The 115343-nt window shown below is 72.5% G+C and carries 105 protein-coding genes, 3 tRNA genes and 1 pseudogene (2 of these 109 only partly in view); 65 read left to right on the forward strand and 44 right to left on the reverse strand.

Going from position 1 to position 115343, the window contains the following annotated elements; genetic code table 11:
- On the reverse strand, nt 1-347 hold the 5' portion of the coding sequence (locus CKY47_RS03220) for a PadR family transcriptional regulator (RefSeq protein ID WP_306744075.1). It extends 199 nt beyond the left edge of the window; the window shows 347 of its 546 coding nt (coding positions 1-347); the start codon lies at nt 345-347; the stop codon falls past the left edge of the window.
- Between the two features lie 176 nt (nt 348-523).
- On the opposite strand from CKY47_RS03220, the gene CKY47_RS03225 reads away from it, so the two are divergent.
- The 3 genes from CKY47_RS03225 (at nt 524) to CKY47_RS03235 (ending at nt 5692) form a co-directional block, all read left to right on the forward strand.
- Nucleotides 524-928 (forward strand): DUF5318 domain-containing protein, encoded by a 405-nt coding sequence (locus tag CKY47_RS03225; RefSeq protein ID WP_306744076.1) that lies wholly within the window; start codon nt 524-526, stop codon nt 926-928.
- 355 nt (nt 929-1283) lie between these two features.
- Nucleotides 1284-3941, forward strand: a complete 2658-nt coding sequence (locus tag CKY47_RS03230; protein WP_306744077.1) for a transglycosylase domain-containing protein — start codon at nt 1284-1286, stop codon at nt 3939-3941.
- A 152-nt stretch (nt 3942-4093) separates the two neighbouring features.
- Nucleotides 4094-5692, forward strand: coding sequence for a glycosyltransferase family 87 protein (locus CKY47_RS03235; RefSeq protein WP_306744078.1), 1599 nt, complete (start codon nt 4094-4096; stop codon nt 5690-5692).
- A gap of 205 nt (nt 5693-5897) precedes the next feature.
- Here CKY47_RS03235 and CKY47_RS03240 read toward each other — a convergent pair whose 3' ends face one another.
- Together CKY47_RS03240 and CKY47_RS03245 are read right to left on the reverse strand one after the other, a co-directional pair.
- On the reverse strand, nt 5898-7304 hold the full coding sequence (locus tag CKY47_RS03240) for a glycosyltransferase family 87 protein (protein WP_306744079.1): 1407 nt from the start codon (nt 7302-7304) through the stop codon (nt 5898-5900).
- A complete protein-coding gene (locus CKY47_RS03245) occupies nt 7301-8071 on the reverse strand; it encodes a deoxyribonuclease IV (protein WP_306744080.1) in 771 nt (256 codons plus the stop codon). The genes CKY47_RS03240 and CKY47_RS03245 overlap by 4 nt, the downstream gene beginning before the upstream one ends.
- 152 nt (nt 8072-8223) lie before the next feature.
- Here CKY47_RS03245 and CKY47_RS03250 point away from each other — a divergent pair, with 152 nt between their 5' ends.
- From CKY47_RS03250 to CKY47_RS03290, 9 genes are all read left to right on the forward strand, one after another.
- Nucleotides 8224-9234, forward strand: a complete 1011-nt coding sequence (locus CKY47_RS03250) for a hypothetical protein (protein ID WP_306744081.1) — start codon at nt 8224-8226, stop codon at nt 9232-9234.
- Nucleotides 9235-9422: 188 nt separating this feature from the next.
- Nucleotides 9423-10361, forward strand: a complete 939-nt coding sequence (locus CKY47_RS03255) for a trypsin-like serine peptidase (protein WP_306744082.1) — start codon at nt 9423-9425, stop codon at nt 10359-10361.
- A 139-nt stretch (nt 10362-10500) separates the two neighbouring features.
- A complete protein-coding gene (rpsF, locus tag CKY47_RS03260) occupies nt 10501-10872 on the forward strand; it encodes a 30S ribosomal protein S6 (protein ID WP_306744083.1) in 372 nt (123 codons plus the stop codon).
- Nucleotides 10873-10884: 12 nt separating this feature from the next.
- Complete coding sequence (locus tag CKY47_RS03265; RefSeq protein ID WP_306744084.1) at nt 10885-11388, forward strand: single-stranded DNA-binding protein; 504 nt, start codon at nt 10885-10887, stop codon at nt 11386-11388.
- A 51-nt stretch (nt 11389-11439) separates the two neighbouring features.
- Nucleotides 11440-11679 carry a 30S ribosomal protein S18 gene (gene rpsR / locus CKY47_RS03270; protein ID WP_015805710.1) on the forward strand — a complete coding sequence of 80 codons (240 nt, stop codon included), beginning with the start codon at nt 11440-11442 and terminating at the stop codon, nt 11677-11679.
- A gap of 13 nt (nt 11680-11692) precedes the next feature.
- Entirely contained in the window at nt 11693-12151 is a 459-nt protein-coding gene (gene rplI, locus CKY47_RS03275) for a 50S ribosomal protein L9 (protein WP_306744534.1), read from the forward strand.
- 422 nt (nt 12152-12573) lie between these two features.
- Nucleotides 12574-13935, forward strand: coding sequence for a replicative DNA helicase (gene dnaB, locus CKY47_RS03280; RefSeq protein WP_371320601.1), 1362 nt, complete (start codon nt 12574-12576; stop codon nt 13933-13935).
- Between the two features lie 100 nt (nt 13936-14035).
- Complete coding sequence (locus tag CKY47_RS03285) at nt 14036-14593, forward strand: TetR/AcrR family transcriptional regulator (protein ID WP_306744085.1); 558 nt, start codon at nt 14036-14038, stop codon at nt 14591-14593.
- A gap of 25 nt (nt 14594-14618) precedes the next feature.
- Complete coding sequence (locus CKY47_RS03290) at nt 14619-15461, forward strand: exonuclease domain-containing protein (protein WP_306744086.1); 843 nt, start codon at nt 14619-14621, stop codon at nt 15459-15461.
- 59 nt (nt 15462-15520) lie between these two features.
- Here the strand turns inward: CKY47_RS03290 and CKY47_RS03295 are convergent, their stop codons facing one another.
- The 3 genes from CKY47_RS03295 to CKY47_RS03305 form a co-directional block, all read right to left on the reverse strand.
- Nucleotides 15521-18661: a beta strand repeat-containing protein gene (locus CKY47_RS03295; RefSeq protein WP_306744087.1), complete on the reverse strand. Its 3141-nt coding sequence runs from the start codon at nt 18659-18661 to the stop codon at nt 15521-15523.
- Between the two features lie 201 nt (nt 18662-18862).
- Nucleotides 18863-19690: a hypothetical protein gene (locus CKY47_RS03300; RefSeq protein WP_306744088.1), complete on the reverse strand. Its 828-nt coding sequence runs from the start codon at nt 19688-19690 to the stop codon at nt 18863-18865.
- Nucleotides 19691-19859: 169 nt separating this feature from the next.
- Nucleotides 19860-22046 (reverse strand): translocation/assembly module TamB domain-containing protein, encoded by a 2187-nt coding sequence (locus CKY47_RS03305; protein ID WP_306744089.1) that lies wholly within the window; start codon nt 22044-22046, stop codon nt 19860-19862.
- Nucleotides 22047-22153: 107 nt separating this feature from the next.
- Here CKY47_RS03305 and CKY47_RS03310 point away from each other — a divergent pair, with 107 nt between their 5' ends.
- On the forward strand, nt 22154-23353 hold the full coding sequence (locus tag CKY47_RS03310; protein ID WP_306744090.1) for an AI-2E family transporter: 1200 nt from the start codon (nt 22154-22156) through the stop codon (nt 23351-23353).
- Nucleotides 23354-23377: 24 nt separating this feature from the next.
- Here the strand turns inward: CKY47_RS03310 and CKY47_RS03315 are convergent, their stop codons facing one another.
- Entirely contained in the window at nt 23378-24574 is a 1197-nt protein-coding gene (locus tag CKY47_RS03315; RefSeq protein ID WP_306744091.1) for a GGDEF domain-containing protein, read from the reverse strand.
- A gap of 202 nt (nt 24575-24776) precedes the next feature.
- On the opposite strand from CKY47_RS03315, the gene macS reads away from it, so the two are divergent.
- The 6 genes from macS to CKY47_RS03345 all read left to right on the forward strand — a co-directional run bounded on the left by macS (nt 24777) and on the right by CKY47_RS03345 (nt 30959).
- Nucleotides 24777-25895: a MacS family sensor histidine kinase gene (gene macS, locus CKY47_RS03320; protein WP_306744536.1), complete on the forward strand. Its 1119-nt coding sequence runs from the start codon at nt 24777-24779 to the stop codon at nt 25893-25895.
- Nucleotides 25892-26545, forward strand: a complete 654-nt coding sequence (locus CKY47_RS03325) for a response regulator (RefSeq protein ID WP_306744092.1) — start codon at nt 25892-25894, stop codon at nt 26543-26545. The genes macS and CKY47_RS03325 overlap by 4 nt, the downstream gene beginning before the upstream one ends.
- Before the next feature lie 3 nt (nt 26546-26548).
- Entirely contained in the window at nt 26549-27139 is a 591-nt protein-coding gene (locus CKY47_RS03330) for a DUF1707 SHOCT-like domain-containing protein (protein WP_306744093.1), read from the forward strand.
- A 109-nt stretch (nt 27140-27248) separates the two neighbouring features.
- Entirely contained in the window at nt 27249-28709 is a 1461-nt protein-coding gene (locus CKY47_RS03335) for an SDR family oxidoreductase (protein WP_306744094.1), read from the forward strand.
- 36 nt (nt 28710-28745) lie between these two features.
- Entirely contained in the window at nt 28746-29780 is a 1035-nt protein-coding gene (gene tdh / locus CKY47_RS03340; RefSeq protein ID WP_306744095.1) for an L-threonine 3-dehydrogenase, read from the forward strand.
- Nucleotides 29781-30959 (forward strand): glycine C-acetyltransferase, encoded by a 1179-nt coding sequence (locus tag CKY47_RS03345; RefSeq protein ID WP_306744096.1) that lies wholly within the window; start codon nt 29781-29783, stop codon nt 30957-30959.
- Between the two features lies 1 nt (nt 30960).
- Here CKY47_RS03345 and CKY47_RS03350 read toward each other — a convergent pair whose 3' ends face one another.
- Nucleotides 30961-31083: a hypothetical protein gene (locus tag CKY47_RS03350; RefSeq protein WP_306744097.1), complete on the reverse strand. Its 123-nt coding sequence runs from the start codon at nt 31081-31083 to the stop codon at nt 30961-30963.
- A gap of 64 nt (nt 31084-31147) precedes the next feature.
- Here CKY47_RS03350 and CKY47_RS03355 point away from each other — a divergent pair, with 64 nt between their 5' ends.
- Entirely contained in the window at nt 31148-32032 is an 885-nt protein-coding gene (locus CKY47_RS03355; RefSeq protein ID WP_306744098.1) for a LysR family transcriptional regulator, read from the forward strand.
- Here the strand turns inward: CKY47_RS03355 and CKY47_RS03360 are convergent.
- The gene (locus CKY47_RS03360) at nt 32002-32214 is read right to left on the reverse strand and encodes a hypothetical protein (RefSeq protein WP_306744099.1); all 213 of its coding nucleotides are present in this window, start codon (nt 32212-32214) and stop codon (nt 32002-32004) included. The two genes, CKY47_RS03355 and CKY47_RS03360, sit on opposite strands and share 31 nt — an antisense overlap.
- A gap of 130 nt (nt 32215-32344) precedes the next feature.
- On the opposite strand from CKY47_RS03360, the gene CKY47_RS03365 reads away from it, so the two are divergent.
- Entirely contained in the window at nt 32345-33181 is an 837-nt protein-coding gene (locus CKY47_RS03365) for a helix-turn-helix domain-containing protein (RefSeq protein ID WP_306744100.1), read from the forward strand.
- A complete protein-coding gene (locus tag CKY47_RS03370; protein WP_306744101.1) occupies nt 33178-33357 on the forward strand; it encodes a DUF397 domain-containing protein in 180 nt (59 codons plus the stop codon). The genes CKY47_RS03365 and CKY47_RS03370 overlap by 4 nt, the downstream gene beginning before the upstream one ends.
- Here the strand turns inward: CKY47_RS03370 and ptsP are convergent.
- From ptsP to CKY47_RS03385, 3 genes are all read right to left on the reverse strand, one after another.
- On the reverse strand, nt 33325-34956 hold the full coding sequence (gene ptsP, locus CKY47_RS03375) for a phosphoenolpyruvate--protein phosphotransferase (protein ID WP_306744102.1): 1632 nt from the start codon (nt 34954-34956) through the stop codon (nt 33325-33327). The genes CKY47_RS03370 and ptsP overlap by 33 nt on opposite strands.
- Nucleotides 34957-35062: 106 nt before the next feature.
- Nucleotides 35063-35704 (reverse strand): class I SAM-dependent methyltransferase, encoded by a 642-nt coding sequence (locus tag CKY47_RS03380; protein ID WP_306744103.1) that lies wholly within the window; start codon nt 35702-35704, stop codon nt 35063-35065.
- 345 nt (nt 35705-36049) lie between these two features.
- Entirely contained in the window at nt 36050-36919 is an 870-nt protein-coding gene (locus CKY47_RS03385; RefSeq protein WP_306744104.1) for a ribokinase, read from the reverse strand.
- A gap of 120 nt (nt 36920-37039) precedes the next feature.
- Here CKY47_RS03385 and CKY47_RS03390 point away from each other — a divergent pair, with 120 nt between their 5' ends.
- Entirely contained in the window at nt 37040-39019 is a 1980-nt protein-coding gene (locus tag CKY47_RS03390) for a DUF2339 domain-containing protein (protein ID WP_306744105.1), read from the forward strand.
- Between the two features lie 277 nt (nt 39020-39296).
- Nucleotides 39297-40319, forward strand: a complete 1023-nt coding sequence (locus tag CKY47_RS03395) for a YncE family protein (RefSeq protein WP_306744106.1) — start codon at nt 39297-39299, stop codon at nt 40317-40319.
- On the opposite strand, the gene CKY47_RS03400 is transcribed toward CKY47_RS03395, so the two are convergent.
- On the reverse strand, nt 40316-42430 hold the full coding sequence (locus CKY47_RS03400) for an MMPL family transporter (protein ID WP_306744107.1): 2115 nt from the start codon (nt 42428-42430) through the stop codon (nt 40316-40318). The genes CKY47_RS03395 and CKY47_RS03400 overlap by 4 nt on opposite strands.
- A gap of 149 nt (nt 42431-42579) precedes the next feature.
- Between CKY47_RS03400 and CKY47_RS03405 the strand changes: the two genes are divergently transcribed.
- Nucleotides 42580-43299, forward strand: coding sequence for a TetR/AcrR family transcriptional regulator (locus CKY47_RS03405; protein ID WP_306744108.1), 720 nt, complete (start codon nt 42580-42582; stop codon nt 43297-43299).
- Between the two features lie 122 nt (nt 43300-43421).
- Nucleotides 43422-44054, forward strand: coding sequence for a hypothetical protein (locus CKY47_RS03410; protein WP_306744109.1), 633 nt, complete (start codon nt 43422-43424; stop codon nt 44052-44054).
- 59 nt (nt 44055-44113) lie between these two features.
- On the opposite strand, the gene leuS is transcribed toward CKY47_RS03410, so the two are convergent.
- Nucleotides 44114-46906, reverse strand: coding sequence for a leucine--tRNA ligase (leuS, locus tag CKY47_RS03415; protein WP_306744110.1), 2793 nt, complete (start codon nt 46904-46906; stop codon nt 44114-44116).
- A 257-nt stretch (nt 46907-47163) separates the two neighbouring features.
- Here leuS and CKY47_RS03420 point away from each other — a divergent pair, with 257 nt between their 5' ends.
- Complete coding sequence (locus CKY47_RS03420; protein WP_306744111.1) at nt 47164-47565, forward strand: SdpI family protein; 402 nt, start codon at nt 47164-47166, stop codon at nt 47563-47565.
- A gap of 4 nt (nt 47566-47569) precedes the next feature.
- On the opposite strand, the gene CKY47_RS03425 is transcribed toward CKY47_RS03420, so the two are convergent.
- On the reverse strand, nt 47570-48142 hold the full coding sequence (locus tag CKY47_RS03425; RefSeq protein WP_306744112.1) for a YqgE/AlgH family protein: 573 nt from the start codon (nt 48140-48142) through the stop codon (nt 47570-47572).
- 326 nt (nt 48143-48468) lie between these two features.
- Between CKY47_RS03425 and CKY47_RS03430 the strand changes: the two genes are divergently transcribed.
- Entirely contained in the window at nt 48469-49779 is a 1311-nt protein-coding gene (locus CKY47_RS03430; RefSeq protein ID WP_306744113.1) for an MFS transporter, read from the forward strand.
- On the opposite strand, the gene CKY47_RS03435 is transcribed toward CKY47_RS03430, so the two are convergent.
- Nucleotides 49757-50014: a response regulator transcription factor gene (locus CKY47_RS03435; RefSeq protein WP_306744114.1), complete on the reverse strand. Its 258-nt coding sequence runs from the start codon at nt 50012-50014 to the stop codon at nt 49757-49759. The genes CKY47_RS03430 and CKY47_RS03435 overlap by 23 nt on opposite strands.
- Before the next feature lie 108 nt (nt 50015-50122).
- On the reverse strand, nt 50123-51559 hold the full coding sequence (locus CKY47_RS03440; protein WP_306744537.1) for a CCA tRNA nucleotidyltransferase: 1437 nt from the start codon (nt 51557-51559) through the stop codon (nt 50123-50125).
- Between the two features lie 284 nt (nt 51560-51843).
- On the opposite strand from CKY47_RS03440, the gene CKY47_RS03445 reads away from it, so the two are divergent.
- The 9 genes from CKY47_RS03445 to CKY47_RS03485 all read left to right on the forward strand — a co-directional run bounded on the left by CKY47_RS03445 (nt 51844) and on the right by CKY47_RS03485 (nt 62123).
- Complete coding sequence (locus tag CKY47_RS03445; protein ID WP_306744115.1) at nt 51844-52392, forward strand: NUDIX hydrolase; 549 nt, start codon at nt 51844-51846, stop codon at nt 52390-52392.
- A complete protein-coding gene (locus tag CKY47_RS03450) occupies nt 52389-54644 on the forward strand; it encodes a DUF6049 family protein (protein WP_306744116.1) in 2256 nt (751 codons plus the stop codon). Before CKY47_RS03445 ends, CKY47_RS03450 begins: the two co-directional genes overlap by 4 nt.
- Entirely contained in the window at nt 54641-56332 is a 1692-nt protein-coding gene (gene murJ / locus CKY47_RS03455; protein WP_306744117.1) for a murein biosynthesis integral membrane protein MurJ, read from the forward strand. The genes CKY47_RS03450 and murJ overlap by 4 nt, the downstream gene beginning before the upstream one ends.
- 37 nt (nt 56333-56369) lie before the next feature.
- Nucleotides 56370-57899 carry a protein kinase family protein gene (locus tag CKY47_RS03460; RefSeq protein WP_306744118.1) on the forward strand — a complete coding sequence of 510 codons (1530 nt, stop codon included), beginning with the start codon at nt 56370-56372 and terminating at the stop codon, nt 57897-57899.
- Nucleotides 57900-57991: 92 nt separating this feature from the next.
- Nucleotides 57992-58609, forward strand: coding sequence for an RNA polymerase sigma factor SigM (gene sigM / locus CKY47_RS03465; RefSeq protein ID WP_306744119.1), 618 nt, complete (start codon nt 57992-57994; stop codon nt 58607-58609).
- Nucleotides 58606-59361 (forward strand): RsmA family anti-sigma factor, encoded by a 756-nt coding sequence (locus tag CKY47_RS03470; protein WP_306744120.1) that lies wholly within the window; start codon nt 58606-58608, stop codon nt 59359-59361. The genes sigM and CKY47_RS03470 overlap by 4 nt, the downstream gene beginning before the upstream one ends.
- A 99-nt stretch (nt 59362-59460) precedes the next feature.
- Nucleotides 59461-60453 (forward strand): thioredoxin-disulfide reductase, encoded by a 993-nt coding sequence (gene trxB / locus CKY47_RS03475; RefSeq protein ID WP_306744121.1) that lies wholly within the window; start codon nt 59461-59463, stop codon nt 60451-60453.
- A gap of 25 nt (nt 60454-60478) precedes the next feature.
- Nucleotides 60479-60805: a thioredoxin gene (gene trxA, locus CKY47_RS03480; protein ID WP_306744122.1), complete on the forward strand. Its 327-nt coding sequence runs from the start codon at nt 60479-60481 to the stop codon at nt 60803-60805.
- Nucleotides 60806-60980: 175 nt separating this feature from the next.
- Nucleotides 60981-62123, forward strand: coding sequence for an N-acetylmuramoyl-L-alanine amidase (locus CKY47_RS03485; RefSeq protein WP_306744123.1), 1143 nt, complete (start codon nt 60981-60983; stop codon nt 62121-62123).
- Between the two features lie 55 nt (nt 62124-62178).
- Here CKY47_RS03485 and CKY47_RS03490 read toward each other — a convergent pair whose 3' ends face one another.
- Entirely contained in the window at nt 62179-62925 is a 747-nt protein-coding gene (locus CKY47_RS03490; protein WP_306744124.1) for an ArsR/SmtB family transcription factor, read from the reverse strand.
- A 70-nt stretch (nt 62926-62995) separates the two neighbouring features.
- Nucleotides 62996-63634, reverse strand: a complete 639-nt coding sequence (locus CKY47_RS03495; protein WP_306744125.1) for a GNAT family N-acetyltransferase — start codon at nt 63632-63634, stop codon at nt 62996-62998.
- A 142-nt stretch (nt 63635-63776) separates the two neighbouring features.
- On the opposite strand from CKY47_RS03495, the gene CKY47_RS03500 reads away from it, so the two are divergent.
- The gene (locus CKY47_RS03500; RefSeq protein WP_306744126.1) at nt 63777-65096 is read left to right on the forward strand and encodes an aminotransferase-like domain-containing protein; all 1320 of its coding nucleotides are present in this window, start codon (nt 63777-63779) and stop codon (nt 65094-65096) included.
- Between the two features lie 61 nt (nt 65097-65157).
- Complete coding sequence (locus CKY47_RS03505) at nt 65158-66102, forward strand: D-alanine--D-alanine ligase family protein (protein ID WP_306744127.1); 945 nt, start codon at nt 65158-65160, stop codon at nt 66100-66102.
- 85 nt (nt 66103-66187) lie between these two features.
- Here the strand turns inward: CKY47_RS03505 and CKY47_RS03510 are convergent, their stop codons facing one another.
- The 9 genes from CKY47_RS03510 to rpmH form a co-directional block, all read right to left on the reverse strand.
- Nucleotides 66188-67168 carry a ParB/RepB/Spo0J family partition protein gene (locus CKY47_RS03510; RefSeq protein WP_306744128.1) on the reverse strand — a complete coding sequence of 327 codons (981 nt, stop codon included), beginning with the start codon at nt 67166-67168 and terminating at the stop codon, nt 66188-66190.
- Nucleotides 67165-68073 carry a ParA family protein gene (locus tag CKY47_RS03515; RefSeq protein ID WP_306744538.1) on the reverse strand — a complete coding sequence of 303 codons (909 nt, stop codon included), beginning with the start codon at nt 68071-68073 and terminating at the stop codon, nt 67165-67167. Before CKY47_RS03515 ends, CKY47_RS03510 begins: the two co-directional genes overlap by 4 nt.
- 125 nt (nt 68074-68198) lie before the next feature.
- Nucleotides 68199-68876 (reverse strand): 16S rRNA (guanine(527)-N(7))-methyltransferase RsmG, encoded by a 678-nt coding sequence (rsmG, locus tag CKY47_RS03520; RefSeq protein WP_306744129.1) that lies wholly within the window; start codon nt 68874-68876, stop codon nt 68199-68201.
- A 155-nt stretch (nt 68877-69031) separates the two neighbouring features.
- The gene (locus CKY47_RS03525) at nt 69032-69490 is read right to left on the reverse strand and encodes an NUDIX hydrolase (RefSeq protein ID WP_306744130.1); all 459 of its coding nucleotides are present in this window, start codon (nt 69488-69490) and stop codon (nt 69032-69034) included.
- 142 nt (nt 69491-69632) lie between these two features.
- Complete coding sequence (locus CKY47_RS03530) at nt 69633-70175, reverse strand: Jag family protein (protein ID WP_306744131.1); 543 nt, start codon at nt 70173-70175, stop codon at nt 69633-69635.
- A gap of 18 nt (nt 70176-70193) precedes the next feature.
- Nucleotides 70194-71291, reverse strand: a complete 1098-nt coding sequence (gene yidC, locus CKY47_RS03535) for a membrane protein insertase YidC (protein ID WP_306744132.1) — start codon at nt 71289-71291, stop codon at nt 70194-70196.
- A gap of 3 nt (nt 71292-71294) precedes the next feature.
- Complete coding sequence (gene yidD, locus CKY47_RS03540) at nt 71295-71567, reverse strand: membrane protein insertion efficiency factor YidD (RefSeq protein ID WP_306744133.1); 273 nt, start codon at nt 71565-71567, stop codon at nt 71295-71297.
- A complete protein-coding gene (gene rnpA, locus CKY47_RS03545; RefSeq protein WP_306744134.1) occupies nt 71564-71941 on the reverse strand; it encodes a ribonuclease P protein component in 378 nt (125 codons plus the stop codon). The genes yidD and rnpA overlap by 4 nt, the downstream gene beginning before the upstream one ends.
- A 13-nt stretch (nt 71942-71954) precedes the next feature.
- Entirely contained in the window at nt 71955-72098 is a 144-nt protein-coding gene (gene rpmH, locus CKY47_RS03550) for a 50S ribosomal protein L34 (RefSeq protein ID WP_073897783.1), read from the reverse strand.
- A gap of 473 nt (nt 72099-72571) precedes the next feature.
- On the opposite strand from rpmH, the gene dnaA reads away from it, so the two are divergent.
- The 11 genes and pseudogenes from dnaA (at nt 72572) to CKY47_RS03605 (ending at nt 85140) form a co-directional block, all read left to right on the forward strand.
- Nucleotides 72572-74188 carry a chromosomal replication initiator protein DnaA gene (gene dnaA / locus CKY47_RS03555; protein WP_306744135.1) on the forward strand — a complete coding sequence of 539 codons (1617 nt, stop codon included), beginning with the start codon at nt 72572-72574 and terminating at the stop codon, nt 74186-74188.
- Between the two features lie 999 nt (nt 74189-75187).
- Entirely contained in the window at nt 75188-76324 is a 1137-nt protein-coding gene (dnaN, locus tag CKY47_RS03560) for a DNA polymerase III subunit beta (protein WP_306744136.1), read from the forward strand.
- 41 nt (nt 76325-76365) lie between these two features.
- Nucleotides 76366-77280 carry a phosphogluconate dehydrogenase (NAD(+)-dependent, decarboxylating) gene (gene gnd / locus CKY47_RS03565; protein ID WP_306744137.1) on the forward strand — a complete coding sequence of 305 codons (915 nt, stop codon included), beginning with the start codon at nt 76366-76368 and terminating at the stop codon, nt 77278-77280.
- Between the two features lie 5 nt (nt 77281-77285).
- Entirely contained in the window at nt 77286-78401 is a 1116-nt protein-coding gene (gene recF, locus CKY47_RS03570) for a DNA replication/repair protein RecF (RefSeq protein WP_306744138.1), read from the forward strand.
- A gap of 85 nt (nt 78402-78486) precedes the next feature.
- A complete protein-coding gene (locus tag CKY47_RS03575; protein WP_306744139.1) occupies nt 78487-79020 on the forward strand; it encodes a DciA family protein in 534 nt (177 codons plus the stop codon).
- Between the two features lie 237 nt (nt 79021-79257).
- Nucleotides 79258-81225, forward strand: coding sequence for a DNA topoisomerase (ATP-hydrolyzing) subunit B (gene gyrB / locus CKY47_RS03580; RefSeq protein WP_306744140.1), 1968 nt, complete (start codon nt 79258-79260; stop codon nt 81223-81225).
- 46 nt (nt 81226-81271) lie between these two features.
- Nucleotides 81272-83890: a DNA gyrase subunit A gene (gyrA, locus tag CKY47_RS03585; protein ID WP_306744141.1), complete on the forward strand. Its 2619-nt coding sequence runs from the start codon at nt 81272-81274 to the stop codon at nt 83888-83890.
- Between the two features lie 28 nt (nt 83891-83918).
- The gene (locus CKY47_RS03590) at nt 83919-84749 is read left to right on the forward strand and encodes a DUF3566 domain-containing protein (RefSeq protein WP_306744142.1); all 831 of its coding nucleotides are present in this window, start codon (nt 83919-83921) and stop codon (nt 84747-84749) included.
- Nucleotides 84750-84802: 53 nt separating this feature from the next.
- Nucleotides 84803-84876: transfer RNA gene (locus CKY47_RS03595), tRNA-Ile, on the forward strand.
- A gap of 35 nt (nt 84877-84911) precedes the next feature.
- A pseudogene (locus CKY47_RS03600) lies at nt 84912-85025 on the forward strand (DLW-39 family protein); the annotation flags it as partial.
- A 42-nt stretch (nt 85026-85067) separates the two neighbouring features.
- Nucleotides 85068-85140 (forward strand) — tRNA-Ala (locus CKY47_RS03605).
- Nucleotides 85141-85278: 138 nt separating this feature from the next.
- Here the strand turns inward: CKY47_RS03605 and CKY47_RS03610 are convergent.
- Nucleotides 85279-85698 (reverse strand): DoxX family protein, encoded by a 420-nt coding sequence (locus CKY47_RS03610; protein WP_306744143.1) that lies wholly within the window; start codon nt 85696-85698, stop codon nt 85279-85281.
- 126 nt (nt 85699-85824) lie between these two features.
- Here CKY47_RS03610 and CKY47_RS03615 point away from each other — a divergent pair, with 126 nt between their 5' ends.
- Nucleotides 85825-86376, forward strand: coding sequence for a DUF2020 domain-containing protein (locus CKY47_RS03615; RefSeq protein WP_306744144.1), 552 nt, complete (start codon nt 85825-85827; stop codon nt 86374-86376).
- 65 nt (nt 86377-86441) lie between these two features.
- Here CKY47_RS03615 and CKY47_RS03620 read toward each other — a convergent pair whose 3' ends face one another.
- Nucleotides 86442-87146, reverse strand: a complete 705-nt coding sequence (locus CKY47_RS03620) for a hypothetical protein (protein WP_306744145.1) — start codon at nt 87144-87146, stop codon at nt 86442-86444.
- A 65-nt stretch (nt 87147-87211) separates the two neighbouring features.
- On the opposite strand from CKY47_RS03620, the gene CKY47_RS03625 reads away from it, so the two are divergent.
- Both CKY47_RS03625 and CKY47_RS03630 read left to right on the forward strand, forming a co-directional pair.
- The gene (locus CKY47_RS03625) at nt 87212-87760 is read left to right on the forward strand and encodes a peptidylprolyl isomerase (protein WP_306744146.1); all 549 of its coding nucleotides are present in this window, start codon (nt 87212-87214) and stop codon (nt 87758-87760) included.
- Nucleotides 87761-88651, forward strand: a complete 891-nt coding sequence (locus CKY47_RS03630; RefSeq protein ID WP_306744147.1) for a rhomboid family intramembrane serine protease — start codon at nt 87761-87763, stop codon at nt 88649-88651. It abuts the gene before it with no gap.
- A 15-nt stretch (nt 88652-88666) separates the two neighbouring features.
- Here the strand turns inward: CKY47_RS03630 and CKY47_RS03635 are convergent, their stop codons facing one another.
- Together CKY47_RS03635 and crgA are read right to left on the reverse strand one after the other, a co-directional pair.
- Entirely contained in the window at nt 88667-89080 is a 414-nt protein-coding gene (locus CKY47_RS03635) for a PH domain-containing protein (RefSeq protein ID WP_306744148.1), read from the reverse strand.
- Nucleotides 89081-89295: 215 nt separating this feature from the next.
- Nucleotides 89296-89562, reverse strand: a complete 267-nt coding sequence (crgA, locus tag CKY47_RS03640) for a cell division protein CrgA (RefSeq protein ID WP_306744149.1) — start codon at nt 89560-89562, stop codon at nt 89296-89298.
- Nucleotides 89563-90263: 701 nt separating this feature from the next.
- Between crgA and CKY47_RS03645 the strand changes: the two genes are divergently transcribed.
- Together CKY47_RS03645 and CKY47_RS03650 are read left to right on the forward strand one after the other, a co-directional pair.
- Nucleotides 90264-91313, forward strand: a complete 1050-nt coding sequence (locus tag CKY47_RS03645) for a class E sortase (protein WP_306744150.1) — start codon at nt 90264-90266, stop codon at nt 91311-91313.
- Nucleotides 91313-91471, forward strand: a complete 159-nt coding sequence (locus CKY47_RS03650; RefSeq protein ID WP_170185175.1) for a hypothetical protein — start codon at nt 91313-91315, stop codon at nt 91469-91471. Before CKY47_RS03645 ends, CKY47_RS03650 begins: the two co-directional genes overlap by 1 nt.
- A gap of 3 nt (nt 91472-91474) precedes the next feature.
- Here the strand turns inward: CKY47_RS03650 and CKY47_RS03655 are convergent, their stop codons facing one another.
- Nucleotides 91475-92833, reverse strand: coding sequence for an FAD-dependent oxidoreductase (locus CKY47_RS03655; protein WP_306744151.1), 1359 nt, complete (start codon nt 92831-92833; stop codon nt 91475-91477).
- Between the two features lie 65 nt (nt 92834-92898).
- On the opposite strand from CKY47_RS03655, the gene CKY47_RS03660 reads away from it, so the two are divergent.
- Entirely contained in the window at nt 92899-93543 is a 645-nt protein-coding gene (locus CKY47_RS03660) for an aminodeoxychorismate/anthranilate synthase component II (protein ID WP_306744152.1), read from the forward strand.
- Between the two features lie 86 nt (nt 93544-93629).
- Here CKY47_RS03660 and pknB read toward each other — a convergent pair whose 3' ends face one another.
- The 7 genes from pknB to CKY47_RS03695 all read right to left on the reverse strand — a co-directional run bounded on the left by pknB (nt 93630) and on the right by CKY47_RS03695 (nt 103333).
- Nucleotides 93630-95645 carry a Stk1 family PASTA domain-containing Ser/Thr kinase gene (gene pknB, locus CKY47_RS03665; protein ID WP_306744153.1) on the reverse strand — a complete coding sequence of 672 codons (2016 nt, stop codon included), beginning with the start codon at nt 95643-95645 and terminating at the stop codon, nt 93630-93632.
- Nucleotides 95646-95736: 91 nt separating this feature from the next.
- The gene (locus tag CKY47_RS03670) at nt 95737-97287 is read right to left on the reverse strand and encodes a serine/threonine-protein kinase (protein ID WP_306744154.1); all 1551 of its coding nucleotides are present in this window, start codon (nt 97285-97287) and stop codon (nt 95737-95739) included.
- Nucleotides 97287-98756, reverse strand: a complete 1470-nt coding sequence (locus CKY47_RS03675) for a peptidoglycan D,D-transpeptidase FtsI family protein (RefSeq protein WP_306744155.1) — start codon at nt 98754-98756, stop codon at nt 97287-97289. Before CKY47_RS03675 ends, CKY47_RS03670 begins: the two co-directional genes overlap by 1 nt.
- The gene (locus tag CKY47_RS03680; RefSeq protein WP_306744156.1) at nt 98753-100216 is read right to left on the reverse strand and encodes an FtsW/RodA/SpoVE family cell cycle protein; all 1464 of its coding nucleotides are present in this window, start codon (nt 100214-100216) and stop codon (nt 98753-98755) included. The genes CKY47_RS03675 and CKY47_RS03680 overlap by 4 nt, the downstream gene beginning before the upstream one ends.
- A 4-nt stretch (nt 100217-100220) precedes the next feature.
- Nucleotides 100221-101642: a PP2C family protein-serine/threonine phosphatase gene (locus CKY47_RS03685; RefSeq protein ID WP_306744157.1), complete on the reverse strand. Its 1422-nt coding sequence runs from the start codon at nt 101640-101642 to the stop codon at nt 100221-100223.
- The gene (locus tag CKY47_RS03690) at nt 101639-102100 is read right to left on the reverse strand and encodes an FHA domain-containing protein FhaB/FipA (RefSeq protein WP_306744158.1); all 462 of its coding nucleotides are present in this window, start codon (nt 102098-102100) and stop codon (nt 101639-101641) included. Before CKY47_RS03690 ends, CKY47_RS03685 begins: the two co-directional genes overlap by 4 nt.
- Before the next feature lie 54 nt (nt 102101-102154).
- Nucleotides 102155-103333, reverse strand: a complete 1179-nt coding sequence (locus CKY47_RS03695) for an FHA domain-containing protein (RefSeq protein ID WP_306744159.1) — start codon at nt 103331-103333, stop codon at nt 102155-102157.
- A gap of 116 nt (nt 103334-103449) precedes the next feature.
- Between CKY47_RS03695 and CKY47_RS03700 the strand changes: the two genes are divergently transcribed.
- The 3 genes from CKY47_RS03700 to CKY47_RS03710 all read left to right on the forward strand — a co-directional run bounded on the left by CKY47_RS03700 (nt 103450) and on the right by CKY47_RS03710 (nt 105292).
- Nucleotides 103450-103535 (forward strand) — tRNA-Leu (locus CKY47_RS03700).
- A gap of 464 nt (nt 103536-103999) precedes the next feature.
- Nucleotides 104000-104617: a hypothetical protein gene (locus CKY47_RS03705; protein ID WP_306744160.1), complete on the forward strand. Its 618-nt coding sequence runs from the start codon at nt 104000-104002 to the stop codon at nt 104615-104617.
- 36 nt (nt 104618-104653) lie between these two features.
- Entirely contained in the window at nt 104654-105292 is a 639-nt protein-coding gene (locus tag CKY47_RS03710) for an NAD(P)H-binding protein (RefSeq protein ID WP_306744161.1), read from the forward strand.
- Here CKY47_RS03710 and CKY47_RS03715 read toward each other — a convergent pair.
- Entirely contained in the window at nt 105247-106620 is a 1374-nt protein-coding gene (locus CKY47_RS03715; RefSeq protein WP_306744539.1) for a D-arabinono-1,4-lactone oxidase, read from the reverse strand. The genes CKY47_RS03710 and CKY47_RS03715 overlap by 46 nt on opposite strands.
- 72 nt (nt 106621-106692) lie before the next feature.
- On the opposite strand from CKY47_RS03715, the gene CKY47_RS03720 reads away from it, so the two are divergent.
- Complete coding sequence (locus tag CKY47_RS03720) at nt 106693-107880, forward strand: amino acid deaminase/aldolase (RefSeq protein ID WP_306744162.1); 1188 nt, start codon at nt 106693-106695, stop codon at nt 107878-107880.
- 1 nt (nt 107881) lies between these two features.
- On the opposite strand, the gene CKY47_RS03725 is transcribed toward CKY47_RS03720, so the two are convergent.
- Nucleotides 107882-108496, reverse strand: coding sequence for a TetR/AcrR family transcriptional regulator (locus tag CKY47_RS03725; RefSeq protein WP_306744163.1), 615 nt, complete (start codon nt 108494-108496; stop codon nt 107882-107884).
- Nucleotides 108497-108598: 102 nt separating this feature from the next.
- Between CKY47_RS03725 and CKY47_RS03730 the strand changes: the two genes are divergently transcribed.
- From CKY47_RS03730 to CKY47_RS03740, 3 genes are read left to right on the forward strand one after another with little or no spacing between them, the layout of a single operon-like run.
- Nucleotides 108599-109843: a glycoside hydrolase family 1 protein gene (locus CKY47_RS03730; RefSeq protein ID WP_306744164.1), complete on the forward strand. Its 1245-nt coding sequence runs from the start codon at nt 108599-108601 to the stop codon at nt 109841-109843.
- Nucleotides 109844-109896: 53 nt separating this feature from the next.
- Nucleotides 109897-111069 (forward strand): MFS transporter, encoded by a 1173-nt coding sequence (locus CKY47_RS03735; protein ID WP_306744540.1) that lies wholly within the window; start codon nt 109897-109899, stop codon nt 111067-111069.
- A 19-nt stretch (nt 111070-111088) separates the two neighbouring features.
- Nucleotides 111089-111880 carry an SDR family NAD(P)-dependent oxidoreductase gene (locus tag CKY47_RS03740; protein ID WP_306744165.1) on the forward strand — a complete coding sequence of 264 codons (792 nt, stop codon included), beginning with the start codon at nt 111089-111091 and terminating at the stop codon, nt 111878-111880.
- Nucleotides 111881-112333: 453 nt separating this feature from the next.
- On the opposite strand, the gene CKY47_RS03745 is transcribed toward CKY47_RS03740, so the two are convergent.
- A complete protein-coding gene (locus CKY47_RS03745; RefSeq protein ID WP_306744166.1) occupies nt 112334-112696 on the reverse strand; it encodes a hypothetical protein in 363 nt (120 codons plus the stop codon).
- A gap of 13 nt (nt 112697-112709) precedes the next feature.
- A complete protein-coding gene (locus CKY47_RS03750; protein ID WP_306744167.1) occupies nt 112710-113021 on the reverse strand; it encodes a hypothetical protein in 312 nt (103 codons plus the stop codon).
- Nucleotides 113022-113296: 275 nt separating this feature from the next.
- On the opposite strand from CKY47_RS03750, the gene CKY47_RS03755 reads away from it, so the two are divergent.
- Nucleotides 113297-114619, forward strand: a complete 1323-nt coding sequence (locus tag CKY47_RS03755) for a helix-turn-helix domain-containing protein (protein ID WP_306744168.1) — start codon at nt 113297-113299, stop codon at nt 114617-114619.
- A 14-nt stretch (nt 114620-114633) separates the two neighbouring features.
- Nucleotides 114634-115343 carry the 5' portion of an aminoglycoside phosphotransferase family protein gene (locus CKY47_RS03760; RefSeq protein ID WP_306744541.1) on the forward strand. 181 nt of this gene lie beyond the right edge of the window, so only the first 710 of its 891 coding nucleotides appear in the window; the start codon lies at nt 114634-114636; the stop codon falls past the right edge of the window.

Genomic DNA, 115343 nt, shown 5'->3' on the forward strand with positions numbered 1-115343 from the left:
CGCATCCTGATGTCGGCGGGGGTGCGGGAGAAGAACGCCAGGTGGACGCCGAACGAGTCGTCGTCCCACGTCTGGGGACCGGCGTTGGCCAGCAGGTCGGCGAACCTCTCCTTGCCCTCCGCGGTGAGCTTGTAGACCTTGCGCGCCCGGCGCCCCCAGCGGACGGAGTCCGCCTCGGGCACTTCCTCGACGATGAGCCCGCCACGTTGCAACTTGCGCAGCGTGGGGTACAGCGTCCCGTAGGAGAACGCCCGGAACGCCCCCAGCAGCTCGTGCAGGCGCTTGCGCAGCTCGTAGCCGTGCATGGGCGCCTCGTGCAGCAGCCCGAGGATCGCGAACTCCAGCACCGGCACCTCCCCGCCCGATGAGCCCTGCCCGTACGCCGATGGGTGTGGCGAGTATATCGGCGCGATACATCCGCGCGCGCATTCCCGGTGTCGCGTGGCACACAGCGACCCCTGCCTTCGGCGCGCTGCCCTGAACGGCCCATCGAACGGTCGGGGGCGCCACGTACTCTGGTCGCGTGTCGACCCAACGCCAGGTCGTGGACTACGCGCTGCAGCGCCGTGCGCTGCTGGCGGAGGTCTACGCGGGCCGAGTGGGCACGATGGAGGTGTGCGACGCGAGCCCGTACCTGCTGCGAGCTGCGAAGTTCCACGGCCGACCGAGCGACGTGACCTGCCCGGTGTGCCGCAAGGAACCGCTCACCCACGTGTCCTGGGTCTACGGCGACGAGCTCAAGCACGCGGCCGGGTCCGCGCGCACCGCCGAGGAGCTCACGCGGATGGCGACCCTCTTCGAGGAGTTCACCGTGTACGTCGTCGAGGTCTGCCGCACATGTAGTTGGAACCACCTGGTGCAGTCATACGTCCTGGGAACGCGTGGCCTGAACTCTCGCAAGCCGCGCAGGAGGACCGCGGCGGAGTGAACCCGCTCCGACCGCGGACGCAGTTCCACCGAGGACCTGCGGCGTACGACCACCGAACCGCGTGCGCCCGCACGCCGGTCTTGGAGGCCATTTCGTGAACGACCAGCATGACGACAGGCAACGTGGCGGGGAGCCGCAGTGGCCGACCGGGGAGGACCCGGACGGCGGCGTGCAGCCACCTCGGCGTGGCGCCGGGAATCAGCCGGAGCGTCCGAACACCCCGCCAGGTGGTTTCGCGCGCCCCGACGCCCCGCGGCACGGCACCCCACCGGGCGGCTTCTCCCGCCCCGGCGGCGGTCCGCCGGCCGGAGGTGCGCCGGGCGGTCCGCCTCCCGGCGGAACCCCTCCGGGTGGAATGCCCTCGGGTGGCATCCCCTCGGGAGGCATCCCCCGCGGCGCCCAGCCCCCACGTCGCCCCAACGGCCCCGGAGCACCCGGAGGCATCCCCGGCGCGCCCGGCAACGGCCGTCCCGGCGCGCCCGGTGGCAGGCCCGGCGGTCCGGCCGGTCCCGGCGCGGCGGCCGGCAGCGTGCCCGGCGGCCCGCCCCAGCGACCCTCGACGCCCCCCGGCGGCGTGCGGCGTCCCGGTGGCCCGGTCGGGCCCGGCGCCCCCGTCGGTCCCGGCGGACGACCGCCCGTCGGCGGCCCCGGCGGACCGCGCCGCCCCGGTGGTCCCGGTCCGGAGCGCCGCCCCGGCGAGGAGCCGACCGACCTCCTGCCGCCCGTGCAGCAGAGCACGCCGCGCGAGCCCCAGCTCCTCACGCACCGCGAGGACGAGGTCGAGGTCGAGCCGTTCTACGACGACGAGTACGACGAGGAGCTGACCGAGGCGGAGGCCCGCGTCGTGCGCCGGAAGAGGATCTGGCGCCGCGTGCGCCGCACCACCTACGTGGCGCTCGGCCTGATGATGCTCGCCCCGGTGGTCGCCTTCGCGATCGCCTACCAGGTGGTCGAGGTGCCGATCCCGGAGGAGATCGCCGCCCAGCAGGGCAAGGCGATCTCGATCCGCTACTCGGACGGCTCGGAGATGGTCCGGATCGCGAGCGGTGAGGCCAACCGCACGATGATCAAGTACGAGGACCTGCCGGACTCCATCAAGCAGGCCGTGTTCGCGGCCGAGGACCCGACGTTCGAGACGAACCTCGGCTTCGACATGACGGCCATCGCCCGCGCGGTCTACTACCAGGTGACCGGCGGCGACTCCGGCGGCTCGGGCCTGACCCAGCAGTACGTGAAGAAGGCCACCGGCAAGGAAGACGGGACCATCACCCGCAAGTTCAACGAGATGGTCACCGCCTACAAGATGTCCGAGCAGCAGGACAAGAAGGACATCCTGACGGCGTACCTGAACACGATCTACTTCGGCAAGGGCGCCTACGGCATCAAGACCGCGGCCAAGGCGTACTTCGGCATCGACGACCTCCAGCAGGTCACCCACTCGCAGGCCGCGCTGCTGGCGGGCATGATCCAGAACCCGAGCCGGTCCGAGCAGGCCGCCTACACGGCGGAGCGCTGGGACTACGTGATGCGCCGGCTGCTGGAGATGAACTGGATCACCCAGGAGTACCGGGACACCGAGCAGTTCCCGGTGATCGTCGAGCAGGCCGAGCAGGGCGGCCTGACCGGCGCCCGCCTGCACATCCGCCAGCAGATCCTGAACGAGATGTCCAGCGAGAAGGTCGACTGGGACCTGGAGAAGCTCCAGAGCATCGGCGGCACCGTCCACACCACCATCGACCCGGCCATGCAGGCCGCGGCCGAGCAGGCGGTGGACGAGGTCATGCGGGGCCAGAACCCGGAGCTGCGGACCTCGATGTCGGCCATCGACCCGGCCACCGGCGCCGTCAAGGCGTACTGGGGCGGCGCGGACGGCGGCGGCATCGACTACCAGACCGGCACGCTCCAGGAGCCGGGGTCGTCGTTCAAGCCGTTCGACTTCGTGGCGGCCCTCCAGGCCGGCGAGGGCGCGGGCGAGGTGTACGACGGCAGCTCGCCGCGCGAGTTCCCCGGCCGCACCGGCGCCAACTCGGTGAAGAACTCCCCCGGCGTGGCCTGCCGGGTGCCCAAGCAGTGCACCGTGCGCGAGGCCATGGTGAAGTCGGTCAACACCGTCTTCTTCGACATGGCCCTCAAGCTCGGCACGGGCAAGGTCGCCGAGGCGGCCCACCAGGCCGGCATCCCGCGCGAGGTCACCATCGGCGACACGACCACCAAGCTGCTCGTCGGCGAGGGCGGCACCGCGCCGGACGGCAACATCTCCATCGGTGGTGGCCAGACCCTGGTCCGGCCGTTCGACATCACCACGGCGTACGCGACGTTCGCGGCGCGCGGCGTGTACCACGAGCCGTTCTTCATCACGAAGATCGTGAACACCGAGGACCAGCCCGTCTACCAGCGGATCGACGAGTCCCGCCCGGCCTTCGACCCGGACCCGAAGAAGAGCCAGGACATCGCGGACAACGTCACCGACGTGCTCAAGGGCATCCCGACCGGCAAGATCGCCTGCGCGGGCGGTCGCGAGTGCGCCGGCAAGACGGGCACGCACGAGCTCCAGGGCAGCACGGAGAACGCGAAGGCGTGGATGGCGGGCTACACCCCGACGCTCGCGGCGAGCGTGTGGCTGGGCACCGACGCGGGCAACATCGCGCTGAAGGAGCCCAACGGCCGCACCGACATCTACGGCAGCGGCGTGCCCGGTCAGATCTGGAAGCGCTTCATGGACAAGGCCCTCAACGGCGCGCCCATGGAGAAGTTCCCGAGGCCGAACCCCATCGGCCAGTTCGAGGAACCGAAGATCACCACGACGACCACGACGACGACCCCCACGACGACGACCGAGAAGCGGGACGACGACCGGCCGCCGTCGCAGGACAAGCCGACCACGACGACGCCGACGACCACGACGACCACGACCCGGACCGGTGGTCCGTGCCGTCCGCCGCTGTGCACGACGACGTCGCAGGAGCCGGAACCCGACCCCATCGGCGGGGGCGGCGCACCGCCGAGCGGCTGAGCGGGTCGCACCGCGTGACGGAAGGGTCCGGCGTCCCCGCCGGGCCCTTCCGCGCTTCCGGACCCTTCCGCGCTTCCGGCCCCCGGCCCCCGGCCGCCGACCTTCCCCGACCTCACAACCTCCGCCGACCCGTACCCGTAGCATCCGTCCCCGTGGCCAGCCCTTCGCAGCACTCGCAGGCGAACCCCGACGGCGCCCAGGCGAACGCCGACGACACCGACTCCCTCGGCCCCGAGGAACGGGTCAACCCGACGTGGACCGAGCCGCTCGCCCGAGCGGCCAGCAGACCGCTCGGCGGGCCGGTCGGCAGGCACGCCTCGGTGGGCAGGCAGTGGTTCTGGACCCCGCTGCGGGTCGTGCTGCTGTTCGCCGTGGTCACGCTGGCGCTGGCGTGGTTCCAGAAGTCGCCGTGCGTCCAGCAGTACGTCGACGACAACGGCGTGGTGCAGCTCGACTGGCGGGGCAGCAGGCAGTTCGTCGCCATGTGCTACTCCGACACCGTGCCGCTCTACACGGCCGAGCGGCTCGACCGGGTCGACACGTTCCCGTACAAGACGTCGTGGGTCGACGACGAGGGCAAGCCGACGGCACACGTGCGGTACATGGAGTACCCGGTGCTGACCGGCATGTTCATGCTGCTCAACGCCCGGATGGCGCAGGGCTGGACGGAGATCGCGGCGTCCGGCTGGCTGCCGTCGCCGATGACCGTGATCGTGTACTTCGACATCACCGCGCTGTGGCTGGCCCTGGCGTGGCTGGTCACGGCGTACGCGGTGGCGCAGCTGGCGCGCAGACGGCCGTACGACGCGGTCCTGGTGGCGGTGTCGCCGCTGGTGGTCGTGCACGCGTTCACCAACTTCGACACCCTGGCCACCGCGTTCGCCACGGCGGGCATGCTCGCCTGGGCGCGGAAGAAACCGCTGCTCGCCGGTCTGCTGCTGGGACTCGGCGGCGCGGCGAAGCTGTACCCGCTGTTCCTGCTCGGGCCGCTGCTGCTGCTGTGCTGGCGGTCCGGGAAGCTGAAGTCCGGGTTCACCACGGTCGCCGCGACGTTCGCGACGTGGGCGGCGGTGAACGCGCCCATCGCCCTGGCCTACCCCGACGGGTGGCGCGAGTTCTTCCGGCTCAACACCGAGCGCGGCGTGGACCCCGACTCGCTCTACAACGTGGTCGCCCAGTGGACCGGCTGGCAGGGCTTCGACCCGGGGTTGACGCAGGGCCAGGCCCCCGAGGTGCTCAACACCGTGTCCGCCGTGCTGTTCCTGCTGTGCTGCGCGGCGATCGGGTTCGTGGCGCTGTCCGCACCCCGGCGGCCGAGGTTCGCGCAGCTGGCGTTCCTGGTGGTGGCGGCGTTCCTGCTGACCAACAAGGTGTGGAGCCCTCAGTACTCGCTCTGGCTCGTGCCGCTGGCCGTGCTGGCGCTGCCCAGGTGGAAGCTGCTGCTGGCGTGGATGACGATCGACGCGCTGGTGTGGGTGCCCCGGATGATGTTCTACCTGGGCGTGGAGAACAAGGGCCTGCCGATCGACTGGTTCCTGGGCGCGGTCGTGGCGCGCGACGTCGCCGTGGTGGTGCTGTGCGTGCTCATCGTGCGCGAGATCTACCGGCCGGACCTGGACAAGGTGCGCCAGGCGGGCGACGACGACCCGGCGGGCGGCGTGTTCGACGGCGCGCCGGACCGGTTCGCGCTGCGGTTCGGCAAGCGGCGGCCGGTCGAGGCGGAACCGGTGGGGACGACGTCCTCCGCCTGATCGCCCGCGCCCCGGGTGTTCCCCCGGCAGGCCGGGCCGGGGCGGACTCGCCGCGTGGGCGGTGGGCGGTGGCCGCGACCGCCGCCGGGTCCGGTGCGTCCGACGACCTCGTCCTGACGTGCGCGGTCGTCGGGCCGGGAGTGCCGGCGGTGTCCGCCCTGCCGGGCGCGCTGCCCGTCCCGCACCCCGTGCCGGGATGTCCGGCCTAGCGCTCCGCCGGCAGCGTTCCGCGCGACCGGGCGACGCGGCCGTCCCGGAAGGTCACCTCGGACCTGAGGAACACCAGGAACAGCGCCACCAGCAGTGCCGCCCGGCCCCACACGCCGATCACCACCGCCTGCGCCGAGAACCCGTCGTAGATACCGGACGGCTGGGCGAACTCGATCGCGTAGTACCAGCGGAAGATGCCGATGCCCATCGCCAGGTCCGCCACGAAGTACGAGGCGATCCAGCCCCAGCGCACCCGCAGCAGCACGAACATCGGCACCAGCCACAGCGTGTACTGCGGCGAGTGGACCTTGTGCAGCAGCAGGAAGCCGCACAGCATGGCCGCCGACACCGGCACCCACGGGTAGGTGCCCTCCGCCTGGTACCGCCGCCAGCCGATCCAGCAGGCCAGGGCGAACGAGGCGAGGATGCCGACCGGCGACAGCACCGACACGAGCGACTGCATGTCGTCGTCCGCCATGAACGGCCGCATCGCCCAGAACCAGATCGAGTTCGTCGTGATGTCGACGCGGCGGAGGCCCTGGAACGCGAACGACGCCTTCCAGCCCTCCAGGCCGACCACGGCGAACGGCAGGTTGATCAGCACCACCGTGACGACGGACGCCAGCGCGACCTTCACCGCGCCCGCCCAGTCCCAGGACCGCCCGCGCGGCAGGGCGCGTCCGCCCGGTCCGCCGGTCAGCACGTACAGGCACAGCGGCAGCACGAAGATCGCCGGGTAGATCTTGAACGCGAACCCGATGCCGAGCAGCACGGACGCCACGACGGCCCGCTGCACCAGGGGCCGCTCCCGCTCGCCCCACCCCCGGTGCACCACGTAGACCGCCGCGACCGCGCAGAACACGACCGGCAGGTCCCAGTTGTGGAACGCGTAGAGCACCACCGGCGGGCCGATCGCCCACACCAGGGCCCGCCACCGGCTGAGCTTGCCGAGCAGGTACCCGGCGGCGAGCCCGAACGGGGCCATCAGCAGCGCCGAGAACAGCAGGAAGGCGGCGTCGGTGTGCGCGAAGATCGCACCCGCCCAGATCAGCAGGCCGGTCAGCACCGGGTACTCGACCACACCTCCGACCAGCACGCCCTTGCTGTTGATGCTGCCGTGGACGTACGGGAAGACGTGCCGGTCGACGTCGCGCCCGATCCACAGGTGCTGGACGTCGGAGTAGCAGACCTCGGCCTTGTTGCGCTCCTCGTAGTCCGGCGCGCTGCGGCCCCACTGGTCGAACTCCGGGCCGGTGCACCGGTCCTTGTTCAGGAAGCCGGCGAACATCGTCAGCCCGCACAGGAGGACGACGACGGCCAGCCCGACGCGCCCGAAGCGGGACGCCCCCGGCGTGGCGCTCGCGCCACCCGGCACGGCCACCGCCTCCCGTGTCACGCTCATCGGCCCAGGTGCTCGCGGAGGAACGCGATGTCCTCGGCTTGCCCCTCGTCGGGTGTCTCGACCAGCACGGGCGAGCCGGCGGCGCCGGCCACCGCGACCAGCTGGTCGGGGTCGATCGTGCCGGACGCGATGTTGGCGTGCCGGTCGCGGGCCGAGCCGAACTCGTCGCGCGAGCTGTTGAGGTGCACGAGGTCGATGCGGCCGGTGATGGCCTTGACCCGGTCCACGATGCCCACCAGGTCCTCGCCGGAGGCGAACGCGTGGCAGGTGTCCAGGCAGAACCCGGCGTCGAACTCGCCGACCGCGTCCCACAGCCTGGCGAGCATGTCGAACGTGCGGGCCATGGCGTTGTCGCCGCCCGCGGTGTTCTCGATCAGGATCGGGACCGCGAACCCGCCCTTCTCGGCCTGCCGCTCGAACATCTTCCGCCAGTTGGCGACGCCCTCCATCGGGTCGTCGCCCCTGGTGACGTGGCCGCCGTGCACGATCAGCCCCTTGGCGCCGACCTTCGCGGCGGCCTCGGCGTGCTGGAGCACGATCTTGCGGGACGGGATGCGGATCTTGTTGTTGAGCGAGGCGACGTTCGCCAGGTAGGGCGCGTGGACGAAGACGTCCAGGTCGGAGGCCAGCAGGCCGTCCGTCTGCGGGTGCGGCTTCGGCGCCTTCCACCCCTGGGGGTCGGCCAGGAAGAACTGGACGACCTCGGCTCCGCGATCGGCGGCGGCGCCGAGCGGGTCGTCGTCTCGGACGTGGGCCCCGATGCGCATAGCTGTGCAGGGTAGTCGGGACGTGCAACGCCCCGACGCCGGCCGCCGATGTGGAATTTGTCGCCCGAGGGGGATGACTCACGTCACCATCTGCGCCTACGCTCGTTACTTGTAAGTAGGAAACGTGTGCCGCACGTCTGAGGAGGCCCACCATGCGGACCCGGCTCACCCGGCTCTCGGTCGCGTCCGCCGTGGTGTTCCTGGTCGGCACGGCGGGCGCGTTCGGCGGCGCGGCCACGGCGCGGGCCGCCGAACCGGTGGTCGTCGGCAGTTGCGCGACCACCGTCCGGGGAGCGCCGGGCACGCCGGTCGCACTGAGCCCCGGCGCGGTGCTCGGCCCCGTGGTCGACCTGGTCAGGGCCGTCCCGCTGCTGGGTCCGCCGCTCGCGGAGCCGTTCCGGAAGGCGTTCGAGGCGATGCCGCCCATCCCGATCGGCGCGATCCCCACCGGCAAGGGCGTCATCACCGGCGGCGAGATCGCGAACAGGGTGAACGCCGAGCTGGACGGGCTGCCGCTGCTCGGGCCGATCATCACCACGCTCACCGGCCAGGTGCAGAAGACCCTGGCCGGGTTGTGCGGCGTCACCGTCGAGGGCGTCAACGCCGCCGCCGCCCCCGTCCAGGACGGGTCGAAGGCACTGGCCGACGCCTCGCAGAAGGCCGTGGAGCAGGCCGTGCCCGGCGCGCCCGGCACGAAGCCCCAGCCCAACCCCGGCACGCCGCCGCCCACCGGTCAGCCCGGGACCACGCCCGCCACCGGCACGCCCGGCGCGACGCCCGGTGGCGCCCAGAGCCCGTTCACGCCGGTCGGCGGGGTCGGCGCGATCGACCTGCCGCTGTACGGCTCGAACCCCTGGGGCGGCAACTTCGGCCGCGTGCCGCTGTTCGGCTACGGCGCCCTGCCGTTCGCGGTGCCCGGCCAGTACTCGCCGTCCCCCGGCGTGCGCTACGGCGGCGGCGTGAGCGGCTACCGGCCCGGTCACGGGCTGCCCGGCACCGGCGACGCGGACGGCGTGCAGACCGCCGGTCGCGCGCAGGCGCTGCCCGACGTCGGCCGGATGGGCGGCGGGGTGGCGGCCCCCGTGCTGCTCGCGGTGCTGCTGCTGTCCTGCGTCACCGGCGCGCTCGTGCGGACCTGGGTGCTGCGCCGCGCGGTGGCGTGAGCGCCCGCGCGACCCCGGTCGGGCTCACTCCCGGACTGCTCACTCCCGGTCGGCTCACTCCCGGGCGGTCACCCATCCGGCGGCCGTGACCCTCCGTCAATCTTTCACGCGTTCGTCCCCTACCTGACAACTCTGGGTAGTGGGAGCGTTACCTGGTCGTCATCCGCGATCCCCGAAGGGGCACCTCGATGACCAGCCGAACCCTGCCCGCGCCGCTGTCCCTCTGCCTCGCGGCAGCGCTCGCCACCGCGCTCACCGCCGTGGTCGCCCCGGCGGCGCCCGCCGCGCCCGCCCTCCCCGGCGACACGCCGGTCTCCGCCGACGGGCGGGTCGGCGGCACGCCCGTCCCGGCCGCGCACCCGCCCTCGGCCGGGTTCACCGGCACCGGGAACCCCGCCGACGCCCGCGGCGTGCGCCCCGTGACCGGCGCCGGGCCGCGCGTGGTCGCCCCCGACGAGCAGTCGACCGCGTCGATCATCGCGCCGGACGAGCGCACCCGGGTCAACCCGACCACGGTCTACCCCGCGCGGGCCAACGTCTACTTCACCTACACCAAGCCCAACGGGGCGACGAGCTGGTGCACGGGCTGGCTGTACGCGGCGAACGCCGTCGCCACCGCGGGCCACTGCGTGCACTCCGGCGGCCCGTCCGGCGGCTGGAACACCGCCTTCACCGTCCACCCCGGCCGCAACGGCGCCACCTCGCCGTACGGCAGCTGCGGCACGTCCGCCGTCTACAGCGTCACCGGGTGGGTCCAGGACGCGAGCGTCGAGTACGACTACGCGGGCCTCAAGCTCGACTGCACGATCGGCACCACCACCGGCTGGTACGGCATGAACTGGGCCGCCACGCCGACCGTCGGCACCCCGGTGACCAGCGCCGGCTACCCGCAGGACAAGCCGAGTGCCACCCAGTGGACCACCACCAGCGCGATCTCCGCCGTCCACACCCGCCAGCTCGCCTACCACCTGGACACCACGGGCGGGCAGAGCGGCTCGCCCGTCCACCACGTCGGCTGCTCGACGTACTGCGCCGACGCGGTGCACGCCTACGGCTACGGGGACCACAACAGGGGCACCCGGATCACCGAGGCGGCGTTCGCGAACCTCCACAACTGGAAGCTGTGAGCGAAGCCCGACCTGCCCGGACAGACCCCCGGACGAACCCGTCCGGGGGTTTGTTACCCTTTTCGGGTTGCTGACGCGACAGACCCTCCTGCCACGGAACGTCCGTGGCCGCCGAGTCCACAGGAGGTGAGTGGTCCACATGCGTCATTACGAAGTGATGGTCATCCTCGACCCGAGTCTCGACGAGCGCACGATCGCGCCGTCCCTCGACACGTTCCTCAACGTCATCCGCACCACGGGTGGCAACGTCGAGAAGGTCGACGTGTGGGGCAAGCGCCGGTTGAGCTTCGAGATCAACAAGAACGCGGAAGGCATCTACGCCATCCTCGACCTGACCTCGACTCCCGACGCGGTGAAGGAGCTCGACCGCCAGCTCGGCCTCCAGGAGACGGTGCTCCGGACCAAGGTCCTGCGCCGCGACCCCGTCCGGGCCGCCAAGACCGCGGCGAAGGTCGCGGCCAGGGCCGACGCCAAGGCCGCCGCGAAGGCCGCCAAGGCAGCCAGGGTCTAGGAGCCTCCGACCATGGCCGGCGAGACGACGATCACGGTGGTCGGGAACCTGACCGCCGATCCCGAACTGCGCTTCACCCAGTCCGGCGCCGCGGTGGCGAGCTTCACGGTCGCCTCCACGCCTCGCACCTTCGACAAGGCGAGCGGCGAGTGGAAGGACGGCGAGGCGCTGTTCCTGCGGTGCAACGTGTGGCGGCAGGTCGCGGAGAACGTGGCCGAATCGCTCACCCGCGGCTCGCGCGTGCTCGTGTCCGGGCGACTTCGCCAGCGTTCCTTCGAGACGAAGGAAGGCGAGAAGCGCACCGTCATCGAGCTGGAGGTCGACGAGATCGGCCCCTCCCTGCGCTACGCGACCGCGAAGGTCAACAAGGTGAGCAGGGGTGACGGCGGCGGCGGCTTCGGCGGCGGCGGCGGTCAGTCCCGCGGCGGCGGTGGCGGTGGCGCCCCGGCAGACGACCCGTGGGGTTCCGCCCCGCCGGCCGGCTCCGGCGGCTTCGCCGACGAGCCCCCCTTCTAGACCGCGCACCGGTCAACCCACACTTCACCGCGTAACACCAGGAGTCCACACATGGCCAAGCCGCCTGTGCGCAAGCCCAAGAAGAAGGTCTGCGCGTTCTGCAAGGACAAGAACGCCAACCTCATCGACTACAAGGACACCACCCTGCTCCGGAAGTACATCTCGGACCGGGGCAAGATCCGCGCCCGCCGGGTGACCGGCAACTGCTCCCAGCACCAGCGCGACGTCGCGGTCGCCGTCAAGAACGCCCGCGAGATGGCGCTGCTGCCCTACACCTCGACGGCTCGCTGAGAAAGGGGACGGCATCGTGAAGCTCATCCTCACCGCTGACGTGACCGGCCTCGGCGGCCCCGGCGACATCGTCGAGGTCAAGGACGGCTACGGCCGCAACTACCTGCTGCCCCGCGGCCTGGCGATCGCCGCCACCAAGGGCGCGGCCAAGCAGGTCGAGGTCATCCGCCGTGCCCAGGAGACCCGTCGGGTCCGCGACCTGGACCACGCCAAGGAGATCAAGTCCTCCCTGGAGGGCCTCGGCTCCGTGACGCTCAAGGCCAAGGCCGCGGCGGGCTCGAAGAAGCTGTTCGGCTCCGTCACCTCGTCCGACGTCGTGTCGGCCGTGCGCGCGGCCGGCGGCCCCACGCTGGACAAGCGGGCCGTCGAGCTGGCGGGCCACATCAAGACCCTCGGCAAGCACTCGGTGAACGTCCGGCTCCACCCGGAGGTCACCGTCGCGCTGGCCGTCGAGGTCGCGGCCCAGGGCTGATCCCAGGGGTTTCTCCACACGGGGGCGCCGTTCGACCAGGTGTTCTGGTCGCACGGCGCCTTCGTGCGTTCGGCTGTGGACAACTCGTGTGACGGGGTGTGCGCGACACGCCGAAGAGGCGGTAACACGCGACACGCCGAGGCTGTGACAAACCGGTTGTCCACAAATTCATCCACAGGGCCTGAGCTGGCATAACTTCTGTCACAGGTCGACTTGTACCCAAGTTGTCCACAGCTTTCCCCAGCCCTGTGGCCAGGTTCGGCCAACCATCCCCAAGCTGTCCACCGAGTTGTCCACAACCCCGTTTGCCTGGTCCAACCGGGTGGCTCTAGCGTCGCTGAATCGCCGCGCGCCGGTTACCGGCTTTTGTCGGTCCGACGGGGTAGAACATCCGAACGGCAGCAGATTGGGGTGAGTGCACGGTGGCGCTGGTGGACGACCGGGGCATGGCCGAGCCCGGCTTCGAACGGCAGCCGCCGCAGGACCTCGCCGCCGAGCAGTCGGTGCTGGGCGGAATGCTCCTGAGCAAGGACGCGATCGCCGACGTGGTCGAGGTCCTCGCGCCCAACGACTTCTACCGGCCCGCCCACCAGGCCGTGTACGACTGCGTGCTGGACCTCTACGGCCGGGGCGAGCCCGCCGACCCCATCACCGTCTCGGCGGAGCTGGAGCGGCGGGGCGAGCTGCTGCGCGTCGGCGGCGCACCGTACCTGCACACCCTGATCGCCACCGTGCCGACGGCCGCGAACGCCTCCTACTACGCCGAGATCGTGGCGGAGAAGGCCGTGCTGCGCCGCCTGGTGGAGGCGGGCACCCGGATCGTCCAGCTCGGCTACAACGGCGCCGAGGGGGCCGACGTCGACGAGGTCGTCGACCGCGCCCAGGCCGCCATCTACGAGGTCACCGAGCGCCGCACGACCGAGGACTACGTGGTCCTGGAGGAACTGCTCCAGCCGACCATGGACGAGATCGACGCGATCGCCTCGCGCGGCGGTTCGTCGCTCGGCATCCCCACGGGGTTCGCCGACCTGGACGAGCTGACCAACGGCCTGCACCCCGGTCAGATGATCATCGTCGCGGCCAGGCCCGGCGTCGGGAAATCGACCCTGGGATTGGATTTCGCCCGTTCCTGCTCCGTGAAGCACGGTCTGACCAGCGCGATCTTCTCGCTCGAAATGTCGCGCACCGAGATCGTGATGCGCATGCTCTCCGCCGAGGCGCGCATCCGGCTCGGCGACATGCGCGGCGGCAAGATGAGCGACGACGACTGGACCCGGTTGGCGCGGCGGATGAGCGAGATCAGCGAGGCGCCGCTGTTCGTGGACGACTCGCCGAACCTGACGATGATGGAGATCCGGGCCAAGGCCAGGCGGCTCAAGCAGCGGCACGACCTGCGGCTCGTGGTGGTCGACTACCTCCAGCTGATGTCGTCGGGCAAGCGCAGCGAGTCGCGCCAGCAGGAGGTCTCCGAGTTCTCCCGGAACCTGAAGCTCATCGCCAAGGAGCTGGAGGTCCCGGTGATCGCGATCAGCCAGCTGAACCGAGGTCCCGAGCAGCGCACCGACAAGCGGCCCCAGCTGTCCGACCTGCGCGAGTCCGGTTCGCTGGAGCAGGACGCGGACATGGTGATCCTGATCAACCGCCCCGATGCGTGGGAGCGCGACGACCCACGCGCCGGCGAGGCGGACCTGATCATCGCCAAGCACCGCGCCGGGCCGACGGCCACCATCACCGTGGCGCACCAGCTGCACTACAGCCGCTTCGCCGACCTCGCCCAGGGCTAGAACAGCCCGGGGTCGCCGGGGCCGCGGCGGTCGGGACCCCGGTGGCACGAGTTCGCCCCGTCACGCCCCCCGGACCTGCGGTTCCACTTACGATCGGTGGATGCCACCCGACGCGGCGCGGCGCAGCGACCGTTCCAGGCGAGCCATCCTCGTGGCCGCGTTGGAGCTGGTCGAGGCCGTGGGGTACGCGCGGTTGACGATCGAGGCGGTGGCGGCCCGGGCCGGGGTCGGGAAGCAGACGATCTACCGGTGGTGGCCGGCCAAGGGCCCGTTGCTGTTCGACGCGTTCGTCGAGCTGGTGCCCGCCGTGCCGGACGCGGTGATCACGCACGACCTCGTGGGCGACCTGGTGGTCGAGCTGCGGGACGCGGTGGTGGAGTTGGAGGACCGGCGGTTCGACCAGGTGTGCCGCGCCCTGGTGCACGAGGGGCGCGCGGACCTGGTGGCGCTGCTGCTGATGCCCCGGCGGGTGGTGCTGGAGGAGCGGCTGCGGGTGGCCCGCCGGGTCGGTGAGGTGCGCGCCGACGCGGACCTGGAGGCGGCGGCCGAGTTGTTGCTGGGGGCGCTGTACCAGCGGTGGCTGTTGCGGAGCGCGCCGTTGACGCGTGAGTACGCCGACTCGGTGGTGGGCCTGGTGATGCGGGCGCTGCGGCCCTGACCGGGGTCGGTAGGGTGCGCCGGTCATGGGTTACGCGGTGGTCGACGTGGAGACGACCGGGTTCGCCGCGCGCCGGTCGGACCGGGTCGTCGAGGTCGCGGTGGTGCAGCTCGACGAGGCCGGGCGGATCACCGGGGAGTGGTGCACGCTGGTCGACCCCGGTCGTGACCTGGGGCCGCAGCACGTGCACCGGATCAGGGCGGCGGACGTGTGGCACGCGCCGACGTTCGCCGAGGTGGCGGGTGCGCTCGCGGGCCGGTTGGCCGGGCGGGTCGTCGTGGCGCACAACCTGGCGTTCGACGCGCGGTTCCTGAGCGCGGAGTTCGCCCGGGCCGGGCTGGACGTCGAGGTCGGCGGGTTGTGCACGATGCGGCTGGCCGGTGGGCGGCGGTCGCTGGCGGCGTGCTGCGCGGCGGCCGGGATCGCCCCGGGGACGGCGCACTCCGCCCTGGACGACGCCCGCGCGACGGCGCGGTTGTTCGCGACGATGCTGCCGGTGCCGGCGGGGGTCGAGCCGTTCCCGGACCTGGGACCGGGTCGGGGGGTGGCCGAGGTGCGCCGGGGTGTGGCGGCGCCGACGTCGCCGGGCCACGCGCCGGTGGCGCTCGCCCGCGGCGACCTGGTGGTGTTCACCGGGCAGACGCTCGTCCCGAGGGACGTGTGGCTGGACCGCGCGGCGTCCGCCGGGCTGGTCGGCCGGGGCTGGGTGACGAAGTCGACCCGGGTGCTGGTGGCCGCCGACCCGTTCACGCTGTCCGGCAAGGCACGGCGGGCGCGGGCGTACGGGGTGCCGATCGTGTCCGAGGACGACTTCGCCTCGATGCTCGACGCCCTGCGCCCGACCTTCGAGGGTGCGGCGAAGCCCTGACAAGGGCTTGGCCCCCGACACGGGAGGTGTCGAGGGCCAAGCGCGCGAGGCGTACTACGTCAGATGCGCGGCAGCACGGTGGTGTCCTCCAGTGCGCCGAACACGGTCAGCGCGTCCAGGCCGGCCAGCGCCGGGGCCTGGGTGCGCTCGGCGCCGGGCAGGCCCGGCAGGGCGAAGCCCTGGAGCGGGTTGACGTCCAGACCGCTCAGCGACGCCGGCGGGAGGGTCGGCGCCGCGGTGCGCGGCTGGGCGATGCCCGGCACCGGCACGACGAACGGCAGGGCGATCGGGGCGGCCACGGGCAGGGTCGGCAGGCTGCGGCCGGCGGCCGGCAGGGAGGCCCCGACCGGCAGGGTCTCCACCAGCGCCGGCAGCTCCCGGGTCTCGCCCAGGTCCGTGCCGTCGAGCAGCGGCAGCCGACCGGCGAAGGAGCGCTCGTCGGCCGCACCGGGCAGGACCTCGACGACCCGGGGCAGCTCGCGGGTGACCACGGAGAGCTCGACGGGCAGCCCGAGCTGCGGGCCACCGGTCCTCACGCCGCCGACGGAACCGGCCTTCGACACGCCGTGGACCAGCAGGCCGCGCACCTCGTGCGGGCTGGAGACGCGCAGCGCCCACCGGGAGTCGGGCAGCAGGGACAGGGCGTCCAGGCTCGGCACCTCGGTCGCGCCCATCAGGCTGTCGATCCCGATCGGGAGCTGGACGCCCTGCTCCGCGCTGCGCGCGTGCTCGTGGCGCTGCTCACCGGTCTGCATCCGGCTGCGGTCCGTGGTGGTGGTCTTCGCCTCGCCCATCACGTCGACCGGCACGCCGACGAGGCGGGCCGCGGTCCGGCCGGGCAGTTCCAGGTCGTGCGCACTGCCGTAGCCGGAGCCCGTGGTGTCGGTGCTCCCGCCGGAGCGGCTGTCCACCACGCTGTCGGTGGCGGTCTGCGCGATGCCGACCGCGGAAACCGAGTCGCCGTGCACCGCCGGCTCCGCGCCGAGGGGTGCGGTGAGCAGGTTGCCGGACCACGAGCTGTCCTCGGCCGAGGACAGGTGGCGCCCACCGGCGGTCAGGTCGGAGCCGCTGTCCACCTCGGACTTGCCGTTGCCCGCGGCCGAGACCGCGTCGCCGAACACCTGGAGCGGCACGGTCGGCTGCGCGCCGACGCCGTTGCCGGACAGGGACGCCCGGTCACCGGAGGTGTAGACGTCGCCACCGGAGAACGAGCCGAACTCGTTGCGGCTCTCCGACTCCACGTTGCTGCCGGCGCCGACCGCGCTGCCGAACACCTGCGGCGAGGACGCCTGCGGCACGGACAGCACGTTGCCCGAGAGGGAGCCCTCGTCACCCGTGGTCACGGCGGCACCCCCCGAACGGGAGTCGAGCCTGTTCGACGTGTCCGACGAGCCGTTGCCCACGCCGACGACCGAGTCGCCGAACACCTGGGCGGGGTTGGAGGTGGGCACGTGGACGATGTTGCCGGACACGGAACCGTGCTTGCCGTTGGCCTTGGGCGGGTTGCCGAGGTCGATCTCGGTGTCGCTGTCGGTGCGGGACGTCGGGTTGGCGACCGCGCCGCCCGAGTTGCCGAACACCTGGCCGCCGATGGCGGTGGGGGCGGAGACGACGTTGCTCGACACGGTGCCGTTGTCGTCGGTGCTGTTCGCGACCGCGCCGGAGCGGACGGTCTTGCGCTCGGTGGTGTTGCCCGCCGACGTGCCGACCGCGCCGATGCCGTTGCCGAACGCCTCGGCGGGCGCGCCGAGCGGCACCTGGCCGATGTTGCCGGAACCGACCGCGTCGTTGCCGGTCGAACCGTTGTAGCCGCCCGCGTCGGCGGTGACCTCGTTGTCGCACTCGGCGCCGGCGATGCCGCCGCCCGCGACGCTGTTGCCGCACAGGTCGACCGCGCCCGCCGGGGGCAGGTTCGCGGAGTTCGCCGACAGCACCGAGCGGTCGCCGTTGGTGAACGTGTCGCCGCCCGCGGTCGCGTCGGCGTCGTTGGTGTGCCGGGACGAGGTGTTGCCGACGCCCGCCAGCGAGTTGCCCGAGGACGAGGTGGGCAGGGCGACCGGCACGTCGGCGTAGTTGCCCGACAGCACCGCGTCCTGCCCGGCGGTGATGCTGTTGCCGCCGGCCGCGGAGCGGTTGGCGGACGCGCTGTCGACGTTGGAGTTGCCGACGCCGGCGAGCGCGTTGTTCGCGGTGGACACGGGGCCGGCCATGGACGGCTGGACCATGTTGCCGGCGAGCGTGCCGTCGTTGCCCGAGGTGGTGGCCCACCTCACGTAGCCGTGCACGGCCTCGGTCTCGCCCGCCTTGGCGGACGCGCTGTTCTCGGCCTGGGCGTCCGCGTTGCCGGCGGCGCCGACACCGTTGCCGCTCACCGCGACCACGGGGGCCAGCGGCACGCCGAGGACGTTGCCGCCACCGGTGCTGCGGTCGCCGTCGGTGCGCAGCACGCCGGCGGCGGCGGCGTCGTTGGACGAGGCCGAGCGGCTGTGCGAGTTGCCGCCCGCCGCGAACGCGTTGTTGGTCACCTGGACCGGGGAGGCGGCCTGGACCGCCGTGATGTTGCCCGACAGCGAGCCGTTGCGGCCGGACGTGGTGACGTCGCCGCCCGCGGTGGCGTCCTGCGCGGTGGTGCTGCGGGTCTCGGCGTTCGCCAGGACGGCGAAGGCGTTGCCGTCGACCTGCGGGGAGACGGCGGCGGCGGCCGAGGCGACGTTGCCCGCGAGGGGGCCGTAGGAACCGTCGGTCCGGATGTCGCCCGTGCTGGCGACGGACTTGGCGCAGTCGCCCTCGGTGTAGGCGTCGCCGCCGGCGGCGACGGCGTTGCCGCACACGCTGACCGGCACGACGACGTCGGCGTCGGCGGTGTTGCCCCGGGTCAGGCCCGAGGTCTCGACACCCTGGGCGCGCTCGTGGAGGCTGCGCAGCAGGGGGTTGGCGGGGGCCGCGAGGCGGCCCGCCTGGGTGCTCGACACGCTCGGCGTGCCGATCTCGCGGTGCACGGTCGGCAGGTCGCGGTTGCCGACCGGGGTGCCCAGGTTGTTGTGGTCGACGTCGACCGGGACGCGGACCTTCGCGTCGAGCGGGTTCGGGGGAGCGTCGGGGTTGACGTTCTCCTGGGCTGAAGCGATGCCCGTACCGAGCATCAGCAGACCACCAGTGACAAGTGCGGTCTTGAGACCGCGCTTGGCCCAGGTGTGCATGGTTTCTCCTTCTTCCGGTGTCCCTTGCGGGAGGTGAGGGGTGGTCGGACGCGGCAAGCGCGTCGGAGCGGACGACCACCCGAATCAGGGGGTGGGTGCGCGGCGTCTCGACCGTTCCCCGCGGAGCGTGTGGAGGGGAAGCGCCGGTCGATTACCGGGGTCAGCTCGACGAAGGGAGCTGCCGCGGACCGCGCGCTTCGGTCAGTCGGGGGTGATGCCGGGCTGCTTGCCCGGCATCACGGTGTTCCGCTCGGTGGCGGGGAGCAGAGCCCGGGCCACGGCGGAGTCGAGGGCGGAGGTGGAGACGGCCGCGAACGGACCGCTCCCACCGCCGGCGGAACCGGCGCCGTCGCCACCGCAGGTGCAGTGCGCCGGCACGCCCGAGGGGGGCGCGAACGGCAGCGACGGGAGGCCGGACGGGTCGCCCGGGAACGAGGACCCGCTGTCGGTGGGCACGGCGGCGACGGCGTGCCGGGGCGCGTCGAGCCACGTGCGGCTCCACTGCGCGAACACCCCGTGCACCACCGGGGTGCCGGCGGTGACCGGCACGGCGGTGGTGGTCGGGGTGGTCTCGGTGACGGGCTGCCGGTGCTGCGCGGCGGGCGCCTCGGCCGCGGGGGCGGTCGGCGCGAGCCGGGGCAGCACCGGCTGCCGGAACAGGACGCCCACCTGGTCGACGGCGCCGCGGATCTCCTCCGCGACGCGGCCGAGGTCGGGCGGCTGCGGTTCCCGCACCTGCGGGCTGCGCAGCGCGGCGTCGAGGTCCTGCACGGCCTGGCCGACGCGGGTCTGCTCGACCGGCGTCAGCCCGACCTCGGGCAGGGCACCGCCCAGCGGCGCAGCGGCCTGCGAGATCCCGGTGACCGCGTCAGCGTGGTCGACCGGGGTCTGCGCGGACGCGGGGGCCGCGGACAGCGCCCAGGCGGCGGCGGTACCGGCGAGCGCGCCGCCCGCGACCAGCAGGGCACGGGAGAGCAGCCGCCGAACGCGGCTCGCCCCCGTTCCCGTTCGCTGGTCTGCGGCCGACATCGCTGGTTCCTCCACGAGAAGCGCTGGGATTTCGTCGGCGACGTGATCGGAGCGATCAAGCCGACGCCGAGAGACTGCCGGCAGCCGAGCCGGCTTCGCACTCGTTCCGCGCCTGGTTCGCCGGATCGTGTGACGCGCACAGTGGGTTGCACCACGTGACGGCGGGTAATCAGCCTCGCTTGAGGACGCGCGTCGCGCCGGCCGCCGCGGTGGAGGCGAGGATCCAGCCCACCGCGATCAGCCCGCTGGAGATCCACTGGGACGCGCCGCTGAACTTCCACTTGCCGTCCTGCCCGAGGTCGACGATCGGGATCAGCAGGTCGACCGCCAGCAGCCAGGGGTTCCACGTCGGCGACTCGTCGTCGTTGAGCTTCGGCATCTCGTGGCCCAGGAACCACAGCGCGCCGGACAGCCCGAACGCGGCGAGCCAGGCGATCGCGAGCCACGGCCGGTAGCCGTAGCCGACCGTCCAGCGCTGGAGGGAGCCCCAGATCCGGCCGGCCAGGTGCAGCTCGGAGTAGCGCCGGCGCTGCTTCTCCAGCTGCACGCGCTGCGCCAGTTCCTCCTCTCCGCCGTCCCGGTACACGGCGGCCAGCTGCTCGTACGGCCCCGGCGCGAAGTCCGGCTGCACCCCGCGCAACCACCGCAGGCGGGTGCCCACGTCGACGTGCGGGGTGGAGGAGATCGACGCGAACGTGAAGTCCTCGACGTCCACGCCGCCGGTCGCGGCCCACAGGCCCGGCCCGTCGAGCACGGTGCCGGCGGCGACCCTGGTGAGGATCACCCGGCCCACCGGCGCCTCGGCCCCGGAGAGCCGCAGCACGAGCTGCCGCGTGGTCAGGCCGTAGGCGTTGAGCGCGATGGCGGCGCCCGGACCGCCGAGCCGCGCGCCCGCGAACGTGGCCATCTTGCCGACCTCGGCCAGCCGGACGCGCACGCCGCCCGCGGCGGTGAAGCCGTGGCTGCACAGGAGGTCCTTGCCGATGGTGGCGACGCGGGCGTCCAGCGACGGCTTGACCGTGCCGTCGGGGCGGCGGCGCGGGGAGAGCAGGGCGGCGCCGGAGCAGTCGAGGGTGGAGCCGATCTCCGCGTTCTGGAGGCGCAGCGAACCCAGGGCGTGCAGGTCGCGCAGGAACAGGGTGCCGCCGACGCGCAGCCGGTCGGCGAACAGCACGTCGATGCCCGGCCCGTGCAGCCGCGCGCCGGACAGCGAGGCGCTGCCCCGGATCTGCGCGTCGACGAGCCGCACCTGGCCGTGGGCCTGGAACGCGGTGTCGCGGGTGCCGCGGCCGCGGGGTCCGCCGCTGGTCGCGGCCCGCGCCTCCAGGTCGCCGCGCACCTGGAGGCCGTCGGCGTGCAGGGCGACCGGGATGCGCTGGACGGCCCCGGCCCCGCCGGGGTCGTCGGTCTCGTCGGCGGGGTCGCGGCGGCCGATCACCGCGCCGGACAGCCGCAGGTAGCCGCCGATGAGCGCGTTGGGCAGGCGGACCGTGCCGGAGGAGGTGAACCCGTCGTCCAGCTCCACGTTGCCGTCGACGCGCAGGCGGTCGGCGACCAGGGCGGCGGCCTCGTCGGCGGTGCCGCGCGGGATGACGAGCACGGGGTGGTCAACGACGCTGGCGCGCAGTCGGGCGCCGGAGAACACGACGCTGCCGCCGACCCGGGCGCCGTCGAGCAGGATGCGGCCCTCGGCGGTGAACCGGCCGCCCTCGGCGTCGCAGAACAAGGTGCCCGCGATGGTGACGCCGGTGGCGTCCAGCGCGTTCTGCCCGGCGTTGAGCAGGCGCGCGCCGCCCAGGTGCACGTTGCCGCCGACGTCCGCGCCGCGCAGCCGCACCTCGCCGCCCGCGCGCAGGCCGATGGCCTGCAACGAGCCCGACAACCGGATGCGGGCGGCGAGCAGGGCGTGGTCGCCCCCGGCGCGCAGCACGGCGCCGGCCAACCGGAACGTGCCGTCGACCGAGGCGTCGGTCAGGTCGACCACGCCGTCGCTGGTGAACCCGGCCTCCAGCACCAGGTCGCTGCCGACGCGGAGGTTGCGGCCGCGCAGGCCGGGCACCGCGCAGCCCCGCATGCGCAGGCCCACCATGCGGGACATCCGCAGGTCCGGCGGCCGCTCGAAGGTGCAGTCGAGGAAGTCGACGACGTGGTCGACCTGCCTGCCCTCCAGCGCGAACGGTCCGGCCACGTGCGCGCCGACGAGCCGCAGGGCGGCGGTGCGCGGTCCGCCGGCGAGCAGCGCGGACAGCAGCTCGCCGCGCACGGTCCGCTCCCGCCTGGGCGCCGCGGTGTCGAACCGGACGGTGCGGCCGGCGGCGAACGCCTCGCGCACCGCGTCGTCCGGGCTTCCGCTCACGCCCCGATCCGATCACCCGGGCCGCACGTCGCGCCAGGGTTTCGTGGTTTGCGTCGCAGACGCGCGGTCTACCCCCAACCGCCGCCTACCGGAGATACGGTGATCGAGTGACGGGCAAGGGCAGAAACGGTTTCGACGACAGCAGGGTGCCCAGGCTCCTGCGCGTGAGCGCGGCGTTGAGCTGGCGGTTCGTGGCGGTCGTTGCCGCCCTGTACGTGGTGTTCCACGTCATCGGCTTCCTGGCGAGCATCGTCATCCCGGTCGGCATCGCGCTGCTGCTGGCCGCGCTGCTGTCGCCCGCGGTGACCCAGCTGAACCGCTCGGGCGTGCCGCGCGGGGTGGCCACCGGCCTGGTGCTGGTCGGCGGGCTGGCACTGGTGGGCGGCGTGCTCACGTTCGTCATCAGCGAGTTCTCGAAGGGCCTGCCGGACCTCCAGAAGCAGGTCGGGGCGAGCCTCGACCAGATCCGGGTCTGGCTGCGCGACGGCCCGCTGCACCTGAGCGACGTGCAGTTCCAGCAGTACGTGGACGACGTCGTGAAGACGATCCAGGACAACCAGGCCGACATCACGTCGGGCGCGCTGACCACCGCGGCGACCCTGGGCGAGATCCTGACCGGCCTGATCCTGGCGCTGTTCACGCTCATCTTCTTCCTGCACGACGGCGACGGGATCTGGCGGTTCATGGTCCGGATCGTGCCGCGCGACGTGCGCGACCGGGCGGACGTCGCCGGGCGGCGCGGGTTCTCCTCGCTCGTGTCGTACGTGCGGGCGACCGCGCTGGTGGCCGTGGTGGACGCGGTCGGCGTGGGCATCGGCCTGTGGATCGTGGACGTGCCGCTGGTGGTGCCGCTGTCGGCGCTGGTGTTCCTGGGCGCGTTCATCCCGATCGTCGGCGCGGTGATCACCGGCGCGGTGGCGGTCCTGGTGGCGCTGGTGGCGGTGAGCCCGGTGGCGGCGCTGATCGTGCTGGCCATCCTGATCGGCGTGATGCAGCTGGAGAGCCACGTGCTCCAGCCGCTGCTGCTGGGCCGGGCGGTGAAGCTGCACCCGCTGTCCGTGGTGCTGGCGATCGCCACCGGCCTGGTCGTCAGCGGGATCGCGGGCGCCCTGCTGGCGGTGCCGCTGCTGGCGGTGCTGAACTCGGGCATCCGGTCGCTGCTGTCGGAGTCGGACCGCGACGTGGAGCCCCGGGAGGTGGACGTGCTCGAACCGCAGGAGGGCGGCGCGGTGGACACGACCGGCGACCGGGTCGAGGACCTCGAGGGCGACGAGCGCCCGGGGCCCGACCACAGCGGCCTGCGGTAGGCCCGGCGCGTCGCGCTCTTCGGGTCAGGCCATCTCGACGAGGTTGCGGCCGCAGCCCTTGGCGGCCAGGAGCGCGGCGTCGGCCGCCACCAGCAGGTCGGGGAGTTCGTAGCCGAAGCGCTGGGTGGTGGCCACGCCGATGCTCACGGTGAGGCCGGTGAGCAGGTGCTCCCGGCCGTTGGTGTCCACCGTCGGCACGGCCAGGTCGGCCACGGCGTGCCGCAGGCGCTGCGCGACCGAGCGGGCCACGGCGGGTTCGGCGTCGGGCAGCAGCACGACGAACTCCTCGCCGCCGAAGCGGCCGACGAGGTCGCCCCCGCGCACGGTGCCGGACAGCAGCAGCGCGACGGCGCTGAGCGCGGAGTCGCCGGCGAGGTGCCCCACCTCGTCGTTGACCCGCTTGAAGTGGTCGAGGTCGAGCAGCAGCACGGCCATCGGCCGCCCGCTGCCGCGCGCCTTGGCGAGTTCGGCGCGGGCCCGGCCGTCCCAGTGCACGGCGTTCGCCAGGCCGGTCTTGAGGTCGCGCTGCGCGGACCGGCGCCAGTGCGGCAGCTGCGCGGCGCGTTCGAGCAGGGCCAGCGGCGGACCGGCCATCAGGGCGTGCACGGGGTCGGCGACGGCGGCGAACCCCATCAGGCCGCCGATGCTCACCGCGACGACGCCGAGCGTGGCGTCGATCGGCTCGCCGAGGACCTCCTCGCCGGGCGCGCGGGGGTTGCGCAGCTTGAGGCCGAGCGCGATGAGGCCGGCGCGCAGCACCAGCAGCACCGTCGCGCCGAGGACCAGCACGACGAGGTGGGTGTCGGGTTCGGCCCAGCCGATGGCGAACCGGGTGCCGAACACGGCCAGCGCGGTCGCGGACAGCGTGAACACCCAGCGGTGCGACTCGGGGCGCTGCGCCAGCACGCCGTGCAGCGCGGGCCCGAACAGCAGCAGGACGAGCAGGTTGCACGGCAGCGCGACCAGGCCCGCCGTGAGGTAGCACAGGTGCGCGGCCCACGGGTTGCGCTCGGTCTCGCCCATCCGGTGGCTGTGGATCGAACTGCCGATGACGACCGCGCCCGCGGTGCCCGCGATGGCCGCGAACCGGCCGATCTGGCCCGGATCGGGCTGCGGCGTGTCCGCGATCACGTACACGACGACGGCGAGGGCGCACAGGTCGACGAGCAGCCAGTAGGCCAGCGCGGGGCGCGGCAGCGTCCACAGTGGCCAGTGGCGCACGATCGACCTCCCTCGCCACGGGATGGCGCCCGACCACCCCCGACGGACCGGACGCCGCGGGTCACGCTCAGTGACCTCCCGGTCAGCCTTTCACAGATGACGATGGGGGAACAGACGGCCACCTGGGGGTTAGCCAGGCCACTCCGGCACGGCAAGATGGCGGCGAAGGGAGCACACCGTGCACACAAAGCCATCCGATCAGGTGCCATCGGCGCTGGAGGACCCGGTCGCGCACCTCTGGCGGGGAACGGTCGCGCTACGGATCGTGACGCTGTTGTTCGCCCTGGGCGCCGTGGTCATCCACCGCACCGGGTACGAGCGGCCGTGGCTCGCCTGGCTGGCCGTCGCGGTGATGGCGGCCTGGTCGGCGTTCACCATCCGGGCCTACAGCCGGGAGAGCGGCCGGCGGCCGTGGGTGGTCGTCGCGGACCTGGTCGTGACGTGCGGGCTGATGTCCCTGTCGCCGCTGATCCTGACCGACGAGCAGTTCCTGCTCAACGTCCCGCTGGTCACCACCATCTGGGCGTGCGGCCCCGCGGTGGCGGCCGGCGCGCTGGGCGGGCAGGTGGCGGGCGCGGCGTCCGGGTTCGTCGTCGGCTTCTTCACCTACCTCAACCGCGGCCTGGTGGGCGTCGACCTGGTGCGGGACGTGGTGCTGCTGACCGGCGCGGGCTTCGTGATCGGCATGGCCTCGTCGACGGCGCGGCGCACCTCGGTGCGGCTGGCCCAGGCGCTGCGGACCGAGGCGGCGACCGCCGAGCGCGAGCGCCTGGCCAGGTCGATCCACGACGGCGTGCTCCAGGTGCTCGCGCGGGTGCGCAAGCGCGGCCTGGAGCTGGGCGGCGAGGCCGCCGAGCTGGCCGAACTGGCCGGCGAGCAGGAGATCGCACTGCGGTCGCTGGTGGCCGCCGCGCCGAGCGAGTCCACCCTGGACGGCGACGCGGACCTGCGGCCGGGGCTCCAACTGCTGGTGTCGCCGAAGGTGCAGGTGTCCACCCCCGCCACGCAGGTGATGCTGCCCGCCGGGACCGCGCACGAGCTGATCGCCGTCGTGCGCGAGGCGCTGTCCAACGTGGACAAGCACGCGGGGCCGGGCGCGCGGGCGTGGGTGCTGCTGGAGGACCTCGGGGACGAGGTCGTGCTGAGCGTCCGCGACGACGGTCCGGGCATCGCCGAGGGCAGGCTGGCCTCGGCCGAGGCGGAGGGCCGGATGGGCGTCGCCCAGTCCATCCGGGGCCGGGTGGAGTCGCTCCGTGGCACCCTTGAGCTGCAGACGGGCCCGGGGGAGGGCACCGAGTGGGAGGTGCGGGTCTACCGATGAGCGTGACCGTGATGGTGGTGGACGACCACCCGCTGTGGCGCGACGGCGTCGCGCGGGACCTGGCCGAGCGCGGCTTCGAGGTGGTCGCGACCGCGGGTGACGCCGCGTCGGCGGTGCGCATCGCGCGGGCCGTGCGGCCCGACGTGGTGCTGATGGACCTCAACCTGGGTGAGACGACCGGTGTCGAGGCCACGACGATGATCACCGGGGCGCTGGCAGGCACGCGGGTGCTGGTGCTGTCGGCGTCCGGCGAGCACAGCGACGTGCTGGAGGCCGTGAAGGCCGGCGCGTCGGGCTACCTGGTGAAGTCGGCGTCCGCCGAGGAGCTGGTGGAGGCGGTCACCCGGACCGCGGCCGGCGACGCGGTGTTCACCGCCGGTCTCGCGGGCCTGGTGCTCGGCGAGTACCGGCGGATGGCCGCGAACCCCGACGAGCAGGACAAGCCGCAGCTCACCGAGCGGGAGACCGAGGTGCTGCGGTTGGTGGCGAAGGGCCTGACCGCGCGGCAGATCGCGACCCGGCTCGTCATCTCGCACCGCACGGTGGAGAACCACGTGCAGTCCACCCTGCGCAAGCTCCAGCTGCACAACCGCGTCGAGCTGGCGCGGTACGCGATCGAGCACGGGCTCGACGTCGAACCGGAGGGCTGAGCCATGACCGAGAGTCCCGACCCCAGGAACTTCCGCGTCTCCGACGCGGAGCGCGAGCACGTCGTCGGCCTGCTCCAGAAGGCCATCGGACGCGGGTTGATCACGCTCGACGAGTTCACCGAGCGCACCGACACGGCGCTGGCCGCCAAGACGCGGGCCGAGCTGAACGTCGTGCTGCTCGACCTGCCGGGCGTGGTGCACAACTCCGCGCCGGCGCCGACCTCGCCGATCGCGGCGGTGGAGCGGCAGGAGCTGAAGTCGACCATGTCCACGGTCAGCCGCAAGGGCACCTGGTCCGTGCCTCGGCAGCTCGTCGTGCACAGCCGCATGGGGTCGACGGAGCTGGACTTCCGGCAGGCGTCCATCCCGCACGCGGTGGTGGACATCGAGCTGGACGTGACCGCCGGCTCGGTGAAGCTGGTGCTGCCGGACGGCGCGACGGTGAACGCGGACAGCGTCGAGCTGGCCGCGAGCAACCTGAGGGACAAGGTGGGCACGGGCGTGGACGGGCGGCCGCACTTCGTGGTGCACGGCTCGGTGCGCGCGGGCTCGGTGGAGATCAAGAAGAAGCGGAGCTGGCTGCGGAACGCCTGAGGCCGCGCGATCGGGTGATCACCCGGGCCGGGGCCCGGGCGCCCGCGAGGCGTCGGGCAGGTGGACCGTCCGTCGTGCGGGAAGTCCCCGGTAGGCCCAGGATCGGGGTATGCGCTGCCTCGTCACCGGAGCGACCGGCTACCTCGGCGGACGGCTCGTGCCCCGCCTCCTCGCGGAGGGGTACGCGGTCCGCTGCCTGGTGCGCTCGCCGGAGAAGGTGCGGGACGTGCCGTGGGCCGACCGGGTCGAGGTGGTCAAGGGGGACGTGCTCGACCCGGCGTCGCTGGACGAGGCGATGCGGGACGTGGACGTCGTGCACTACCTGGTGCACTCGCTGAACGTCCCGGACTTCGCCGACGCCGACCGGCGGGCCGCGCGGAACACGGCGCGCGCCGCCGAGGACGCCGGGGTGCAGCGGATCGTCTACCTGGGCGGGCTGCACCCGCCGGGCGTCGTGCTGTCACCCCACCTGGCCTCGCGCAAGGAGGTCGGCGACGTGTTCCTGCGCTGCGCCGTGCCCGCGGCGGTGCTCCAGGCGGCGGTGATCATCGGGTCCGGGTCGGCGAGCTTCGAGATGCTGCGCTACCTGACCGAGCGGCTGCCGGTGATGGTCACGCCGCGCTGGGTGCACAACCGCGTCCAGCCGATCGCCGTGCGGGACGTGCTCCGCTACCTGGTGGGCGTCGTGCGCGCCCCGGCCGACGTGAACCGGACGTTCGACATCGGCGGGCCGGACGTGCTCACCTACCTGGAGATGATGCTGCGGTACGCGGCGGTCGCCGGGCTGCGCCCGCGCCGGGTGCTGCCGGTGCCGCTGCTCACCCCCGGCCTGTCGTCGCACTGGGTCAACCTGGTCACGCCGGTGCCGAAGTCGATCGCCACGCCGCTGATCAAGTCCCTGGTGCACGAGGTCGTGTGCCGGGAGCACGACGTCGAGCGGCTCGTGCCCGGCGGGACCACGGGGTACGACCGGGCCGTGGAACTGGCGCTGGCCAAGGTGCGCGACGCCGACGTGGAGACCCGCTGGTCGGGCGCCTCGGTGCCGGGCGTGCCGTCGGACCCGCTGCCGAGCGACCCGGACTGGTCCGGCGGCTCCTCCTACCGCGACGTGCGGGAGCAGGGGACCTCCGCCTCGCCCGAGCGGTTGTGGGAGGTGGTGGAGGGCATCGGCGGCGAGCACGGCTGGTACTCGTTCCCGCTGGCCTGGGCGGTGCGGGGGTGGCTGGACCGGCTGGTCGGCGGCGTGGGGCTGCGGCGCGGGCGGCGCGACCCGAGGCGGCTGCACGTGGGCGAGGCGCTCGACTGGTGGCGGGTGGAGGAGCTGGACCGGGGCAGGCTGCTGCGGCTGCGGGCCGAGATGCGGGTTCCCGGACTGGCCTGGCTGGAGCTCCAGGTCGTGCCGCGCGGGTCGGGGTCGACCTACCGGCAGCGGGCGGTGTTCGTGCCGCGCGGGCTGGCGGGGCACGTGTACTGGTGGCTGGTGTGGCCGTTCCACGGGCTGGTGTTCAGCGGCATGGTCCGCAACATCATCAGTGAAGCCGAACTTACGAGTGAATTCAGAAAGTCCTGATGGACTGCACAACCGCCCGGCGGCAGACTGCGCGCCATGAAGGCACTGGTCAAGGCGACCGCCGGGCCGGGACTGTCCCTGACCGACGTCCCCGACCCCACCCCCGGTCCCGGTGACGTCGTCGTCCGCGTGCTGCGGACCGGCATCTGCGGCACCGACCTGCACATCGACTCGTGGGACGAGTGGGCCGCGCAGAACATCCGCGCGCCGCTCGTCCTGGGCCACGAGTTCGTCGGCGAGGTCGTGGAGACCGGTCCGTCCGTGACCGGCGTGCGGGTCGGCGACCTGGTCAGCGGCGAGGGCCACCTGGTCTGCGGCACGTGCCGCAACTGCAAGGCGGGCCGCCGGCACCTGTGCGCCCGCACGCGCGGCCTCGGCGTGCACAGCGACGGCGCGTTCGCCCAGTACGTGGTGCTGCCCGAGCAGAACGCGTGGGTGCACCGCGCGCCGGTGGACCTGGACGTGGCCGCGATCTTCGACCCGTTCGGCAACGCCGTGCACACCGCGCTGTCGTTCCCGGTCATCGGCGAGGACGTGCTGATCACCGGCGCGGGCCCGATCGGCATCATGGCCGCCGCCGTCGCCAAGCACGCGGGCGCGCGCAACGTCGTGATCACCGACGTGAGCGAGCACCGGCTGGAGCTGGCGCGGGCGGTCGGCGTGGACGTGGCGCTCAACGTCGCCGAGCGGACGATCTCCGAGGCGCAGTCCGAGCTGGGCATGACCGAGGGATTCGACGTCGGCATGGAGATGTCCGGCAGGCCGATCGCGCTCCAGGAGATGATCGGCAACATGACCCACGGCGGCCGGATCGCGATCCTCGGCCTGCCCGCCGAGGAGTTCGCCGTGGACTGGAGCAGCGTGGTGCTCAAGATGCTCCACATCAAGGGCGTCTACGGCCGCGAGATGTTCGAGACCTGGTACTCGATGTCGGTGCTGCTCCAGGGCGGCCTGGACCTCACGCCGGTGATCACGCACCGGTTCGACCACACCGAGTTCGACAAGGCGTTCGCGACGGCCCGCGAGGGCAAGTGCGGCAAGATCATCCTCGACTGGACGGGAGCTCACTAGATGTACGGCGCGATGCGCGACGACCTGCGGGCGGGCCTGGACGAGATCCGCGCGGCGGGCCTCTACAAGGCGGAGCGGGTGATCGGCACCCCGCAGAACGCGGCCGTGCGGGTGGGCTCCGGCGACGAGGTGCTGAACTTCTGCGCCAACAACTACCTCGGCCTGGCCGACCACCCGGTGCTGGTCGGGGCGGCGCGGGAGGCGCTGGACCGGTGGGGCTTCGGCATGGCGTCCGTGCGGTTCATCTGCGGCACGCAGGAGCCGCACAAGGAGCTGGAGCGGCGGCTGTCGGAATTCCTGGGCACCGAGGACACCATCCTCTACAGCTCGTGCTTCGACGCCAACGGCGGCCTGTTCGAGACTCTGCTGGGCGCCGAGGACGCGATCATCTCCGACGAGCTGAACCACGCGTCGATCATCGACGGCGTGCGGCTGTCGAAGGCCCGGCGGTACCGCTACAAGAACCGCGACCTCGACGACCTGGAGCGGCAGCTCCGGGACGCCGCCGACGCCCGGTACCGGATGATCGCCACCGACGGCGTGTTCTCCATGGACGGCTACCTGGCCCCGCTGGACGCGATCTGCGACCTGGCCGAGCGGTACGACGCGCTGGTCATGGTCGACGACTCGCACGCCGTGGGCTTCACCGGCCCGAACGGCCGGGGCACGCCCGAGCTGTTCGGCGTGCAGGACCGCGTCGACATCGTCACGGGCACGCTCGGCAAGGCGCTGGGCGGCGCGAGCGGCGGGTACACGTCCGGGCGGGCGGAGATCGTGGAGATGCTGCGGCAGCGGTCGCGGCCCTACCTGTTCTCCAACTCGCTGGCCCCGGCCGTCACGGCCGCCGCGATCGCCGCGCTGGACCTGCTCAGCACGTCCGGCGAGCTGCTGACCAGGCTGCGGGAGAACACCGCCCTGTTCCGGTCGCGGATGACCGAGGCGGGCTTCGACCTGCTGCCCGGCGAGCACCCGATCATCCCGGTGATGATCGGCGACGCGGCGGAGGCCGGTCGGATGGCCGACCTGCTGCTGGAGCGCGGCGTCTACGTGATCGGCTTCTCCTACCCGGTGGTGCCGCACGGCAAGGCGCGCATCCGCACCCAGATGTCGGCGGCCCACTCGACCGACGACGTGAACCGGGCGGTGGACGCGTTCATCGCGGCGCGCGACGCCATGTGACCTACCGCTTCTTCGCGCCCCGGATGCCGCCGGACACGACCAGGACGAGCAGGCCCACGGTCGCGATCACCTTGCTCGGCAGGTGGCCGACCTCGGGCCGGTTCGGTGCGCCTTCCGTGCCCATGTCCTCTTGGTACACCCGCTGACCAGGGCTCGCACGACCGGGCGTCACCGACGAGGATGGGCGGGTGATCGACCCACGACGGCTGCGGGTGCTGCGCGCGCTCGCCGACCACGGCACCGTGACGGCGGCGGCCCGGGCGCTGCACCTCACGCCGTCCGCGGTGTCGCAGCAGCTCGCCGCCCTGGAGTCGGAGGTCGGGCACGACCTGCTGCGGCGGCGCGGGCGGCGGGTGTCGCTGACCCCGGCGGGCGAGCTGCTGGTGCGGCACGCCAACGCGGTCGCGGCGGAGCTGGAGCGGGCGCAGGCGATGCTGGCGGCGTTCGACGCGGGGGAGACCGGCCGGGTCGAGGTGGGCAGCTTCGCGTCGGCGATCACGCAGGTCGTGGCCCCGGCGCTGGCCGCGCTGCGGGTCCGCGCGCCCGGTGTGGTGCTGCGGGTGCGGGACGTGGAGGGGCACGCCAGCGTGCCGCTGCTGCTCGACGGCGAGATCGACCTCGCGATCACCGAGGAGTACCGGCTGCGCACCGACGACCGGCGGCTGACCAGGTTCCCGCTCTACACCGAGCCGTTCGACGTGGTGCTGCCGCCGGCGCACCCGCTGGGTGGCCGCGCCGAGGTGGACCTGGGCGACCTGGCCGACGAGGACTGGGTCGTGACGCTGCCCGGCAACCCGGTGCGGGACGTGGTCGAGCTGGCGTGCGAGCAGGCGGGGTTCGCGCCGCGCATCGCGCACGCGTCCGACGACTTCTCGGCGATCGGCGCGCTGGTCGGGGCCGGTGCGGGCGTGGCCCTGGTGCCGCGCGGCGCGGTGCGGGGCGTGCCGGTGCGCGGCGCGGCCCCGTTGCGGCGGGTGGTGGCGGCCGTGCGAGCGGGGAGCGAGGACCACCCGCTGATCAAGCTGGTCCGCGAAGCGCTGCATCACCCGGCCGGGACGTACTCCGACTCGTAGAGCCGGACCACGTCCTCGGCGTGGTCCGCGTGGTAGGTGTCGATCTCGCCGTCCTCGTCCGGGGTCGCGAGGAACGCCTGGTAGAAGCCGTCCGGCAGGGAACGGGCGCGGAGCTGCTCCAGCGCCCACGGGCGCAGGCCCGCGGTGTCGCACCGGGCGCGGTGGCCACCGTCTCGCACCACGGCCAGGTCCCGCCGATGCCCCGCATGCGGCACAGCACGTACGTGTTCATCCGCGTAAGATCTACAAAGTCATGCTGATCGGACTAGTCGCTCGATGGGGTGGTCCGGGTCTGCTGCAAGACTGCCGCGCGTGCCGGGAACCGATCCGCCCACGCTGAGCCCGACCGTCGGCCGCCGGTGGCTGGCCCAGGAGATCCGCCGCCTGCGCGAGGCGGCCGGGTTGAAGCAGACCGACGTGGCGAAGCGGCTGCGCTGCAACCCGACCAAGATCACGCACCCGGAGAGCGTGCGCACGCCGGTCGGCGGGCCGGACCTGGAGGTGCTGCTGCCGTTCCTCGGGGCGCCCGCAGAGCGGGTCGAGTGGTACCTGCGGGTCTGCGACCTGGCTCGGGAGAAGGGCTGGTGGGACGGCGACCGGTCCATCCCCGACTGGTTCTCGCTGTACGTGGGGCTGGGGGCCGGGGCGAGCGAGATCCGCTGCTGGGACACGGGGTACGTGACCGGCCTGTTCCAGACCGCCGCCTACGCCACCGCCCTGCTCGACAACCCCGGCGCGGTGGAGGCCAGGCTCCGCCGCCAGGAGGCGCTGCGGCGCGACGACCCGCTGGTCGTGCACGCGATCCTCGACGAGGCGGTGCTGTGCAGGCGGATCGGCGGCGCCGGGGTGATGCGTGGCCGGCTCGACCACCTCGGAGCGCTGGCCGGGCTACCCGGCATCACCATCCAGGTGATGCCCTTCGACGCCGGGGGGCACAGGGGGCACCTGGGGTCGTGCAAGTGGCTCGGGTTCCCGCAGGAAGGTGACCCCGGGGCGGTGTACCTGGAGAACCAGTTCGGGGGATGGTTCCTGGAGAAGCCGGAGGAGGTGGCGGTCTTCCAGGCCGATTTCGCCGCCTCGGCCGCACTCGCGCCCTCGGCGGAGGACAGCGCCGCCCTGATCGCCGAACGAGCGGAGGAAGTGCGATGAACTGGCGCAAGAGCAGCCACAGCGGCCCCAACGGCGGTGATTGCGTGGAGGTCGCGCACGCCGTCGACGTGACCGGCGTGCGCGACTCCAAGGAACCCGGGGCCGGCGTGCTGGTGTTCGGCACCGACGCCTGGTCCCGCTTCCTAGTGGGGCGCGCGGGCGGCGACCTTCGCTGAGGCCGGGTCGGCCGCCGCCACGGCGCCCCGCGCGGCGAGCTGGCACAGGTCGAAGCTGGTGGTCGCGAGCTTCGCGCCCACGCCGGCCAGCGCGGTGTGGTTCATCGACAGGCTGGTCACGCCGAGCCCGGTCAGCACGCACGCCAGCAGCGGGTCCGCCGCCGCCTCGCCGCAGACGCCCACCGGCTTGCCCAGTTCGGTGCCCGCGTCGCCGACGAGCTCGACCAGGCGCAGCAGCGCCGGCTGCCACGGGTCGTTCAGCGCGGCGACCGCACCCACCTGCCGGTCGGCGGCGAAGACGTACTGGGCCAGGTCGTTGGTCCCCAGCGAGACGAAGTCGACCACGGCCAGGATCTCCCGGGCGGCCAGCGCGGCGGCCGGGACCTCGACCATCACGCCCGCCCGCCGGATGCCGGCGGCACGGGCGCGTTCGACGAACCAGGCGGCCTCGGCGGCGGTCGCGACCATCGGGGCCATGACGGACACGTCGGCGCCGGTGTCGGCCGCAGCCAGGGCGATGGCGTCGAGCTGGCGGGTCAGCACGTCGGGGCGGTCGAACGCGACGCGCAGGCCGCGCACGCCCAGCGCCGGGTTGGGCTCGGGGTCGGGGGAGAGGAAGGCGAGCGGCTTGTCCGCGCCCGCGTCCAGGGTCCGCACGACCACCGGCTTGCCCTCGAACGGCGCGAGCACCGCCGCGTACGCCTCGCGCTGCTCCTCCACGGAGGGCTCGGTGCCCGCCGACAGGAAGCAGAACTCGGTGCGGAACAGGCCGACGCCCTCCGCGCCGGCCGCGACTGCGGCGACCGCGTCGGCGGGCGAGCCGACGTTGCCGAGCACCTTGACCCGGTGGCCGTCGCGCAGCACGCCCACGCCGTTCCACTCGACCCGGCCCTGGACGTGCGCGGCGCGGACCGTGCCGTCGGACAGCTCCACGACGCCCGTGTCGCCGTCCACGAGGAGCGAGTCGGCCGTCAGGTCGAGCACGCCGCGGCACGCGACGACGGCCGGGATGCCGAGCGAGCGGGCCAGGATGGCGGTGTGCGAGGTGGGGCCGCCCTCCTCGGTGACCAGGGCGAGCACCTTCGACGGGTCGAGGCCCGCGGTGTCGGCGGGTGCGAGGTCGCGGGCCACCAGGACCGACGGCGACGCGAGGTCGGGCACGCCGGGCGCGGGCACGCCGAGCAGTTCGGCGACCAGTCGGTCGCGCACGTCGCGGACGTCGTGGGCGCGTTCGGCCATGTACCCACCGGCGGCTTCGAGGGCGGAGATGAACCCGGCGGCGGCCTGGTGCACGGCACGCGCGGCGGGCAGCCCGTCGCCGGTCACGACCTTCTCGGCCTGGGCGAGCAGCGCCGGGTCGGCGGCCATGGCGGCGGTGGTCTCCAGGACGGCCTTCGCGTCACCGGTCGCGGTGGCGGCCCGTTCCTCCAGGTTGGCGACCACGCGTTCGGCGGCGGGCCGGATGCGGGCGGCCTCGGCGGCCGGATCGGCGGGCGCGGGCGTCGCGGGTGGTTCGCCGAGCGGCTCGGCCACCCGCACCACGGGGCCGGAGGCCCTACCGGAACTGACCCCGACACCGCTCAGCCGCGCGCTCGACATGGTCTAGACCATACCCTTCGGGTCGACGTGACGTAAGGACGAGCCAACGCCACGGCGCGGCCCGCCGCCACCCGAACCGCCGACCGTTCACGCGGCGTTGACAGGGCTACGGCGCGGGCGTGCGGAACACGAGGTACGCCTGCGGACCGCCCTCGACGTGGCCGGGCTCGCGCACCAGCCGCGCGGACTCGACCAGGCCCGCCCCCGCGGCGACCTCGGCGACGGCGTCCGGCTGCTGCCAGTAGATCCGGAGGTCGAGGCCGTCGTGGCCGTAAGCGCTGGTCCGGTGGCGGAGCCGGTCACCCGCCTTGAACGCCACCAGCAGGTGACCGCCCGGGGCGAGCACCCGCGCGAACTCGGCGAACACCACCGGCAGCACCTCCGGCGGCGTGTGCACGATCGAGTACCAGGACACGGCTCCGGCCAGGCAGGCGTCGGGCAGGTCGAGCGCGGTCATCGTGCCCACCTCGAACCGCAGGCCGGGGTGGGCCCGCCGCGCCACCTCGACCATCCCCGGCGACAGGTCCACCCCGAACGCGTCGAGGCCCAGCCCGGCCAGGTGCGCCGTCACCTGCCCCGGTCCGCACCCCAGGTCGGCCACCCGGCCGCCGGCCGGCACGAGCCCGGCGAACGCGCCCAGCATCGCCCGGTCGTACGGCATGGTGGCCAGCGCGCCCGCGACCAGCTCGAAGTAGTCCTCGGCGACGGTGTCGTAGGACGCGCGGGTGGACGTCAGGTAGTCGGTCACCCGCAGGACCCTAGCGAGCGAGCGAGCCGCTGCCGCAACCACCGCAGCGCGTGCACCCCTCGCGCCCCCCCTGGAACGCCCGCAGCGACGGCGGCCCGGGCGGCGGCGGCAACCGGGAGTCGTGCACGAAGAACCCGGTGACGGCCGCGTGCACCCGCTCCCGACTCGTCGGCGACCCACGGCACGGCGGGCGTGCGAACGGGCACGTCCTCGAAGACCGGCACCACCCGGTCGCCGTCGTCGTGCGACCACGGCGACCGCGGCCCCGGCACCACCGGGGCGACCCGGGGCTCCGGTCCCGTCCTCGACGGCGGCGCGCACCGGTCCCGCCGACGTCGGCGCGGGTCACCCGGTTCTCAGCCGGTCGACCTCGGCGCGGGTCGGGTAGGACGGCTGGGCGCCCGCCGACGTCACCGACAGCGCCGCCACCCGCGCGGCGAACGCGGCGGCGTCCACCAGGGACGACCCGGCGGCCAGGCCGGCCGCCAGCGCGCCGGCGAACGCGTCCCCCGCGCCCGTCGTGTCCACCGCGGACACCGGTGGGGCGGCGACCTCGACCACGCCCTCCCGCGTCACGACCGCCGCGCCGCGCGCGCCGAGGGTGACCACGGCCGAGCGCGGTCCCAGGTCGAGCAGCGCCTCGAACGAGGGGGCCAGGGAGGCGGCCTCGTGCTCGTTGACGACCAGCGGGTCGAGCAGGGCCAGGGTCTCCGCCGGCACCTCCACCACGGGGGAGAGGTTGAGCAGCGGCCTCGCCCCCCGGGAGGCCGCCGCCGCGACCGCGTGCGCCACCGTCGGCACGGGCACCTCCAGCGAGCACACCAGCACCGCGACGCCGTCCCAGGTCAGGGCGTCGACGTCGGCCTCCGACACGTCCGCGTTGGCGCCGGGGGCCACGACGATCGAGTTCTCGCCGTCCGGCGTCACCGTGATGTACGCGACGCCGGTGGGGCGTCCGGACGTGCGGAGGTGTCCGGTCCGCACCCCGGAGGAGGCGAGGGAGCGGCGCAGCAGCTCGCCGTGCCGGTCGTCGCCGACCGCCCCGGCGAACGACACGTCCGCGCCCAGCCGGGCGGCGGCGACCGCCGTGTTCGCGCCCTTGCCGCCGGGCAGGACGGTGGTGTCGCCGCCCAGCACCGTCTCGCCGGCCGCCGGGCGGCGCGGCACGGGGACGACGAGGTCTGCGTTCGCGGAACCGAGCACGAGGACCGTCATGCGTGGCAGCCTCCCACTCCCGGGCGCACCCGGCGGGTCGTCCGGTCCGGTGCGGTTCGGTGCGCGGGTTGAGTAGAGGTACGGATGTCGGATACACCCGATCGGGACGATCCTGGTCACATGACCGGGACCGGGCACGACCCCCTGATCCGACTGGCGGACGAGCTGTCGCACCTCGGCCGCCGCCTCGAAGCGGTGGGCCGGGAGCTGCACCGCGTGGGTGACGACCGCGCCGTGGCCACGCTGGAGCGGCCCGCCGACGCGGCACGCGCCGGGACCGCCGACGCCGGGACCACCGACGCGGCGACCACGCGCGCGGAAACGCCCGAGCCGAAAGCTCCCCGGGTCGAGAAGGCGGAGGTCGAGGCGCCGCGCGTCCAGCCGCCACCGGGCCGGCCGCCGGTGCAGCGGCAGCCGGTCCCGCCCCAGCCGGTTCCGCCCCAGCCGATCCCGCCCCAGCCGGTCCGGCCGCCCTTCCAGACCGGGTCGATGCCACCGCCACCGCCACCGCACCCCGGCCACGGCTGGGGCCCGCCGCCGCAGTGGACCCCGCCGCCCCCGCGCCGCTCGCTGTTCGACCGGCTGAGCCAGGACGGCGCGGGCAGCAAGCTGCTCGCCTGGGTCGGCGGCGCGGTCACGCTGCTCGGCGTCGTCATGCTGCTGGTCCTCGCCGTCCAGCGCGGCTACCTGGGCCCGCTGCCCCGCGTCCTCGGCGGCGCGGCGCTCGGCGGGGTGCTGGTCGGCGTCGGCCTGTGGCTGCACCGCACGCCGGCGGGACGCACGGGGGCGTTCGCCCTGGCCGCCACCGGCATCGCGGTGCTCTACCTCGACGTCGTCGCCGCCACCTCCATCTACTCCTACCTGCCGGAGGGCGGTGGGCTCGCGGCCGGGCTGGTCATCGCCGCCGGCGGCCTGCTGCTGGCGGCGAAGTGGGACTCGCCGGTGCTCGCGATCGGTGTGGTGGCGGCGTGCGCCGTGTGCGCGCCGATCCTCACGGCGGGCTTCACGCCGCTGCTCGTCGGCTTCCTGCTGGTGCTGAAGACGGCCGCGACGCCGGTGCACCTCAAGCGCGCCTGGCCGTGGCTCGCGGTCACCGCGGGCGTGCCGCCGCTGGTCGCGACGGTGCTGGTGATCGGCCGCACCGACCAGCACGTGCTGGCGGCGATCGCGCTGCTGGCCGCCGTGGTCGGCGTGGCGGGCGCGGTGCTGACCGCGCGCGTCCGGCCGGACGACCTGACGGCGCTCGCGCTGGCGGTCGGCTCGCCGGTGCCCGCCCTCCTCACGGTGTCGGTGCTCGACCGGCACCTGGGCGCGGCGGTCGCCGGTGCGGTGGCGCTCGTGCTGCTCGCCCTGTGGGCGGTCGGCCGCCGGAGCCTGCCGCGCGCCTTCACGGCGGGGATCGGCGCGGTCGGCGTGTTCGCCGCGTTCCAGGCGACGGCCGTGGCGCTGGACGGCGGCACGCGCGCCGCCGTGGTGCTGCTGGAGGCGCTGGTGCTGGCGGTGTCGGCCAAGCTGCTCGCCTCGCGCGGCCCGCTGATCGGGTCGGCCGCGTTCGCCGCCGTCGGCACGCTGCTCACGCTGGCCCACGCCGTGCCGCCGGAGCTGCTGCTCGACGAACCGCGCCGGGCCGCGACGGTCGGGTTCCTGGTGTCCGGGGTGCTGACCGCGCTGGTGCTGGGCGTGCTGGCGGTCGTGCTGCCGTGGGTCGCGTCGGGCCTCGGCGTGCTGGGCAGGCACCCGCTCCCGTGGGTCGTCGCCGGGGTCGTCCTGCTGTACGCGGCGGCGGGCGTGGTGCTGTGCGGCGCCCTGCTGGTGTCACAGGACGTCACCGGGTTCGTGTTCGGTCACTCGGTCGTGACCGTGTCGTGGACGGTCGCCGCCCTGTTCCTGCTGGTGAAGGGCATCGACCGGCGGGCGGTGCGGGTGGCGGGGTTGGTGCTGGTCGGGGCCGCGGTGGCGAAGCTGCTGCTGTTCGACCTGGCCGCGCTGGACGGCATCGCGCGGGTCCTGGCCTTCATCGGGGCGGGCCTCGTCCTCCTGACGGCGGGTACGCGTTACGCCAAGTTGGTGGCAACGCGACGAATTTCGGCTGATTCGTAGCTCTCGGGAGCCAAAACGCCGCGCGCTGCGTCAACCTGGTGGTAGTTCTACGTCGTCGGGGTTGGGCCACCGGTGCGCGAGCACCGGCTGGAGCCCGGCGTCGGTCGTTTCGCCCCCCGAGCGACCGGCGCCGGGCGCACGGCTCAGCGCCGTCCGCCCCGCCGTCGCGGGCGGCGCCCGCCGCGCCTACACCGACGATCACCCGGTCCGGCATGAATGCCACACGTCCGTAGCACCGCGGTGGAACCGCGACCGGTCCGGGTGTTCCCCTCGCAGCATGTGGGGACGACGCACCGCCGCCGCGGCGGGAACGGCCGCCCTGCTCCTCGCCGCCGCGCTCTCCACCGCGGGCCGACCGCCACCGCCCGTCGTCACGGCGGCGAGCACGCTCGCGCCCAGGGCGTACTTCGTGGCGCACGGCGGCGCGCTCCAGGTCCTCGACACCACCGACGGCACGGTCGTGGCCCGCGCGCGGAGCGGCTCGTGGACGACGGGCGCCGCGGTGGCCCCGGACGGGCGACGCGCGTACGTGGTCAACGGGTGGGCGGGCGTCGTCACGGCCATCGACACCGCCGGCGGCAAGGTGGTCGGCCGCATCGACGCGGGCGCGCAGCTCGCCGAGGCGGTGATGCGCCCCGACGGGGGCCGGCTCTACGTGACCGGCGGCGACTCGGTCGCGGTGATCGACCCGGAGGGGTTCCGGCTGGTCGCCGCGATCACCGTGGGCGGCCGGCCGCAGGGCATCGCGATCAGCCCCGACGGCGGGCGGCTCTACGTGGCCAACGCCCAGGACGGCACGCTGGTCGTGGTCGACACGGCGTCCGCGAGCCCGGTGGCGGCGGTCGAGGTGGGCGGCCTGCCGCAGCACGTGGCGGTCAGCCCCGACGGCTCCGCGGTCTACGTCAGCTCCCTGGACGTGGGGGAGGGCACCGGCACGGTGTCCGAGGTCGACCCGGTGGACCACCGCGTCCGCTGGTCGACGCCGGTCGGCGAGGGCGCGGGCAACCTCGCGGTCACCCCGGACGGGCGGCGCGTCTACGTGGCGCTCGACCGGGGCGTGGCCGTGCTGGACACGGACACGCGCGCGAGCCGGACCCTGCCGTTCGCGGCGCGGGCGCTGGCCATCGCGCCCGGCGACCGCCGCGTGTTCCTGGCCTCCGGGAACACGACCACCGTGCTGGACAGCGCGGACGACCGGGTGCTGGCGACGTACCGGCTCAGCGGCCTCGACGACGACGGTCGAGGCTTCGAGGCCACGACCATCGCCTTCGAGCGGCCGCCCGGCTCGGACCGGGACTAGGACATCGCCCGGGCGGGCTGTGGCGTCTCCTCGTCGTCGGCGGGCGCGTCCTCGTGGATCGCCACGCGCTCCTGGATGCGCCGCAGCGGACCGGGCGCCCACCACGCGGCGTCGCCGAGCAGCCTCATCACCGCGGGCACGAGCAGCATCCGCACCACGGTGGCGTCGAGGGCGAGCGCGAGGATCATGCCGACGCCGACGAACCGCATCATCGTGATCTGCGAGAACGCGAACGCGCCGGTCACCACGATCAGCAGCAGCGCCGCCGCGGTGATGACCCGGCCGGTCTTGGCGAGGCCCGTCGTCACCGCCTCCTCGGTGGACGCGCCGCGCCCGCGCGCCTCGACCATGCGGGACAGCAGGAACACCTCGTAGTCGGTGGACAGGCCGAACACCACGGCCGCCATCAGCACGACGATGCCGGACTCCAGCGGCGCGGGGGTGACGCCGAGCAGCGACGCGCCGTGGCCCTCCTGGAACACCCACACCAGCACGCCGAACGTGGCGGACAGGCTGAGCGCGCTCATCACCACGGCCTTGATCGGCAGCAGCACCGAGCCGAACGCGAGGAACATCAACACGAACGTGGCGCCGACGAGCAGCACGATCATCAGCGGCAGCGTGTCGGCGATGGCGTCGAGGCTGTCGGACACCATCGCGGTGCTGCCGCCCACGAGCACCTCGTCGCCGGGGCCGTCGAGCGCCCGCACGTCCTTCAGCGCCTGCTTCGACCGGTCGCTCAGCGGGTCCTGGTCGAGGCCGGCGGTGATCGACCAGACGCCGTCGGCGGGTTCGGCGGCGAGCCGCGCCTCGCCCACGCCGGGCACCTCGCCGACCCGGCCGACGAACTCCTGCACCTCGGCGGGCGACGGGTCACCGGTGACCACGATCTTGAAGCCGGTGTTGGACAGCGCGGCGAAGTCGGTGTTGATGGTCTCGGCGGCGACCCGCGCCGGGTTGCCCTCGGGCAGCACCTTCTCGGTGACCTCGCCGAACTTCACGCCCAGGAACGGCGCGCCGAGCCCGAGCAGCAGCAGCACGATGGGCAGCGCGAACAGCACCGGGCGCTTCATGACCCGGCCCGCGAGCCGCCGCCAGCCCGCCTCGGACGGGGCCTTGTCCTTGCGCCACGGCATGGCGAGCTTGTCGACGCGGTGGCCCAGGACGCCCAGCAGCGCGGGCAGCAGGGTCAGCGACACCAGCGCGGCGATGGCCACCGCCGCCATGCCGCCGTAGCTGAGCGACTTGAGGAAGCCCTGCGGGAACAGCAGCAGCCCGGCCAGCGCGATGACCAGCAGCGTCGCCGAGAACAGCACGGTGCGGCCGGCGGACATGACGGTGCGGCGCACGGCGTCGGGCACGGCGCGGCCCGCGGCCAGCTCCTCCCGGAACCGGCCGACCATGAACAGGCCGTAGTCGATCGCCATGCCGAGGCCGAGCAGGCTGGCCACGTTGACCGCGAACGAGTTGACGTCCGCCGCGTGGGACACGGCGTGCAGCACGCCGAGCGAGCCGAGGATCGCGAGGCCGCCGACGAGCACCGGCAGCGAGGCGGCGACCAGGCCGCCGAAGATGACCACGAGCAGGAGCAGCACGATCGGCAGCGACACGGCCTCGGCCTTGGTGAGGTCGGAGGCGGACATGTCGCTGATCGCCTTCTGCGTCGGCACGAAGCCGCCGACCAGCGGTTGCCGTCCGTCGACCGCCAGTTCGCCGGCGATCTGCTCGTACTGCTTGATCTGCGTGTTGGAGTCGCCGGAGGCGAGCGTGATCACGACGAGGGACTTGCCGCCCTCCGGCGAGGGCACGGGCGGCAGGACGTTCAGCACGGCGTCGCGCGGCAGGTCGGCCAGCTCGGCGGCGATCCGCTGGAGGTCGGCCGGGTCGACGGTGTCGTAGACGGCGAGGACGTCACCGCCCTGGCGGCCGAACGCCTCCTGGGCGACCTCGGTGGCGCGCGCGGCCTCGCTGTCGGGCGCCTCGTAGCCGCCCTGGCTCAGCTTGTCGAACACGCCGAGGCCCCAGATACCGCCCACCACCGCCAGGACGACGGTCGCGACCAGCACCGCCCAGCGACGCCGGTAGGCGAGCGATCCCCACTTCGCGAACACGTGTCCTCCCAGGTTGATGGGCTACCGTTGCGCGAATGGCGTCAATTCGGTGAACACCGTTCACTAGACCAGCTGGGAATTTATACCCGGTCGATAACCACTACAACCTGATTGGGTGACATATGACGGAGGCCACGCGGCGGGAACGGATGCGTGCCGACACCGAGCGCGAGATCCGTCGCCAGGCGCGTGCCCTGCTCGTGGAACACGGACGCGACGCCGTCACGTTGCGTGCGATCGCCCGGGAGGTCGGCATCACCGCCCCCGCGCTCTACCGCTACTACGACTCGCGCGAGGACCTGCTCCGCAGCCTCGCCGAGGACGTGTGCGCCGACCTCGCCGCCGAACTGGACCGGGGCCTGGCGGGCGTCGACGAGCACGACGTGGCCGCGCAGGTCTTCGCCGTGTGCCGGGGGTTCCGGCGCTGGGCCCTGGCGCACCCCCAGGAGTTCGCGCTGGTCTTCGCCTCCACCGAGGACCACCTGGGCCGGTGCGGGCCGGACGCGCACCGCCACGTGGTCGGCGACCCGTTCGGCCGGGTGTTCCTCCGGGTCGCGGGCCGGTTGATCGTCGCGCACCCGATGCCCGAGGGCGTCGGCGCGGACGTGCCCGCCGAGCTGCACGCCGACCTCGCCGCGTTCCGGCAGGTGCTGCTGGCGGCGGTGGACGCCGACGGGTCGGCGGTCGACGAGGCCGCGCTGACGCTCGGCGCGGTCCACCACATCACGCAGTGCTGGGTCCGGATCTACGGGCACGTGGCGCTGGAGGTGTTCGGGCGGTTCCCGTTCGCGGTGGCCGACCCTGAGCCGCTGTTCGATTCCATGCTGTCGCGCATGTTGAGCGAGGCGGGTTTCGCTCCGCAACCGTGAGCTGCGACTTCCGGAGGGACCCGCTGGGCCGTTCGAGCGCTTTTCGCGGTACGGGCGCATCCGGGCCGCACTCGTCGGGGTTGCATGGTGCGGGGTCCACGGGGGTCGACTGAGGCGGGGCGGTGGCGAAGAAGGAATCGGGTGGTGGCGGCGTGGCGCTCGTGGCCGCGGTGCTCGTCGTGCTCGCCGGAGCGGGCGGCGCCGGCGGCGCGGCGCTGAACTCCGGCGCGGGCGGCGGCGGGGGCGCGGCGCCCGTCGAGAGCATCGGCGTGCGCAAGTGGGACGCCAAGCGCAGCGCGCGCGGCGGCGACGTCGAGGGCGCGGTCGCCCACCTGGGCGTGCGGATCACCAAGCAGGCCGTCAAGCAGGAGCTGGACTGCCACGCCAACTCGTTCGGCCGGGTCCGCGACTTCTTCGCGCACACGCCGTGCACCTCGCTGGACCGCCTGCTGCTGGCGGTCGGCGACGGCGCGGGCGGCGCGGCCGTCGTCTCGGTCGCCTGGGTCACCTTCCCCGGCCGCAAGCAGGCCCGCCAGTTCGAGGACGTCGTGGACGTGCACGGCTCGGGCGACGTGCGGCCGCTCGGCACGACCGTCCTGGGCATGGCGGACATCCCGTTCACCGCCGCGCACTACTGGTCGGAGACCGTGGACACGACCATCGCGATCGCCGAGTCCGAACCCGCGGGCGGCACGCCCGACCCCGAGCTGCTCGACGCGCTCGCCGAGGTCGCCGCCCAACTCCCGCGACCGTAGGGAGGGCGGCGACCCCGGCCCACCGGCCGGGATCACCGCCCCACGCCCCCCGGGGGCGGTTACAGCACCACGTTGACCAGTCGGCCCGGGACGACGATGACCTTGCGCGGCTCCTTGCCGGCCAGCAGCTCCGCCACCTTCTCCTCGGCCAGCGCCGCCGCCCCCACCTCGTCCTGCGACGCCGACGCGGCGACGACGACGCGCGCCTTCACCTTGCCGTTGACCTGGATCGGGTACTCGGTGGTGTCCTCCACCAGGTACCCCTCGTCGGCCACCGGGAACGGGCCGTGGGCCAGCGACCCGGTGTGGCCCAGCTTCGCCCACAGCTCCTCGGCCACGTGCGGGCTCAGCGGGGCCAGCATCAGCACCAGCGGCTCCGCCAGGACGCGCGGCGCACCGCCCGGGTAGTGCTTGGTGACGTGGTTGTTCAGCTCGATCAGCTTCGCGCCGGCCGTGTTGTAGCGCAGGTTCGCGTAGTCGTCGTGCACACCCGCGATCGTCCTGTGCAGCAGCCGCAGCGCTTCCTCGCCCGGCTCCTCCGACGTCACCCGCGGCTCGCCGGTGGTCTCGTCGACCAGGTTGCGCCACAGCCGTTGCAGGAACCGCTGCGCGCCGACGACGTCCTTCGTCGCCCACGGCCGCGACACGTCCATCGGGCCCATCGACATCTCGTACAGCCGGAACGTGTCCGCGCCGTACTTCTCGCACATCTCGTCGGGCGTGACGACGTTCTTCAGGCTCTTGCCCATCTTGCCGTACTCGCGCCGCACCTCCCCGCCCTCGAAGAAGTACTTGCCGTCGCGCTCCTCCACCCGCTCGGCGGGCACGTACGCGCCGCGCGCGTCGGTGTAGGCGTACGCCTCGATGTAGCCCTGGTTGAACAGCCGCCGGTACGGCTCGTCGCCCGTCAGGTGGCCCAGGTCGAACAGCACCTTCTGCCAGAACCGCGCGTACAGCAGGTGCAGCACGGCGTGCTCGACGCCGCCGATGTACAGGTCGACGCCGCCCGGGTCCGCGTCACCGTGCTCGGCCGGGCGCGGGCCCAGCCAGTAGCGCTCGTTCTCCGCGTTGACGAACCGCTCGGTCTCGGTCGGGTCCACGTACCGCAGCTGGTACCAGCACGACCCCGCCCAGTTGGGCATGGTGTTGGTCTCGCGGCGGTACTTCCTGGGGCCGTCGCCCAGGTCCAGCTCGACGGTCACCCACTCCTCGGCGCGCGACAGCGGCGGCGACGGCTCGGAGTTCGCGTCCTCCGGCTCGAACGTGCGCGGCGAGTAGTCGTCCACCTCCGGCAGCTCGATCGGCAGCATCGACTCGGGCACCGCGACGGGCGTGCCGTCCTCGTCGTAGACGATCGGGAACGGCTCGCCCCAGTACCGCTGGCGGGAGAACAGCCAGTCGCGCAGCTTGAACTGCACGGTGCCCTCGCCGCGGTCGTGCTCCTCCAGCCAGGCGATGACCTTCTTCTTCGCCTCGGCGACGTCCAGGCCGTCCAGGCTCAGGCTGCTCTCGTGGCTGCTGTTGATCGCGGGGCCCGCGCCCGTGTACGCCTCGCCGTCGAAGCCCTCGGGCGGCTGCACGGTGCGGATGATCGGCAGGTCGAACTTCTTCGCGAAGTCCCAGTCGCGCTGGTCCTGCCCGGGCACGGCCATGATCGCGCCGGTGCCGTAGCCCATCAGCACGTAGTCCGCGACGTACACCGGGATGTGCGCGCCGTTGACCGGGTTGGTGGCGTGCGCGCCGGTGAAGACGCCGGTCTTGTCCTTGTTCTCCTGCCGGTCCAGGTCGGACTTGCGCGCCACCTCGCGCCGGTAGGCGGCGATCTCGTCGGCCCGCTCGGGCGCGGTGATCACGTCGACCAGCGGGTGCTCGGGCGCCAGCACCACGTAGGTGGCGCCGAACAGCGTGTCCGGGCGGGTGGTGAACACCTCGATGTCGTGGTCCCCGACCGCGAACCTGACCCGCGCGCCGTTGGAGCGGCCGATCCAGTTCCGCTGCATCGACTTGACCTTCTCCGGCCAGTCCAGCCGGTCCAGGTCGTCCACCAGGCGGTCCGAGTAGGCGGTGATCCGCATCATCCACTGGCGCAGGGAGCGGCGGAACACCGGGAAGTTGCCGCGCTCGCTGCGGCCGTCGGCGGTGACCTCCTCGTTCGCCAGCACGGTGCCCAGGCCGGGGCACCAGTTCACCGGCGCCTCGGACAGGTAGGCCAGGCGGTGCTGCCCCAGCAGCTTCTCCCGCTCGTGGCCGGTCAGCTCGGCCCACGGCGCGCCGGGCGTGGCGCGCTCACCCGACTCGAACTCGGCGACCAGCTCGGCGATCGGCCGGGCCTTGGCCACGCGCGGGTCGTACCAGGAGTCGAAGATCTGCAGGAAGATCCACTGGGTCCACTTGTAGTAGTCCGGGTCGATCGTGGAGATCCGCCGGCGCTCGTCGTGGCCCAGGCCCAGCCTGCGGATCTGCCGCAGGTAGGTCTGGATGTTGTCCTCGGTGGTCTTGCGCGGGTGCTGGCCGGTCTGCACGGCGTACTGCTCGGCGGGCAGGCCGAACGCGTCGAAGCCCATCGTGTGCAGGACGTTGCGGCCGTTCATGCGGTGGTACCGGGCGTAGACGTCCGTGCCGATGAAGCCCAGCGGGTGACCCACGTGCAGGCCCGAGCCCGACGGGTACGGGAACATGTCCTGCACGAACAGCTTGTCCGCGGGCACGTCGCCCTGGAGCGGGCCGACCGGGTTCGGCGCGTGGAAGGTGCCGTGCTCCTCCCAGTGCTGCTGCCACCGCTTCTCGATCTCGCCGGCCAGTTCGGCGGTGTAGCGGAAGGCGGGCTTCTCGTCCGCCGCGTCGGTGCTCATCGGGATGTCCCTCTCCATCGGATACCTGCCCCTGACATGACGAAACCCCCCAGCCTGGATGAGGCATGAGGGGTTGCCGCGCCGACCTGGCCTGACGAGGTCTGCGCGGCTAGCTAAGGAGCAGGCGGGCCTTGCTCATGCCGTCAACGGTATCAGCGCAGCGCAAGTGCGACGACGCGGTGGGCGCCTTCCGGTGCAGCGGACGTCACGCGGGGCTGGTTCGACCGAGGTCGGAGGACCGGCCTACCCTCGTCAGGGTGAACATCGTGCTGCCTGTGGTACTGGGTCTGATCGGCGTCGCCTTCGGAGCGGTCGGCTTCCTGGGCCTGCGCGGGGCGCTGCACCGCAACCGGTTCTTCGGCGTGCGCACCAAGGCCACCCTCCGCGACGACGAGGCGTTCGCCCTGGCCAACAAGATCGCGGCCGTGCCCACCCTGGCGGCGGGCGCCATCGCGCTGGTCGCGGCGGTCGCGGGCGCGGTCAACCCGGCAGCCTCCCTGGTCATCGGCCTGATCGGGCTCGTCGGCAGCGTCGTGGTCGCGAGCGCGGGCGGCGTGCTGGGGCACCGGGCGGCCGAGGCCATGCCCGAGCCCACCCCGGCCGGCTGCGGCGGGTGCGCCTGCGCCGGCGGCGGGTGCGGCGTGCTCTCCCGCGCCTGACCCCTCAGTTCCGGCGGACGTCCGTCGGGAACGTGGCCAGCAGCGCCGTCGGCATGCCCTGGCGGCGCAGCACCCGACCCCACAGGTCGACGCCGGGCGGCGTGAGCACGTCGTCGGGCAGGCCCTTGACCACGATCCAGTCGCCGCGCTCGACCTCACCCGCCAACTGGCCCTCGCTCCACCCCGAGTAGCCGGCGAACACCCGCATGCCGCGCACCTTCGGCACCAGGGCGTCCGGGTCGGCGTCCAGGTCGACCAAGGCAACCGGACCGTGCACGGCGACCACACCTTCGAGTGAAGCCAGGTCCTGCCCGGTGCGCATCGCGGCGAGGCACAGCGCGGTCTTCTGCTCGACCGGGCCGCCGATGTACACCGCCTGCGGGCGGGTGACGTGCGGGCCCCAGACGGGCAGCACGTCGTGCACCGCCACCTCGCTGGGCCTGTTCAGGACGACCCCGAGGGTGCCCTCGCCGCGGTGGTCGATGACGTAGACCACGGTCCGGCGGAAGTTGGGGTCGACCAGGCTCGGTGCCGCGACCAGCAGCGAACCCGGTTCGACATCGGCATCAGGGCGCACCCCTGCATGATCTCAGAAGACGTGGATCACACAGGGGGCGGAACAACCGGGCTACCGTGGTCGTTGTACGAACCGTCAGGCGTCTTCGTGTCCCCCGGGCTCACTAGAAACCGCCTTCGCGGAATACCGTTCGGCTGGAGCCGCGCTGCGCAAGCCGCCGTGAGGCGACCGGGCGCCTGGCACCAGGGAGGCCGGACCCTTGCGGGTCCGGCCTTCCTGGCCACCACCTCCCGGCACCACCTTCGGGCACGACCTTCGGGCCGGTCCCCGCGGTGCTCCGGTGGTCAGGGGGCCGTTCCGCCGGCAGGAGGCATAGGCTCGTCCCCGTGACCACCGCCGGTGCCGGCACGGCACAGCACCACCTCGGTGCCCGCAAGCTCCTCGCCGCGCCGGACTTCCGCAGGCTGCTCGCCTCCAGGCTGGCGGCCCAGTGGGGCGACGGCCTGTTCCAGGCCGGCCTCGCGGGCGCCGTGCTGTTCAACCCCGAGCGCCACGCCGACCCGCTCGCCGTGGCCGCCGGGTTCGCCGTGCTCCTCCTGCCGTACTCGGTGGTCGGACCGTTCGCGGGCGCCCTGCTCGACCGGTGGGACCGCCGCCGCGTGCTCGTCGTGGCGAACCTCGCACGCGGGCTGTTCGTGCTGCTCACCGCCGTCGCGGTCGGACTCGGACTGGCCGGCGTGCCGCTGTACGCCGCGGCGCTCGTCGTGACGGGCGTCAGCCGGTTCGTCGGTTCCGGGCTGTCCGCGTCGCTGCCGCACGTCGTGCACGAGGACCACCTGGTCGAGGCCAACGCGTTCGTCACCACGGCGGGCGCGCTCACCGCGGTGCTCGGCGCGGGCTGCGCGGTCGGGCTGCGGGAGCTGTTCGGCGCCGGTGACGGCGGCTCGGGGTCCGCCACGGCCTTCGCCGTGCTCGGCTCGCTGGCCGCCGCGCTCCTGGCGTCCCGGTTCGGCCGCGGCGCGCTCGGCCCGGACGAGGTCGACGAGCCGAGCCGGACGCTGACCGCCGTCGCGCACGGCCTGCTGGACGGCGCGCGTGCCGCGTGGCGCACCCCCACGGTCGCCGCCGCGCTGCTGGCGCTGCTCGCGCACCGGGCGGCGTTCGGCGCGTCGCTGCTGCTCACGCTGCTGCTGATGCGCCACTCGCTGGAGGACTTCGGCCCGCTGAAGGCGGGCCTGGCCGGGCTCGGCGAGGTCGCCGTGGCCGGTGGCGCGGGCATCCTGCTCGCGGGCCTGGTGACCGACCGGGTCGTGGCCGTGCTGGGCCGCCGAGGCACCGTGTGCGGGGCGCTCCTGCTGGCCGCGTCCACCCAGCTGGGCCTCGGCCTGCCGATGCTGCTGCCGACGATCCTCGCCGCGTCGTTCCTGCTCACGTTCGCCGGGCAGGTCGTGAAGCTGTGCGTGGACGCGGCCGTGCAGGGCGACATCGGCGACGAGGTCCGCGGCCGGGTGTTCGCCCTGTACGACACGCTGTTCAACGCCACGCAGGTGGCCGCCGTCACCGCCGCGGCGGCCGTCGTCCCCCTGGACGGCCGATCACCCGGTCTGGTGGTCGCCGCGACGACGGCGTACCTGCTCGGACTGCTCGGCTACCTGCTGATGACCCGGCGGACCGCTACCTCGGCAGCGGGAGCCTGATCACGCCCGTCTCGTGGGCGTAGACCACCGCCGCCATCCGGTCCCGCAGGCTCAGCGCCCCCAGGATCTCCGACACCACCACCCCCACCTGGCGCTGGCTGATGGCCAGCACCCTCGCGATCTCGTGATCGGCCAACCCCCTGGCCAGGCAGCGGAGCACCGCCCGTTGTCGATCGGTCAACGCTTCCAGGCCCTGCGCCCGGGTGCCCCCCTCGGACAACCCCCACGCGTTCATGCGACACCACCCCCAGTGCACGTCCTGCGCACAGGGTCATGGTCCCGCAACCGCCTGTCACTGACCACCCCGCGAGACCGAGATTGGTCACTTCGGGTGCTCGCCGCGTCACTCGGCGGGCGGCTCGACGCCCTCCGCGCGCGCCCACGCGAGCAGTTCGGCGACCGCCTCGTCGTGGTCCAGGGGACCGCGGTCCAGGCGCAGCTCCTTGAGGAACTTCCACGCCCGGCCGACCAGCGGACCCGGCGGCAGGCCGAGCAGCCGCATGATCTCGTTGCCGTCGAGGTCGGGCCGGACCCGCTTCAGGTCCTCCTCGGCGGCGATCCGCTCGATGCGGCGCTCAAGGTCGTCGTAGGTGCGCTGGAGCGCGTTGGCCTTGCGCCTGTTGCGCGTGGTGCAGTCGGCGCGCACGAGCTTGTGCAGGCGCGGCAGCAGGTGCTCGGCGTCCGTCACGTACCGGCGCACCGCCGAGTCGGTCCACTCGCCACCGCCGTAGCCGTGGAAGCGCAGGTGGAGGTACACGAGCTGGGCGACGTCCTCGGTGACGTCCTTCGAGTACTTGAGGGCGCGCAAACGCTTGCGGACCATCTTGGCGCCGACCACCTCGTGGTGGTGGAACGACACCCCGCCGCCCTCCTCGAACCGGCGGGTGGCCGGCTTGCCGATGTCGTGCAGCAGCGCGGCGAGCCGGAGCACGAGGTCGGGCTCGGGACCCTCCTCCAGGTCGATCGCCTGGTCGAGCACGGTGAGGGAGTGGGTGTAGACGTCCTTGTGCTGGTGGTGCTCGTCGATCTCCAGCTTCATCGCGGGCAGCTCGGGCAGCACGACGTCGGCGAGCTTCGCGTCGACCATCAGCTCCACACCCGCGCGCGGGTGCGCCCCGGTGAGCAGCTTCGACAGCTCCACCTGGACGCGCTCGGCCGTGATGCGGCCCAGCTCGCCGGCCATGGCGGCCATGGCCTCGCGGACGCGCGGCGCGACGGTGAAGCCGAGCTGCGAGGCGAACCGGGCGGCGCGCAGCATCCGCAGCGGGTCGTCGGAGAAGGACTCCTGCGGCGTGGCGGGCGTGTCCAGCACCCGTTCGCGCAGCGCCCGCCGTCCGCCGGTCGGGTCGATGAGCCGCCGCGCGACCAGGTCGTACGCCATCGCGTTGGCGGTGAAGTCGCGCCGGACCAGGTCGCCCTCGATGGAGTCGCCGAAGGTCACCTCGGGGTTCCGGGACACGCCGTCGTAGCTGTCCGCGCGGAACGTGGTGATCTCCACGGTCTGCCCGTGCTTGCTCGCCCCGACCGTGCCGAACGCGATGCCGGTGTCCCAGATCGCCTCGGCCCACCCCTTGAGCAGCGCGAGGATCTGCGGCGGCCGGGCGTCGGTGGTGAAGTCGAGGTCGCCGGACAGCCTGCCGAGCAGCGCGTCCCGCACGCTGCCGCCCACCAGGTAGAGCCGGTGGCCGGCCGCGTGGAAGCGGTCGGCGAGCTCGTCGGCGACGGGGGAGCTCCCCACGGGGGAGCCGGTAGGCAGGTCCACCACGGCATTGTCCTGCACGGCGGGGGCGTTGGGTCCGGACACGAGGAGCGAGGGTACTGGTCGTGCCACGGGGGCCCGAACGAGTTGTCCACAGGCGGGCCGCGACCGGCGACGGGCCGGCCCGGTCCCCGGTTGACGGGAAATCGGGGGGACCCCTGGCCGGGGGACCCCTGCTCGAGCTCACCCGAAGCGGTCGTCGTCGCCCACGCGCGGGCGTCACGACCACCCTCCGCCGAGTTGATCACCTGTCGCTACAGGACGGTCACGTCCCGTAACCGCTGGTCGCTACTACCATCAGCGTCATGCCCCAGTCGTCCGGTCGCTCCGGCGGTCCCAAGCCGAGGCGCCGGAACAGGCGTCGCGGTCGCCGGCTGAAGACCGTCGACGAGACGTCGGCGGGCGGGCTGGTGCTCGACTTCGAGCGGCGCGCCGCCGCGGTGATCGGGCGGTTGGACCGGCGGGGGCGGTTGCTGTGGTCCCTGCCGAAGGGCCACATCGAGGCCGGTGAGACCGCGGAGCAGACCGCGGTGCGCGAGGTCGCCGAGGAGACCGGTATTCATAGCAGGGTGCTCCGGCCGCTCGGCTCGATCGACTACTGGTTCGTGGCCGAGGACCGGCGGGTGCACAAGACCGTCCACCACTTCCTCCTGGAGGCGCTGGGCGGCGAGCTTTCCGATGAAGACGTGGAGGTCACCGAGGTGGCGTGGGTGCCCCTTGGCGAACTGGACGAGCGGCTCGCCTACGCGGACGAGCGCCGACTGGTGCGCCGCGCCGCCGAACTGCTCTCCGAATACGAGACGAATGGGTACCGGAAAACCGGCTACCGGACGGACGGAGCGGAGTCGGCGTGAAACGGCTGCTGTCCGCGCTCGCGGCGGCGGGGTTCCTGGTCGTGTCCTCGGGGGTCGCCGCGCACGCGGCCCCAGACGGCGGCAGGCTGCCCGTCCGCCCGGCGCCGGCGACCCAGGTCTGGGCGACCCGGGCGCTGTCGAGCCAACCCGGTGAGCAGGCCCAACAGCTGCTGCGCCTGGACGTGGAGGACATGATCCCCCGCGTCGTCACCGGCGCGACCGACTCGGTCACGATCTCCGGCAAGGTCGTGAACGTCGGCGACCGCCGGATCGACGACATCGAGCTGCGCCTGGAACGCGGTGAGCCGCTGACCAGCGAGGAGGACGTCCGCAAGGCGCTGCGCGAACCCACCGACGCCGAGGTCGTCCAACCGAGCTTCACGCCCGTCGCCGACCGGCTGGAGCGCAACGAGTCGAAGCCGTTCCGGCTGACCGTCCCGCTGCGCGGGACCGGCCCGACGTCGCTCGACATCGACGAGCCCGGCGTCTACCCGATCCTGGCGAACATCAACGGCGTCCCCGACTTCGGCGGCCGCGCCCGGCTGGCCGCGCTGAGCACGCTGCTGCCGGTGGTCGCGGTGCCCGGCGGCGAGGGGCGCGGCACGCCCGCGAACCCGGCGAAGGTCACGCTGCTGTGGCCGCTGGCCGACCGGCCGCGCCTCGTCACGCAGAACCCGACCGTGCTCACCGACGACGAGCTGGCCGGGTCGCTCGCCATGGGCGGCCGGCTGTGGGGCCTGCTCAAGGCGTACGGGTCCGCGCTGGACGGCCAGCTCGGGCAGGGCGTGTGCCTGGCCGTGGACCCCGACCTGCTGCGCACGGTGAGCGCGATGGCCCGGGGCTACGAGGTGCGCGGCCAGGGGCCGGGCAAGGGCGAGGGCGAGGCCGAGCTGTGGCTGGCCCAGCTGCGCCTGCTGGCGGGCGGGCGGTGCGTGGTCGCGCTGCCCGACGCCGACGCCGACCTGGTCGCCCTGTCCCGCGCCCGGCTCACCGGGATGGGCGCGCTGGCGCTGGGCGGCGCGGACGTCGTCCGCGAGGTGCTGGACGTGCAGCCGGTGCAGGGCCTGGTGTGGCCCGACGACGGGGTGCTCGACCAGCAGACCCTCGACGACCTGAGGGCCGGCGGCGTCACGTCGCTGGTGCTGGACCAGTCCGCGGTGGCGGGCACGCCGGGCACCGGGCCGGTTCGGTTCGACCAGCCCGGGGGCGAGCCGGTGCGGGCGGTGCGCGTGGACGGCATGGTGTCCGACGCGCTCCAGGGCGCGGCGGCGGCCCGGCCGACCGCGGGCGTGAGCACCCCGGCCGAGGCGAAGCCGGTGTCGGTGCAGAACGCGCTGGCCGCGCTGGCGTTCCGCGCCGCGTTCCAGGACACCGGCCAGCACGTCGTGATCGCGCCGCCGCGCCGGTGGAACGCGCCGACGGGCGAGGTCAACACGCTGCTGGAGACGACGAAGTCGCTGATCGGCGGCGGGTACGCGACCGCCGTGGGCCTCGACTCGCTGCTCGCCACCGCGCCGGAGCAGACGGCGGCGCTGAGCTACCCGGTCGAGGCCGGCGCGAGCGAGGTGCCCCCGGCGGTCACCGCGGAGGTCGGCGAGACGTGGCAGGACCTCGGGCGGCTGGCCGCGGCGATGCGCCAGCCGGACGCCGCGTCGACCGAGCCCGCCGACCTGGTCGACCCGCTGCGACTGGGCCTGCTGCACGCGGTGTCGGGCGCGTGGCGCGGCGACGAGGACGGCGCGCTCGCGGCCCTCGCCCGCGGTCGCGAGCAGGTCGAGGGCCTGCTGGGCCAGGTGACGGTGACCGAGCCGAACAGCCCGATCCTGCTGGGCTCGGCGGACAGCCCGCTGCTGGTGTCGATCAAGAACCGGCTCGACGTGCGGATCACCGTGCGGGTCGTCATCGAGGACACGCCCAGCCTCCAGGCCAAGGCGCTGCCGGACCAGGAGCTGCCCGCGCGCGGCGACCTGCTGCTCCAGGTGCCGGTGGAGGTGCTGCGGTCCGGCCGGTTCCCGGTGCACATCAGGATCACCACGCCGGACGGCGTGGAGCTGGGCGAACGGGCCCGGCTGGAGGTGTCGTCCTCCGCGTACGGGACCATCACGGTGGTCATCACCGCACTGGCGGGCGTGGCGCTGGTGCTGCTGTCGGCCCGGCGGATCTACCGGCGGGTGCGCGCGACGCGGGCGGCCGCGACGCAGGTGCCGGACGACGCCGGCGGCGTCGTCCCGGAGAGGTCGAGCACGAGTTGAGGCGAACAACCACGGACGGGACGACGGTGGTCCGGGAGACGACGACGGTGGACCAGGAGACGCAGCGGACGCACGCGGTGGGCGCACGGCCCGCGCCCTCGTTGGCGCGGGCGGGCGGGTCGATGGCGATCGCCACGGTCGTCAGCCGCGCCTCGGGCCTCCTCTCGAAGCTGCTGCTGATCACGATCGTCGGCGTCGACGTGCTGAACGACTCCTACCAGGTCGCCACCACGCTGCCGACGATGATCAACGAGCTGCTGCTCGGCGGCGTGCTGACCAGCGTCGCGATCCCGCTGCTGGTCAGGGCGGAGACCGAGGACGAGGACCGGGGCGAGTCGTACGCGCAGTGGATGGTCACGATGGCCGCCGTGCTGCTCGGCGCGGGCACGGTCGTCGCCATCGCCTGCGCGCCGCTGCTGACCGACCTGTTCGTCAGCTCGGACACCGACGCCAACCCGGAGCTGGTCACCGCGTTCGCGTACCTGGTGCTGCCGGGCATCGTGTTCTACGGCCTGTCCGCGCTGCTCGGCGCCATCCTGAACACGCGCAACGTGTTCGGGCTGCCCACCTGGGCGCCGGTGCTGAACAACGTCGTGGTGATCGCGACGCTCGGCGTGTACTGGCTGATGCCGGGCGAGATCTCGCTGGACCCGGTGCGGATGGGCGAGCCGAAGCTGCTGGTCCTGGGTCTGGGCACGATGCTGGGCGTGGCGCTCCAGGCGATGGTGCTGCTGCCCGCGATGAAGCGCACCGGCTTCCGGTTCCGCTGGCGGTGGGGCTGGGACCGCAGGCTCGCCGAGTTCGGCGGGCTGGCGTTCTGGGTGCTGCTGTACGTGGGCCTCGGCTTCGCCAGCATGGTGGTGCTGACCCGCGTCGCCACGCACGACCCGGGCGCGATCACCGCCTACAACATGCAGTGGCTGATCGCTCAGGTGCCGTACGGCGTGCTGGGCGTGTCGCTGCTGACCGCGCTGATGCCGAAGATGAGCCGCGCGGCGGCGACGAACGACACCGGTGGCCTGGTCGGCGACCTGTCGTTCGGCAACCGGATGTCGTCGATCCTGCTCATGCCGTTCAGCGCGCTGCTGACGGTCGCGGGCGTGTCGATCGGCCTGGCCGTGTTCGCGCACGGCGCGTCGGGCATCGAGGGCGGCGAGGCGATCGGCACGGCGCTGGCGCTGTCGGCGTTCGGCCTGGTCCCGTACGCGATCACGCTGCTCCAGCTGCGCGTGTTCTACGCGATGAAGGACGCCCGGACGCCGACGCTGATCCAGGCGGTCATCGTCGTGGTCCGGATCGGGCTGCTGTACGCGTTCCTGGCGATCTCGCCGCCGGACAAGCTCGCGGTCGGCGTGTCGATCGCGATGTCGTTGAGCTTCGTGGTCGGCGCGCTGGTGGGGCAGGTGTGGCTGCGCCTGCGCCTCGGCCGGCTGCGCACCGGCTACACCGCGTGGACGATCTGCCTCACGGTGGTGGCGTCCGCGATCGCGTTCGGCGCGGCCACCGGTCTCGCCTGGCTGGTGGTTCACCTGTTGGGATTCGAATCCCGCGTGGCGAACGCCTGGGTCGAGGTCGTGATCCAGACCGTCGTCGGCCTGCCGCTCAGCTTCGTGCTGCTCGCCCTGTTCCGGGTGCCCGAGGTGAAGCCGGCGATCGGCAAGATCAGTCGTTTGGTGGGTCGTCGGTGAGCCCTGCGACAGCACCCGTTCACGTACTCTCAGCCCCGTGAGCAGCGGCCCCATCCAGAACACCTCGCTGGTGCCCGGCGGGGTGATCGGCGACGGCCGCTACCGGTTGCTGGCGCAGTCCGGCGCCGACCGCCGGTGCGACGCGCAGCTGTGGCGGGCGAGGGACGGGCAGCTCAACCGGGACGTGGCGCTGACCGTCCTGGTGGGCAACCCGGCCGACCACGCCGCCGCGGCCCGCGCCAAGCGGACCGCCGAGCGCGCCATGCACGCGTCGAGCTTCACCCACCCCGGCGTCGCGCGGGTCATCGACGTGCTGACGCCCGGTGCGGGCATCAAGCTCGACGAGGGCATCCTCGGCATGGTCGTGGCCGAGTGGACCCGGGGCACCGACCTGATGGAGCTGGTCGCCGAGGGCCCGATGGCCGCCGGTGCGGCGACCCGGCTGCTGGAACCGCTGGGCGCGGCGATCGAGGGCGCCCACCACGCCGGCCTCGTGCTCGGCGCGGACCACCCGCAGCGCATCCGGGTCACCCCCGACGGCCGGTTGCGGCTCGCGTTCCCCGGCCCCCGGCCGGACGCCATCGCCCGCGACGACGTCAAGGGCCTCGGCGCGGTGCTGTACCTGCTGCTCACCGGCCGGTGGGCACTGCCGGGCGGGCCGGAGAACGTGCCCGTGGCCCCGACCGGGCCGGACGGGGCCGTGGTCGCGCCGAGCGCGCTGCGCCCCCACGTGCCGCACGAGCTGTCGTCGGTGGCGGTGCGCAGCCTGGAGGACACCAGCGTCGGCGGCATCCGGACCAGCGCGGCGATCCTCCAGGTGCTCGACCAGATCTCCCGGTCCGAGGCGGAGACGGCGCTGATCCGGCCGGTGCCCGACGACGGCACGGACGACGGCGCGGTGTGGACCACGCAGCGGCCCGCGCGCGGCAAGGAGCACAACCGCAAGCTGATGATCAGCGTGGCCGTGCTGGCCGTGGCGACGCTCGCGGTGATCGCCTGGCTCGGCGTGCAGATCGTGAGCTTCTTCAGCGACGAGCCGTCCGGCACCGGCGGCCCGACCGTGGTGATCGGCCAGTCGAGCACGCCGGGCGCCAGCGGCCAGCAGGCGGCGCCCGCGCCGCAGCCCGCCGGTCCGGTGCAGCCCGCGTCGGTCGGCGTCTACGACGTGACGAACCAGCCGGACAACGCCAACCGCGCGAACCGGGCCGTGGACAACAACCCGACCACGGTGTGGCAGACGGAGAACTACTTCCAGCCGTTCCCGGCCCTCAAGCCGGGCATCGGCCTGATGGCCGGGTTCGCCGAACCGGTGAAGCTGGCCTCCGTCACGGTCACCTCGCCCAGCGAGGGCACGGTCGTGGAGATCCGGGTGGCGGGCGCCGACGGCGCGCCGCTGGAGGAGACGAAGGTCATCGCGACCGCGACCCTGTCGGCGGGGCAGACGCAGATCCAGCTCAACGAGCACGAGGCGACCCAGCACGTGCTGGTGTGGGTGACGAAGCTGGCGGGCAGCGGCCGGAACAACCGCTCGGAGATCGCGGAGCTGGTCTACACCCGCGCGCAGTGACCCCTCCGGTGACCACTGACACGCCCCGTGACACCCGGATAGCCGGAACGGGTGATCGGAGCAGCACCGGGCAGGACCGATAGGCTCCGCGCGTGACCGCCGCAGCCAGCTCGGACGCAGACCTCATCGCGGCGCACGCCGCGGGTGACCCGCATGCCTTCTCCGAGCTGGTGCGCAGGCACCGGGACCGGATGTGGGCGGTGGCGTTGCGCACGCTCCGGGACCCGGAGGAAGCGGCCGACGCGCTCCAGGAGGCGTTCATCTCCGCGTTCCGCGCGGCCGCGAGCTTCCGGGCCGAGTCGCAGGTCACGACGTGGCTGCACCGAATAGTCGTGAACGCCTGCCTCGACCGGATGCGCAGGAGGCAGACCAGGCCGACCGTGCCGCTGCCGGAGGCCGGTCCGGGCGAGCCGGTGGCGCCGCGGGACGCGATGGCCGAGCGGGAGACCCGCCTGGTCGTCCAGGCGGCCCTGAACGAGCTGCCCGAGGATCAGCGCGCGCCGATCATCCTGGTCGACGTCGAGGGCTACTCGGTGGCCGAGACCGCGCAGCTGCTGGGCATCGCCGAGGGCACCGTGAAATCGCGGTGCGCGCGCGGTCGGGCGAAGCTCGCCAAAGTTCTGGGGCACCTCCGGAACCGGGGTGCAGAAGCGAACGTCCCAGGGAACGATGTGCAGGTGCAACAGGGACGTCAGTTGGAGGAACGATGAGCGGCAATGTGCGGCGTTCCGGGCCGCCGTGGTCCGTCGACCTGCTGGCTGACCTGCACGCGGGCGCGTTGGACCCGGAGACCGAGGCCGAGCTGCGGCCACTGGTGGAGGACGACCCGGAGGCGCGGGCGGTGCTGGCCGCCCTCGACGCCACCCTCGCCGACCTGCGCGACCTGCCCCCCATCCCGATGCCGCGCGCGGTGGCCGACCGCCTCGACGCCGCACTCGCCGCCGAGGCTCGCTCGTCCGCCCGGCCCGCGCCCGTCGCGCCGGTGGTCGACCTCGCCGCGGCGAGGGCCAAGCGCGCCAAGCGCCTCGGCTGGGGCGCGGGCGTCGTGGTGGCCGCCGCGGCGGCGGTCGGCATCGCCGTGCTGACCGTGCCGGGGAACGACCCGGCGGGCGACGGCAACGGCAACCAGGCCCAGCCGGGCGACACGCAGGACTCGCAGGTCTCGCCGCCCCTCGCGGTGCGCGACCAGGAGTTCGGGCCGGTCTTCGGCGACGTGCTCAAGGCGCAGAACTACGGCCCGCTGGAGAACCAGGACAAGCTGACCGGTTGCCTCCAGGGCGCGAACATCACGGCGGGCAAGCCGATCGGGGTCAGCCCGATCACGCTGGACGAGCGCCCCGCCGTGATGGCGATCCTGCCCGGCGGCAAGCCGGGGGCGTACCGGATCGTCGTGGTCGACCCCGACACGTGCGGCCCGGACAACCCGGACGGCGTCCTGGCGAACAGCACCATCGAGCCGTAGCCCACCTCACTCGGTCGGGAAGGAATTACCGAGCCCTACGATCCGTTGGACGGATAGCCCACCGGGGATTCCCGGCGGGACGACTAACGGAGGTCGAGGGTGTCGGACGTTCGGAACCTGATCGTGGTGGGATCGGGGCCCGCCGGGTACACCGCGGGCGTCTACGCGGCGCGCGCGCAGCTCGAACCGCTGGTGTTCGAGGGCTCGCAGTACGGCGGCGCGCTGATGACCACGACCGAAGTCGAGAACTACCCCGGTTTCCGCGACGGCGTCATGGGCCCCGACCTCATGGAGGAGATGCGGGAGCAGGCCAAGCGCTTCGGCGCCGAGCTGCGGTCCGAGGACGTCGAGGAGCTGGAGCTCGACGGGCCGGTCAAGTACGTGACCGCCAACGGCACGCGGTACGCGGCGAAGGCGGTCGTGCTCGCCATGGGGGCGGCGGCCCGCTACCTGCACGTGCCCGGTGAGCAGGAGCTGCTCGGCCGCGGCGTGTCGTCCTGCGCCACGTGCGACGGCTTCTTCTTCCGCGACCAGGACATCGCCGTCATCGGCGGCGGCGACTCGGCGATGGAGGAGGCCACCTTCCTGACCAAGTTCGCCCGGTCGGTGACGGTCATCCACCGCCGCGAGGAGTTCCGCGCCTCCAGGATCATGCTGGACCGGGCGCGCTCCAACGAGAAGATCAAGTGGCTGCTCAACGCCGAGGTCGTCGAGGTGCTGGGCGAGGGCTCGGTGTCCGGCGTGAAGACCCGCGACACGCGGACCGGCGAGGTGACGGAGCACCCGTTCACCGGCTTCTTCGTCGCGATCGGCCACGACCCGCGCAGCTCCCTGGTCAAGGGCCAGGTCGAGCTCGACGGTGAGGGCTACGTGGTGACCCAGGGCCGCACCACCTACACGAACGTGGACGGGGTGTTCGCCGCCGGCGACCTCGTCGACCACACCTACCGCCAGGCGATCACCGCCGCCGGCTCGGGCTGCTCCGCCGCGATCGACGCGGAGCGGTGGCTCGCCGAGCACGGCGTCGCGGAGGCCGAGGTGTCCGCCGAGCACGTGGGCGGCGGCTACGGCGAGCCCGTCACCACCAGCTGACCCCACCCCCAAGAGGAGAGACACAATGGCAGGCTCCACCGTGGTCACGTCCGCTCAGACGTTCGCCGACGACGTTCTGACCAGCGAGAAGCCCGTCCTGGTCGACTTCTGGGCGACCTGGTGCGGCCCGTGCAAGATGGTCGCCCCCGTCCTGGAGGAGATCGCCGCCGAGCACGCCGAGAAGATCACCGTCGCGAAGCTCGACATCGACGCCAACCCGTCGATCGCCCGCGACTACCAGATCATGTCGGTGCCGACCATGATCCTGTTCCAGGGCGGTCGCCCGGTGAAGCAGATCGTGGGCGCCAAGCCGAAGGCCGCGCTGCTGAACGACCTGGCCGACGTGCTCTGACAGTGCACCCCGAACGGGTGAGCCGTCCCTCTTCTGCAGAGGTAGGCGGCTCACCCGTTCGTGCGTTGATGAGCACTGCCAGTAGCCCTGCGAGTGGTGACCGCGGGAACAAGGCACAATGGGGCGTCAAGTTCAGCGTCGACGGGGTGTCGGCGCCTAAGTGAGCGAGGGGTGCATGCTGCTACTCCGCCGCGGGGACTTCGGTCCGGACGTCGCCGAGGTCAGGGCAACCCTGACGAAGCTCGGTCTGCTGTCCGACCCGCAGCCGTCGCAGGTCTTCGACCTACCGGTCGAGCACGCCGTGCGAGCGTTCCAGCAGCAGCGGGGCCTCATCACCGACGGCCTGGTCGGTCCCGCCACCTATCGCGCGCTGCGCGACGCGACCTACCGGCTCGGCGACCGACCGCTGGCGTTCCTGATGGCGCAACCGGTGACCGGCGACGACGTGTCCGCCCTCCAGGAGCGCCTGCTGGAGCTGGGCTACGACGCCGGCCGCGCGAACGGCGAGTTCGGCCAGCAGACGGAGCAGGCCCTGCGCAGCTTCCAGCGCGACTACGGCCTGATCGTGGACGGCATGTGCGGTCCCGACACGGTGCGGGCGCTGCGCCAGCTCCAGCCGAAGGTCCGGGGCGGGCGGCCGGTGTTCCTGCGCGAGCAGGAACACGTGCGCCGGGCCGGCCCGAGGCTGTCCGGCAAGCGGATCATCATCGACCCGGGCCACGGCGGTGACGACCGGGGCGTGGTCGTCGAGGGCGTGTCCGAGGCCGACGTCATGCTCGACCTGGCCAGGCTGCTGGAGGGCAAGATGGCGGCCACCGGCATGGAGGCCCTGCTCACCCGCGGGCCGAACCACAACCCGGACGAGGGCGAGCGGGCCAGGTTCGCCAACGAGGCGGGCGCCGACCTGATCCTGTCGCTGCACTGCGACGCCAACCGCTCCCCGCTCGCCTCGGGCGTGGCGAGCTTCCACTTCGGCACCGGCAACGGCACGTCGTCCACGGTCGGCGAGGCGCTGGCGGGCTACATCCAGCGCGAGATCATCGCCCGCACCGGCATGGCGGACTGCGGCACGCACCCCAAGACGTGGGACATGCTGCGGATGACCCGCTGCACGGCCGTGCGCATCGAGGTGGGCTACCTGACCAACCCGGGGGACCGGCAGCGGCTGGCGAACCCGTCGTTCCGGGACGTCGTCGCCGAGGGCGTCCTGGTGGCGGTGAAGCGCCTCTACCTGCTCGGCAAGGACGACCAGCCCACCGGCACGTTCACCCTGGACGACCTGATGCGGCACGAGGTCGCGACCGGCCAGACCCGCTAGCCCGCCCACCGGCCGACCCGCGCGTCCACCCCGGCGGCGTTCCCGTCGCCGGGGCTCAGCCGGGCATCTCCCACGGGATGCCGGACAGCACCCGACCGGTCTCCAGCAGGGACTTGAGGTTCGACAGCACGGCGGGCCAGCCGTGGGCGACCTGCGCGCGACCGGTGTCGTCCAGGCCCTCGTGGGTCACCGTGAGCCGGACGACGTCCTGGTAGGGCTGCACGAGGAAGGTGACGGTCGACGTCGAGGACTCGTCGGCCGGGTCGACCCACGTGGTCACCAGGCGGTGCGGCGGGTCGGCCTCGACGACCACGCCCACCACGTCGTCCACGTCCGAACCGTCGGCGCGGCGGTGGGCCCAGGGCGACCCCACCCGCCAGTCCGAGACGTTGCGGTGCCCCCAGTAGGCCGCGGTCACGTCCGCGTCCGTGAGCGCCTCCCACACCCGTTCCGGGGAGCTCTCGATGTAGGTCACGTACACGTAATCCGGCTTCACCGGTTCCTCCGCGCGTCGCTTCACGTCGGCGAGCAACCGCAGGCGCGGTCGCTCGAACTTGTCGATCCACCGCTCCTGCACCTCGTGCAGGGGCACCGGGTTGAGGTAGTGCAGCTTCTCCCGGCCCCGGCGGACCGTCGTGACGAGGTTCGCGGCCTCCAGCACGGCCAGGTGCTGGCTCACCGACTGCCGGGCCATGCCGAGCCGCGAGCACAGTTCGCCCAGCGTCTGCCCGTTGTCGGCGTGCAGGCGGTCGAGCAGGTGCCGGCGCGTCCCGTCGGCCAGGGCCTTGAACACCTCGTCCACGCCGACAAGATATGCAGGTATTTACCTGCATGTCAACGAGCGGCCGAGGAACAGCAGGTCAGGGCACGGATCAGGCGGGTCGGAAGCTCGGTTCGGCGATCGTGTTCGTCACGGTGACCGAGCTGAGCAGCCGCTCCAGCGCCGCCTCCACGTCTTCCTTCCAGGAGGACGCGCTGCGCAGCTCCAGCCGGAGCCGGGGCCAGCGGGGGTGCGGGCGGACGGTCTTGAAGCCGACCTGGAGCAGGAAGTCGGTGGGCGTGACGCAGCTCGGGCCGTCGTCGTCGGGCTGGTTGTCGCCGAACGCCTCGATGGCCTTGACGCCGCGCCGGGTGAGGTCCTTCGCCACGGTCTGCACCAGCACCCGCCCGAGGCCGCCGCCGCGGAACTCGGGCAGCACCTCCAGGCCGGTCATCAGCACCGCGTCGGCACTGGCGGGAGAGGTGGGGAAGGCGAGCGAGCGGGGCACGGCGGCCGGCGGCGCGTAGAACACGGAACCGGCGGGGATGCCGTCGCAGTAGATGATCCGACCGCAGGAGCCCCACTCCAGCAGCACGCTGGAGACCCAGGCCTCCTTCTCGAACTCGGTGTCGCCGAACTCCTCGGCCTGCTCCTTGAGGTGGGGCGCCAGCTCCCAGAACACACAGGTTCGACTGTGCTTGGAGAGGTGCTCCAGGTTGTCCAAGGTGACGCCCACGACACGACGCGACACCCGTACCTCCAAGCCCCCGAATGCGACCCTTACGAGGATAGGGGGATGTGACCCCGCCCGGAAGCGGGGTGCCCCGAACGGGACGGTGGTTACACTCGTGCGGGAACCAACCCGCCGGTATCAGCCACCTACGGAGTTCCCCGTGAACCTACCCGGACAGCCCGCCAAGCAGGGCCCGCGAAGCCTCGACCCCCACCTGCGCCGCTACGCGGCGCGGACGGCGGGCATGACGGCCTCCGAGATCCGGGCGCTCTTCGCGGTGGCGAGCCGGCCCGAGGTGGTGTCCCTGGCGGGGGGGATGCCGCACCTGGCAGCACTGCCGCTCGACTCGCTGTCGGCGGAGGTCGGGCAGCTCATCGCCGAGGACGGCCTGGTCGCGCTCCAGTACGGCAGCGCGCAGGGCATCCCGGAGCTGCGCGAGCAGATCTGCGAGGTCATGGCGCTGGAGGGCGTCGACGCCCACCCGGACGACGTGGTCGTCACCGTCGGCTCCCAGATGGGCCTGGACATGGTGACCCGGATCTTCTGCGACCCCGGTGACGTGGTGCTGGCCGAGGGGCCGTCGTACGTCGGCGCCCTGGGCTCGTTCTCGGCCTACCAGGCGCAGGTCGTGCACGTGGGCATGGACGCGGACGGCCTGGTGCCGGAGAACCTGCGCGAGGCCATCGCGGCCGTCGAGCGCACGGGCCGCCGCATCAAGTTCCTCTACACGATCCCGAACTTCCACAACCCGGCCGGCGTGACGCTCGCCGTGGCCCGCCGCGCCGAGGTGCTGGAGATCTGCCGGCGGCACGGCATCCTCGTGGTCGAGGACAACCCGTACGGCCTGCTCGGTTTCGACGGGGTGACGTACCCGGCGCTGCGGTCGACCGACCCGGACAACGTGGTGTACCTCGGCTCGTTCTCCAAGACGTTCGCCGCCGGCCTGCGGGTCGGCTGGGTGCTCGCGCCGCACGCCGTGCGCGAGAAGCTGGTGCTTGCCGCCGAGTCGGCCACGCTGTGCCCGCCCACGCTGAACCAGATGGTGGTGTCGCGCTACCTGGCGACCCACGACTGGAAGGGTCAGATCAAGACGTACCGCGAGGCGTACCGGGAGCGGCGCGACGCGGCGGTCTCGGCGCTCGAACAGCACATGCCGCGTGGTTCCACGTGGAACAAGCCCCATGGCGGGTTCTACGTGTGGGTCACCGTGCCCGAGGGCGTCGACACCAAGGCGATGCTGCCCCGGGCGATCACCCAGCGCGTCGCGTACGCGTCGGGCACCGGTTTCTACGCCGACGGCCTGGGCAGCCGCCAACTGCGCATCTCGTACTGCTACCCGACCCCCGAGCGCATCCGCGAGGGCGTGCGGCGGCTCGCGAACGTCATCAAGGACGAGATGGAGCTGCACGAGACGTTCGGCCCCACGGGACCGGGCCGCGCCGTGCAGGGGCCGCAGAACCCGTCGCCCGACACGGCCTGAGTTCCACCCACCGAGTTCGACACCGTTCCGGGTTCCACACCGTTCTGGCAGGAGTAGTGAGTTGACCGACCGCTGGGTCGCAGTGCTGTCCGGTGGCCTTTCGCACGAGCGGGAGGTGTCCCTGCGGTCAGGTCGCAGGTTGTCGGCCGCCCTCCGCTCGGCGGGCCTCGTCGTGGAGGAGTGGGACGCCGACGCCCACCTCCTCACCCGGTTGAAGGAGCACCGGCCGGACGCCGTCGTGGTGGCGCTGCACGGCGGCGAGGGCGAGAACGGGTCGGTGCAGACGATCCTGGAGATGCTCGGCGTGCCGTTCGTCGGCACGGACTCGCGCGCGTGCCGCCGGGCGTGGGACAAGCCGACCGCGAAGGGCGAGCTGGCGCGCGCCGGGCTCACCACGCCGGAGTGGGCCGTGCTGCCGCACGCGACGTTCCGGGAGCTGGGCGCGCAGCCGGTGCTGGACGCGCTGGTCGACCGGCTCGGGCTGCCGTTGATGCTCAAGCCCGACCAGGGCGGCTCGGCGCTCGGCGCCCAGGTGGTCCGCGACGCGGCCGACCTGCCCACCGCGATGGTCGGCTGCCTGGCGTACGGGGACACCGTGCTCGCCGAGCGGTACGTGGAGGGCGTCGAGGTGGCCGTGGCGGTCGTCGACGGGCCGGACGGCCCGTACGCGCTGCCGCCGGTGGAGATCGTGCCGGAGAGCGGCGTGTACGACTACACGGCGCGGTACACGGCGGGCCTGACCGACTTCCACGCGCCGGCCCGGCTCGACGAGAAGGCGGCGCGGGCGGTCGGGGAGCTGGCGGTGTCGGCGCACCGGCTGCTGGGTCTGCGCGACGTGTCGCGGACCGACGCGGTCGTCGCGGACGACGGCTCGGTGCACTTCCTCGAAGTGAACGTGTCGCCGGGGTTGACCGAGACCTCGCTGCTGCCGATGGCGGTGGAGGCGGCCGGGCAGTCGCTCGGTGAGATCTACGCGAGGCTTGTCGAGCGGGCGGTTGCGCGTTAAAACTCTTTACAGAAAAGGTGACGGCCCGTGTCCTTGTGGACGCGGGCCGTCATCGTCACCGTGACGTAAGTGCCTGGGGTAATCCCTAGTCACCCACCGATGTTCGATTTGTCGCTTCCGGCGACATGAGCTGGATGATCCGTTCAAGATCGTCGACGGACCCGAATTCGACCACGATCCGGCCCTTCCGCTGCCCCAGTTCGACCTTCACGCGGGTGTCGAAGTTGTCCGACAGCCGCTCGGCCAACTCCTGGAGGCCGGGCGCCTGCATCTGCTTGCGCCGGGGCTGCTTCGCCTTGGCGGGCTCGGCGCCCTTGGCGAGGGTGACCGCCTCCTCGGTCGCGCGGACCGACATGCCCTCCGCGACGATCCGGGTCGCCAGCTCCTCCTGCACGCCCGGGTCCTCCAAGCCGAGCAGCGCACGGGCGTGCCCGGCGGACAGCACGCCCGCCGCGACCCGCCGCTGCACGGGGAGGGGGAGCTTCAGCAGCCGGATGGTGTTCGTGACGACCGGGCGGCTGCGGCCGATCCGGTCCGCCAGCTCCTCGTGCGTGACGCCGAACTCCTGGAGCAGCTGCTGGTACGCCGCCGCCTCTTCCAACGGGTTCAGCTGGACGCGGTGGATGTTCTCCAGCAGCGCGTCGCGCAGCATCACGTCGTCGGCCGTGTGGCGGACGATCGCCGGGATCGTCTTCAGCCCGGCGAGCTGGGTGGCCCGCCACCGCCGCTCGCCCATGACGAGCTCGTAGGTGTCCGTCCCCGTGGCGCGCACCACGATCGGCTGCATGAGCCCGAACTCGCGGATGGAGTGCTCCAGCTCGCGGAGCGCCTCCTCGTCGAAGACCTGCCGCGGCTGCTTCGGGTTGGTGCGGATCGCCGTGACCGGCAGCTCCTGGTACACCGCGCCGGCCACCTCCCCGGTGGGTGGGACGTCGCGCGCAGGGGTGGACGCCTTGCCGTTGGACATCGTCCTGACCGGCATGGGCGCGGGGGCGCCCGGCGGGGGACCGCTCGGGATGAGGGCCGCGAGCCCGCGTCCGAGGCCACCCTTGCGTTGTTCCGTCATGCCGTCCCCATCCTCGAACCGAACTCCGCGATCTCCCGCGCCGCGTCGAGGTAGCTCATCGCGCCCCGTGAGCCGGGATCGTAGGCGAGCACCGTCTGCCCGTAGCCCGGAGCCTCGGACACCTTCACGCTGCGCGGGATGACCGTCCTGAGGACCGTGTCGCCGAAGTGGCCGCGCACCTCGCTGGTCACCTGGTCGGCCAGCTTCGTGCGGCCGTCGTACATGGTGAGCAGGATGGTGGACACGCTGAGCGTCGGGTTGAGGTGCGCCTGCACCAGCTCGATGTTGCGCAGGAGCTGCCCCAGTCCCTCCAGCGCGTAGTACTCGCACTGGATCGGGATCAGCACCTCCTGCGCGGCGACCATCGCGTTGACGGTCAGCAGGCCGAGCGACGGCGGGCAGTCGATGAACACGTAGTCCGGCCGGATCGGGTCGAGCGCCTCCGGGCTCAGCGCCTCCTTGAGGCGGGACTCGCGGGCCACCATCGACACGAGTTCGATCTCGGCGCCGGCGAGGTCGATCGTGGCGGGCACGCAGTAGAGGTTGGGGGACGCGGTGCTCACCTGGGCGGCCTCGGCGACCGACATCTCACCGATCAGCACCTCGTACACGGAGGGCGTGCCGGAGCGGTGCTCGACGGAGAGGGCGGTGCTCGCGTTGCCCTGCGGGTCGAGGTCGATGACGAGGACCTTGAGCCCGTGGATGGCGAGGGCGGCGGCCAGGTTCACCGTGCTCGTCGTCTTGCCGACGCCGCCCTTCTGGTTCGCGACGACCATGACGCGACGACGGTCGGGGCGGGGGAGTTGGAGGGAGTCGGGGTGGAGGACGCGAGTAGCGCGTGCCGCTTCTTCCGCGATGGGGGTCCACACGGTGCTGTCTCCTGCCGGGTCCACGTTGTTGGCCAGACCTGCGCCGTGCTGCGCAGGGCGGAGGTCGTTGTTCGGACGGAGCTGGTGCTGGGGGTTCGTACCTGTTTCACGTGAAACGGCGGCCTCGCGGAACACCGGTTGCAGCGGGTCGGGGTTCACGTTCACCGATCCTTCCTTCTGCGACGCGCGCCGTCACGGCGGCTCGCCTGCTCGTCGCGCTCCACGAGCACGACGGTCGTCGGCAGTTCGAGTACATCGCCACCGCAGGAGGTCACCCGGGGACGGACGCCCCCGGCCCTGCGCACCGCCTCGGCGTCCCGCTCCACCTCTTCGGCGGCGCTCTCGCCCTTGAGGGCGACCAGGAGGCCGCCGGGTCGCAGCAGCGGCAGGCACCACCGCGCGAGCCGGTCGAGCGGGGCCACGGCGCGGGCCGTCACGACGTCGCTGTCGGACAGCGCGTCGACCACGGGCTTCTCCTCCGCCCGTCCGCGGAGCACGGTGACGTCGAGGCCGAGCGCGTCGACGCACTCGGTCAGCCACGCGACGCGGCGAGCCATCGGCTCCAGGAGGGTGAGGTCGAGGTCCGGGCGCACGATCGCCAGGGGGAGGCCCGGCAGTCCCGCACCCGAACCGACGTCCACCACCCGGCTCCCCTCGGGGAGCAGTTCCGCGACCACGGCCGAGTTGAGGACGTGGCGCTCCCAGAGGCGGTCGACCTCGCGCGGACCGATCAGGCCGCGTTCGACGCCGTGCTCGGTCAGCAGCGCGGTGAAGGCGAGTGCCTTGTCGTAGTGCTCACCGAACACGAGCCTCGCGCGGTCTTCCACCTCTTGAGCCATGTCTCCGTCCGGGGGCGTTTCACGTGAAACCACACGGGCGACCGGTGTGGGTGATGGGGTTGGGCGTCTCGGCGAAGGGCGGTGAGCCCCGCGAGAAGTGCCGGTGCCCACTATGACGGATCACCCCGGCGACACGCCAAATCCCTCGCCGCGTTTCACGTGAAACTTGCCGCGCGGCCGTCGCGGGGCGAGGTGCGGAGCAGTTCGAGCGCGTAGTCGACCGACTCGACGTGGTCGAGCGCGGGCACCTCGTCGAGCGGGAACCACGCCGCCTGGTCCGTGGACCCGCCCACCTCGAAGGTGAGTTCGCCGCCGACGACGTGCGCCTCGTACATGATGCGGATGCGGTGGTAGTCGACCTCGATCCCGTCGCGCACCACCGGCCCGTGCACGTTCTGGATGCCGAGCAGCCGATCGACCTCCGCGTGGTAGCCGGTCTCCTCGAACACCTCGCGCACCACCGCGTCGTACGGGTCCTCGCCGTGGTCGAGCCCGCCGCCGGGGAGGATCCACCTCGGCCGGTCCGGACCGAGCCAGCGGGACAGGAGCAGTCGTCCGTCGTCGATCACGACGGCGTAGGCGGCGACGCGGAGGTTCCGCACGATCTCGGTCATGCGGCGACCGTTTCACGTGGAACACCCGGGAGGGAAGGGGAGTGCGGTGCACGCGATGCGACTGGGGGCGCGCGGCGTCACCCGGAACGTGGAACGGCCCCGGTCCCGCACGGGGGACCGGGGCCGTTCACCACGACGAGCCTCAGGACTTGGGCAGCACCACGACGCGGCGCTGGGGTTCCTCACCCTCGCTCTCGCTGTGCGCACCCGCCACGCCGGCGACGGCGTCGTGCACGACCTTGCGCTCGAACGGCGTCATCGGGTGCAGCCGCACCTTCTCGCCGCTCGCCACCACCTTCTCCGCCGTCGTCCGGCCCAGCTCGGCCAGCTCGGCCCGCCGGCCCGCGCGCCACCCCGCGACGTCCAGCATGAGCCGGCTGCGCACACCGGTCTCCTGCTGCACGGCCAGGCGGGTCAGCTCCTGGAGGGACTCCAGGACCGTTCCGCGCGGCCCGACCAGCTTCTCCAGGTCGTCACCGCCGTCGATGCTCACGATCGCCCGGCCCGCCTCGACGTCGAGGTCGATGTCCCCGTCGTAGTCGAGCAGGTCGAGCAGGCGCTCGAGGTAGTCCCCCGCGATGTCGCCCTCCTGGACGAGCAGGTCCTCCGAGTTGCCCGACCGCACCGGCGGGGCCGCTTCGGCCTCCGGCGCGTCCACGTCGGCCGCCTGCAACGTCTCCGACACGATGTCTCCTCTCCAGGGTCAGCGGCGCTTCTTGCCGCCGCCCTGCTTCTTGCCCGCGGAACGGTCTGGGCTCAGACCGGGGATCTCGGTGGACGGCTTGGCGGCCCCGGTGGCGGGCTCGTCCTTCGCGTCCTGGTCCTTCGGGTCGGGCGTGGCGCCGGTCTTGGGGGCCGCCGGCTTGATGCCCGCCGCCTTCGCGCTGACGCGCTTGGGGGCGGGGGGCTGAACGCCCTTCGCACCCGGCTTGGCACCGGGCTGGGGCTTGGCGCCCGGCCTCGGCTTCACGCCCGGCTTGGGCGCCAGCGCCTGGCGCTGCTCGATCGCCTCGGCCTTCTTCGTCTCTTCCTCGCGGTCGATGCGGTGGTACACGACGTACTGCTGGCCCAGCGTCCACGCGTTGTTGCTCAGCCAGTACAGCAGGATCGCGACCGGGAAGAAGAGGCCGCCGACGAGCACGCCGATCGGGAACAAGTACAGCGTCAGCTTGTTCATGATCGCGGTCTGCGGGTTGTCCGCCGCGGCCTGCGTCTGGCGGGCCACCGAGTGCCGCGCGGTGAAGTGCGTGGCGATCGAGGCGATGATCATCAGCGGGATCGAGACCAGCAGCACGGCGTTGCGCGACGTCGCGAACTCCGCCAGCTGGTCGGCCGGCATCGTGATGAACGTCGACAGGTTCGCGCCGAACAGCTTGGCGTTGACGAACGACTCCACGCCCTGCGCGTCGAAGAAGTAGACCTCGCCCCAGTTGGGCCTGAACGAGCGCAGCACGTGGAACAGGCCGATGAACACCGGGATCTGCACGAGCATCGGCAGGCAGCCGCCGAGCGGGTTGACCCCGTGCTCGGACTGGAGCTTCTGCATCTCCTGCGCCTGGCGCTGCTTGTCGTTCGCGTACTTCTTCTTGATCTTCTGCAGCTCCGGCGCGAACTCCTGCATCTTGCGCATGGAGCGGACCTGGCCGACGAACGGCTTGAACAGGATCGCGCGGAGCGTGAAGACGAGGAACACCACGGACAGCGCCCACGCGAACCCGCTCGACTCGCCGAAGACGTGGCCGAACACCCAGTGCCAACACCACAGGATGAAGGACACCGGGTAGTAGATGAAGTTGAGCACTTGCTACTCCTCGGCAGGAAGGTCGGGGACCGCGCTCCGCCGGGGCGGGACCGGGTCCAGGCCACCAGGGTGCCAGGGTCCGCAGCGGCCCAGTCGACGCAGGGTCAACCAGGAGCCGCGCAGCGCACCGTGGACGGTCAACGCCTCCACCGCGTAGGCACTGCAACTGGGGTGGAAGCGGCAGGTCGGTGGCAGCGCCGGCGAGATGAACTTCCGGTAGAAGCGCACCGGCAGCAGCAGGGCCCGAGCGACGGGGCTCGCCAGGGGGGTCGTCATCGCAGCACCTTGCGCAGCGCCGCGTCGAGGTCGTGGCCGAGCTCGGCGCTGTCCGCATCGGCTGACGGTGCCAACGCACGCACGACGAGGGAAGTTCCGGGGGGCAGCGAGGGGAGCCGGTCGCGCACGAGGTGGCGCAACTTCCGGCTCACCCTGTGCCGGACGACGGAGTTGCCCACGGCCTTGCTCACGACGAAGCCCACCTTGGAGGCGTCCAAGGTGGGCTGCGCCGAGGTGCTCGCCCCGGACGGGGTGCCGCCGGGCTGCGCCGTCAGGACGTGCACGACCAGCCGGGACCGTCCTGCCCGGCGGCCCCGGCGGACCACCAGGCCGAAGTCCTGGCTGCGGGTCAGCCGGTTGGCCGCGGGAAGCACGGCGCTGCGGCGATCAGGCGGACAGCTGCTTGCGGCCCTTGCCACGGCGTGCGGCCAGGATGGCGCGACCCGCGCGGGTGCGCATGCGCAGCCGGAACCCGTGGGTCTTGGCACGGCGGCGGTTGTTGGGCTGGAAGGTGCGCTTACCCTTGCTCACGGTCGGACTCCCGGTGCTAACTGCCAAGCAGGTCTGTGGTCGTCCCCTGCCGTTTCGTGGGCGCGCGAAGAGCACTCCGCGCGAGCGGGAGACGGTTACGAGGGTACGCAGCCCCCGGGGCGCTGTTCAAATCGGGGTCGTCCCCGGGGGCGGTCGGCGTCGTCGGCACCCGGGCGCGGGCGGAGGTGTACCCCGGGTTGACCCCCGGAAAACACTTGCCCCACCAGCGTGTCTTGTGGCACGGGCCGCACCTTGTTAGCGTGCTGCCTTCGCGGGCAGGAGCGGGCCGGTGAGCCGCCGCCGCGCAGACCGCAGGTGCTCGGAAAGCAACGGGGGGAGCCGCTGCGCTCCGCCGCGCGTTCGTGCACAGTTGTGGATAACTCTGTGGATGCCTCTATTCTCCGTGTCCACGTCGTGGAAGTCCCCCGGGGGACTGACCGCGGAGGAGTCACCGAGGGGAGGGGAGCGCTGAGGTGTCCGACCACCAGACCGACCTGGGTCGCGTGTGGGAGCAGGTCGTGCAGGAGTTGGCCGCCAGCACGCTGTCCCCCCAGCAACGGGCGTGGATGCGGGTGACCCGTCCCATCGGTCTGCTCGACGGAACCGCGCTGCTGGCCGCGCCGAGCGACTTCGCCAAGGAAGCGATCGAGCGCGCGCTGCGCGAGCCCATCACCGCCGCCCTCTCGCGCCGGCTCGGCCGCGCCGTCTCGCTGGCCGTCAAGGTCGACTCGCCGGACCCCGTCACCGCGCCCATCCCCGTGCCGACCGCCGTGCCCGGCCCCGGTCACGGGCAGGTCCCGATCGGCGGGACGCAGGCTCCCCACAACGGCGGCCCCGCGCCGATCACCCCCCTGCCCGGCGTCCCCCTGCCCGGCGCGCTCCTCCCCACCCCCGAGCCGGAGACCGACGGGGACGAGGGCGAGGAGGTCGACGAGCAGGCCGAGGCGCTCGCCACCGTGAACGAGATCTGGCCGACCTTCGGCGGCGGGCAGCACGCGCCGGCGCCGACCGGCGTGCCGTACACGCGACCGGCGAACCCGGCGTCCTCGCAGACCCGGCTGAACGAGAAGTACAACTTCGACACCTTCGTCATCGGCGCGTCCAACCGCTTCGCGCACGCCGCGGCCGTCGCGGTCGCCGAGGCGCCCGCCCGCGCGTACAACCCCCTGTTCATCTGGGGCGAGTCCGGTCTGGGCAAGACGCACCTGCTGCACGCCGTCGGGCACTACGCCCAGCGCCTGTTCCCGGGCATGCGCGTGCGGTACGTGTCGACGGAGGAGTTCACCAACGACTTCATCAACTCCCTGCGCGACGACCGCAAGGTCGCCTTCCAGCGCCGCTACCGGGACATCGACGTGCTCCTCGTCGACGACATCCAGTTCCTGGAGGGCAAGGAGGGCACGCAGGAGGAGTTCTTCCACACCTTCAACACGCTGCACAACTCGAACAAGCAGATCGTCGTGTCCTCGGACCGGCCGCCCAAGCGGCTGGAGACCCTGGAGGACCGCCTGCGCACCCGGTTCGAGTGGGGCCTGATCACGGACATCCAGCCGCCCGAGCTGGAGACCCGCATCGCGATCCTCCGCAAGAAGGCGGCGCAGGACCGGTTGGCCGCGCCCGCCGAGGTGCTGGAGTTCATCGCGGCCCGGATCGAGCGCAACATCCGCGAGCTGGAGGGCGCGCTCATCCGCGTCACCGCGTTCGCCTCGCTCAACCGGCAGCCGGTCGACGTGCAGCTGGCCGAGATAGTGCTGCGCGACCTGATCCCGGACTCGCACGCCCCGGAGATCACCGCGCCCACGATCATGGCGGTCACCGCGGAGTTCTTCTCCGTGTCCATAGACGACCTGTGCGGCCCCGGCAAGACGAAGGTCCTGGCCCAGGCGCGGCAGATCTCCATGTACCTGTGCCGCGAGCTGACCGACCTGTCGCTGCCGAAGATCGGCCAGACGTTCGGCGGTCGCGACCACACGACGGTGATGCACGCGGACAAGAAGATCCGCAAGGAGATGGCCGAGCGCCGCCGCGTCTACGAGCAGGTGCAGGAGCTGACGTCGCGCATCAAGCAGCGCGCCCGCCGCACCCCCTGACGCTCGCAAGCGTTTGCCCCACCCTCGCCCCCGTCGCACGCACCACCGCGGCGGGGGCTCTCCGCACCCGAGGGCCCAACGCCCGGGTCGCGCGAGTCGTACGTCCGGGCCCCGCGAGTCGTACGTCCGGGCCCCGCGAGTCGTACGTCCGGGCCCCGTGAGTCCTACGTCCGGGTCGGGTGGGTCCGCCGTCCGGGGCCCTCGTCCGCCGCTCCGCCCCCCGCCGCACCAGGGGAACCGCCGCCGCACCCGGGGAGCGCCCGGCCCGCACCCGGGGGCGGCGGGCCCGGTCGGCGGAGCGCCGGCGACACCCGGGTGCGGCACCCGCCGAACGCCCGCGCCCGGGCCGTCCCCGGGGCGCGACCCCCTGCGGAACCGGTTCCGGGCGACATCACCCGGTCGGGAGCGGGAAATACCACGTGTCCAGGCCCTCAAGGTCGTTCCAGCAGGTCGGCGGCACGGCCGACCGCAGGTGCACCCGGGTGCACCTGCGGCGACGAGTTGTCCACAGCCGCGGCAAAACGCCCCGTCGGGGGAGATCCGCACCACGATCACCCTGTGCAGCACCCGGGTACAACCCCGCCCACACCCGGGGATGAACCCGGGGACAACTCGGCCTTCCTGTGGACCGAACGGGGCACCTCGCGAGTTCTCCCCGGGTGCGCCGAGTTGTCCCCGGGTGCGACCCCGTGTCCGTCCACACCTCCGCGAGGGTGGCGAGCAGCCAAAACGGGGGTTGTCCACACAATCCACAGCCCTTACTGCTGTTGCTGTTGTCTTCCCTTGAAGAGAAGAACAAAAGAAAAACAGGCGGCGGTCGGGCCCGGGGACGGAGGCTCCGCCCCCGGGGTGGACCCGAGATGACGAAGGACGCCCCGACGCTCTACGGTGGGGAGCCTCCGCGCCGAGGGTCGGACCGATCCGGCGAGGGACGCGGCTCCCAACCCCCACCGCAACACGAGCTGTTGCCGCTCATGCCGACTTGAGGAAGGACGCCTCATGAAGATCCGCGTCGAGCGCGACGGCCTGGCCGACGCCGTCGCCTGGGTCGCCCGCAGCCTGCCGTCCAGGCCGCCCGTCCCGGTGCTCGGCGGCGTCCTGCTGGACGCGGGTGCGGAGGACGGGTCGGGCGAGGCGCTCACCGTCTCCGGCTTCGACTACGAGGTGTCCGCCCAGTGCGGCGTCCCGGCCACCATCGCCGACGGCGGCAAGGCGCTCGTCTCGGGCCGCCTGCTGGCCGACATCACCAAGGCGCTGCCGAACCACCCGGTCGAGATCGCGGTGGACGGCTCCCGGATGACCATCTCGTGCGGCAGCGCCCGGTTCTCCCTGCCGACGATGCCGGTCGAGGACTACCCGCAGCTGCCGTCCATGCCGCAGCTGGCCGGCGAGCTGCCCGGCGAGGTCTTCGGCGAGGCGGTCTCCCAGGTGGCGGTCGCGGCGGGCAAGGACGACACCCTGCCGATGCTGACCGGCGTGCGGCTGGAGATCGGCGAGGGCAAGCTGACCCTCGTGGCCACCGACCGCTTCCGCCTCGCGATGCGCGAGTTCCCGTGGGAGCCGAACGCCGGGCTCGGCGAGGTCGCCGTCCTCGTGCCGGCCAAGACCCTGAACGACTCCGCGAAGACGCTCGGCGCGTCCGGCGCGAAGGTCCAGCTGTCGCTCGCCGCCAACGACGGGCTGCTCGGCCTGTCCGGCACGGGCCGCCGCACGACCACCCGCCTGCTCGACGCCGACTTCCCGAAGTACCGCCAGCTGCTGCCCAGCGAGCACTCGGCCGCCGCGATCATCGAGGTCGACGCCCTGGTGCAGGCGATCAAGCGCGTGTCGCTGGTCGCCGAGCGCGGCACGCAGGTCCGGCTGGAGTTCGTCGAGGCGGGCCTGCGCCTGTCGGCCGGCGGCGACGACGAGGGCAGCGCCGAGGAGGAGCTGCCGGTCCAGTACGACGGCGACCCGGTGACCATCGCGTTCAACCCGAACTACCTGCTCGAGGGCCTCCAGGCGGTGCGCACCCCGCGCGCCCACTTGTCGTTCACCACACCCAGTCGCCCCGCGCTTCTCAAGCCGGTGGACGAGGATGGGAACGTGGCGCCGGGCTACCTGTACCTGTTGATGCCCGTGCGCCTGCCCGGCTGATCCACAACGCCATCCACAGACGCTAGGGAAGAGGAACGACCGTGCAGCTCGGACTCGTCGGCCTCGGCAAGATGGGCTTCAACATGCGCGAGCGCATCCGCCGCGCGGGGCACGAGGTGGTCGGCTACGACCGCAACCCGGACGTCACCGACGCCGAGTCGCTCGCCGACATGGTGGGCAGGCTCAGCGCGCCGCGCGTGGTGTGGGTGATGGTGCCCGCCGGCGACATCACCCGGCAGACCATCGCCGACCTGGGTGACCTGCTCGACGAGGGCGACCTCGTCATCGACGGCGGCAACTCGCGCTTCACCGACGACACGGAGAACGCCGAGGCGCTCAAGGCCAAGGGCGTGCACTACATGGACGCCGGCGTGTCCGGTGGCGTGTGGGGCCTGGAGGTCGGCTACGGCCTGATGGTCGGTGGCGAGCCCGAGGACGTCGAGCGGGCCATGCCGATCTTCGACGCGCTGCGCCCCGAGGGGCCGCGCGAGGAGGGCTTCGCGCACGCGGGCCCGGTCGGCGCCGGCCACTTCGCGAAGATGGTCCACAACGGCATCGAGTACGGCCTGATGCAGGCGTACGCCGAGGGCTTCGAGCTGCTGGAGGCGTCCGAGCTGGTGCAGGACGTGCCGGCGACGATCAAGGCGTGGCAGCGCGGCACGGTCGTCCGCTCGTGGCTGCTGGACCTGCTGGTCCGCGCGCTGGAGTCGGACCCCGAGCTGGACGACCTGCGCGGCCACGTCGAGGACTCCGGCGAGGGCCGGTGGACGGTGGAGGAGGCGATCAAGCACGCGGTGCCCGCGCCGGTGATCTCCGCCGCGCTGTTCGCCCGGTTCGCGTCGCGCCAGGACGACTCGCCCGCCATGCGCGCGGTCGCGGCGCTGCGCAACCAGTTCGGCGGCCACGCCGTGGTGACCGCGGGTCCTTCGTCCGGTTCCGGCTCCACGCAGAGCTGACGCCGTTGTACGTCCGGCACCTCCAGGTCACCGACTTCAGGTCGTGGGAGCACGCCGACCTGGCGTTCGAGCCGGGCGTGAGCGTGCTGGTCGGGCGCAACGGCCAGGGCAAGACGAACCTGGTCGAGGCGCTGGGCTACGTGGCCACCCTGGGTTCCCACCGGGTGGCCACGGACGCGCCGCTGGTCCGGCACGGCGCCTCCCGCGCCGTGGTCCGGACGGCGGTGGTCAACGAGGGGCGCGAGCTGCTGGTCGAGCTGGAGGTCACGCCGGGCAGGGCGAACCGGGCGCGGATCAACCGCGGCCCCGTGCCGCGCCCGCGCGACGTGCTGGGCATCCTGCGCACGGTGCTGTTCGCGCCGGAGGACCTGGCGCTGGTGCGCGGCGACCCCGGTGAGCGTCGGCGGTTCCTCGACGAGCTGCTCACCACCCGCTCGCCCCGGTACGCGGGCGTGCGCGGCGACTACGACCGGGTGCTGCGGCAGCGGGGCGCCCTGCTGAAGACGGTGCGCGCGAGCCGCAACGCCGACCTCGGCACCCTCGACGTGTGGGACGGCCACCTGGCCCGGCACGGCGCGGAGCTGCTGGCCGGCCGGCTCGACCTGGTCTCGGACATCGCGCCGCACGTGGCCGCGGCGTACGCGGAGGTCGCGCCGGAGTCGCGGCCGGCGCGGGTCGCGTACCGGTCGAGCCTGGGGGAGGCGTTCCCGGGCGTGCACGACCGCGAGGTGCTGGAGGACGCGCTGCTCGCCGAGCTGCACCGGGTGCGGCCGCAGGAGGTCGACCGGGGCATGTGCCTGGTCGGCCCGCACCGGGACGACCTGGAGCTGTTCCTCGGCGAGCTGCCGGCGAAGGGCTACGCGAGCCACGGCGAGTCGTGGTCGTTCGCGCTGGCGCTGCGGCTCGGCGGGTACGAGCTGCTGCGGGCGGAGGCGGCCGAGCCGGTGCTCGTGCTGGACGACGTGTTCGCCGAGCTGGACCGCGGCCGGCGTCGGCAGCTGGCGAAGGTGGCGGCCGCCGCGGAGCAGGTGCTGATCACCGCGGCCGTCGCGGAGGACGTGCCGGAGGAACTCGAGGGCGCGCGGTTCGAGGTCGCCCACGGTGAGGTGCGCCGTGTCTGAGGAGCTGGACCGATCGGGTGTGACGGGCTCCACATCTGGGGACAACCCTGTGGATGGTGTGGATAACTCGGCCACGAATCCGGACATGTCCACAGCTGAAGTCGCTGGATCGGGTGGACTGCGGGGGGCGGACCTGGCACGGGCCGCGCTCGAAGCCGCCCGCGCGTCGGCCAAGGAGCGCGGCGTGCGGGGTGTCCGGAAGGGCACGGCCGGCGCCACCGGGCGTCGGCGCAGGCGCCGCTGGTCGGGACCGGGCCCGGACGACCGCGACCCGCAGCCCCTCGGCAGGCTGGCCGCGCGGATCGCCGCCGACCGGGGCTGGGTGGAGCGGCTGGCGGGCGGCCAGGTGTTCGCGCGCTGGCCGAAGCTGGTGGGGGAGGAGCTGGCCGAGCACGCCCGGCCGGTCGCGTTCGAGAACGGCGAGCTGACCGTGCAGGCCGACTCGACGGCGTGGGCGACCCAGCTGCGGCTGCTCCAGCGCGAGCTCATCAAGCGCATCGCGGCGGGCGTCGGCAACGGCGTCGTGACCAGCCTGAAGGTGCAGGGCCCGGCGGCGCCCAACTGGCGCTTCGGCCCCAGGCACGCCCCAGGCCGAGGGCCACGTGACACCTACGGGTGATGGCCGCCAGGTCCGCAGCGGCGATCCTGTGGCGCGGTGAGCGCTCAGCAGCCGATTTTCACCCCGGCGACAGCCGTCCGTACCCACCGGACTTCACTTCGGGCCGCCTGTGAGGAAACCAGGGGTGTCCTAAGTGGGTTTCTGTCGGTCCTCGCCGGTAGAATCGTGGGGTAGCGCAACCCAGCGTCGCCCGGCGACGGTACCCAGTCGCGTGAAGTCCGAGGAGACACCAGGCCCGTGGCAGCCAAGAATGAGTACAGCGCGTCCTCGATCACCGTCCTGGAAGGTCTGGAGGCGGTTCGCAAGCGGCCCGGCATGTACATCGGGTCCACCGGCGAGCGCGGTCTCCACCACCTGATCCAGGAGGTCGTGGACAACTCCGTCGACGAGGCCATGGCCGGTTACGCGACCGTGGTCGACGTGACCCTGCTGGCCAACGGCGGCGTCCGGGTCGTCGACGACGGCCGCGGCATCCCGGTGGCCATGCACCCGGTGGAGAAGCGGCCGACGCTCGAGGTCGTGCTCACCAAGCTGCACGCCGGCGGCAAGTTCGACAGCGACTCCTACGCGGTGTCCGGCGGCCTGCACGGCGTCGGCATCTCCGTGGTGAACGCGCTGTCCACCGCGGTCGACGTCGAGGTCAAGCGCGACGGTTTCACGTGGAACCAGCGCTTCGAGAACACCAAGCCCGCCCACGAGCTCACCAAGGGCGAGCCGACGGACGAGACCGGCACGACGATCACCTTCTGGGCCGACCCGGAGATCTTCGAGACGACCGAGTACAACATCGAGACGATCTCGCGCCGCCTCCAGGAGATGGCCTTCCTGAACAAGGGCCTCACGATCATCCTGCGCGACGAGCGCGTGGTGGACGCCGACGCCGAGGCCGACGCCGAGGGCCACGTGGCCGCGGTGAAGGAGCGCGTCTTCCACTACCCCGGTGGTCTGGAGGACTTCGTCCGCCACATCAACCACACGCGCGAGGCCGTCCACCAGAAGGTCGTCTCGTTCGAGGCGAAGGGCGAGGACCTCGAGGTCGAGGTCGCGATGCAGTGGAACACCGGCTACACGCCGTCGGTCTACACCTTCGCCAACACGATCAACACGCACGAGGGCGGTACCCACGAGGAGGGCTTCCGCGCCGCGCTGACCCGCGTGGTCAACGAGTACGCGCGCGACAAGAAGCTGCTCAAGGAGAAGGACTCGAACCTCACCGGCGACGACATCCGCGAGGGCCTGGCCGCGATCATCTCGGTCAAGCTCAAGGAGCCGCAGTTCGAGGGCCAGACGAAGACGAAGCTGGGCAACAGCGAGGCCAAGTCGTTCGTGCAGAAGTCGACGAACGAGCACCTGGCCGACTGGTTCGAGCGCCACCCGAACGAGGCGAAGACGATCGTCACCAAGTCGGTGTCGTCGGCGCAGGCACGCATCGCCGCCCGCAAGGCCCGCGAGCTGGTGCGCCGCAAGGGCGCCCTCGACATCGGCGGCCTGCCCGGCAAGCTCAAGGACTGCCGCTCCACCAACCCGGAGGAGTGCGAGATCTACGTCGTGGAGGGCGACTCCGCGGGCGGCTCGGCCAAGGAGGGGCGCGACTCCATGTTCCAGGCGATCCTGCCGATCCGCGGCAAGATCATCAACGTGGAGAAGGCGCGCATCGACCGCGTGCTGAAGAACAACGAGGTCCAGTCGCTGATCACCGCCTTCGGCACCGGCATCCACGAGGACTTCGACCTCGCCAAGCTGAGGTACCACAAGATCGTGCTGATGGCCGACGCCGACGTCGACGGCCAGCACATCCGCACCCTGCTGCTGACCCTGCTGTTCCGCTTCATGCGCCCGCTGATCGAGCACGGCCACGTGTACCTCGCGCAGCCGCCGCTCTACAAGATCAAGTGGCAGCGCGCGGACCCGGAGTACGCCTACTCCGACCGCGAGCGCGACGGCCTGGTCCAGGCCGGCCTCGCCGCCGGCAAGAAGATCGGCAAGGACGACAACATCCAGCGCTACAAGGGCCTGGGCGAGATGAACGCCTCCGAGCTGTGGGAGACGACCATGGACCCGGCCCACCGGGTGCTGCTCCAGGTGACCATGGACGACGCCGCCACCGCCGACGAGCTGTTCAGCGTGCTGATGGGCGAGGACGTGGAAGCCCGCCGCTCGTTCATCACCCGCAACGCCAAGGGTGTGCGGTTCCTCGACGTCTGACCGTCCCCGCCCCGACCCCGCTGGCTTGCCCTAAGGAAGAAGAACTGTGAGCGAGACGACGCTGCCCCCGGCGACCGGGGGGGACCGCACGGAGTTGCGGGACATCCAGCAGGAGATGCAGAACTCGTACATCGACTACGCGATGAGCGTGATCGTCGGACGAGCGCTGCCCGACGTGCGCGACGGCCTCAAGCCCGTGCACGTGCGCGTCCTGTACTCGATGTTCGACTCCGGCTTCCGCCCGGACCGCAGCTACAACAAGTGCGCCCGCGTCGTGGGCGACGTGATGGGCAACTACCACCCGCACGGCGACTCGGCGATCTACGACGCGCTGGTCCGCCTGGCCCAGCCGTGGGCCCTGCGGTACCCGCTGATCGACGGCCAGGGGAACTTCGGCTCCCAGGGCAACGACCCGGCCGCCGCGATGCGTTACACGGAGTGCCGGCTCACCCCGTTGGCCATGCAGATGCTGGCCGACATCGAGGAAGACACCGTCGACTTCCGCGACAACTACGACGGTCGCATCCAGGAGCCGACGGTCCTCCCGTCGCGCGTGCCCAACCTGCTGATCAACGGCAGCGCGGGCATCGCGGTCGGCATGGCCACCAACATCCCGCCGCACAACCTGCGCGAGGTCGCGGACGGCGTGGTCTGGGCGCTGGACAACCCCGACGCCTCCGACGAGGAGACGTTGGAGGCGATGATCGAGCGGATCAAGGGGCCGGACTTCCCGACCCACGGCCTGATCCTCGGCAACTCCGGCATCCAGGACGCCTACCGCACCGGCCGCGGCTCGGTGAAGATGCGCGCGGTCGTCGAGATCGACGAGGACGCCAAGGGCCGCACGATCCTGGTCGTCACCGAGCTGCCGTACCAGGTGAACCCGGACAACCTGGTGGAGAACATCGCCACCCTGGTCCGCGACCAGAAGCTCACCGGCATCGCGAACATCGCCGACGAGTCGAACCGCCGCATCGGCATGCGCATCGTGATCACGCTCAAGCGCGACGCGGTGGCCAAGGTCGTGCTGAACAACCTCTACAAGCACACCCAGCTGCAGTACTCGTTCGGCGTGAACATGCTGTCGCTGGTCGACGGCATCCCGCGCACGTTGCGCCTGGACCAGATGATCCGGCACTACGTGAAGCACCAGATCGAGGTCATCGTCCGGCGCACCCGCTTCCGGCTGCGCAAGGCCGAGGAGCGGGCCCACCTGTGGCGCGGCCTGGTCAAGGCGCTCGACCAGCTCGACGCGGTGATCGCCCTGATCCGCCGGTCGTCGACGCCCGACCTGGCGCGGACGGGCCTGATGGAGCTGCTGGAGGTCGACGAGCTCCAGGCCAACGCGATCCTGGAGATGCAGCTCCGCCGCCTGGCGGCCCTGGAGCGGCAGAAGATCATCGACCAGCTGGCCGAGATCGAGCTGGAGATCGCCGACCTCCAGGACATCCTGGACAAGCCGGAGCGGCAGCGCGCCATCGTGCGCGAGGAGCTGCTGGCGATCGTCGAGAAGCACGGCGACGACCGGCGCACCAGGATCGTGCCGTTCGACGGCGACGTGTCGATGGAAGACCTCATCGCGGTCGAGGACGTCGTCGTCACGATCACCCGCACGGGTTACGCGAAGCGCACGAAGACCGACCTGTACCGCTCGCAGAAGCGCGGCGGCAAGGGCGTCCAGGGCGCCCAGCTCAAGCAGGACGACATCGTGCAGCACTTCTTCGTGTGCTCGACGCACGACTGGATCCTGTTCTTCACGAACAAGGGCCGGGTGTACCGGGCCAAGGCGTACGAGCTGCCCGAGGCCAACCGCAACGCCCGCGGCCAGCACGTGGCGAACCTCCTGGCGTTCCAGCCGGAGGAGGAGATCGCCCAGGTCATCCAGATCAAGAACTACGACGTCGCGCCGTACCTGGTGCTCGCCACCAAGAAGGGCCTGGTCAAGAAGTCGAAGCTGTCCGACTTCGACTCGAACCGGTCCGGCGGCCTGATCGGCATCAACCTGCGCGACGACGACGAGCTGGTCGGCGCGGTGCTGTGCTCGGCGGAGGACGACCTCCAGCTGATCTCGGCCGACGGGCAGTCCATCCGGTTCCACGCGAGCGACGAGGCGCTGCGCCCGATGGGCCGGGCGACCTCGGGCGTGCTGGGCATGCGCTTCAACACCGGCGACGAGTTGCTCTCGGTGGGTGTCGTCCAAGAGGGTCTGTTTGTTTTGGTGGCCACCGACGGGGGGTACGCCAAGCGCACTCCGATCGAGGACTACCCGGTGCAGGGGCGAGGTGGCAAGGGTGTGCTGACCATCCAGCACGACCGCAGGCGTGGGAGGCTTGTGGGCGCGCTCATCGTCGACGTCGACGACGAGCTGTACGCCATCACCTCCTCCGGCGGGGTCATCAGGACCAGCGCCAAGGAGGTGCGCAAGGCCGGTCGGCAGACGAAGGGCGTTCGGCTGATGAACCTCGGCGAGGGGACCACCTTGATCGCGGTGGCGCGCAACGCCGACGAGTCCGTGGACGTCCCCACTGGTGACGAGGTCCGCTCGGCCGACCCGGTGGACGGGAACCCCGACGCCGGTCCCGTCGACAGCGGTCCCACCACCGGCACCGCCGTCGACGCCGTCGTCGACGGGACCGACGACGAGCAGGCCGGACCTGCCAACTAGCGCGCGAACGAGAGGTTGAGGACTGCTCGTGACTCCACCCGAGAAGCCAGAGGACAAGACCGCGGTGATCACCCGGCCCGGCGCGGAGCCGAAGCCGGCCGAGGGCGCCGAGAAGCCGGCGGTCGCCGCCTCGGAGGTGTCCGAGAAGTCCGAGACGCCGTCGGGCGCGGCGGACGGCGAGGGCGTTCCGGACAGGGCGCAGGAGAAGGACGACCACCACACCGCCGCGCCCCCGCCGTGGGCGAGGGTGACGAGCGACCAGCAGTACGGCGAGGCGCAGCAGGTCGGTCCGGCCGACCTGATCGCCCCGCCGGAGCAGCGGACGACCGAGGTGCCGTCGCCGGCGTACCCGGCGAACGACCCCGACACGGTCGCGGTCGCCCGACCGGTGGTGACCGGTTCGGCCGCCCCCGGCGGGGCTCGCACGCAGGTGAACCTCGGGCAGAACGGCCGGCCGGCCGGTACGGGGTCGGCGTCGTCCCGCCGGCCCGGTCGCGGACCCCGGCGGGCGAGCCTCCAGGTCAAGCGGGTCGACCCGTGGTCGGTGCTGAAGCTCGCGCTGGTGCTGAGCGTGGCGCTGTTCTTCGTGTGGCTGGTGGCGGTCGGCGTGCTGTACGGCGTGCTGAACGGCATGGGCGTGTGGGACAAGATCAACAACACCGCCAACGACCTGCTCCAGGGCAACGAGCCGAGCGGTGACCCGCTGATCAGCGCGGGTCGCGTGTTCGGCGTGGCGGCGATCGTGGGCGCCGTGAACATCGTGCTGTTCACGGCCCTCGCGACCGTCGGTTCGTTCGTCTACAACGTGTCGGCCGACCTCGCGGGCGGCCTGGAAGTGACCCTCTCCGAGAGGGAGTGACCCGATTTGGGGCCGCGGCGGGACGTGTTGTAAGGTTCTCGTCGTTGCCCCAAGGGCCTATAGCTCAGACGGTTAGAGCGCTTCGCTGATAACGAAGAGGTCGGAGGTTCGAGTCCTCCTAGGCCCACCGGAAGTTCGACGGCATCGCAGAGGGGAATCGCCGTGAAGAAGATCATCGCACTCGTTGCAGTCGCTGGTGCGGTCCTGTTCTTCGTCAAGCGCAACCGCTCGGCGAAGGCCGACGCGGACCTGTGGCGCGAGGCCACGGCTCCCACCGCCTGACCCGCGAGGGCGGTCCCATCTGCCGCCCCTCGTGAGGGGGACGTAGCTCAATTGGCAGAGCACCGCCTTTGCAAGGCGGGGGTTAGGGGTTCGATTCCCCTCGTCTCCACGCTTCGACGGCCCGCACTCCACGAGTGCGGGCCGTTCGTGGTTTTCCGGGGCCGCACGTCTTGTCCGGTCCGGCGCACGGCACCGACAGCGAGGCCCGCACCCGGTGCCGCTGGGTGCGGGCCACGTGCTGCCTCTGCTACGCGTTCACGAGGGTGTGCTCCTGCCTGCGTCGAGAGGCGATCACCTTGTCCACGGCCCACGAGCCGGGACCGGTGAACGCCAGCAGCAGGAACACCCACGCGTACACCGCGGCGAGCTCACCCTTGTTCTGGATGGGCAGTAGCCCGGCGGGCTGGTGCACCACGAAGTACGCGTAGGCCATTGCCCCGGACGAGATCAGCGCGGCGACGCGGGTGCCGAGGCCGATGACGATCAGCGCGCCACCGACGAACTCGATCAGCCCGGCCGGCCCGGCAGGCCAGTCGGTGATCGACACAGCACCCTTCGAGCCCAGCACGCCGAACAACTTCTGCGCGCCGTGGCACATGAACAACACGCCGACGACGATCCGGAACACGGCGATTGCGTGGTCGCGACCGCGGTCAAGAACGTTCATGCGAACTCAGTCCTTCACAGCAGGGGCGGCCGGCAGGGTAAGGACAACCTAACGGGGATGACGCAGTGTGCCTAGATGGTCACCCTGTCGAAACAGTGTCGAACCTTCTGGTTGACTGGCGGCCCTATGAACCGAGTGCTGCTCACCGCCCTGCCTTCCCTGCTGGTCCTCGGCGCGCTCGCCGCGTGCGGCGGCGCCGCCGAACCGACTGCGGCCACACCCGCGTCCACCAGCGCCGCGGCGGCCGTCACGACGACCACGCCCGCAGGCCCGCCCCCCGCGCCGGAGCCCACCCGCGACGGCCAGTGCCCGTACCTGGAGAACTCCGTCGTGCAGGAGGCCAACGGGCAGATCGTGCGCAAGGTCAGGCTGTCGGCCGACCAGCCGGACCCGGCCTGCTTCTTCTACGCGGACGGCACCGAGGTCCAGCTGTCGGTGTGGGTGTTCCACGGCGACCCGGCGACGGCGGAGGCCGTGGTCGACCGCGCCACGCCGGTGGCCGACTCCAACCCCGCGACGGAACCCGCCGGGTGGGAGGGCGGCTCGCTCTCCACCGGCACGGGCGCGGTGTACGCGGTGGCGAAGGGCGGCGACGCGGTCGTGGTGACCAGCAACCAGAAGCAGACGATCAAGGCCCGCCAGATCGTCAAGGCGGTCGTGGCGAACCTGGGCCTCTGAGCCCGCGCCGGGCACGGCGATGCGCCCGACCCGGGGAACGGGTCGGGCGCGGGGTGCCGCTTCGGTCAGCTTCGGCTGCGGTCGGAGATCTGGCCGTTGCGGGCCGCGTGCTCGCGCACGGGCTCGGTGGCGGTCGCCGTGGCCCTGGCGGTCGTCGCGGTCCCGACGTCGGTCCCGCTCACGGTGCCGCTCACGGTCTCGGTGCCGGTGTCGGTCGTGGGTTCCACGACCTCCTCCAGGTGCACCTCCTGCGGGCGCTTGGTCAGGGCGAGGTAGCCCGCCACCGCGGCGGCGGCGAACACGCCCAGGACCCACGGCCACCGGCGGTGCTTCGGGGCCTTCCCCGCGGCCAGCTCCCTGCGCGCCTGCTCGGCGGCCTTGCGCACGTCCTTCGCGCGCACCTTGGCCTCCTTGCGGGCCAGCTCCGTGGCCTTCGCCACGTCCTTGCGGACGACCTTGGCCCTCTTCGCGAGCTGCTTGCGGCTGCGGCGGGTCGACTTCTCGACCTCCTCGGCCTTCTCGACCAGCACGCCCGCCTTGTCGGCGATGACCCCGCGGACGTAGTCCCTGGTCACGCCGCGCTCGGCGAGCTTGCCCTCGGCGCGCTCCGCGAGCTGCGCGGCGACGTCAGCACTGGCGTGACCAGCACGGACGGCACCGAGCCGAGCGGCGCGCACTGCCTTGCCGACCGACTCCCCGGCACGCTCCCCGACCCGGGCCATGGTGTCCACCTCGTTCATGTCGCGCTCCAGAAGCCGTCGGTCAGTCATGCCCCAGGCAATACCCATCCTGCCCCTTCCCCAACCACCGCGCCCGGTGATGGCACGATGGGGTAGTGGCAGACAGCAACGAATCGTTCGTCGGGACCAAGGTGACGGCGACCCTGCACACCTCGCAGGGCGACATCCGCATCAACCTGTTCCCCGACCACGCCCCCAAGACGGTGGCGAACTTCGTCGGCCTGGCGGAGGGCACGAAGTCCTACACCGACCCCAACGCGAAGGGCGGGAAGTCCGGCCCCTTCTACGACGGCTCGGTCTTCCACCGCGTCATCGCGGGCTTCATGCTCCAGGGCGGTGACCCGACGGGCACCGGCCGCGGTGGCCCCGGCTACAAGTTCGCCGACGAGTTCCACCCGGAGCTCCAGTTCAACAAGCCGTACCTGCTGGCCATGGCGAACGCCGGCCCCAACAGCAACGGCTCCCAGTTCTTCATCACGGTCGCGCCCACCACGTGGCTGAACTTCAAGCACACGATCTTCGGCGAGGTCGCCGACCAGGAGTCCCGCAACGTCGTGGACGCCATCGGCTCCGCGCCGACCGGCGCCGGCGACCGCCCGGTCACCGACGTCGTCATCCAGAAGGTCTCGGTGGAGCGGGCCTGAGTGGCCGACTCGCCGATCACCCCGCCGCCCGGTGACCCGATCGGGGCGCGGCCAGGCCAGGAGGCCTGCCCGCGCCACCCCGACCGGGTCACCGGCCTGCGGTGCACCCGCTGCGAACGGCCGGCGTGCCCGGAGTGCCTGCGCGAGGCGTCCGTCGGCTACCAGTGCGTCGACTGCGTGAACGAGGGCAGGCGCACCACGCGCACCGCCCGCACGTTCGTCGGCGCGGAGTTCATCGGTCCGAAGACCCTGGTCACACCGCTCCTGATCGCGGTCAACGTGCTGATGTTCGTGATCACCGCCGTGCAGTCGGGCAGCCTGGTCGACAACGCGCGCGGCTCGTCGCTGTTCCAGGCGCTGGTGATGTGGACGCCCGCCGTCGCGATCGAGGACGAGTGGTGGCGGCTCGTCACGTCCGGGTTCCTGCACTTCGGGCCCGCGCACCTGGCGTTGAACATGATCGCGCTGTACGTGCTGGGCCGTGACCTGGAACCGGTGTTCGGCAGGCTCCGGTTCACCGCCGTGTACTTCGTCTCGCTGCTCGGCGGCGGTGTCGCGGTGTACCTGTTCGGGGCGACCCTGTCGGCCGTCGCGGGCGCCTCGGGCGCGGTGTACGGCCTGATGGGCGCGATGCTGGTGGCCGTGCTGCGGCTCAAGCTCAGCCCCGGGCCGGCGCTCGGCGTGATCGGCCTGAACGTGGTGCTGAGCTTCACGCTGCCCGGCATCTCGCTGCTGGGCCACCTCGGTGGTCTGGTGATCGGCGCGGCGCTCACCGCCGGGCTGGTCTACGCGCCCGCGCGGAAGCGGGACACCTACCAGGCCGTCGTGATCGCCGGGGCCGTCGTGCTGCTGGTGGTGCTGGTGTTCGTGCGGACCGGGCAGTTGCTCTGACGCGCGGCCGGTGGTTCAGGGACGCAGGGCGTGCAGGACGTCGGCGACGTCGCGCGGGTCCGTGCCGAGGTCCAGCCGGGTGAGGACGAACAACTGCTCGTCCTCACCGCGCTGCCAGTCCAGCTCCAGCGTCGGCGTCTCCCGGCCGAGGCGGCGGTTCGTCACCAGGCGGACCTTCACCTCGTGCCACGGGAGCGGGTGCGCGCCGCCGAGGGTGCGCACGGTCAGGCCGGCGTCGTCCACCGACAGCCGGGGGCGGACGTACGTGCCGTAACCGGCGGCGGCCAGCAGCAGCAGCGTGGCCACCCCGAGGAACAGGCGGGTCATCGGGGTCGAGCTGAGGACCGTGACCAGCAGCGACACGGCGGCCAAGCCCCAGGCGAGGCCGATCATCCCCGGTTGCGGGGACCAGGATCGGGGTGGGTTCACGCTTCCGAGTCTCCCGTACTTGTGGACAACCGGAGGCCTGGACCGGCGCTTGTGCAATGAGGCGCAAAGTTGTCCACAGGAGTTGTCCCCATTGGGGATGACTTACAGCGGTGTTCTTCGGTGACGCCCCGGTGAGCGGAGTGGACGAACGGTGGACGCGGAACGGCCCGGACGTGGTGCACGTCCGGGCCGTCGGCCACGTGGCGTAGCGCCGGTCAGCGCCACTTCATGGTCATCAGCAGACCGACGATCATCAGGGCGAAACCGATGCCGAAGTTCCAGGACCCGAGGTCCATCATCACCGGGACCTTGTCGCCCGCGATGTAGTTGACCACCAGCCACGCGAGGCCCAGCAGCATGAAGCCGAGCATCACGGCGATGTAGACCGGGTGTGAGGGCCCCGCTGCCTTGACCTTCACCGGGGTGCGGCGATCGGCAGGCGCCGTGTAGACGGCCTTCTTGCGGACCTTGGACTTGGGCATGCTGTCCTCGCCTGACGGGTGGATAGGTCTCCAGTGGCGCGGGTTCACGACCACTGCTGGATGAACACGTTAACGTAACCAAGCAGGTCGCTAAAGCGGCGTGTAGTTCTGGAACGTTCGGCACGGGAGGTCTTCCGGTGAGCTACGACCCGCCTCCGCCGCAAGGCGGCCCGTCGGGCCGGTCGCCACGACCCACGCCCCACCCGGACCAACCGCCCCGGGAGCACGTCCCGCCGGGCGCCCGGCACGGCCGGCCACCCACCCCACCAGCGGGTTTCGACCGACCGCCGACCCCGCCGGGCGGTCTCGCGCGGCCCGGCACCCCGCCGGCGGGCGTCCCCCACCCCGACCGCGCCAGGGGGCCCGAACGTCCCCCGACACCGCCCGCGGGCTTCGACCGACCGGGTCCGCGGGCCCAGGAGCGCCCTCGGACCCCGCCGGGTGGATTCACTCGTCCGGGCCAATCCGAGGGGCCTCCGGCCCCGCCGGTCCCCGGCTTCGACCGCCCCGGTGCCGGCGCGCCCGGTCGTCGCGCCCCGCACGGGACACCTCTTTCCGGGGACCTGGGCGCCCGCCTCGGCGACGGCCCGCCCCCCGGTGCCGTTCCCGGCCCCGGACCGCGCGGACCGCGCCCCGGCGCCGTTCAGCCCGGCGCGGTGCCTCCCGGTGGTGTTCAGCCCGGTGGTGTTCAGCCCGGTGGGGTGCCGCACGGTGGCGCGCGTCCCGGTCCCGCGCGGGACGCCGACGCCACCCGGTACACGAACGCGTTCTCCGGCAGCCTGCCCCCGCCGCCCGGCGTCCGCCGCCCTCCTCTCCGCCCCCGACCGGTGGACCCGCCCACGGAGGTCATCGCCCGCGTCGAGGACGACCAGGACGAGTACGACGACGAGTACTACGACGACGACTACTACGACGACGAGGACGACCACGACGGGGGAGCCGCGGACCGGCCGGCCCTCCCGCCGGAGAGCGCGGCCCGCAAGTCCGTCCGCGCGGTCGGCGAGCTGCTGATCACGGCGGGCCTGGTGATCCTGCTGTTCGTGGTCTACGAGGTCTACGTCACCGACCTCATCTCGGCCGGCAAGCAGGACGACGCCACGGTCGCGCTCGACGAGCAGTGGAACGCCGACACGGTCGAGGTCGACCCCGAGCGGCAGGTCAAGTACGACCTGCTGGACGGCCAGGCGTTCGCGAAGATGTACATCCCGGTCTTCGGGCCGGACTACAAGTTCTCGATCGTCGAGGGCACCACCGACAAGGACCTGGAGATCGGTCCCGGCCACTACAAGGGCACCGCGCTCCCCGGCGACCCCGGCAACTTCTCGGTCGCGGGCCACCGGGTCGGCAAGGGCGCCCCGTTCAACGACCTCGACCTGCTGAACTCGTGCGACGCCATCGTGGTCGAGACGCAGGCGCAGTGGTTCGTCTACCGGATGCTGCCGAAGGCCGACGAGGTGGCCGGCTGGGCCGAGCGCCAGTCGATCCCCCGCTGCGAGAAGGTCTCGCCGCTGGGCGCGCCGTACGACAGGACGGTCGGCCAGGAGATCGTGCTGCCCTCGCAGGGCGAGGTGATCAGCCCGGTCCCGTACTTCGCCGGCGAGATCCCGGTCGCGCAGCAGGCGGCGCTGATGACGCTCACCACGTGCCACCCGCAGTTCTCGGACAAGCAGCGGCTGATCGTGCACGCGGTGCTGACGATGAGCTACCCGAAGGCACCCGGGTTCGTGCCGGAAGAGATGAAGGAGAGCTGATGTACGGGTGGATCTGGCGGCACCTGCCGGGACCGCTGCCCGTGCGCGTCCTGGAGGCCCTGGTGCTGGTCGCCGGGGTGGTGGCGCTGCTGATGTTCGTGGTGTTCCCGTGGGCGGAGCCGAAGCTCCCGTTCAACAACGTCACCACCCCGCAGTAGGACCTACCCCCGGCTGACGTCCGTCATCTCGCCGCGGTCGACGACCTTGACGCGCGCGCGGCCGCGGGCGGCGCCGAGGGCGAGTTCGTGCGCGTCGAGCTTCAGCCATCCCTCGTTCGTGGTGAACGGCACGGCGCGCTCCTCCAGGAACCGCACCACGGCCTCCGGGGACCGGGCAGGCGCCTCGGGCAGGTCCGGCGCGTCGGCGAGCAGGCTGGCCACGGTCTCCAGCGAGCAGCCCTTGGTGTGGCCGATGAGGCCGACCGGGCCGCGCTTGACCCACCCGGTGACGTAGACGCCGGTCATCGGCCGCTCGTCCAGGTCGAGCACGCGGCCCGCCCGGTGCGGCACGGTCCCGGACGAGTGGTCGAACGGCAGGTCGGCCAGGGGCGACGACAGGTAGCCCACGGCCCGGTACACGGCCTGCACGGACCAGTCGGTGAACTCGCCGGTGCCGCGCACGCCGCCCTCGCCGTCGAGCTCCATCCGCTCGGTGCGCAGCCCGCTGACCGAGCCGGACCCGAGCACCTCGACGGGAGCCTGGAGGAAGTGCAGGTGCAGCCGGCGCGGTCGGGAGCCGACGTCCCGGATCGCCCACTCCTGGAGGGTCTTCACGACCATCTCGACCTGCTTGTTCGACCGGATCGCGGCCATCGACGCGGCGTCGAAGTCGATGCCCTCGGGGTGCACGACGACCTCGACGTTCGGCGAGTGGTCCAGCTCGCGCAGCTCCAGCGGCGTGAACTTGGCCTGCGCGGGGCCGCGCCGGCCGAAGACGTGCACGTCGGTGACGGGGCTCGCGGCGAGGCCCGCGTGGACGTTGTCGGGGATCTCGGTGGTGAGCAGCTCGTCGGCGGTCTTGGCGAGGATGCGGGCCACGTCGAGCGCGACGTTGCCGACGCCGAGCACGGCGACCTCGCGGGCGTTCAGCGGCCAGGTGCGCGGCACGTCCGGGTGCCCGTCGTACCAGGACACGAAGTCGGCCGCGCCGTGGGAGCCGTCGAGGTCGATGCCGGGGATGTCGAGGGGGCGGTCCTTCTCGGCCCCGGTGGAGAAGACCACCGCGTCGTAGAACTGCTTCAGCTCGTCGAGCTTCACGTCCACGCCGTACTCGACGTTGCCGAAGAACCGCACCTCGGGCCGGTCGAGGATGCGCTGGAGGGCGTTGACGATGCCCTTGATGCGGGGGTGGTCGGGTGCGACGCCGTACCGGATCAGGCCGTAGGGGGCGGGCATCTTCTCGAAGATGTCGATGCTCACGTCCCGCCCCGTGTCCGGGGTCACCGACTTGATCAGGCTGTCCGCCGCGTAGAGGCCGGCGGGACCGGCGCCGACGACGGCGACGCGCAGGGAACGACTCATACCTCAAGATTAGGTGAGCCTAAGCTCACTTCAGGCGAGAGGTGCGTCACGGCTACGCTGGCGGCATGCGCGTGCTCGTGGTCGACAACTACGACAGTTTCGTCTACAACCTGGTCCAGTACCTCGCCCAGCTCGGGGTCGAGTGCGTGGTCCGCCGCAACGACGAGGTCGGACTCGACGAGGTCGGCGACGTGGGCGGCGTCCTGGTCAGCCCCGGGCCGAGCACGCCGGACAAGGCGGGCCGGAGCATGGACGTCATCCGCCGCTGCGCGGACACCGGCGTGCCGGTCTTCGGCGTCTGCCTCGGCCACCAGGCCATCGGCGCCGTGTGGGGCGGCACGGTCGACCTCGCGCCGGAGCTGCTGCACGGCAAGACGAGCGTCGTGCACCACGACGGCGCCGGCGTGCTGGCCGGCGTGCCCAGCCCCTTCACCGCCACCCGCTACCACTCGCTGACCGTGCTGCCGGACACGATCCCGGCCGAGTTCGAGGTCACCGCCCGCACCGACTCCGGCGTGGTCATGGGGATGCGGCACCGCGAGCTGCCGGTCGAGGGCGTCCAGTTCCACCCCGAGTCGGTGCTCACCGAGGGCGGCCACCGGATGCTCGCGAACTGGCTCCGGGTGTGCGGCCACGAGGTGCCCGAGGCGACCGTGGCCGACCTGGAGAACGGCATGCGCGCCCTGGCCGCCGCGGCCGGCCGGGTCTGACCCCCGACCCGACCCGCCCGGCGCGCTCGCCGGAACGCGAAGAGGGCCCCTCCCCCCGGACCGGGGGAGGGGCCCTCTTCACTCGCCTACCTCGTGGTGGTCGTCGGCGGTCCGCCGCCCACGCCGAACTCGGCCAGGATCACGTTGATCCGCGCGGTCTTCGCCGCGGGCGTGTTCGGCTTGATCTCCTGGTCCAGGATCTTGTCCCGCTGCGAGATGTCCGTGGTCGGCTCCTTGTCGCTGACCACGAGGTCGTTGCCCGTCCACCCGGCCTGGTTGAGCTTCGTCCGGGCCTGGTTCTCGGTCATCCCGCGCAGGTCGGGCATGATGAACTGGTTCTCCTTCGACACGCTCAGCGTGACGAGGGTGCCCTTGTCCACCCGACCCGGCGCCGGGTTCTGCGCCACGACCTCGCCCTGGTCCACGGCGCTGTCGACTTCCTTGACCTGCACCTTGAACCCGCTGCCCTCCAGCGTGACGCGGGCGTTGTCGGCGGTCTGCCCCGTCACGTCCGGCAGCTGCACGTCGTCCGGCGCCTTGCCCAGGACCACGGTGACGGTGCTGCCCTTGGGCGCCTTCGTGCCGGGCGTCGGCGTCTGCTGCGCGACCTTCCCGACCAGGCCGGGGTCGCTGACCTCGACCGTCTCGGTGCTCTGCTGGAAGGCCCACTGCTCGGCCTCCAGCTTCTTCTGCGCCTCCGCCGGGCTCAGCCCCGCGACGCTCGGCACCTCGACCTGGTCGGCGGCCTTGCCGATGAACAGCTTCACCGAGCTGCGCTTCTCGACCTCGCGGTTGGCGGGCGGGTCGGTCTGCACGACCTTCCCGACCTGCTCCGCGGTGCACGGGATCTCCGCGCCCGGCTGGCACGGCACCAGCTCCACCTGCGGCAGGAGTCCGACGTCCTGGATCGCGGCGTTCGCGGCGGCCTGCGTCATGTCGACCACGGAGGGCACCGAGACCTTGTCGGTCGGCCCGACGCCCGGGTCCTCCTTGCCCATCAGCGTCGTGGTGATCCACGTGGCGAGCGCGAGCACCGCGACGCACAGCGCGACGACCACCGCGATCATGATCGTCTTCTTGCGCCGGGCGCGACGCTCCGCCTCCTCCTCGGACAGCGGGTCGTACTCGGCGGGCTCGTCGCGCTGCGCCTGCGGCCGGTGCCGGCCACCACCGCCGCCGACCACCTCGGTGCGCGCCGGCGACGACTGGTTCAGCATCGCGGTGCGTTCCTCGGCCGTCATCACGGCCGGCGCGGTCGGCCGCTGCCCCGACAGCACGCGCACCAGGTCGGCGCGCATCTCGGCGGCCGACTGGTAGCGGTTCGCCGGGCCCTTGGCCATCGCCTTGAGCACGATCGCGTCCAGCGCGGGCGTCACCTTGGGGTTCAGCGACGACGGCGGCTTCGGCTCCTCGCGCACGTGCTGGTAGGCCACGGCCACGGGCGAGTCGCCGGTGAACGGCGGCTCCCCGGTCAGCAGCTCGAACAGCACGCAGCCCGACGCGTACACGTCGGAGCGGCCGTCGACGGCCTCACCGCGCGCCTGCTCGGGGGACAGGTACTGGGCGGTTCCTATGACCGCCGCGGTCTGGGTGACGGCCGCTTGGCCGTCGTGCACGGCGCGGGCGATGCCGAAGTCCATCACCTTCACCGCGCCGGACTTCGTGATCATCACGTTGGCGGGCTTCACGTCCCGGTGCACGATGCCGTGCCGGTGGCTGAAGTCCAGCGCCGCCGACACGTCCGCCATGACCTCCATGGCGCGCTTGCCCGACAGCGGGCCCTGCGTCTTGACGATGTCGCGCAGCGTCCGGCCGTCGACGAACTCCATGACGATGTAGGGCAGCGGTCCGTACTCGGTCTGCGTCTCGCCCGTGTCGTAGACGGCGACGATCGCGGGGTGGTTCAACGCCGCGGAGTTCTGCGCCTCCCGGCGGAACCGCTCCTGGAACTGGGCGTCCCGGGCGAGGTCAGCGCGCAGCACCTTGATGGCGACGTCGCGGCCGAGCCGGACGTCCCGGCCCTTGTGCACCTCCGACATACCGCCGTAGCCGAGCGTCTCACCCAGTTCGTAGCGGTTGGAGAGCAGTCGCGGAGTGCTCATCAGTGCTTCGTCCCGCTCCTCGTCAACGGTCTCACCTTCACGCCTTGCCTTCGCGTGCCTGCCGCTCCGGTCCGTTCGCACCGTTTCGGCCTCATGTCGGTACACAGGTCACCGTGACCCGTGAGCCGATCGCAACCTCACCGGTCGGCGCCACGTCCGACACCAGGCACCTCGCCTCGTCACCCGGCGCGCCCCCGTCCACGGAGTGCACCTCGGGTTCCAGGCCGTGCCCGGAGAGCTTCTTCGCGACCTCGTCCACCGGCAGGTCGACGTAGTCCGACTTCGTGATCGTCACCTTCGGTTTTCCGGGGAGCCGATCGGTGGAGTCGTCCAGCGGTCGGGCGCTCGTCGTGCCCTGCCGGCTCGCACCGCCGGGGACCTCGTCGTCGTTCAGGGCGCGCACGACCACCACGCCGAGCACCAGCAATGCGGCCACCAGCACAGCGACCATAACCCACAGGAGCGCACGGTTGCGCCTCGGTGGGCCCGGGGCCGGCGGCAACGGACGGAAAGCACCCGTGTGCGGAGTGTTCATACCCGATGGCACCGGTTGCATGCCCGGCCGGGACCCCGGGTGGCTCGCCGGCACGCCCGGGTGGGTGTGCTGCGGCGGGGCCATGTGGGCCGGATTCATCTGGGCCGGATTCATCTGGGCCGAGTTCATCTGGGCCGAGTTCATCTGGACGGGGTTGAGCTGCGGCTGCTGCTGCGGTGGTGTCATCGGCTGCCCGAGCTGCTGCTGGCCCATGGGCTGCCCCATCGGCTGGCCGCCGACCACCATGGCCAGCCCCGACGGCGCCGGCAGCGGCTGGCCCGCCCGCACCGCGCTCACCGCCGACGCGAACTCGCCGCCGTTGCGGTACCGCTGCCGCGGGTCCTTCACCAGGGTCGCCTCGATCAGCGCGCGCGGACCCGGCGGCACGTCCGGCGGCAGGGGCGGCGCCATGTCGCGGATGTGCATCATCGCGACCGTCACCGCGTTCTCCGACAGGAACGGCCGGTGCCCGGTCAGGCACTCGTAACCGCACACGGCCAGCGCGTACACGTCCGACGCGGGTTCCGCCGCGTGCCCCAGGGCCTGCTCCGGCGCGATGTAGTGGGCGGTGCCCATCACCATGCCGCTGTGCGTCACCGGCACCGCGTCGGCGGCCTTCGCGATGCCGAAGTCGGTGATCTTCACCTTGCCCGAGGGCGTCACCAGGATGTTGCCCGGCTTCACGTCCCGGTGCACGAGACCCCGCTCGTGCGCGGCCTGCAACGCGTTGCCCGCCTGCTCCAGCACGTCGAGCGTGCGTTCCGCGTTGAGCCTGCCGCGCGCGATGACCGCCGCCAGCGGCTCGCCCTCGACCAGCTCCATCACCAGGTAGGCGGTGTCCTCCGGCCCGTCCGGCACCGACGCGGTCTCGCCGTAGTCGTGCACCGAGGCGATGCCCGGGTGGTTCAACGACGCCGTGGTGCGCGCCTCGATGCGGAACCGGTTGAGGAACTCCGCGTCCCCCGACAGCTCCGCCTTGAGCACCTTCACCGCGACCCGGCGGTCGAGCCGGGTGTCGTCGGCCTCCCAGACCTCGCCCATGCCGCCGACGGCGATCCGCTTGCCCAGGCGGTACCGGTCGGCGAGCAACTGGCCGGAGGTCAGCATCAGCGTCCCCCGAGGTAGGCGCCGACGACCGCGCGGCCGATCGGCGCCGCGACCCGGCCACCGGTGGCGGCGAGACCCACCTGACCACCGTTCTCCACGATCACCGCGATGGCGATCTGCGGGTCCTGGGCCGGCGCGAACCCGACGTACCAGGCGTGCGGCTTGGTCGACTTCACGTCCTCGCCGTGCTCGGCGGTGCCGGTCTTCGACGCGATCTGCACGCCGGACAGCTTGCCGCCGCCCGACGTGTTGTTCTCCGACGCGACCATCATGTCGCGCAGCATGGAGGCGTGCTCCGGCTCCATCGCCTCGTCGACCTCGTCCGGGCTGGTCTCGCTGATGGCCTCGAAGTCGGCGGCCAGGACCTTCTGCACCAGGTGCGGCTGCATCCGCACGCCGCCGTTGGCGATGGTCGCCGCCATCACCGCGTTGGCCAGCGGCGTGACGTGGACGTCCTTCTGGCCGATGCCCGTCTGGTACACCGACGGCTTGTCCGACATCTCGCCCAGGCCGGACGGCACCACCGGCAGCGGGATCTCCAGGTCCTGCTCGCCGATGCCGAACTTCGCCGCCTGGTCGCGCAGCTTGTCCGGGCCCAGCTCGTTGGCCAGCACCGCGAACGCCGTGTTGCACGACTTCGCCAGCGCCTCCTGCAACGTGGCCGTGACGCCGTTGCCGCAGATCGTGTCGTTGAAGTTCGGCAGCTGCGTGTTCGTGCCGGGCAGCGTGATCGACGGCCTGCCGTCGACCTCGCTCTCCTTGGTCTTGCCCTCGGCGAGCGCCGCGGCCGTCACGACCAGCTTGAACGTCGAGCCGGGCGGGTAGATCTGGCGCACCGCGCGGTTGAGCATGGGCTCGGACTCGTCCTCGTTGAGCCGCAGCCACGCCTCTTCCTGCACGTCCCCGTCGTGGCTGGCCAGCTCGTTCGGGTCGTAGGACGGGGTGCTGGCCATCGCCAGGATCTCCCCGGTCTGCGGCTTGATCGCCACCACCGTGCCGGTCAGGCCCTGGCTCGACAGCTGCTCGTACGCCGTCCGCTGGAGCTTCGCGTCGATGGTGAGCTGGATGTTGCCGCCCTTGGGGTCGCGGCCCGTGATCAGGTCCGACAGGCGGCGCGCGAACAGCCGGTCGTCCGACCCGTTCAGCAGGTCGTCCTCGGCGCGCTCCAGGCCGCCCGTGCCGTAGATCAGCGAGAAGTAGCCGGTGACCGGTGCGTACACCGGCCCGTCGGCGTACGTCCGCAGGTACTCCAGGCGGTCGTCGGTCCGCTGCACGGCGGCCAGCGGCGTGCCGTCGGAGGCGATGATCTGGCCGCGCTCCCGGGAGTACTGGTCCAGGATGACCCGCGAGTTCAGCGGGTTCTTGCGGTAGTCGTCGGCCTTGATGACCTGAACGTACGTGGCGTTGCCCAGCAGCAGCACCATCAGCGCCATCATGGCGAGGCCGACCCGGCGGAGCGGTGTGTTCATTTGGGACGCTCCACCATGACTGTGAACTGGTCGGCGATGGCCGGCTGCTGCGGCCTCGGCTTCGGGGTCGTCTTGGGCGCCCGCGCCGCGTCGGAGATCCGCAGCAGCAGCGCCACCAGGATGTAGTTCGCCAGCAGCGACGAGCCGCCCTTGGACAGGAACGGCGCGGTGATGCCCGTCATCGGGATCAGCTTCGTCACGCCGCCGACGATGATGAAGATCTGGAACGCCACGGCGAACGCGAGGCCGCCGCCGAGCAGCTTGCCGAACGTGTCCCGCACGGCCAGCGCCGTCCGCAGGCCGCGCAGCGCGAGCACGGTGTAGATCAGCAGCACCGCGGCCAGGCCGACGAAGCCCAGCTCCTCGCCGATCACGGCGGTGATGAAGTCGGTGTTGGCCTCGGGGATCTCGTCCGGCCGCCCGCCGCCCAGGCCGGCGCCGAACAGGCCGCCCGTGCCCAGGCCGAACAGCGACTGGAGGATCTGGTGGCCCTTGCCGTACGGGTCGGCGAACGGGTCCAGCCAGTTGTCCACGCGGACCTGCACGTGGCCGAACAGCTTCCACGCCACGAACGCGCCCACGCAGAACATGACCACGCCCAGCACGACCCACGCCGCGCGCTCGGTGGCCACGTACAGCAGCACCAGCACGATGCCGAAGAACAGCAGGGACGAGCCCAGGTCCTTCTGGAGCACCATGATGCTCACGCCGACCGCCCACGCGGCGATCAGCGGACCCAGGTCCCGCGCGCGCGGCAGGTCCAGGCCCAGCACGCGGCGGCCCGCGATGGTGAACAGGTCCCGCTTCGACACCAGGAACGCGGCGAAGAAGACCATCAGCAGGATCTTCGCGAACTCGCCCGGCTGGATGGAGAACGCGCCGAAGCTCAGCCAGATCTTCGCGCCGTTGATCTCGGGCGCGATGAAGCTCGGCAGCACACCGGGCAGCACCAGCGCGATCAGGCCGAGGAAGCCGAACGTGTACCCGTAGCGGGCGAGCGTGCGGTGGTCGGACAGCACCTTGAGCACCGTGCAGAACAGCACGAGCGCGATGGCGGTCCACAGCACCTGCTTGCCCGCCGCCGGGTCCCAGAGCTCCCCGTTCGGGAACTTCACGTCGGCCATCGCCAGGTCGATCCGGTGGATCATGACCAGGCCGAGGCCGTTGAGCAGCGCGACGCACGGCAGGATCACCGGGTCGGCGTACGGGGCCCACCGGCGCACCGCGAGGTGCGCCACGGTCAGCAGGCCCAGGTAGGCGAGGCCGAGCCACACGATGCGCATGGTCAGCTCCTTCTCCTGGTTGGCCTCGACCAGGATCAGGGCGCCCGTGACGAGCACGGCGGCGAACCCGAGCATGAAGAGTTCGGTGCCGCGTCTCGTGGGCGGCTTCAGACCGGGCGACGTGCTGCTCGCCGCCGCGAGCGGTGTGCCCTCCGCTCCGGGGACCGGCGAACCCATGCGACTACTGACCCTTTCGGCAGTCCGTACCCGGTTTCGGCACGGGCGTGGTGAGGGGGGTCCCCTCCGGAGTGGTGGTCGTGGTGGTCGTCTCGGTCGAGGTCGCCCCCTCGGGGGGCGCGCCGACCGGTGCGGTGGTGGTGGTCGTCGGCGTGGCCGCGGTGGTCGTCGTGGTCGCCCCCGTGTCCGGCGGGCAGAGCCGCAGCGTCTGCTCGGTGCGCAGCCGGCGGATCGCCTCCCGGGCGCCCTCGATGCCGTCCACGTCGGTGATGCCGTTGCGCACCACGTCCCGGATGGCGACCTTCAGGTCGTCCACGCCGATCGGCTCGCACGCCTGCGCGCCGGGCGGGCACGAGCCCTCGACCCGGGAGTGCAGGGCGAAGCCGAACACGCTGCCGGTGACACCGCGGAACACCGACACCTCGCCGGTGTCGCCCACGCCCACGTAGTACTGGCGCAGCACGTACCAGCGCGTGCCCAGGCCCGCCGCGACCAGCAGCAGGATCACGAACAGGACCAGCGCGAACGCCTTGAGCCGGTGACCGCGCCGTCGCCGGGGGTCCGGCGGCGGCTGCACGGGGTCGACCCGCGGCGGGGCGGGCCTCGGCCCCGTGATCGAACTCGCCCGCGAGGCGGGCGAGTCGGGCGGCGGCGGGTCCTCGCTGCCGTCCCCGGCGGCGCCGCCCACTATCGGGGCGTCGTCGCCGAAGTCGACGTCGACCACGTCGGCGATGACCACCGTGACGTTGTCGGGACCGCCGCCCTTGAGCGCCAGCTCGATCATCCGGTCCGCGCACGCCTGCGGGTCCGGGATGCGGATGGCCTCCTCCAGCGTCTCCATGCTCACGACGCCGGACAGGCCGTCCGAGCACAGCAGGTAGCGGTCGCCCGGCCGGGCTTCCCGCACCATCAGCCTCGGCTCCACCTCGTGGCCGGTCAGCGCGCGCAGCAGCAGCGAGCGCTGCGGGTGCGTGGCCGCCTCCTCCTCGGTGATCCGGCCCTCGTCGATCAGGGACTGCACGAACGTGTCGTCGTGCGTGATCTGCGTGAAGGTGCCGTTGCGCAGCATGTAGGCGCGCGAGTCGCCGATGTGCACCATGCCGAGCCGGGTGCCCGCGAACAGCACGGCGGTGAGCGTGGTGCCCATGCCGTCCAGGTCGGGGTCGCTCTGCACGAGCTCGGAGATCGCGCCGTTGCCGGCGATCACCGCGTCGCGCAGCTGGCCGAGCAGGTCGTCGCCGGGCTCGTCGTCGTCGAGCGGGGCCAGGGCGGCGATGACCACCTTGCTGGCGACCTCGCCCGCGGCGTGGCCGCCCATGCCGTCGGCGAGCGCGAGCAGGCGGGGGCCCGCGTACACGGAGTCCTGGTTGTTCGAGCGCACCAGGCCTCGGTCGCTGCGGGCCGCGTATCGAAGGACGAGGGTCATGAGCGCAGCTCGATCACCGTTTTGCCGATTCGGATCGGGGAGCCGAGCGGGACCCGGAGGGGGGCCGTGACCTTCGCCCGGTCGAGGTATGTGCCGTTCGTGGAGCCCAGGTCCTCCACGTACCAGTCGGTGCCGCGCATCGACAGGCGCGCGTGCCGGGTCGACGCGAAGTCGTCGTCCAGCACGAGCGTGGAGTCGTCGGCGCGCCCGATCAGGATGGGCCGACCGTCCAGGGAGATGCGGGTGCCCGCCAGCGCGCCGTGGGTGACGACGAGCTGCCGGGCGGCCTTGTTGCCCCGCACGTCTTTCTTAGCGCCTCTGCCGAACTTCGGCGTCGGGACGCGGAGCCCCGACGCCGCGTACAGGTCGGAGCGGACCACTCGAAGGGCAGCCAACACGAACAACCAGAGCAGGATGAGGAAACCTGCTCTGGTCAGCTGCATCACCAGCTCTGGCACCGGTTGTAACCGCTCCTGACTTGAGTGCCGTCACGCCACGCCGAATTCGGACGCTCAGCCCGCGGTGCGGAACACCAGCGAGGAGTGGCCGATGCGGACGACGTCGCCTTCCGCGAGCTGCCAAGTCTGCACTGGAGTGCCGTTCACCGTAGTGCCGTTCGTCGAACCGAGATCAGCGAGCATCGCACTGTGCCCGTCCCAGGTGATCTCCAGGTGCCTCCTGGAGACGCCGGTGTCCGGGAGCCGGAAGTCGGCTTCCTGGCCGCGACCGACCACGTTGCCGCCCTGCTTGAGGTTGTAGGTGCGGTTCGAGCCGTCGTCCAGGTGCAGCGTGGCGTTCAGCTGGCGGGGGCCCGACTGGACCGCCGGCGGGGCGTAGCCCTGGTCGTACCCGGGCTGCTGGCCGTAGCCCTGGTCGTACCCGGGCTGGCCGTAGCCGGGCTGCTGCTGCCCGTAACCCTGGTCGTAGCCGGGCTGCTGCTGGCCGTAACCCTGGTCGTAGCCGGGCTGCTGCCCGTAGCCCTGGTCGTAGCCCTGCTGCTGCTGGCCGTAGCCCTGGTCGTAGCCCTGCTGGCCGTAGCCCTGGTCGTACCCGGGCTGGCCGTAGCCGGGCTGCTGCTGGCCGTAGCCCTGGTCGTAGCCGGGCTGCTGGCCGTAACCCTGCTGCTGCTGGTCGTAGCCGGGCTGCTGCTGGCCGTAACCCTGCTCGTAGCCCTGCTGCTGGCCGTAGCCGCCCTGGGCGTAGGGGTCGTAGCCGGGCTGGCCCTGTCCTTGTCCGTAGCCGGGAGGCTGGCTCATGGAAGCGTCTCCAGAAGTGCGAGGTGGTGCTGACCGTCGGCTGGCCACTTTCACGTCGGGGTCGACGGACGAGCTGGTTCGGAACTGTCCCGTGTGCAGCGCGTCGGAGCGCTCCAGGGAGACTACGACGTCACCATAGGTGTCCCATCCGCTCTCTTCGAGGTGCTCCCGGACGGAGTCCCCGAGAAGCTGGGTGATGCGTAGTTCATCCTGGCCGTCCCCGGCAAGCCGGTCGTGGTCCTGCGGGCCCAACAGGACCTTGAAGTGGTTCGGGGCGAGCAAGCGGCCACCCGCCAACTCGCGGATGTTGCCCTCGGCCTCCCGCTGGAGCGCCTGTGCGACCTCCTGCGGGACGACGTTGCCGCCGAACACCCTGGCGAAGGTGTTGCCGACGATGCCTTCGAGACGGCGCTCGAAGCGCTGTACGAGGCCCACGGCAACCCTCCGACTCGGTCGACTTCTGGTACCGATCGTATCCGGGGTGACGTGCCGGTACACGGGGCGATTGGTAACTCGGTCGGAGGCCGTGCTAATGTTCCTCTCGTCGCTCCGGGCGAGTGGCGGAATGGCAGACGCGCACGGTTCAGGTCCGTGTGTCCGAAAGGACGTGGGGGTTCAACTCCCCCCTCGCCCACCATACGACCAAGTCCCACCCACGTGCAGTGGGTGGGACTTGGTCGTTTTGGCGCGTCCTCCGGGTGATCTTCCGCGCTCCCGCCGACCACGTGATCTCAGTCACCCGACCGGCCGCGGCCGTTCGTGGGCCAACGGGGGTGGTCGGTCGTTCTCGCGCGGCGAGCGGTCGGCGATGCGGTCGCGGGTGCGGGTTCGAAGGCCTGCCGGCGGGGTATTCCAGGCGGGGCGGGGACACTCTGAGCACGACTTTCGGGTCGTCCCGCCGACCGGGGTCACCCAGACGGCAGCACCGCCGGACCGAAGTCGTCCGAGGGGCGTTCGACCGGTTACCGACCGCTCGACGCCGTCGATCGCAGGAGCGCCGCCGACCCGGCGGTGGGCGCGTTCCCAACTGGTACGCCTTACCCAGAGCACGAGACGAAACGCGGCGGGCGAACCGCCGTGGTTTGCCGAGGAGGCCCTGGCGTGACCAGCACACCAGCACGGATCGCGGACACCGACGACGCCAGGGCGTTGTCGGCCACCGCGATTCCCGTTCCCGAACTGCCCGGTTCCACCGAGGAGCTGGCCGCCGTGGCGGCGGTCCGACTCGGCTGGCACGGCGTGGTGCTGCCCGAGATGGTGCTGATGGGGCGCAAGGTCACCGTGGTCGCGGAACTGCTCGCCGACGCGCACGCCGAGCGGCTGTGCCTGGGCGCGGCCCCCGAGCCGGACCGCGCGACGGTGTCCACGTGGGTGTGGCCGGAGATGGACGGCCGCGTGCCGCCCACCGCGGTCCGGATCGTCGGCGTGCTGGCCGTCGCCCGCCACTGGCGGACCGCGCTGGCGTCCGCAGTGCCCTTCGCCCGCTTCGGCAACGCCGCCGCCGTGCTGCCCGCCTCGGTCGCGTTCACGCACGACTACCTGGCCAACTGCCTGCCGCGGGTGCGCCGCTACGGCGTCTCGGTGCTGCTGGCCGACGACGAGCGGAACCTGAGCACCGACGTGGCCGGCCGCAACGAGACCGTGCCGGTCGAGGACACCGCCACCACCCGTTGGGTGAACGAGCTGGTCTACGAGCGGGTGCTGGCCACCGCGTCCTGAGCTGCCCGGCGGTCCCCGCTGAACTACCGTCGCGGTATGCGTCTGGTGATCGCGGGTGGGCACGGCAAGATCGCGTTGCTGGTCGAGCGGCTGCTGGCCGCGCGGGGCGACAGCGCCACGGCGCTGGTGCGCAACCCGGACCACTTCGCGGACGTCGCGGATGCGGGCGGGGTGCCCGTGCACTGCGACCTGGAGGCGGCGGACGCGGCCTCGGTCGCCGAGTACCTGGCCGGCGCGGACGCGGCGCTGTTCGCCGCGGGAGCGGGCGCGGGCAGCGGGACGGCGCGCAAGGACACCGTCGACCGGGGCGCCTCGGCCCTGTTCGCCCAGGCCGCCGAACTGGCGGGCGTGCGGCGGTTCGTGCAGGTCAGCAGCACCGGCATCGGCCGGACCACGGGTGACGATGCGTTCGACGCCTACCTGCGCGCCAAGGGCGCGGCCGAGGAGGACCTGCGCGAGCGGGACCTGGACTGGACCGTCCTGAGGCCGGGGCGGCTGACCGACGACGAGCCGACCGGCCGCGTGGAGGTCGTCGAGGCGCCCGCGACGGTGCGGGGTTCCGTACCGCGCGCCGACGTGGCGGCGGTCCTGGTGGCCCTGCTGGACCGGCCGGGGACGGTCCGCCGGACCTACGAGGTCGTCTCCGGCGACACCCCGGTGGACGAGGCGTTCTGACCCGCGCCCTCCCGGATCGGACCCCCCTGGGCCGGACCCCTGCGGGTGACCTCGCCCAGCACGCGGTCGAGGTGGTCGTTGGCGAACTTGCCCTCCGGGTCCACCTCGGCCCGCACCCGGAGGAAGTCGTCGAAGCGCGGGTAGCGGTCGCGCAGGTCGGCCGCGGCGAGGCTGTGCATCTTGCCCCAGTGCGGCCGGCCGCCGACCGCTCCCGCGATCCGCTCGAACGCGTCGAAGTACCTCCTGTGGGGCATCCCGAGGTACTGGTGCACGGCGACGTAGGCGGTGTCGCGGCCGTGCGCGGTGGACAGCCAGACGTCGTCGCCCCGCGCGACCCGCACCTCCACGGGCACGATCACGCCGTGGTCGAGCCGGTCGACGGCGGTCCGCAGCTCGCGCAGCACGTCGTGCAGCGCGGACCGGGGGACGGCGTACTCGGTCTCCACGAACCTGACCCGGCGGGGCGTGGTGAACACGCGGTGGGACACGTCGCGGTAGACGCGCTCGGAGATCAGCGCCCCGCACACCCGGTTGAGCGCCCTGGTGGTGGGCGGCACCGCCCTGGCCAGCCGGCAGACCAGGCCGAACGCGCCGTTCTCCATCACCTCGTACTCGTAGAACCGGCGCAGCGCGGACAGCGGCGCGGCCGGTTCGTCGACCCGGTTGTTGCGCTTGAGGATCACCCGGTCGGAGTGCGGGAACCAGTGGAACTCCACGTGGTCCTCGGTAGCGGTGAGGTGGTCGAACTCCTCCAGCACGGCGTCGAGCCGGCCGGGCGCCTCGCGGGCGTGCAGCACGAACGAGGGCACGCACCGCAGCGTGACGGTGCTGATCACGCCGAGCGCGCCGAGGCCGACGCGGGCGGCCTGGAACAGGTCGGGCCGCTCGGTCGCGGAGCAGCGGGCGACCGAGCCGTCCGCGAGCACCAGTTCCAGCGCCTCGACCTGGGTGGCGAGGCCGCCGAGCGCCGCGCCGGTGCCGTGGGTGCCGGTGGAGATGGCGCCCGCGACGGTCTGCGCGTCGATGTCCCCGAGGTTGGCCATGGCCAGGCCCAGCACGTCCAGCAGGGCGTTGAGCTGCCGCAACGTCGTGCCGGACCGGACCGTCACGAGGGGGCCGTCGACGTCGACGACGCCCGTCCAGGCGTCCAGGTCGATCGCGACGCCGGGTGCGACGGCGATGGGCGTGAACGAGTGCCCGCTGCCGCGCGGTCGCACGGCGGACGCGCCGACGACGGCGGCGACCAGTTCGTCGACGCTCGCCGGGTGCTCCACCCGGTGCGGGTTCGCGGACGCGGTGCGCGCCCAGTTGGTCCACGGGGACCCCATGCCCACCTCCGGTGTGACGCGTTCCACGCACCGTAGGTGAAAAGAATTCACCTTTCAAGTACGGTGAGGACCATGCATCCCCGCACGCGCCTCGACGCCGCGACGAAGGAGTTCGACCCTCCGTTCGCGATCGTCGACCTGGACGCCTTCGACAGCAACGCGGACGACCTCGTCCGGCGCGCCGGCGGGCGGCCGATCCGGGTGGCCAGCAAGTCCGTGCGGGTCCGGGCGCTGCTGGAGCGCGTCCTCGACCGGCCCGGCTACGCGGGCGTCATGTGCTACTCGCTGGCCGAGGCGCTGTGGCTGTCCTCGGCCGACCTGTCCGAGGACCTGCTGGTCGCCTACCCGACCGTCGACCGCGCCGCGCTGCGGGCGCTGGCCGCGGACGGGGTCGCGCGCCGCCGCGTCACGATCGTGGTCGACTCGACCGACCACCTCGACCTGGTGCGCGCGGCGCTGGGGGAGGACCACCCCGAGATCCGGGTGTGCCTGGAGCTGGACGTGTCCTGGCGGCCGCTGCCCGGCCTGCACGTCGGACCGCGCCGCTCACCGGTGCACACCGCGCGCCAGGCCCGCGCCCTCGCCGAGGCGATCACCCGCCGGCCGGGGTTCCGGCTGGTCGGCGTGATGGCCTACGAGGGGCAGGTCGCGGGGCTGGGCGACCAGCCGCCGGGGAAGCCGCTGCGGGGCGCGGTGCTGCGCTGGATGCAGAAGCACTCGGTCGCCGAGCTGGTCGAGCGCCGGAGCGCGGCCGTGCACGCCGTGCGGCAGGTCGCCGAGCTGGAGTTCGTCAACGGCGGCGGCACCGGCAGCCTGGAGGTCACCGGCGCCGACCCGTCCGTCACCGAGCTGGCGGCGGGTTCCGGCCTCGTCGGCCCCACCCTGTTCGACGGCTACCGCGGCTTCCGGCCCCGGCCCGCCGTGCTGTTCGCCCTGCCCGTCGTGCGCCGCCCCGCCCGCGGCGTGGCCACGCTGTTCGCCGGCGGGTACATCGCCTCCGGCACCGCGACCCCCGACCGGCAGCCCAGCCCGTACCTGCCGGCGGGGCTGAAGCTGCTGCCGCTGGAGGGGGCGGGCGAGGTGCAGACGCCCGTCGCGGGGAAGGCCGCCGACGCGCTGCGCCTCGGCGACCGGGTGTGGATGCGGCACGCCAAGGCCGGCGAGGCGGCCGAGCGGTTCACGCACTACCACCTGGTGCGCGGCGACGCGGTCGAGCGGACGGTGCCCACGTACCGGGGCGAGGGCAGGTCGTTCGGGTGAGTCAGCTGGGCAGCCGGGACGACAGGTAGCCGCGCACCATGGTCTTGGCCTCGTCCAGGATCTTCTGGTCGCCCGCGGCGTCGCGGCGGAACGCGAGGTTGAGCACGCCGTCGGCCGCCTCCACCGCGATCGAGATCGGCAGCTGGATCTCGTCGAGCGGGATGTCGAACTTCGTCGAGATCATCTCCGAGATCCGGTCGGAGATGACCGTGTTGTTGTCGCGCCGGTCGTCGAGCAGGCGCAGGTCGACGACGTCGCCGAAGTGCAGCTTGGAGAACGCGGGCACCTCGCGGTGCATCGAGACGTACACGTCGAAGATCGAGTCGACCGCGTCCCACCAGTGCTCCAGCGTCGTGGACGTGAACCGGCCGTCCACCGTCTGGATGAACTTCTCCAGGTTGCGCAGGGTCAGCGCCTGCACCACGGCCCGCTTGTCCGGGAAGAACTGGTAGAGCGACCCGACCGCGACGCCCGCCCGCTCGGCGATGAGCGTGGTGGTGACCCCGTCGTAGCCGACCTCCTCGATGAGCTGGGCGCAGGCTTCGAGCATCCGCTCGACGCGCTTGGCGCTGCGCTGCTGCACCGGCTGGCGGCGCAGTGGGGTCGTACTGGTCACGGTGACTCCTGCGGCGATGGACTGCGGGATTCCATAGTGCCCGGTCCTGGACCTTTCCACTTCACTTCGCGGGGCAACACGCCTACGATCCGAATCACTTTCATGTTCTGGGAGGCGCCCGTGACCCTGCCCGACCACTTCCTCTGGGGCGTCTCGACCTCGGCGTTCCAGATCGAGGGCGCCTTCGCGGCAGCCGGGAGGCAGCCCTCGACGTGGGACGCGTTTCCCGCGTTCGGGGGACACGACGCGTCCGTCGCCTGCGACCACTACCACCGGTACCGCGAGGACGTGGACCTCATGCGGGACCTCGGCGTCGGCGCCTACCGGTTCTCGATCTCGTGGCCGAGGGTCCTCGCCGGCGACCTCGCCTTCTACGACCGCCTCGTCGACGAGCTGCTGTCCGCGGGCATCGCCCCCGTCGCGACGCTGTACCACTGGGACACCCCGCAGGCGGTCGAGGACGACGGCGGCTGGCTCGACCGCGACACCGCGCAGCGCTTCGCCTCGTACGCCGGGGCCGTCGCCGAGCGCCTCGCCGACCGCGTCGCGATGTGGGTGCCGGTCAACGAGCCCGCGATGGTCACCCTCCTGGGCTACGCCACCGGTCAGCACGCGCCCGGCAAGGCCCTGCTCTACGACGCCCTGCCCACCGCCCACCACCTCAACCTCGGACACGGCCTGGCCGTCCAGGCGCTCCGCGCCGCCGGGGCCCGCGCCGTCGGCACCGCCAACAACCACACCCCCGCGTGGCCCGCTTCGGAGGCGGACGCGGACGCCGCCGACGCGTACTCCGACCTGCACAACTGGCTCTACGCCGACCCCGTGCTGGCCGGCCGCTACCCCGACTCCCTGGCCGACCGGCTTCCCGTGCGCGACGGCGACCTCGACGTCATCTCCGCCCCGCTCGACTTCTACGGGGTCAACTACTACAACCCCACCCGGCTGCGCGCGCCCTCCGAGGGCAACCCGCTGCCGTTCGAGCTGGTCGACATCGACGAGTACCCCAGGACCGGGTTCGGCTGGCCCGTCGTGCCCGCCGGCCTCACCGGGATGGTCTCCCTGTTGAGGGATCGCTTCGTCGACATCCCCCCGGTCTACGTGACGGAGAGCGGGTGCAGCTACCCGCACACCCTCCAGGACACCGACCGCATCGCCTACCTGGAGGGCCACGTCGACGCAGCCCTCGCCGCCGGCGTCCGCGGCTACTTCGTGTGGTCGCTGATCGACAACTTCGAGTGGGACTCCGGCTACTCCCAGCGCTTCGGCCTCGTCCACGTCGACCACGAGACCCAGGAGCGCACCCCGCGCGCCTCGTACCACTGGTACCGCGAGCGGATCGCCCGGTGACCGGACCCGTCGAAGCGCTCGCCGAACCGGCCGTCCCCGTACGCCGGTCGTGGATGACGCTGCTGTTCCTGGCCAACCTCGGGTTGTGGCTCGCGATCTACGCGCCCATCCAGGTGCTGCTGCCGCACCAGGCCGAACTGCTCGACGCCGCTGCCAAGGAAGCCGTCTTCGGCCTGGTCATGGGCGTGGGGGCCCTCGCGGCGCTGGTCGCCAACCCGCTCATCGGCCTGTCGTCGGACCGCACCACGTCCCGCTTCGGCAGGCGTCACCCGTGGACCCTCGCCGGCGCTCTCCTCGGCGCGGTCGGCCTGGTCGTCCTCGCCTTCGCCGGGTCCGTCACCACCCTGGTCGTGGGCTGGTGCCTCGTCCAGGCCGGCCTCAACGGCATGCTGGCGTCCCTCACCTCCGCCGTGCCCGACCGCGTGCCCGTGCGGCAGCGAGCCAAGGTCGGCGGCCTGGTCGGCATCTCGCAGATGCTCGGCACCGTGCTGGGCGCCGTCGTCGTCACCCTCCTGGTCACCGGCCTGACCGCCGGCTACCTCGCGTGCGCGCTGGTGGTCGTCCTGGGCGCCCTGGCCTTCGTGCTGACGACACCCGACGCCCGCCTGCCGAAGACCGCCCGTCCCGCCCTGCGCGTCCGCGAGCTGTGGGTCCCACCCCGGAAGCACCCGGACTTCGCCTGGGCCTGGTCCGCGCACTTCATGATCAACCTCGGCAACGCCTTCGGCACCCTCTACCTGCTCTACTTCCTGGGCGACGTCGTCCACCACCCGTCCCCGGAGGACGGCCTGCTGGTCCTGATGCTCCTCTACGGCACGGCCCTGACCGCCGGTGCGGTGTGGATCGGGGCCCGCTCCGACCGCACCGGCCGCCGCCGCCCGTACGTCCTGCTGTCCGCCGCGGTCATGGCCGCCGCCGCCCTGCTCCTGGTCGCGTGGCCCACCTGGACCGCCGCGCTGGTCGCCGCGCCCCTGCTGGGCGTCGGCTTCGGCGGCTACTGGGCCGTGGCGCTGGCACTGCTGACCCAGGTCCTCCCGGCGGCCTCGGACCGGGCCAAGGACCTGGGCGTGCTGAACATCGCCAACTCCCTGCCCCAGGTGGTGGCACCCTTCGTGACCACCGGCATCCTCGCGTCCCCGGGCGGCTACCGGGGGCTCTTCGCCACGTCGGCGGTGGCCACCCTGTGCGCCGCCGCCTGCATCACCAGGGTCCGCTCGGTCCCGTGAAGCCCTCCCGGAGGAGCACGTGAGGCTACGAGGCAAGATCGCGGTCGTGACCGGCGCGTCGCAGGGCATCGGCGCCGCGACCGCGCGCGAACTGGCCGCCCGCGGCGCCGTGGTCGCCCTGGTGGCGAGGAACGCGGACGCCCTGGACGCCCGGGTGGACGCGATCCGCCGGTCGGGGGGCCGAGCCGCCGCGTTCCCCGCGGACCTGTCCGACCCGACCCGGGCGACCGACCTGGCCGACCGCGTCCGGGCCCACCTTGGTGCCGCGGACGTCGTGGTGAACAACGCCGGCGCCGGCCGCTGGCTGTTCCTGGACGAGACCCCGGTCGACGAGCTGACCGGCATGATCGCCCTCCCGTTCACCGCGGCGCTGCACGTGACCAGGGCGTTCCTGCCGGGCCTGAGGGCGAAGCCGGAAGCGGCCGTGGTCGTGGTGAACTCCCCGGTCTCCCGCCTGCCGATCCCGGGCGCCACCGCCTACGCGGCGTCCCGCTACGCCCTGAGGGGTTTGACGGAAGCGCTGCGCCTGGACCTCGGGGGGACGGGCGTGCGCGTGACCGAGGTGATCCCGGGCAAGGTGAGCAGCGACTACTTCGCCAACAACCCGGGGGCCGAGGAGCGCATCCCCGCGATCGCCCGCCTGATCCCCACCGCGACCCCGGAGCAGGTGGCGACGAGGATCGGGGAAGCGCTGGCGCGGGACCGCCGGACGGTCGTCTTCCCGTGGCAGCTGAAGGCCTTCGACCTGCTGGGGCGGGTGGCGCCCGCGATGACCGGCTACCTCACCTGGCGGACCGGGACGCATCGCTGACCCGGCGCGAACCGGCACCCGCCCCGCCGGCCCGGCGCCGGTTCGCGGGGGTGTCGCCGACCGCCCGCCGATCGTGGCAGGTCGTCCACCGCATCGATCCGGAAGGGCGACGGGACTCCGTGCCCGGCAGGTGATCGGCGCGACTGGTCGGCGAGCGGCACGCCCCCGCGCGAGGTCCCGGCGCGCGCTCGACCCGCGCAGACGTGGAGACGGCCCCGGTGTCCGCGCGGGAGGGGCGGACACCGGGGCCGACGTGGTGCCCGCGGACCGGTGCCGGTCGGGGAGGGAAGGTGCGCACAACACCGGCCCGCGGATGTCAGGTGTGTTCAGTTGTGGTCCGGCCGGCCGGCGGTCCGTTCGTCGCGGTCGGGGGTTCGCACGTCCCGGACCGCCGGCCAGTAGGCGGGTGCTCGACCTGGTCGCGTCGGGGGAACGACAGGTCGGAACCGCCCGTCAGTGGGCTCGGGCAACAACTCCCCGGCGCGACCGGGTGACAGGAGGGGTCACCGGCGCCGATCGGAGGTGCCGAGCCGGGCGCGGGGCCAAACCGCCCGCGACCAGGTGTTCGTACGCGGCGCGCCACACCGAGCACGGGCTCTTCTGCTGCCGCCACCGTCCGGAGCACTCGGGGCAGTTGCCCTTCTCGTCCGGTTCGTGCGCGGCGAGCAGCGCCCGCCAACCCTCGGTCAACCGAGGCAGCTCGGAACGTGCCACCGACAGGAGGGACGGGGCGTCGGCTTCGTCGGCCAGCTCGGTGAGCAGGTCCAGCCGTTCCCACACCGCGTTGCGAAGAACTTGTCCGAGGATCTCGTCCACCGAAACGTCACCGTCACCTTTCCGCCTGCTCGGCGGCTTCACGTAGCGCGGCCCTGAGCTGTACGAGTTGGTCGGCCGAGAGGACCGCCGTCTCACCCGGAGGACCGACCAGGACCACGCGGCCCCGGTCGACCATCACGGTGAGGCAGCGCTCCCGGTCGACCACGTCGCTGCAACGAATCCGCCACCAGCGACGCTGCCCGGTCGTGCCGCGCCATCCGGGGTCGAGGTCGGTCGACCCCTGGACGGACACCGGAGCCGGTACGGCGGAACCCGCGACGACCGCGCCACCACCGGTGGCCACCGTCCGCTCGATCAGGTCCACTGCCGTGTCCTCTCCGTGCTCACTCGCTTACCGGAACCCAGATTGCGATGATTCATGCCGGATCGGGGCGTCACAGCGTTGGCCGGTACGCGTCCTACGGTAAGCGGTCAACGGAGTTCGGCAGGGCCGATCAGCCCTGCCGATCGGTACTTCTCGCAGTCGGGGGAGTGCCCCTACTCTGCCGTTGACGCCCAAGGGACTGTGAGGGGGCGCAATTGAACACCATCGGTTCGCAAAGCTCTCCTGTTACACCAGACGTCTGGGACCAACAGGAGATGCGGGACGCGCTGGCGCGTCGCGAGATCAGCGCGGTGTACCGGCTGCTGCGACGGCACGGCGTGTCGCAGCGCCAGATAGCGGCGCTGACGGGCCAGTCGCAGTCCGAAGTGTCGGAGATCCTCAAGGGACGCCAGGTCATGGCCTACGACGTCCTCGCGCGGATCGCCGCCGGCTTGGGTGTCCCCAGGGGATACATGGGCCTCGCCTACGACGAGGCCACGGCAGTGAGGGTGGCCGCCACATCGGAGGCGCCCCATTCTGAGGAGGACGAGTCGGTGAAGCGAAGGAAGTTCCTCGCGCACGCCGCCGCCATCACCGTCGGCGCGGCCGTGTTCGGCACGGACTCCGGGTCTTGGGCCTCGTCGCCCGCGCAGACTCCGGCTCCCGGCCGCATCGGCATGACCGACGTCCGCCAGGTCGAGGCCGCCACGCGCGCCCTGCGCACGCTGGACTACCAGTACGGCGGCGGCTCGTGCCGCGACGCCGTCGTCGCGCAGCTGTCGTGGGGGCAGCAGATGCTCGGCGCCAACGCCACCGACCTGGTCAAGGAGCGCCTCTACGTCGCGCTCGCGGACCTGCACAACCTCGCCGGCTGGACCTCGTTCGACACCGGCCTGTACGACTCCGCGCGCAACCACTTCGGCCAGGCGCTCGGCCTCGCGAAGCAGGGGCGCAAGGAGGAGCTGGTCGCGAACATCCTGTACCGGATGGGCCGCGTCTACCTGCACCAGGACGCGCCGGACGACGCGCTGAAGGTGTTCCAGCTCGGCCAGCTGGCCGCGCAGAACTCCGGTTCGGCGCTGGCGGTCGGCATCCTGTGCGCCAACGAGGCGTGGGCCTACGCGAAGATGGGCTCCGACACCCAGGCGCTGAAGCTGCTCGGCCGGGCGCGCGACGAGTTCGCCCGCGCGAACGTCGGCGAGGCGCCCGCGTGGGCGAAGTTCTTCGACGCGAACGACCTGTCCGCCATGATCGGCACGGTGCACACCGAACTGGCGCAGACGGTGGACGTCAAGTACACCCGCACCGCGGTGCCCGCCCTCACCAAGGCGATCAACGGGTTCGGCGAGGAGATGAGCCGCAGCCGCTCGTTCAACCTCACCTCCCTGTCGATCAACCACCTGCTGGACGGCGACATCGACCACGGCGCGCGCATGGGTCGCCAGGCGATCGAGCTGTCCGAGGGCCTCAAGTCGGTCCGCACGAAGGACCGGATGATCCCGCTCCAGAAGGAGGCGGAGAAGCGCCGCAACAACCCCGACGCACGTGAGCTGGCCGAACGGGTCGCGAAGTTCACCGGCTCCGACAGCGCCGCTTGATCACCGGGGGCCTCCTGGACGGCCGGTTCACGCCCGACGCGCTGACCGGCGTGCTGGAGCGGTTGTGCGCGCGGCTCGGCCTGGACGGCCGGGGCGCGCGGCTCGTGAAGTTCACCAGCAACGCCGTGTTCGACCTCCCGGCCGACCGCGTCGTGGTCCGGATCGTCGGCTCGATGACGCTCCGCCACCGGGCGCACAACGTCGTCCGGGTCGCGCGGTGGCTCGCCGCGCACGACGTGCCCGCCGTGCGGCTCGTGGAGGACTTCCCGCAGCCCCTGGCCGTCGGGGAGCACCTGGCCACGGTGTGGCACGCGGTGCCGTCGGGCGGGCGTCCGGTCGACGGCCGCGACCTGGGCCGGGTGCTGCGGCAGGTGCACGCGCTGCCCGCGCCGGACTTCGACCTCCCGCGCTGGTCGCCGCTGGACGACGTGCGGCGGCGGATCGCGGACGCCGAGGAGCTGTCCGACCCCGACCGCCGGTTCCTGGAGGCCCGGATCGAGGACCTGGAGGACCGCCTGGCCGGGCTGCGCACCGCGTTGCCGCAGGGGGTCGTGCACGGCGACGCGCACCTCGGGAACCTGATCCCCAGCCCGTCGGGTCCGGTGATCTGCGACTTCGACTCCACCAGCGCCGGTCCCCGCGAGTGGGACCTGAGCACGCTGCCGGTGGGCGTCGCCCGGTTCGGGCACCCCGCCCGCTGGTACCGCCAACTGGTGCGCGAGTA

This window comes from Saccharothrix longispora (assembly GCF_030852425.1).
Classification (GTDB): Bacteria; Actinomycetota; Actinomycetes; order Mycobacteriales; family Pseudonocardiaceae; genus Actinosynnema; species Actinosynnema longispora.

Bases quoted from the DNA above. Each gene is read 5' to 3' on its own strand.
- CKY47_RS03230 (WP_306744077.1), top strand. From the start codon at position 1,284: ATGCCCTCGGGTGGCATCCCCTCGGGAGGCATCCCCCGCGGCGCCCAG.
- CKY47_RS03240 (WP_306744079.1), bottom strand. From the start codon at position 7,304: ATGAGCGTGACACGGGAGGCGGTGGCCGTGCCGGGTGGCGCGAGCGCC.
- CKY47_RS03245 (WP_306744080.1), bottom strand. From the start codon at position 8,071: ATGCGCATCGGGGCCCACGTCCGAGACGACGACCCGCTCGGCGCCGCC.
- CKY47_RS03250 (WP_306744081.1), top strand. From the start codon at position 8,224: ATGCGGACCCGGCTCACCCGGCTCTCGGTCGCGTCCGCCGTGGTGTTC.
- CKY47_RS03255 (WP_306744082.1), top strand. From the start codon at position 9,423: ATGACCAGCCGAACCCTGCCCGCGCCGCTGTCCCTCTGCCTCGCGGCA.
- rpsF (WP_306744083.1), top strand. From the start codon at position 10,501: ATGCGTCATTACGAAGTGATGGTCATCCTCGACCCGAGTCTCGACGAG.
- CKY47_RS03265 (WP_306744084.1), top strand. From the start codon at position 10,885: ATGGCCGGCGAGACGACGATCACGGTGGTCGGGAACCTGACCGCCGAT.
- rpsR (WP_015805710.1), top strand. From the start codon at position 11,440: ATGGCCAAGCCGCCTGTGCGCAAGCCCAAGAAGAAGGTCTGCGCGTTC.
- CKY47_RS03285 (WP_306744085.1), top strand. From the start codon at position 14,036: ATGCCACCCGACGCGGCGCGGCGCAGCGACCGTTCCAGGCGAGCCATC.
- CKY47_RS03290 (WP_306744086.1), top strand. From the start codon at position 14,619: ATGGGTTACGCGGTGGTCGACGTGGAGACGACCGGGTTCGCCGCGCGC.
- CKY47_RS03295 (WP_306744087.1), bottom strand. From the start codon at position 18,661: ATGCACACCTGGGCCAAGCGCGGTCTCAAGACCGCACTTGTCACTGGT.
- CKY47_RS03300 (WP_306744088.1), bottom strand. From the start codon at position 19,690: ATGTCGGCCGCAGACCAGCGAACGGGAACGGGGGCGAGCCGCGTTCGG.
- CKY47_RS03325 (WP_306744092.1), top strand. From the start codon at position 25,892: ATGAGCGTGACCGTGATGGTGGTGGACGACCACCCGCTGTGGCGCGAC.
- CKY47_RS03330 (WP_306744093.1), top strand. From the start codon at position 26,549: ATGACCGAGAGTCCCGACCCCAGGAACTTCCGCGTCTCCGACGCGGAG.
- CKY47_RS03335 (WP_306744094.1), top strand. From the start codon at position 27,249: ATGCGCTGCCTCGTCACCGGAGCGACCGGCTACCTCGGCGGACGGCTC.
- tdh (WP_306744095.1), top strand. From the start codon at position 28,746: ATGAAGGCACTGGTCAAGGCGACCGCCGGGCCGGGACTGTCCCTGACC.
- CKY47_RS03345 (WP_306744096.1), top strand. From the start codon at position 29,781: ATGTACGGCGCGATGCGCGACGACCTGCGGGCGGGCCTGGACGAGATC.
- CKY47_RS03350 (WP_306744097.1), bottom strand. From the start codon at position 31,083: ATGGGCACGGAAGGCGCACCGAACCGGCCCGAGGTCGGCCACCTGCCG.
- CKY47_RS03370 (WP_306744101.1), top strand. From the start codon at position 33,178: ATGAACTGGCGCAAGAGCAGCCACAGCGGCCCCAACGGCGGTGATTGC.
- ptsP (WP_306744102.1), bottom strand. From the start codon at position 34,956: ATGTCGAGCGCGCGGCTGAGCGGTGTCGGGGTCAGTTCCGGTAGGGCC.
- CKY47_RS03385 (WP_306744104.1), bottom strand. From the start codon at position 36,919: ATGACGGTCCTCGTGCTCGGTTCCGCGAACGCAGACCTCGTCGTCCCC.
- CKY47_RS03390 (WP_306744105.1), top strand. From the start codon at position 37,040: ATGACCGGGACCGGGCACGACCCCCTGATCCGACTGGCGGACGAGCTG.
- CKY47_RS03395 (WP_306744106.1), top strand. From the start codon at position 39,297: ATGTGGGGACGACGCACCGCCGCCGCGGCGGGAACGGCCGCCCTGCTC.
- CKY47_RS03405 (WP_306744108.1), top strand. From the start codon at position 42,580: ATGCGTGCCGACACCGAGCGCGAGATCCGTCGCCAGGCGCGTGCCCTG.
- leuS (WP_306744110.1), bottom strand. From the start codon at position 46,906: ATGAGCACCGACGCGGCGGACGAGAAGCCCGCCTTCCGCTACACCGCC.
- CKY47_RS03435 (WP_306744114.1), bottom strand. From the start codon at position 50,014: ATGAACGCGTGGGGGTTGTCCGAGGGGGGCACCCGGGCGCAGGGCCTG.
- CKY47_RS03445 (WP_306744115.1), top strand. From the start codon at position 51,844: ATGCCCCAGTCGTCCGGTCGCTCCGGCGGTCCCAAGCCGAGGCGCCGG.
- CKY47_RS03470 (WP_306744120.1), top strand. From the start codon at position 58,606: ATGAGCGGCAATGTGCGGCGTTCCGGGCCGCCGTGGTCCGTCGACCTG.
- trxA (WP_306744122.1), top strand. From the start codon at position 60,479: ATGGCAGGCTCCACCGTGGTCACGTCCGCTCAGACGTTCGCCGACGAC.
- CKY47_RS03485 (WP_306744123.1), top strand. From the start codon at position 60,981: ATGCTGCTACTCCGCCGCGGGGACTTCGGTCCGGACGTCGCCGAGGTC.
- CKY47_RS03510 (WP_306744128.1), bottom strand. From the start codon at position 67,168: ATGACGGAACAACGCAAGGGTGGCCTCGGACGCGGGCTCGCGGCCCTC.
- rsmG (WP_306744129.1), bottom strand. From the start codon at position 68,876: ATGGCTCAAGAGGTGGAAGACCGCGCGAGGCTCGTGTTCGGTGAGCAC.
- CKY47_RS03525 (WP_306744130.1), bottom strand. From the start codon at position 69,490: ATGACCGAGATCGTGCGGAACCTCCGCGTCGCCGCCTACGCCGTCGTG.
- yidD (WP_306744133.1), bottom strand. From the start codon at position 71,567: ATGACGACCCCCCTGGCGAGCCCCGTCGCTCGGGCCCTGCTGCTGCCG.
- dnaN (WP_306744136.1), top strand. From the start codon at position 75,188: ATGAAGATCCGCGTCGAGCGCGACGGCCTGGCCGACGCCGTCGCCTGG.
- CKY47_RS03575 (WP_306744139.1), top strand. From the start codon at position 78,487: ATGTCCACAGCTGAAGTCGCTGGATCGGGTGGACTGCGGGGGGCGGAC.
- CKY47_RS03610 (WP_306744143.1), bottom strand. From the start codon at position 85,698: ATGAACGTTCTTGACCGCGGTCGCGACCACGCAATCGCCGTGTTCCGG.
- CKY47_RS03615 (WP_306744144.1), top strand. From the start codon at position 85,825: ATGAACCGAGTGCTGCTCACCGCCCTGCCTTCCCTGCTGGTCCTCGGC.
- CKY47_RS03620 (WP_306744145.1), bottom strand. From the start codon at position 87,146: ATGACTGACCGACGGCTTCTGGAGCGCGACATGAACGAGGTGGACACC.
- crgA (WP_306744149.1), bottom strand. From the start codon at position 89,562: ATGCCCAAGTCCAAGGTCCGCAAGAAGGCCGTCTACACGGCGCCTGCC.
- CKY47_RS03650 (WP_170185175.1), top strand. From the start codon at position 91,313: ATGTACGGGTGGATCTGGCGGCACCTGCCGGGACCGCTGCCCGTGCGC.
- CKY47_RS03655 (WP_306744151.1), bottom strand. From the start codon at position 92,833: ATGAGTCGTTCCCTGCGCGTCGCCGTCGTCGGCGCCGGTCCCGCCGGC.
- CKY47_RS03660 (WP_306744152.1), top strand. From the start codon at position 92,899: ATGCGCGTGCTCGTGGTCGACAACTACGACAGTTTCGTCTACAACCTG.
- pknB (WP_306744153.1), bottom strand. From the start codon at position 95,645: ATGAGCACTCCGCGACTGCTCTCCAACCGCTACGAACTGGGTGAGACG.
- CKY47_RS03670 (WP_306744154.1), bottom strand. From the start codon at position 97,287: ATGCTGACCTCCGGCCAGTTGCTCGCCGACCGGTACCGCCTGGGCAAG.
- CKY47_RS03675 (WP_306744155.1), bottom strand. From the start codon at position 98,756: ATGAACACACCGCTCCGCCGGGTCGGCCTCGCCATGATGGCGCTGATG.
- CKY47_RS03680 (WP_306744156.1), bottom strand. From the start codon at position 100,216: ATGGGTTCGCCGGTCCCCGGAGCGGAGGGCACACCGCTCGCGGCGGCG.
- CKY47_RS03685 (WP_306744157.1), bottom strand. From the start codon at position 101,642: ATGACCCTCGTCCTTCGATACGCGGCCCGCAGCGACCGAGGCCTGGTG.
- CKY47_RS03710 (WP_306744161.1), top strand. From the start codon at position 104,654: ATGCGTCTGGTGATCGCGGGTGGGCACGGCAAGATCGCGTTGCTGGTC.
- CKY47_RS03715 (WP_306744539.1), bottom strand. From the start codon at position 106,620: ATGGGGTCCCCGTGGACCAACTGGGCGCGCACCGCGTCCGCGAACCCG.
- CKY47_RS03720 (WP_306744162.1), top strand. From the start codon at position 106,693: ATGCATCCCCGCACGCGCCTCGACGCCGCGACGAAGGAGTTCGACCCT.
- CKY47_RS03730 (WP_306744164.1), top strand. From the start codon at position 108,599: ATGTTCTGGGAGGCGCCCGTGACCCTGCCCGACCACTTCCTCTGGGGC.
- CKY47_RS03735 (WP_306744540.1), top strand. From the start codon at position 109,897: ATGACGCTGCTGTTCCTGGCCAACCTCGGGTTGTGGCTCGCGATCTAC.
- CKY47_RS03755 (WP_306744168.1), top strand. From the start codon at position 113,297: ATGCGGGACGCGCTGGCGCGTCGCGAGATCAGCGCGGTGTACCGGCTG.